Here is a 115,343-nt window from a genome sequence, read left to right on the forward strand (position 1 = left end):
GTCTCGTACCCGATGAACCCGCCCGTCGGCGGCGACCACAACCAGGTCTGGATGAACTGCAACGCCGACGTCTACACCGAGGCGATACCGAAGGAGAACGCCGTCCACTCCCTGGAGCACGGCGCCGTCTGGGTCACGTACAACGAGAAGGCGAAGCCGGCGGACATCAAGGCTCTCGGCGAACGCGTCTCGTCCACCCCGTACTCGCTGATGAGCCCTGTCAATGACCAGGACGCCCCGCTGATGCTCAGTGCCTGGGGCAAGCAGGTCACGGTGAAGAGCGCCTCGGACGCCCGCGTCGCGCAGTTCTTCACCAAGTACGTCCAGGGCCCGCAGACGCCGGAGCCGGGCGCCGCCTGCACCGGCGGGCTCGCCAAGTGACCGCCGGCACGCGCTCGGGCGATTCGGGCGGCTCGGTCCGCATGGTCGTGGCGGGAGCAGCGGTGCTGCTGGTGGCTCTGGGGCTGGTGGCGCTGATGGTGGTACGGCCGTCCGCCGCGTCCCCGTCGGATGCCTCGTCCTCCCCCGGCTCGTCGTCGCAGTCGGCGCCCGCCGAGAACTCGGTCGACGCCGGATTCGCCCGGGACATGTCGATCCACCATCAGCAGGCCGTCGAGATGTCGTTCATCGTCCGGGACCGCACCGACGACGAGGGCGTCCGCCGTCTCGCGTACGACATCATCAACACGCAGGCCAATCAGCGCGGCATGATGCTGGGCTGGCTGGAGCTGTGGGAGCTGCCGAAGAGCGCGTCCGGAGCTCCCATGAAGTGGATGGGGCACACCGTCACGCCCCGGGGCGACGGCTCGCTGATGCCGGGCATGGCCACCGACGCGGAGCTGGACGCGCTGCGGTCGGCCGAGGGCCGGAAGGCGGAGGTGCTGTTCCTCCGGCTGATGACCGTTCACCACCGTGCGGGCGCCGACATGGCACAGGCGGCGGCCGGTTCAGCGGGGACGGAAGCGATCAGGAATCTGGCGGCCGGCATGGTGCGCGGCCAGGAATCGGAGATCGGGCTCATGGCGGACCTGCTCAAGGCGCGCGGCGCGACGGCCTGAGCGCAGGCCGGGAACCAACAGCCCGGCCGGGGACGGACCGTGCTCCGGGCCGGGGCGGGGAGGGCGGGCGGCGTGGCGGAAGCCGGCCGCCCTCCGGTCCGTGACGAGTCCGCTCTCCCCCGCCGGGCATCACATAGGCTCGGCGACGACATGAAGAGCAACCTCACTCCGCTGGGCCCCAAGGCCGACAAGGACACCGTGCGCCGGAACAATCTGAGCCTGGTGCTGCGCGCCGTCCGGGACGAGGGCGTGGCCGGCGAGGCGACCAGGGCGGGCGTGGCCGCCCGCGTCGGACTGACCCGGGCCGCGATCTCCTCGCTGGTCGAGCAGCTGCTCGACAGCGGCTTCCTCACGGAGTCGGGCAAGACCTTCAGCGGGCAGGCCGGGCGTCCCGGTACGGCGTTGAAGGTGGCGCGCACCGGTCCCGCCGGACTCGGCGTGGAGATCAACGTCGACTATGTGTCGGTCTGTGTCGTGGACCTGGCGGGCACCGGACGGGTCCGGCAGACCGAACACCTCGACAACCGGGGCGCCCCGCCCGGTGAGGTCCTGGCGCGGGCCGCGCGGATCGCGGCCCGGACTCTGGAGTCGGCGCGCGAGCAGGAGCTGCGCCCGGTCGGCGCGGCACTCGCGCTGCCGGGGCTCGTCTCCGGCGGCTCGGTGCGCCAGGCGCCCAACCTGGGCTGGAACCGGGTTCCGGCCGAGGAGCTGTTCGCGCGCGCGCTCGCCGAGCTGCGCCCCGACGGTGCGGTGCTGCCGGTGAGTTCGGAGAACGAGGCCAATCTGGCGGCGCTGGCCGAGCTGTGGTTCGGCGGGCTCGGCGAGGTCCGGAGCTTTCTGTATCTGACCGGTGAGATCGGCGTCGGCGGTGCGCTGGTGATCGACGGGGAGCTGCTGCGCGGCGCGCACGGCTTCGCCGGGGAGATCGGGCATGTGGTGGTGGACCCGGCGGGTCCGGAGTGCCGGTGCGGATCGCGGGGCTGTCTGGAGCAGTACGCGGGTCAGACGGCACTGTTGCGGGCGGCCGGGATCGAAGGCGCCGGGGGTGGTGCCGGGGTGGTGGAACTGGAACGGCGCGCGCAGGCCGGGGACGCGCGTGCGGTGGCGGCGGTCGCCGGGGCGGGGCGGATGCTGGGGCAGGTGCTGTCGGGTGCGGTGAATCTGGTCGACCCGGACGCGGTGGTGCTCGGCGGGATCTACCGCGGCCTGATGCCGTGGCTGTCGCCGCCCGCCGACGAGGAGCTGACCGGCCGTGTGGTCTCCGGCCTCTGGTCCCGGGGCGGCGGTCGGCTGCGCGCGTCGTCCGTCGCGGGGGACGCGGCTCGGGGCGCGGCGGCGCTGGTGGTGCAGAACGTACTGGCGGATCCGGTGGCGTACGCACGGTGAACCCGCCCGGCGATCGGGTGCGGGGCGGGTACCGGAGTGCGGTGCGGGCCCGCCGCCGGAGTACGGGGCGGGACGTCCGCCGAAGCGGGGTGCGGGCCCGCCGCCGGAGTACGGGGCGGGACGTCCGCCCGGCGGGATCGGGGGGCTCTAGATGCCCAGCAGGTGATCCATGGCCAGTTGGTCCAGGGCTTCGAAGGCCATACCGCGTTCGGCGGCGGCCGTGACGTCGAAGTCCTCGTACGCCGAGCGGTCGGCGAGCAGTCCGGCGACGCCGTCCTCCGCGGTGGGCCGGGCCAGTTCGTCCAGGCGGGAGGCGTGCAGGGCTTCCTGTACGGCGGGGTCGGCCCGGAAGGCGGCCGCCCGCTCCTTGAGGATCAGGTAGTTGCGCATGCAGCCCGCGGCCGAGGCCCAGACACCGTCGTAGTCCTCGGTCCGCGGCGGCTTGAAGTCGAAGTGGCGCGGGCCCTCATAGCCGCCCGTCGACTCCAGCAGGTCGACCAGCCAGAACGCCTGGCGCAGGTCACCGGCGCCGAAGCGGAGGTCCTGGTCGTACTTGATGCCGGACTGGCCGTTGAGGTCGATGTGGAAGAGCTTGCCCGCCCACATGGCCTGGGCGATGCCGTGCGGGAAGTTCAGCCCGGCCATCTGCTCGTGACCGGTCTCCGGGTTGACGCCGACCAGTTCGGGCCGCTCCAGGCGTTCGATGAAGGCGAGGGCGTGGCCGATCGTGGGCAGCAGGATGTCGCCGCGCGGCTCGTTCGGCTTGGGCTCGATGGCGAAGCGCAGGTCGTAGCCCTGCTCGGTGACGTAGTCGCCCAGCAGGTCGAAGGCTTCCTTCATCCGGTCCAGCGCGACCCGGACGTCCTTGGCGGCACCGGATTCGGAGCCCTCGCGGCCGCCCCAGGCGACATAGGTGGTGGCGCCGAGTTCGACGGCGAGATCGATGTTGCGCAGCGTCTTGCGCAGTGCGTACCGGCGGACGTCCCGGTCGTTGGCGGTGAACGCGCCGTCCTTGAACACCGGGTGGGTGAAGAGGTTCGTCGTCGCCATGGGCACGACGAGCCCGGTGGCGTCCAGCGCCTGCCGGAACCGCTTGACGATTCCTTCACGCTCGGTGTCCGTCGAGCCGAACGGGATCAGGTCGTCGTCGTGGAAGGTCACTCCGTAGGCGCCCAGTTCGGCGAGCCGCCGCACGGAGTCGACCGGGTCGATCGGGGCCCGCGTCGCGTCGCCGAAGGGGTCGCGACCCTGCCAGCCCACCGTCCACAGACCGAAGCTGAACTTGTCCGCCGGAGTGGGAGTGAAGCGTTCCGTCATCGCCTGGCCGCCTTCGGGTACCGTCGGTCCGCCGACGGGCACACCGGCCGGACCTTATTTGTTCAGTGTCATGACTAATCATGCACGGAACACCTCCGCGACAAAACCCCCCGACCGGCTGTTGATCGGAGTCAACCCTGTTCCGGGAGACACCGTTCACGTAATTTGTTTGCCACACAACCAAATTCCAGAGCGAGAATGAGGTAGCCCATGCCACCGCGTACCGTCGTCATCGGGGTGGACAGCTCCACGCAGTCCACCAAGGCGGCCGTCATCGACGCCGTGACCGGTGAACTGCTCGCCGTCGCCCGCGCCCCGCACCAGGTCGACGGGGACGCCGGGGCCCGCGAGAGCGACCCCGAGGTCTGGTGGCGGGCGCTGTGCGAGGCCGTGGCCACCGGGGTGAAGGAAGCCGGAGTCCCCGCCTCCGCCGTCAGCGGCATCGCGGTGGCCGGTCAGCAGCACGGGCTCGTCGTGCTGGACCGGTGGGGCCGGCCGCTGCGCCCCGCGCTCCTGTGGAACGACACCCGCTCCGCCCCGCAGGCCGCCGCCCTCACCGCCGCGCTCGGCGGCCCCGACGCGTGGACCGCGCGCACCGGTTCGGTGCCGGTGGCGTCCCTCACCGCGTCGAAGTGGCAGTGGCTGCGCGAGAACGACCCCGCGAACGCCGCGGCGGCCGAGGCCGTACGCCTCCCCCACGACTTCCTCACCGAACGGCTCGCGGGCACCGCCGCCACCGACCCCGGCGACGCCTCGGGCACCGGCTGGTACAGCACCGCCACCGGCGCCTACGACCCGGAACTCCTCGGACTCCTCGGGCTGGACGCCGCCCTGCTCCCCGAGGTCGCCCCCACCGGAGCGGCCCGCGTCGGCTCCCTGACCCCGGCCGCCGCCGAAGCCCTGGGACTGCCCGAAGGCATCGCCGTCGCCGCCGGGACCGGCGACAACATGAGCGCCGCCGTCGGTCTCGGACTCGGCGGCGCCGGGCTGCTCGACCACCCGGTCCTGAGCCTCGGCACCTCCGGCACCGTCTTCGCCGCGTCCCGCACCCGGCCCACGTCGACGGCCCTGTCCGGCTTCGCCGCCGCGGACGGTACGTACCTCCCCCTGGCCTGCACGCTGAACTGCACGCTCGCCGTCGACAAGGTCGCCACCCTGCTCGGCCTGAACCGCGAGGACGCGGCCCCCGGGGGCGAGGCCGTACTGCTCCCCTACCTGGACGGCGAACGCACTCCCGATCTCCCCGCCGCCTCCGGACTGCTCACCGGGCTGCGCCACGACACGACCCCGCAGCAACTGCTCGGCGCCGCTTACGAGGGCGCGGCCGTCACCATCCTGCGGGCGCTGGACGAACTGCTGCGGGCCTGCGGTCTCGACCCGGAGGCGCCCGAGGTGGCCGCCCGGCCGCTGCGGCTGATCGGCGGCGGCGCCCGGGGGCGGACCTGGGTGGAGACCGTACGCCGGCTCTCCGGCCGTCCCCTGATCGTCCCCGGCAGCGGCGAACTGGTCGCCGTCGGCGCGGCCGCACTCGCGGCATCGGCGGCCGGTGGCGGCGATCCGGTGGCCCTGGCGGCCTCCTGGAACGAACGGACGGCCGAAACTTCGGACCGTCAACTCCCCTGTGTCGAACGGGATGTGGAGACCTGGCAACGGGTCACCTCGGTACTGGAGCAGGCTGCCGAGCCACTGCTGGGCGGCTGAGCGCCGGCCGGGCACCGGATCGACCCGCATCCGTTTGGGGATGCGAACCGATCTTCAATAGGATCCGGCGATGATCATAAGAAAACGGCTGACGGCCGGGGTGTGCATCGTGCTCGCCACCCTGACCGCCGGACTGGGCACCGCGCTCCCGGCCGCCGCCGACGAACCCCCCTCCTCCGCATCGCCCAAGGTCGAACTGGTCCTCGACGTCAGCGGTTCCATGCGCACCCGCGACATCGACGGCAAGTCCCGGATGACCGCGGCCAAGCAGGCATTCAACGACGTCCTGGACGCGGTGCCCGAGCAGGTGCAGCTCGGCATCCGGACCCTGGGCGCCGACTACCCCGGCGACGACCGGAAGGTCGGCTGCAAGGACACCAAGCAGCTCTACCCGGTCGGCCCGCTCGACCGCACCGAGGCGAAGACCGCGGTCGCCACCCTGGCGCCCACCGGCTGGACCCCGATCGGTCCCGCCCTGCTGGGCGCCGCCGACGACCTCGAAGGCGGCGAATCGACCCGGCGCATCGTCCTCATCACGGACGGCGAGGACACCTGCGGGCCGCTCGACCCCTGTGAGGTGGCCCGGGACATCGCCGCGCGCGGGGTCCACCTGGTCATCGACACGCTGGGCCTCGTGCCCAACGCCAAGATCCGCCAGCAGCTGACCTGCATCGCGGAGGCCACCGGCGGTACATACACCGCCATCCAGCACACCGAGGAACTCTCCGACCGGGTCACGCAGTTGGTGGACCGGGCCGCCGCACCCGTCATCACCCCGGTGGCGACCGAGGGCGCCGACAGCTGCTCGGCGGCACCGCAGCTCAAGGCCGGTCTCTACACTGACCGCGAGAAGTTCGGCCGGCACCGCTGGTACCGGGTGGACGTGCTGCCCGGTCAGGAGCTGCGCGCCTCGGTGAGCGTGGCGGCGGACCGCGCCGTCAACAACGACTACGGCGTACTGCTGCGGGCGGTGACGAAGCACGGACGCGAGATCGTACGGGGCTCGGAGTCCGGCACCGGCCGTACGGACGTGATCTCGTCCGGGCTGCGCTACCCCAAGCCGGAGCAGGACGACAGCGAGGACGAGAAACCGGCCGCCGAGGCCGTCTGCCTCCAGCTCAGCAACTCCTTCTCGGCCGCCGCCTCGGTGAAGACCTCCCCCGGACTGCCGGTCGAACTGACCGTGGACCTGGTGGACGGCCCCGACAACGCCGCCGACCCGGCCGCGTTCGGCCTCGGCCGTGGCTGGTGGCTGCTGGGCGTCCTGATCCTCACCGGTCTGGTCGCCGGTCTGCTGACCGGCTGGATCTCGCGCTGGCGCGTCGCCGTATGGAGGACCAACTGATGCGTAGGACCCACCACCGCGCGAACGGTGTCACTCAGACGAACGGTGTCAAGCGCGCGAACGGCGTCACGCACGCGAACGGTGTCAAGCGCGCCTTCGCCGGAGCGCTGCTCGCCGGGCTCACCCTGCTCACCTCGGCGGGGGCCGCCGTCGCCGACGATCCGTCCGCGACCGCGAGCCCCGGCGAGGACGACGCCAAGAAGTCCGGCCCCACCGAGGCCGGCACCACCTTCCGTACCGCGACCTCGCTCCAGCAGGGACAGCGCGGCACCGCCGAAGCCTCGGCGGGCGACTACCTGTACTGGGGCTTCCCCGCCGACGCGGGGCAGCGCGCCACCGTCGAGGCCATCGTCAGGCTGCCGGAGAGCGCCACCCGGCACGGCGCGTCCACCTGGCAGATTGATGTCTACGACGGGCTGCGGCGCCGCCAGGCCTGTATGTACGGCCACCAGACCCGGAAGGCGGCGGCCGACGCGGCGACCGTCGAGCTGTCGTGCGTGCTGCGCACCGTGCGCGCCTGGTCCGAGCCCTGGGCCGACGACCCGCTGCCCGGCAGCTACTACGTGCGGCTGACCGTCCTGGATCTGCCCGCCACGGACCTCGGCCTGCCGGTCGGGGCCGAGATGACGGTCACCTCGTCCGACCGGGGCGGCGCCCACGACGTGGACGGGGCGCTCGCCGAGCCGCTGGTGCCCGGCGCGTCCTCCGTCGACCAGGCATCCGACGACGCCTCGTCGGACAGTGACCCGGCGGACGGTGACGCGCGGCCGCGGGTGTCGCTGGGCAGCGAACCGGACGACGGCTGGAGCTCCGGCTGGTGGACGGACCGCTGGCTGTGGACCGTGGGCGGCGGGGTGCTCGCCGCACTCGCGGCCGTCTTCGGCTACTCCCTGACACGCGGCGGCGGCCGTCCGTCCCGGGTCCCGCCGGGCGTCTGACCGGCCGTTCGACGGCGCCCCGGACCCGCGAACGGGGCCGGGGCGCCGCTGCGGGCCGAGTGGCGGACCGCTCCCTCCTCGAAGACCCTGGGCCGCGACAGGGGCTCCAGCGCTTCGCTACGGGGAGGCACACCAGGTGTGGCAGTTCTTCGCGGACAATCCGTGGGTGGCCGTGTTCACCGTGATCACGCTCGGTGCGCTGCTCGGCATGGTGAGGTTCGGCCCGGTGAAGCTCGGTGCGGCCGGAGTCCTGTTCGTCGGCCTGTTCGTCGGGGCGCTCGACAAGGACATCGCCGCGGCCGTGCCCGCCGGGGTCTCCGCGCTGGGGCTCGCCCTGTACGTGTACACGGTCGGGCTGGAGTCGGGCCCCGCGTTCTTCCGTGAACTGCGCGGCCAGCTCGCGGTGATGGCCGGAGCGGTCGTGGCCCTCGCCCTCACCGCCGTCGTCGTCGGCTTCGTCGGCCACCGGGGCTTCGGCATCAGCGGACCGTTCCTCGCCGGTGGGTACGCGGGCATCGGAACCACCACCCCCGGACTGGCCGCCGCGCAGGCCGCCTCGCAGGACCCCACGCAGCCCGCCGTGGGCTACGCCATCGGCTACCCGCTCGCCGTCGTCATCACCATCATGTTCGTCTCCGCGCTCGCGGTCCGCCGCAGCTGGGTCGCCCGCCGCGACCCCGACTCCGGGCTGCCGTCCACCCTCGTCACCCGTACGGTCCAAGTGACCCGCGACCGCGTCTGGGCCGATGTGCCCGGAGTAGCCGCGCACCGCGTGCTGGCCAGCGAGTACCGCCCCGTCGGAGGTGACACCGGGGTCGCCGGGAGACTGGAGCGGCTGCGCCCCGGTGACCTGGTCGTGCTGGTCGGCGGCGAGGACGACGTACGGGCCGCGACCGAGGCACTCGGCGCCCTGGCCCCGTTCCATCTGCTGGACGACCGCAGTGCCGTGGACTACCGGCGGATCCTGCTCACCAATCCCGACCTCGCCGGCCGCACGGTCGCCGAACTCGGTCTGGACGAGCGGTACGGCGCCGCCGTCAGCCGGGTGCGCCGCGGGGACTTCGACATGCTCGCCCATGACGGCCTGTTGCTCCAGCTGGACGACCGGGTCCGGGTGGTCATGCCGCGCGAGCGGACCACCGAGGTCACCACGTATCTCGGCGACACGGAGGCCAAGGTCAGCGAGGTGAGCGCGGTCAGCCTGGGCCTCGGACTCGCCCTCGGCTTCCTCATCGGCATCCCGTCGCTGACCCTGGGCTCCACCACCCTGGCGCTCGGCACCGGAGCCGGGCCGCTGGTGATGGGCATGATCCTCGGCTGGCGGCGGCGCACCGGGCCGCTCGTGTGGACCCTGCCCACCCGGGCCAACCTGACCCTGCGCCAGATCGGTCTGCTGCTCTTCCTCGCCATCGTGGGACTCACCTCCGGCTACTCGTTCCGGGAGAACGCCTTCTCCCTGTTCGGGCTGAAGCTCGTGGCGGTCCTGGCCATCGGGGCGGTGGTCAGCTACGCGCTGATGGTGCTCGTCGCGAGGGTCCTGGGGCAGAGCCGGGAGCGGACCATGGGCCTGCTGTCCGGCTATGTGGGCAACCCGGCGATCGTGGCGTACGCCAACAGCCGGGTGAGCGACAGCCGGATCAACAACGGCTACTCGACGCTGTTCGCGCTCGCCATCCTGGTCAAGATCGTCTGCATTCAGCTCATCGTCGGCCTGTGACACCGCCCGCCCAGCTGGACCGGCGCCCCAGGCGGACCGGCGCCCCTACCCTGGAGCCTTCACTCACCGACGCGGAGGGAGAGGGCTCGTGAGCGAGGCGCTGTACGTGAGGTTCCAGGGCACCGAGCGCAGCCCGCGGGGACACTTCCCCGGGGTGTTCGCCCTGGCCAACGGTCTGGCCCGGGAGGGCAGGCTGAGCGAGGAGCAGCACCGGTTCTGGCGCGCGGGGAACGACTGGTACGACACCAGCTTCACCAATCCGTCCGATGTCGATCCGTCCGTCTACGATCCCGCGGTGAACCCGGGAGCGGTCGCCTGGTTCAAGGTGACGGCCGTGGAGCTCATCGAGCGGGTCGACGGCTATCTGACGCTGCTGGCCGCGCACCGGGTGCCGTGCGAACGGGTCGAGTCCGCCGATCCCGGCACGATCGTGTACGAGGACGCCGACCAGGTCGTGGTCGTGCCCCCTCCCCGGTCGAACGAGTCTGCGACGGCGGCTACCCTCGACAACTCGCGTACTCCACAGGGCTGATGACGGATACCGGCCAGGACCCCGCCACGCGCTGGTGGAGTGCCGGCCCCGTCCTGTTCGATGGGGAGCGAGTCACCGCGCGACGGCCGCGGTGCGCCACCAGTGAGCGGAGTTCTCTGATGTCCACGCAGACCGGCACGGCACTCGAAGCCGAGCGGCGCGGCCACACACTCGTACCGGGCCCCAAGGGTCTGCCGTTCCTGGGGAGCATGCCGCAGTTCGCGAAGAACCCGCTCGCCTTCTTCGAGCGTCTTCGCGGTCACGGGGACATGGTGCGCTGGCGTTTCGGCCGGAACCGGTGCGTGTTCCTGTCCGACCCGGACTGCATAGGCGAACTGCTCACCGAGACGGAACGCTCCTTCGACCAGCCCACGCTGGGCATCGCCTTCCGTACGGTGATGGGCAACGGCGTGGTCGTGGCGCAGGGTGCGGACTGGCGGCGGAAGCGGTCGCTGGTCCAGCCGTCGGTGCGGCCGAAGCAGGTGAAGTCGTACGCGTCGACCATGGCCGACAGCACGGTGAAGCTGGCGGACACCTGGAAGGGCGGCGAACGCATCGACATCAAGCGGGAGATGGCCGCCCTGACCCAGCGGATCGCGGTCCGCACCATCTTCGGCGTGGCCACTCCGGCGGACGCCGAGTCGATGGGCCGGGCGATGGATGTCGCCCAGCGCGAGATCGGCAAGGAGTTCAGCGGCATCGGGGCACTGCTCCCGGACTGGGTGCCCACGCCGGGCCGGGCCAGGATCAAGAAGGCCGCCGCGGTCATCGACGCCGAGGTGGGCCGGGTCGTGGCCCGCCACCGCGACGGGGACGGGGAACGCCCCGACCTGCTGAGCCGGTTGCTCACCGCCGTGGACGAGACCGGCGCGCACCTGACCGACCAGGAGATCCGCGACGAGACGGTCACCCTGTACATCGGGGGCCACGAGACGACCAGTTCCACCCTGGTGTGGGCCTGGTATCTGCTGTCCCGCAATCCGCGCGCGCGGGCCGCCCTCGCCGAGGAGCTGGACCGGGTCCTCGGCGACCGCGAGCCCGCGTTCGACGACTACACCCGCCTCACGTACGCCCAGTCGGTGGTGAAGGAGACGCTGCGCCTGTACCCCACGATCTGGCTGATCACCGGGGTGGCGAAGGAGGACGCGCGCATCGGCGGCGTACCCATTCCCCAGGGGACCAGGGTGTGGAGCAGCCAGTGGGCCACGCAGCGCGACGCGCGGTGGTTCCCGGAGCCCGAGGAGTTCCGGCCCGAGCGGTGGGACGCCGAGCACGGCGACGAGATCGCGGAGTACGCGTGGTTCCCGTTCGGCGGTGGCCCCAGGGTCTGCCTCGGTACGCGCTTCGCGATGGTCGAGGCGGTCCTGATCCTGGCCGTGCTGGCCCGGCGCTTCGAGCTGGACGTGGACCCGGGCACGGTCCGTCCCGTACCGACCCTGACGCTTCAGCCGGACCGGGACATCATGGCGACGGTGCGGGCGCGTCAGTCGTAGCGCGCCATCGTCAGCACAGCGGCCAGCAGCCACAGCGCGAGCGCCCCCTTCGCGCCGCCCGGCATGACGGGTGCGGTGCCTTCGTCACGGAACCGGCGGCGCCGGTGCAGCCAGGCCCCGAGCACCGACCGCCGACCACGAGGTGGCCCAGGCGCAGCGGGAGCGTGATCCACAGCGGGGCGCCGGGCAGTTCAGCGAGCGCTTGGCGCGGATGGCCTCTGCGGCCTGCGGCGCTCGGCGCGCAGCACGGCACGGGCGGGAGGAGGGGAGGCAAGGGGCGCGAACGGCATTTCGTCATCTTATTGTGCGGCGCGGAACGGAGACGCCTGTCTCCGCCCCGCCCCCTGGCCCCTGGCCCGCCGTGCAGCCGCCCCGGCTATCGGGGAAGCCACTTCTTCCATACGTCCGGGTTCGCCGCGATCCAGCGATCGGCGGCGTCCTCCGGGGTGAGCTTCTCCGAGGCGATCAGCTCCGACACCTCGTTCTGCGCGTCCTCGGACCACCTGAACCTCTTCAGGAACGCGGCCGCCTCGCCACCGCGCCCGGCGAAGTCGGCGTTGAGGTACTTCTGGAGCGGTGTCCTCGGATAGGCGCAGTCGATGTCCTTGGGGTCCTTCGCCCCGCACGCCTCGGTGTACTCCGGGAGTTCCACCTCCACCATCGGCACCTCGTTGAACAGCCACTGCGGCTGGTACCAGTAGCTGAGGAAGGGCTTCTTCTCCTTGGCGAACTGCTGGATCTGCGTGATCTGGGCGGCCTCGGAGCCGGCGAAGACCACCTTGTAGTCCAGGTCGAGGTTCTTCACCAGCGCCGTGTCATTGGTGACGTACGACGGTGAACCGTCCATCAGCTGGCCCTTGTCGCCGCTCTCCGCGGTGCGCAGTTCGTCCGCGTACGCGTTCAGGTTCTTCCATTCGGTGACGTCGGGGTGCTTGTCCGCCCAGTACTTCGGTACGTACCAGCCGATGTGCCCGGTGACACCGAGGTCCCCGCCGCGCACGATGGTCTTCTTCTCGTCGACGTACAGCTTCTCCTGGTCCGGGTGGCCCCAGTCCTCCAGGATCGCGTCGACGCGGCCCTGGCTGAGGGCGTCCCAGGCGGGGACCTCGTCCGTCTGGACCAGATCGACCCGGTAGCCGAGCTCGTCCTCCAGGAGTTGCCGGGCGACCGCCACATTGGCCTGGGCGCCGACCCACGACTGCACGGAGAGGGTGACGGTCCTGATCCCGGCGGGCGCCGCGAACGGGGACGTCTGCCGGGTCATGTCGGCGGCGCCGCAGCCGGTGACCGCCAGCAGCGCCGCGGCCGAGGAAACGGCCGCGGCCATACGCGTACGGGCACGGGTGCGGCTGCCGGTAGGCGGACGGGTGCCGTGACGGAGCCGGGCGCCGCCGGGGGCAGGGGTACGGGTGCGCGTCATCTCAGCTCTCCTGTCGCTGGCGGCGGGTGGTGGGCTGGGTGACCCGGTCGAGCATCAGGCCGAGGCAGACGATCGCGGCTCCCGCGACGAGCCCGGTGGCCAGGTCGCCCTGGCCGAGGCCGAGCACCACCTGGTAGCCGAGCGCGCCCGATCCGACGAGGCCGCCGATGATGACCACGGCGAGGACCAGCACGACGCCCTGGTTGACGGCGAGCAGCAGTGCGGGCCGGGCCAGGGGAAGTTGGACCTGGCGCAGCTGCTGGCCGCTCGTCGCGCCGAGCGAGCGGGCGCACTCCATCGCGGCGGGGTCGACGCCCCGCAGCCCCTGGGTGGTGATGCGGACGACGGCGGGCAGCGCGTAGACGACGGCCGCCGCGGCGGCGGGGGCGCGGCCGACGCCGAACAGGGCGACGACGGGGATCAGGTACACGAACTGCGGCATCGTCTGGAAGACGTCCAGGACCGGCCGCAGCAGCCGCTCCAGGCGCTCGCTCCGGGCCGCCGCGACGGCGATCGCGAAGCCCAGCACGAGGGTGACCGCCACGGCGGCGATGACCTGGCTGAGCGTGTCCATCGACGGTTCCCAGACACCGAGGACGCCGATGGCCGCCATGGCCAGTACGGCGGTGGCCGCCGTGCGCCAGGTGCCGATGGTCCAGGCGAGGGCCGCGACGATCAGCAGCACCGACCACCATGGCAGGCCCTGCAACCCGTCGCGGAGCGGGTTGAGTATCCCGTCGGTGAAGTGGGCGGCCCAGTCGGCGGTGCCGCCGACGACGGGCACACCGGTGTAGAGGTGGTCGACCATCCAGTCCTTGGCGGTGTTGACCGGTTGGGCGATGGCCACGGTCGCGCTCTCGGGCCAGACCCGGCCGTCGGCCAGCCGGCCCACCGCGGCGGCAGCCGCCGCGATCACGGCGGCCAGGGCCCAGCCGCGCCGGCCCCGCAGGGCGGCGGGGCCGGCCGGCGCGCCGCCGATCCGCCGTCCGGCCGCTTCCGTCGTACGGTCCAGGACGACGGCCAGCAGCACGATCGGGATGCCCGCGGCGAGGGCGGCTCCCACATCGACCGAGGACAGCGCCTGGTAGACACGGTCGCCGAGACCCCCGGCACCGATGACGGAGGCGATGACGGCCATGGACAGGGCCATCATGATGGTCTGGTTGAGGCCGAGCAGGAGTTCCTTGCGGGCCAACGGCAGCCGGGCGGTCAGCAGGCGCTGTCCGCCGGTCGCGCCGAGCGAGGCCACCGCTTCCATGACCCCCGGGTCGGCGCCGCGCAGCCCGAGCGCGGTGAGCCGCGCCATCGGCGGAGCCGCGTACACGACGGTGGCGAGGACGGCTCCGGGTACACCGATGCCGAAGACGAGCACCACGGGCAGCAGATAGGCGAAGGCGGGCAGCACCTGCATCGTGTCGAGTACCGGGCGCAGCACCCGGAACGTGCGGTCCGAGAGCCCCGCGGCGAGCCCGAGGAGCAGGCCGAGCGCGACGGACGCGAGAACCGCGACGACCATCAGCGCGAGCGTCTGCATGGTCGGCACCCACATGCCCAGCAGCCCGCACACGAGGAACGACACCGCCGCCGTCAGCGCGAGCCGGACACCGGCCGCGCGCCACGCGACAACGGCGGCGAGGGCGGTGACGCCCGCCCAGCCGAGGGCCAGCAGGAGGAGGTAGACGGCGCGTACGGAGATGACGACCGCGTCGCTGATGTGACCGAAGAAGTAGAGGAACAGCGGGTGGCTGTCGCGGTTGGCCACGATCCATGCGGTCACGTCGCCGAGCGGTGCCGACAGGTCGACGGTCAGCGCCTGGGGCCACATTCCCCCGCCCCAGCGGGCGTGGACGACCGGGACGGCGACGGCGGCGATCACCGCGAGCAGCAGAAGCTTGGCGAGGGCGGGCCGGCCGCGCAGCGCGGCCACCGGCCCCCGGCGCGAACCGCCGGACGCCGGGCCGGAGGTGGGGGTGGAGACGGCTCGGGCGGTGGCCATCAGGCGGTCACCCCGTGCGACCCGTCCCCGGCTCCCCCGTGCGACCCGTCCCCGGCTCCCCCGCGCGGCCCGGTCCCCGCGACGACGTCGAGCAGGCACGCGTGGTCGACGATGCCGACCAGTCGGCCCCGGTCCATGACCCGGGCCGCCGGGTCGCCGGAGCGGGCCACCGCTTCGATGGCCTGGGAGACGGTGGCGTCGGGGCGCAGGGCCGGGCCGCGTTCACTCTCTCCGGCGGCCGGGGGCCGCATGGCGGTGGCGACGGTGAGGACCTGCTCGCGCGGCACATCGCGGACGAACGCGCGCACGTAGTCGTCGGCGGGCGATCCGACGATCTCCTCGGGGGTGCCGAGCTGCACGATGCCGCCGTCGCGCATCAGGGCGATCCGGGTCCCCAGGCGCAGCGCCTCGCCGAGGTCATGGGTGATGAACACCATCGTGCGGCCCTCCTCGCGGTGGAGCCTGACCACCTCGTCCTGCATCTCGCGGCGGATCAGCGGGTCGAGAGCGCTGAACGGTTCGTCGAAGAGGAGGACGGACGGGTCGACGGCGAGTGCCCGTGCCAGCCCGACGCGCTGCTGCTGGCCGCCGGAGAGCTGTGCGGGACGGCGGTCCTCCAGCCCGGCCAGCCCGACCTTCGCCACGAGTTCCGCCGCCCTGGCCCGGCGTTCGGCCCGGCCCAGGCCCTGGATCTCCAGTCCGTAGGCGACGTTGTCGAGGACCGTGCGGTGCGGCAGCAGCCCGAAGTGCTGGAAGACCATCGCGGCCCGGTGGCGGCGCAGTTCGCGCAGCCGGGCGCGGTCCATCGCGAGGACGTCCTCGCCGTCGATGGCGACCGTGCCGCCGGTGGGCTCGATGAGCCGGGTGAGACAGCGTACAAGGGTCGACTTGCCGGAGCCCGACAGGCCCATCACGACGAAGACCTCTCCCTTGCGGACGTCGAAGGAGACGTCGCGCACGGCGGCGGTGCAGCCGGTGCGCTCGCGCAGTTCGGCGGCGGACAGGTCGGCGTACGCGCCGCCGGGGATCCGGCCGGCCCCGGGGCCGAACACCTTCCACAGGTTCCGGACGGCGAAGACGGGGGTTTCGGCTCCGGTCATCGGCCCTCGCCTCCGGCCGGGACCTCGGCCGTGAGCAGTTCGGCGCACTTCTCGCCCACCATCAGGACTCCGATCATCGGGTTCACCGCGGGCATGGTCGGGAAGACGGAGGCATCCGCGATCCGGATGCCGTCGAGTCCCCGGACGCGCAGCTGGGGATCGACAACGGCCGCCGGATCCTCGGGGGCACCCATCCGGCAGGTGCCCGCCGGGTGGTAGACGGTGTGCGCGACCTTTCGGGCGTACGCGCTGATGTCCTCGTCCGACGTGATTTCCGGGCCGGGGCACACCTCGCGCTTGAGCCAGTGCGCGAGCGGTTCGGTCTTCGCTATCTCGCGGGCGAGCTTGATGCCGTCGACCAGGGTGCGGCCGTCGTGGTCGTCCTCGTCGGTGAAGTAGCGGAAGTCCAGGGCGGGTTTGACCCCGGGATCGGCGCTGGTGAGGTAGAGGCGGCCGCGGCTGCGCGGCTTGGGGATGTTCGGGGTCATCGACACACCGTGCTCGGGCTTCTCGTAGCCGAGCCGCTCCGGGTTGTCGGTGAACGGGATCTGGTAGAAGTGGAACATCAGGTCCGGGCCCCGGGATTCGGGGTCGCGGCGGACGAAGAGCCCCGCGTCCGAGTCCATCGCGGAGTTCTCGGGGATGGGCCCGTCGGTCTCCCAGACGATGACCGACTCGGGGTGGTCGAGCAGGTTCTCGCCGACGCCGGGCAGGTCGTGGACGACGGGAATGCCGAGCCGTTCCAGGTCCTCGCGCGGCCCGATCCCGGAGTGCAGCAGCAGCCGCGGGGTGTCCACCGCGCCCGCGCAGACCAGGACTTCGCGCGTGGCGCGCAGCAGGACCTCCTCGCCGTCCTTCGTCCGGACGTGCACTCCCGTGGCGCGCGTGCCGTCGAATTCCAGGCGGTACGCCCAGGTCTCCAACAGGATCGAGAGGTTGGGGCGGTCACCGGCCTCGATGTGCGGGTGGAGGTAGGCGACGGAGGCGGAGGAGCGCTTGTTGTTCTCCGGGTGGTAGGCCAGGTCGAAGAAGCCGACGCCCTCGTGGAACGGCTCGCGGTTGAAGCTGTCGACGCGCGGGACTCCGGCCGCGGTCCGTGCCGCGTCGACGAAGTCGCGGGCGATGGCGTTACGGTCCTTCTCGTCGACGGGCACGATGTTGTTGCGCAGTCTGGCGAAGTACGGTTCCATCGCAGCCGCGTCCCAGCCGTCGGCACCCGCCTCGGCCCACTCGTCCCAGTCGCCGGGCAGCGGTTTGAAGCTGATCAGCGTGTTGTGGGAGGAGCAGCCGCCGAGCACCCGGGCCCGGCTGTGGCGTATGTGGGAGTTGCCGCGCGGCTGTTCGGTGGTGGGGTAGTCGTAGTCGAGGTCGCCGCCGAGAAGGCCGAGCCAGCGGCGCAGGGTGAGCACGTCGTCGCGGCCGATGTCGGTGGGGCCGCCCTCGATGACCGTGACGGTGACGCCGGGGTCCTCGGCGAGGCGGGAGGCGATGACCGAACCGGCGGTGCCGCCGCCGACGATCACGTAGTCGACAGGTTCGGGGAGTGCGGTGCGGTGGGGGGACGGGGGCATCGGCTTCACTGCTCCTTCTGCAAAGTGCGTACGTGAACGTGCGGGCGGGCGAGAGGGCGAGCGGGCGTGAACGTGCGAGCGGGCGCGGCCACGCGTGTGAGCGTGAGCGCGCGGGCGTACTGCACCTGCGGCTTCTCTGTCGCGACTTCTGCCTCTGCGACTTCTCTTTGCGGCGGCTGCTTCTGCTTCTGCTTCTGCTCCGAGCAGGCGGGCGGAATCAGCCGGCGAACCAGCGCTGCGGCCGCGGGTTGAGGTTCTGGTAGATGTGCTTGGACTCCCGGTACTCCGCGAGACCGGTGGGGCCCAGCTCGCGCCCCGTACCGGACTTGCCGAAGCCGCCCCATTCGGCCTGCGGGAGATACGGGTGGTAGTCGTTGATCCATACGGTGCCGTGGCGCAGCCGGCCCGCCACGCGACGGGCGCGGCCCCCGTCGGTGGTCCAGACGGCGCCGGCGAGGCCGTAGTCCGTGTCGTTGGCCAGGGTGATGGCCTCCTCCTCGGTACGGAACGTCTCGACGGTGAGGATCGGGCCGAAGGTCTCCTCGCGGACGACCCGCATCTCCCGATGGCAGCCGTCCAGCACGGTCGGGCGGTAGAAGTAGCCGCCCGCCGGCCGCTGCGCGGAGGGTTCGGGGCGGGCGCCGCCGGAGCGGACGACCGCGCCCTCGGCACGGGCAGAGGCGACGTACGCCTCGACCTTGGCGAGCTGCTCCGCAGAGACGAGCGGGCCGCACTCGACACCCGCCTCGGTGCCCCGGCCGAGCCGGATCGCGTCGGCGCGGCGTGCCAGTTCGGTGACGAAGCGCTCGCTGACGGACTCCTCGACGATGAGCCGGGCCCCGGCCGAGCAGACCTGCCCGCTGTGGAAGAAGGCGGCGTTCAGGGCCTGGTCGACAGCGGTGTCGAAGCCGTCCTCGGTGGCGCAGGCGTCGGCGAACACCACGTTGGGGTTCTTGCCGCCGAGCTCCAGGGCGACCTTCTTCACGGTGGGCGCGGCGGCCTGCGCGACCTTGGTGCCGCTGGCGAGGCCGCCGGTGAAGGAGACCAGGTCCACGTCCGGGTGCTCGGAGAGCCGGGCCCCGACCGGGTGGCCCGCACCGGTGACGAGATTGGCCGCGCCGTCGGGCAGCCCGGCCTCGGAGAGCAGCCGGATCAGGTGGACGGTGGAGAGCGGCGTGACCTCGCTGGGCTTGAGCACGAAGGTGTTGCCCGCGGCGAGCGCCGGGGCGATCTTCCAGCTGGCCTGGAGGAGCGGGTAGTTCCAGGGGGCGATCAGGGCGCAGACACCGACCGGCTCGTGCACGACGATGCTGTGGACGTCGGGGTCGCCCGCGTCCACGACCCGGCCGCCGCTCTCGTTCATGACGAGGTCGGCGAAGTAACGGAAGGCGTTGGTCACGTCGTCGACGTCGACGCGGCCCTCTTCGAGGGTCTTGCCGGTGTCGCGGCTCTCGGTGAGCGCGATCTCCTCGCGGTCGCGCTGGAGCAGGCCCGCGACGCGGCGGAGCAGCCCGGCACGCTCGGCGACGGGCCTGTGCGGCCACGGACCGTCGTCGAAGGCGCGGCGCGCGGCGGCGATGGCGGCGTCGGTGTCCGTGACATCTGCCTCGGCGACGACCGCGAGGACGGTGGCGTCGGCGGGGTCGAGGATCTCGCGGGTCGCGCCGGATCCGGCGGCCCGCCAGCTGCCGTCGATGTGGATGGTGCTGAGCGCCGACATGTCGTGTTCTGCCTTCCGTGCCCGAAATGCCCCCACCGGTTCGGCCGGGAACGTTCTGCGCGGTGGACCGGAGTGCGGCCGCACCAGCAGCCTGGACCCCTCCCCGGTACGGCGGAATGTATGCCCGGATTTTCACCCTGGGTGACATGCCTCACTTCGGGCAACCGGACGGCCCGGGACCTCGTCCCGGCCCGGCGCTGCCGTCCGGTCCCGGTCCCGGTCCCGGTCCCGGGCACGGGCACGGGCACGGGCACGGGCACGGGCACGGGCACGGGCACGGGCATCGGCCCGCCCCGGTCCCTGGTACGGACACGGACGTCGGCCCGTCGCCGTCCATCCGCAGCGTCAGGGGCCCGCTGGTCAGTTCGGTGGCCGTGCCGTCCACGCGGGTGCGCGCGGTGCGGTGGCGGTCCTGCACGACTGGGACGCGTGGTGGGCCGGCACGCAGGAGGGCCGTCCGTCCTCGCTCCTGGAGTACACCGATGTCGTCCGGGCCTGGCACCGGGCGCTCTGGGAGCAGGGCACCGCCACCGACTTCGCCCGCCCCGCGGGGGACCTGACCGGCTACCGCATGGTCGTCGTGCCGCAGCTCTACCTCCTCACGGACGCGGCGATCGACAGCCTTCTCGCCTATGTGCGCGGCGGCGGAACCCTGGTCTGCGGGTTCTTCACGGGGATCGCCGACGGTGACGACCGGATCAGACCCCGGCGGCATGGACGGCAGGCTGCGGGAGCTGTTCGGCGTGCGTACGGGGCACGAGTGGTGGCCCCTGGAGGCGGACGCGTCCGTGGAGTGCGACGGATTCACGGGGGGGGGCTCTGGTCCGAGGAGCTGGAGGCGGACGGGCACCGGGGAGGTCCTGGCCGCGTACCGGGGCGGTGAACTGGACGGGCTGCCCGCCGTCCTGCGCAAGGGCGGCGCCCGGTACGTGTCGACGCTGCCCGAGCCGCAGGGCCCTGCGGGACCTGCTCGGCCGGGCGGCGACGGCCGCGGGCGTACGGTCCGGACTGCCCGAGGGGCGGAGGCGGTGCGCAGCGGCACTCCGCTGTTCCTGCTGCACCACGGCCGGGACACGATGACAGTGGAACTGCCCGGTGCGTACGTCGATCTGCTGACCGGCACGAAGACCGGGGGCCGGGTGGTGCTGGGCCGCTACGGCGTCGCCGTACCGAAGGAGACCGGCGCGCCGTGACCGACGGGACGGAACCCGGGGGCCGAGCCCCGCCGTGGTCCGTGCGCCCGGCCCCGGGTGCACCGTGTCCCTCACCCGGAGGTCAGGGTGAGGTCCGGCTTCCCGGTGCCGTCCGCGCCAGCCATCGCGCGATCCGGTCCCAGCTTCCGGGGTCGTGCTCCCCCGCAACGGCCGCGAACCGCTCCGGCCGGGCGAGCAGCCGGCGGTGTCCGGGGCGCAGTACGGCCTGGGCGAGCAGCCAGCCCGCCATCAGGTGCGGGTCGCCCGCGCGGGCGCGCGCCCCGGCCTCGTACCGGTCACGCGCCGCTGTCGCGTCGCCCGCGGTCAGCAGTTCATCGGCGGTGGCCGCCGCGCCGGGCGCCGGACGCGGGCGGAGATAGAGGCTGCCGCGAGTGTCCTGCCAGTACGCGCGGTCCGCGGCCGCCGGAGTGATCAGGGGCGGCTGTCCGGGGACGGACACGGGGAGGTCCCCGGAGCCGAACGCCGTGAGCAGTGCGGTGCGTTCGCTCTCCGGGCACCGCAGATTGCGCAGCCGCCACTCGACGCGGTGGCCGGCCGCGGCGGCTCCGGCCCGCTCCACCGCTCCGCCGTCCACCGGTTCGCGCAGCCAGCCGTCGACGGTGTGCGTCAGCCCCGCGACGAGGCGTCGCCCGGGGCCGGTGAGGCGCGCCCGGGTGGCGAGGGTGCGCAGCACCATACGGGTCTGGAGCCGGCGCAGCGCGAACTGGAAGGGCGCCAGCTCCTCGGGGTCGGCCGCCTTGTCGCCGATCCGGTCCCGCCAGAATCCGGCCACGCCGACGAAGGCGTAGGCGCCGTGGAGCAGTCCCGGCAGATGCCTCGGGTCGGAGCGCCAGGGGGCGTAGTACCGCTCGTCGCGGTCGTCGTCGAGCATCGGGAAGAGGTGGAGCAGGGCGCCGAGTTTGCTGTGCTGGAACTCGTGGACGAGGGTCTCGGCGAGCGCCAGTCCGTTCCCGGGCCTGGCCACCACCATCGAGCCGAACGCGTCGCCGGTGGAGGCACTGAGTCCGGCGGCGGGCACGGGGAGCTTTCGGCCACTGTCCTGCGGATGCCAGGGGACGATCCGGCTGATCTCCTCGGGGCGCAGCGCTCCCGCTTCCGCGTCGCCGCGGCGCAGGACCGACAGCGCGTCCCGGAAGAGGTCCTGCCAGCGGCTCAGTTCCTCGGGACCGACGCGCGAGGGGGCGATCGGCTCGTCCAGGTCCCGGTACGGGTCGATGTCGTCCAGCTGCACCTGGTGCGGTCCGGTGCCCGCGGAAGGCCCGGCTTCGGCAGGCGGGAGCACCGGGAGCCGGTGCACCGGAAGCCAGTGGGCGGATTCGGGGTCGGTGAGCGGTCGCACGACGACCAGGTCTCCGTGGCACCCGCCGGTCTCCCCGCTCGCCCCCGTGCCTGTCGCCTCCCCTGTCCCCCCGCCCGTCGCCTCGCCTGTCGCCTCCCCCGTCCCCTCGCTTGTCACCTGGCCCGCCTTCTCCTGCCGGACCGTGAGCGCGCCCGAGGACACCGTGACGCGCACCGGGTGGAAGGCATCCGCGGGGGGCCGGGGCAGCCTGATGAGGCCCAGCGTGGGGAGGCTGAGTGTCGCCGCCCGCGCGGGAAGCGTCAGCTCGGCGCCGGTACCGGCCAGCAGGGCCGCCGTCGCGGCCACCGCGGCGAGCTGTCCGGCGTCCGCCCACAGCGGTGGCCCGGAGGCGGTGCCGTGCAGGCGGCGCAGGGTGTGGGCGAGCCAGCTGCCGACCTGCGGGCTGAGCAGCAACCGCTCCACGGGCCGCGGTGCCCGTGCGGCGGCCCTCTCCAGCACGGGCCAGATCTCGGCCGCGTCCAGGGGACCCAGGATGCCGGGGTGTTCGTCGAGCCGGTCGAGGAGTTCGCGCAGCAGCAGGAGGCGTCGCGTCCGCTCGCCCTCGACCAGGAACGCCACGGCCTCGCGCGAGCCACCGCCTGCGGCGATCTCGTCGAACAGCGGGCCGGGCATGCGGATCGGGGCGTACACATCGCTCCCTGTCGTAGGCGGTGGCTCCCTGTCCCGGCGTCCTCCTGTCGGGTCCGTCCCGGCTATTCGGCCCGTCCTGGTTCGGAACCGCCGACCATGGCGTTGCCCCGGGCGCGCCGGAGTTCCGCCAGCAGCCGTGGGCCCGGGTCGGGGGCCGGAAGGCGACGCAGATCGGCGACGCTCACGGCCGCCAGGTCCAGGACGTCGCTCTCGACATGGTCGGTGGTGCGGTCGGCGGATACCGGCTCGTACAAGGCGCGCTCCCCCTTCGCGAGCGGTGGCACACGATGCCACCGTTTACTCCATCATGACGAACGGGACCCCTTCCGGAAACCCGTGTGATCACGCCAGTCGATCATTTTCCTGCCCCCTGGGAGGCGATCAACTCCTGTATGGCCTCTTCGAGTTCGGCGGCACGCACCGGATCGACGTCGAACAGGGTCACCGCGTCGAACAGTTCTCCCAGTCTGTCCGGATGCGCCCTGAGCGTCCGTACGATCCCGATGACATCGGTACGCGGCATCGAGTGCCGGGGCATCCGCTCGACGACCGCCGCGGGCAACTCGTTGACCAGAGCCTGCCGTTCGTCACGGTCGTTCATCAGCGGGTAGGCCAGCAGTGCCTCGATGAGCCGGGCGAGCGACCGGGCGGGCGACTGCGCGGGAGCGGGCGAAGGGGCAGGAGCGGGCGGCGGGACCTGTGGGGCTGCCGGGGTCCGGTCGGGCGCCGGGGTCCGGTCGGGCGCCGGGCTGCTCTCGGTACGGCCGGGCCGGTGGAGCAGGAGCGTCGGCTCCTGGTCGGTGCGGCCCGTTGCCCGGAGGGTTCCCAGCCGGGCGCGTACCGCGTCGAAGAGGACGTCGGGGTCGGGCACCGGATCGTCGTCGGGGAGTTCACTCAGCACGATGTCCGAGAACACCCCGGTCCGGCGCTCGGGATCGTTGGCCGCCCGCTGCCCCCGGGTGGCCGCGAACATCAGGACCTGCTCGTGGGCCTGGACCCGCTGCCCCGCCGGAAGGCGTTCGTCCGGCAGCGAGAGCGGGAAGTGGTGGCGCTCGTCGAACGTCTGACAGGCGTCGACCATCCAGGTCTGCCGCCCGAAGCCGGTGACCGCGTCACTTCTGAGGGTGCCGCGGGCCGACTCGACATCGATGTTGCGCCGGTCGGGCACGGTGGCGTCGGCGGTGTAGAGCCGCAGGTGTTCGTCCTTGTCCAGCACCCCGTGTCCGCCCCACCACACCCACAGCGCGTCGCCGCCGCGGGCGGGGATGTCGGTGACGAAGGCACGGCGCAGGGAGTTGTGGTCGGCCGGGCGGTGGGGGACGTCCGGCCGCTCGCCCTCCAGCGGGGCCAGATGCAGCAGGACATTGCTGTGCGGCACGCCGCAGGCCAGCAGCCAGTCGCGGAAGCGCAGGGCGTCCCTGACCGGTCCCGGCAGGTTCCAGCTGTCACCGGCCGCGTACCGCTCGATGCCGACCACCAGGGCGACGACCCGGTGCGGGGCGATCCGTTCCTGATTCACGGGAGCCGTTCCCCGATCGCGCGGTAGACGGCGGGGTCGGTCCAGTAGGCGCTGTGCGCGACGGGGAAGGGCTGCCGGCTGTCGGTGGCGATGTCGTGGGCGCGGCCGGGGAAGAGCGGTTCGGCCGCGTACCCGAGCAGATCCCTGCGGTCGTAGAGATTCAGCCAGTCGGGAACGTGTGCGGGCAGCGGGTCGGGGTGCGCGAGCGTGGGCAGCGCGCCCGTCTCGTACAGGAACGGTCCCTGCGAGCCCACGGTCACCAGCAGTTCCACGCCGGGCAGCGGGCCCGATATCAGCGTGTCCAGGGCGATGATGCCGCCGAGGCTGTGGCCCAGCAGGACCACCGGGGGCTCGGTGGCGGCGACGAGGTCGCGCAGCCCCTGGCGTGCCCGCTCGCCCCTGGCCAGGTACGTGAGAATGTCTCCGGCGGCCGGGTGGGCGGCCTCGGTGAGCGCCCGGCGCCGCCGGACGGCGTAGTGGGAGCCCAGGCGTACGAAGGGCTTGCCGAGCAGGCCGAGCACCGGGCCGCGGCCGGTTCCCGCCGGAGCGGCGCCGAGCCGGACGGCGAGTGCCTCGACGGCGGCGTCCCTGGTGTCCCCGGTGGCCTGGAGCGGCTCGTCGGTGTCGACGGCCGCCGCGATGACGGTGGCCGTCAACGAGCGGGCCAGTACCCAGGGCAGCGCCTCGGTGTCCAGCGCCTCGGCCGCGGGGGCGAGCAGGGGGCTGCGCGCCAGGTCGGCGGCCGCCCGCGCGAGTCCGGGACCGAGCTGTTCGGCCTGTTCCTCGCCGCGTACGGCCAGGTCGGCGAGCAGGGCTCTGGGGCGCTCGTCGGGGAACGCGGCACCGGGCGGTGTGAGCCGTGCGGCGGCTCCCGCGGCGGCCAGGGCCAGTTCGCACCGGGGGTCGTCGTACAGCCGGGCCCAGCCGTCGGCCTCGTCGCCCGGCTCACCGGGGCCCTCGGCGCTCCGGCCGGTCCCGGTGCCCGGCCCGTACGGGATGCTCGCACCGCCCGCCGCGAGCGTGGCGCCGTACCGGTCGCCCCAGCGGTAGGCGGCCGGGCGCACCCCGGGGGCCACCGCGGCGAGCCCCTCCGTGATCCGGCCGAGCAGGCCGGTGAGGTGTGGTTCGCGCACCCCTGTGCCGTGGACGAAGAGCACCGTGGTCATGTGTTCACCCCGTTGGTCGTGACTGCCGGAACCGCTCTGTCGGCCATGGTCACCGGGACCGCTCTGTCGGTCGTGGTCACCGGAACCGGCCCCTTGGCCGTGCTCGCCGGAACCGGCCCGCCGACCGTGAGGCCGGCGGGCCGGGCACCACACTCCGCTGCGACGGGCCGGTCGCGCGGCCGGCCGGTCAGAGCGGCAGCGCGGCGATGTCGCATTCGATCCGCTGGTGCAGCCGGGCCGCCGTCTGCCAGGGGTGGTCGTCCCCCAGCACGCGTGAGAACCCGTCGATCGCGACCGCGTTGAGCCGGTCCGCCTCCGCCGACTGTCCGAGGCCGCGCTGGTCCAGGGCCAGGTTCGCCGTGCAGACGAGGGTCAGCGGGTGATCGGCCCCGGCGCTCTCGGTGAGCCGCGCCAGGACCGCCGCGTCGGCCTCCTTGGCGCGGGCGAAGTCGAGCCGGGCGTAGTGGTTGTTGGCACGGCTCATGGCGGCGGTGAGCGTATTGAGGTGGCCCTCTCCGAGGGTGCTCTCCAACAGCTGCCAGGCCTGGACGTCCAGGGCCTCGGCCTTGTCGATGTCGCCCTGCGCCCGCAGGGTCGCCGCCAGGTTGACCTTGGCGAACTGGGTGTGCGGGTGCCGGGCACCGACCACGGTGCGCAGACCGGCGAGCGCCTGCTCGCCGAGCTCCCGGGAGCCCGCGAGGTCACCGTTGAGCCGCCGCTCGACCATGGTGTGGATGGCGGCCGCCAGGGCGTCCAGGTTGTTGAGGCCGTAGCGGGTGGTGAACCGTTCGAGGTTCTGCTCCGCGAACGCGGCTCCTCCTTCGAGGACTCCGGCCCTGCGCCGGCACACGGCGAGGAGCAGCGCGGCACGGATGGTGGCCGCGTTGCTCTCGCCGAAGTGGGTGACGTATGCCTGGTAGTTGGACTCCTGGAGGGCGCGGGCGCCCAGGTAGTCGCCGTTCTCGCGAATGTCGATGGCGAGACCGTTCAGCGTGTTGAGCGTGAGGCCGCTCGCGGGTCCGTAGAGCAGCTCGCGCTGGCGTGCCGTCTCCTCGTCGATCTCCCTGGCGGCGGCGAAGCGCCCACTGGCCCGCAGGGAGACGCAGTAGTCGTGCGCGGCGCTCAGGGTGGCCGGGTCCTCCGGTCCGAACATGTCGCTCGCCCGGGTGAACGCCTCCTCGTCGAGGTCGCACGCGGCCTGGAACTCGCCCCGCTGGCGCAGTGCTCCGGCCATCTGCCACATGGAGTCGATGAGTTCCTCGTCCGGGATCTGCGCCCCGCGCGAGATCGCCAGCGCCCTTTCGTTGTGCGCGGCCGCCTCCTCCGAACGGCCGAGCAGCCGGAGGTAGAAGCCCAGCAGCTTGGTCATCCGGATGACGTGCAGGTCCTCGTCGCCGGACTGGGCGCGCCAGGCGGTCCACGCCAGACTGGCCTGCGCCGCGCCCGACTCGTGGGCGCCCCAGTAGTAGAGGAAGAAGACCATGTCGTAGACCAGGTCGCGGACCCAGGCGTCGGAGCTCTCCACCGCTCCGGAGGCGATCACATGGGGCAGGATCGCCTGGTAGGCGGGCCATTGGTCCGGCGAGGCGGGGGCCCCGGGCTTGGCCGTGGTGAGCAGCAGGTGGGCGGCCCGGGTCATCTTGACCCGCTCCTCCTCGTCGAGCCTGGCCACGATGACGTTCTGCATCAGCCGGTGCATCTGGAGGGTGCCGGACTTGTGGTCCAGCCGCACCAGGGACAGCTTGCTGAGGTCGCGGGTGGCGCGCGCGAGCAGCAGGGGGTCGCGCAGGACCGGGTCCAGCTCCGGTGTGATCTCGACGTTCCGGCCGCCCCTGAGGATGTTCAGCGGGATGGGCTCGGGCGCCATGCAGGCGCAGATCTCCAGGAGTTGGCGGGCGGCCGGGTTGTCCTGCGACAGGCGTCCCAGCGAGATGTCCCAGACCGCGGCGACCGGCAGCGGGTAGTCGGGGGACGGGTCGAGTTCGAGGATCTCGGGCCGGCGCTGGTCCAGCAGGTCGAGGTACTCGCTCACCGGCATGCCGGTGGCGGCGTGCCACGCGCCCGCCTGCTCGACGGCGAGCGGCAGGTCGCCGAGGGCGGCGGCGAGCCGGTTCGCGTCGTCGGTGTTCATGCCGCGGGCCCGGCGCTGCAGCAGCGTGATGCTCTCGTCCCGGTCGAACACGTCCACGCTGAGCGGGGTCGCCACCCGTTCCCACTCGCGGTTGCGCGAGGTGACGATGATCTTTCCGGGGCCACCGTTGGGGAAGTAGGACCGTACGGCCTCGATGTCCTCGGCGTTGTCGAAGACCAGCAGCCAGTTGTCGAACGGCTTGCCGGTACGCAGCGCCTCGCGGACGGCCGGGACCGCGGCGTTGGCCTGGGGGCCCACTTCCAGGCCCAGGCTGCGGGCCAGGTCGGCGAGGGCGCCGAGGACCAGGTTCTCCTGCTCCGCCGGGATCCACCAGATGACGTTGAACTCGGCGCTGTGGCGGTACACGTACTCGACGGCGATCTGCGACTTGCCGACCCCGCCCATGCCGTGCAGCGCGTGCGGGAGGACGGCGGTGGTCTCGTCCTCCTGCAACTGCCGCTCCACCGCGGCCAGAAGGCTTTCCCGTCCGGTGAAGTTGGGGTTCTTGGGCGGCACATTGCCCATGATCTTCGGCTGGCCGGTGCGGACGAATCGTAGCTCCGGTGCGGTGCCGTCCATGCTCTGCTCGTCCCTCCGGACATCCTTGGCAGCTGTTACGGGTGTCGTGGGCGACACAGATCCTCCTGGTGAAGCGGCCGGATGCGACCGGAGAGCTGGAGCATTCACATCAAATGCCTCTTTATCATCCCTGATCGCCTCCGCTGCAGAGCCCGCGCCGTGCAGCAGCCGGTCGGCCAGGCGAGCCGCACGATGTCTGTACGGCAGACCGCCCAGAGCACGCAGTACGGCCAGTTCGATACGGAGCCAGGAGGGCCCGACTCCGCTGTCCGGGAGCGCCGTTCGCGCCGGGTCCCGCAGGGCCGCCCGCAGTCCGATGCCCTGCGCCTGGCCGGCCCGCGATGCGGCGAGCAGGCCCACGGCCCTGGCGAGCTGAGTGCGGTTGCCGGTCGCCAGCAGCGCCTCGCGCACCCCTTCGGCGAAGTCGGGGCCGCCCTCGCCGTCGCGCTCCCAGTCGATCAGCCCGCCCATCATGATCTCCGCCAGATGGTCGGGTCCGGACTCGGGCAGGGCCCGGTCGCGCAGTTCCTCGATGACATCGAACCGCATCGGGGCGACCGCCAGCAGCACGGCGAGCTGCCGGGCGAGCGGACTGGCCAGCGAGACGAACCTCCGTACGGCGGCCACCGCCGCACGGGGACCGTCGATCCGGGGGCGGCGCAGGCCCGGCGCCGGTACGCCCTTGGCCATGGCTCCGGCCAGGACGACCGGGAGCGTACGGCGCACACCGCGTTCACCGGTGATCAGATCGGCCCACGAACGGAACGATCCGGGGCGCAGACTCAGCACGGGCACCGGTACGGAACCGTCGTCCGGGTCGGGCAGCCGGCGCGCCCGCTCCCCTTCGCCGTGCGGTGGGCGGCAGTGGAAGTGCCGGTTGAGCGCGCCGAATCCGGCCGCGTCCAGCTCGGCGCGGAACGGGTACAGCGAGGACCTGTGGCGCAGATACGGCGGCAGCAGATGGACCAGCGCGGTGGGCCCGCCGGAGGTGAGCCGCTCCAGCAGTTCGTCGGCGCCGCGGCCCGCCCAGCCCCGGGCCAGACCGTCGGTGACGACGAGGAACAGCCGTGAGCCGCGCCCGTCGAGCAGTTCGGCGGGGTCCGCGTGCCGGTCGCCCGGCCAGCGCAGCACCGGTGCCCCGTCTCCGGAGAGCGCGACCTCGACCGTACGGACGTCGCGGAAGGCTCCGCTGCGTACCGCCTCGTCGGCCAACTGGCGGACGGTGCCGCCCCATACGGGCATGGTGGGGGCGCTGTCGACGAGCAGCATCAGGTCGAAGGCGCGCTCGCGCACCGGCCGGAGGTAGGGGATCCACAGCCCGTCGCTCAGTCCGCACTCCGCGGTGCGCGCCTCGTCCAGCCGGCTCAGGTACCGCGAGGGAACACGCCGGCCCAGCCCGCGCAGGGACTTGGCCAGGCGGAGGGGCGCCATCCGCCGTACGGGGCGCGTCGCCGCCGGAATGGCCTCGTCCGGCCGGGCGGTCCGGGTCTCCTCGACCGAGCGCAGGACGAGCTCGCGCAGCTCCGTGTCGTAGGTGCTCCCGGCGGGCACCACCTCCGGCGACGTGTCGCCCGGCGGCGGCGGTACCGCGTCGGGAAGGGCCTCCGGATCACCCGGTAAGGGTGCCGGTGCGCCGGACTCCTGGGGTGAGGTGCGTCCCGCCCGTTGCCAGGTCGCCGCCAGCCAGGCCGCGTCGGCGATGTCCTGCCAGCCGAGGTCGCCGCTCGCGTCACGCGCGGTGGCATCGCCGCCCGCCGTGGACGGCGCGTCCGGAGCACGCTCCCGGGGCAAGCCGTTCATCAGCGGCCTTTCGAGAGGTCGCGGAGCAGCATCTCAATCAGCTTACGCCCGTCCGCCTCGGCCTGGAATCCGTCGGCCGTGGTGAGTTGCACGGCGTTCAGCAACTGGTCGACCGACTGGGTACCGCCGCCGTGCAGCCGTCGTTCGAACTCGTCCACCAGGGCCGTGATGCCCTCCGGCCGTCGGCGCAGATGGCTGACGACGATGGAGATCAGCTGCTCCCGGCTGGGCGGGCGCATCTCCAGCGGCAGACAGCGGCGCCGGAACGCGGCCGGGAACTCGCGTTCCCCGTTGCTGGTGATCACCACGACCGGGAACTCCGCGCACTCGACACGGCCGGCTTCGATGACGGCCCGGCGCTCGGGGTCGTCGGTGAAGACCGACACCTCACCCACACTGCTGCGGACCAGCTCCGGAATGTCGTAACTGCCGTTCTCCAGCACATGGAGCAGGTCGTTCGGCAGGTCGATGTCGCTCTTGTCCAGCTCGTCGACCAGCAGTACCCGCGGGCGCCCGTAGGCGAGCAGGGCGGTCCCCAGGGGCCCCAGCGTCACGAAGTCCCCCAGGTCGGGCGCGCCCGTCCCGTCGGCCGCGGGCGCCGTGATCCCGTCGTCGCCGCCCGCCCGCCATGCCGCGATGGCCTGGGCCCTGCCGATGGCGTCGTACTCGTACAGGCCGCCGCGCAGCGTCGTGCGGCTGACGATGCTCCACGGCAGCACCCGGCCCAGCCCCAGCTCGTGGGCGATCAGATAGGCGAGGGTCGACTTGCCCACTCCGGGCGGTCCCGTGATGAGCAGCGGGCGGCGCAGCAGGAGCGCCGCGTTGACGGCGTCGATCTCCTCCTCCCGCAGTTGCGGGCCTTCCTGCACGACGCCGAGGCGGCGCCGGGTGGCCTGGGCGTCGTCCGGCGGCGCGGGCTGCAGGGGGCTTCCGGCGAAAACCCGCCAGGGCGGCGGTTCGGGAAGCCGGGGAGGCTCCCCGGCGGGCTCCTGCCCTGTCGCGTGGAACACCCTCCAGGAGGGCGGCGTCACCTGCGGTACGGATGTGTCCTGCTCGGTCATGCTGTCAGCTCCTCCTCGCAGTCGACCAGCCGGTTGGGGTCGTCCCAGAAGAATGCGATGTGCCTTCCCAGAAGCAGGCTTCCGCCATCCAATTCCTCAGCACCTTTACGCAACTGTCGTACTTTTGATGCCAGTTGGGCCGGATTATGCCCCAGCAGCACCGTCAGTACCTCGCCGGACTGGGCCGGACTGTCCGGTCGGCGGTCCCATGCGGCGAGGCCCACCCCCTCCGCGATCGCGGCGGTGAGAGCCTCCAGGCCGTGTCCCGGCAGGGCGGGCACGTCGAGGATCACGGCGGTCAGCCGCGGCTCGGATGCCAGCGTGGCTCGCCAGCGGTCGAGCTGTTCGGTCTCTCCGGTGCGCCAGCGGTGGGGCTCGGCGGCTCCGGCCGTTCTCAGCCGCTTCCAGCGGGCCCGCCAGCGCCGCAGCTGCGCGGGGTCGCGCGTCCTCATCCGTTCGAGGCTCCGCAGGTTGATGTGGTAGCGAAGGCCGAGGGGAAGCGGGTCGAGAGACTGTGTACCCAGTTCGAGACGGGCCATGTCGTGATTGAGCAAGGGGAACGGGAGCACGAACTCGACCTGCACGGGAGGCTCGTTCTCCAGCTCCGGCACATCCGCCCAGCGGGCCTCACCGCTGCCGATCGCCCGGTCGACCGCTCCGGCGAGGGTGTCGAGGGTCGCACGCTCCACCTCGCCCGCCACCGGCTCCCAGTAGCCGGGGGCCGGATTGACCCAGTGCCGTACGAAGACATCGGCCGAGCCGTCATCGGCGGGCTCCACCATCACGACGAGACAGCGCGGCACCTCCGGGTCGGCCCTCGACGGGGCCGCGATCCCGCGCCGCCGTTCCGCCAGCGCCTCCACGGCTTCCGTACCCGCTTCGCGGGCCCAGCGGTCCGACCACTCGCGCAACTTGCCGCCGACCGCTTTCGACTGATGGGCGATCACCTCGACCAGCACCAGAGCGGGAGGTAATCCGTCGGCCTGCGTGTTGACTTCGCGCAGATAGTCGAAGCGCTGGAGGGGCGACAGCCCATAGGGGACGTCGACGCCCAGTTCATGGCCGAGAACGGCGTGCAGGCGGCCGTCGTCGGAGTCGCGCACCTCGCCGAGCAGCCGCCCGATCTCCCGCAGGGCGCCCTCGCTGAAGACCGGGGCCAGGTCCGCGGTCGCCCCGCCGGGGCCGGAGCTGTCGACCAGTCTGGCCAGCCGTGCCGAGTCCTCGGGTCCCGAGGCGACGCTGACGCCGAAGATCAGCGCGTCGAGCCCGCCGTCACGTTTCAGGACGTCCATGACGAGCGACAGCATGTCGACCCGCGGGTTCTTGCGCAGGTAGTTGATCTCGGTCCGGAGCTGAAACGCGACCAGGGCGACGAAATGGATGCACTGCTCCGGATCGCGCACGCAGGCCAGCGCGCACAACTCGTCGACCAGCGCTCCGACCAGAAGCGGATCGGTCTCCCGCGATCCCCTCGGCGCGTGTGCCACCACCGACCCCATCCCCCGCCGCGCCGGTACTTCCTTCCACGATCGATCGCGAAGTTATCACGCCGGATCTCCCGCAACCAGGTTCGATTGCAGGCCCGTTGGGACCATTCCGCCACTTCGGACGGGTTGCGCCACGTGGATGGGGCACGATGCGAGACGGCGGGGCACCGCGCCCGGCCGGACGGCTCACCCGGACGGGTCACCCGGACAGGTGGAGCGGCCGGGAATCCCAGCCGGGCGCCGGCCCCGTACTGGCCCGGACGGTGAGCTCCGGAGTCAGCAGCTCGACCTCGTCGGCGCCTCGCCCGGCCGGCTTCGCCACGACCTGCTCCACGGCCCGGCGGCCCATCTCCTGTGCGGATACGGCGACCGAGGTGAGCCGCACCGATGCCTGGGACGCCACCTGATCGGGGCAGACGGCGAGAACCGACACATCCTCGGGGACGGCGCGCCCCTGCTGCTGGAGCAGATTGAGCAGCGGTTCGACGGCGGCCTCGTTCTGGACGATGAATCCGGTGGTGCCCGGCCGCTCGTCGACGATCCGCGCCATCGCCGCGTACCCGCCCTCGCACGGCCGGTGCAGCACGCGTACGCCGGCCTCCCGGGCCGCCGCCCGGACCCCGTCGACCGTCCGCTCGGCGAAACCGGTGTGCCGCTCGTACACGGCCTCCGCCTCCCCGACCAGCGCGAGCTCGCGGTGTCCGAGACCGACGAGATGCTGTACGCACAGGGCCCGGTCGCCTCGAAGTCGAGGTCCACGCAGGTCAGCCCGGCCGTGTCGGCGGGCCGCCCGATGAGCACCGCGGCCCGGCCGGTCTCCCGGATCAGCGGCAGCCGCTCGTCGTGCAGTTCGACGTCCATCAGGATCATCGCGTCGGCGAGTGAGCTCCCCGCGATCGGCCGCACGGCCTCGGGCCCCTCCTCGCCGGTGAGCAGCAGGACGTCGTAGCCGTGGGTGCGGGCGGTGGTGGCGACGGCGATGGCGATCTCCATCATCACCGGCACATACATGTCGGTACGCAGGGGCACCATGAGGGCGATGATGTTGGAGCGGCTGCTGGCGAGGGCGCGCGCACCCGCGTTGGGGTGGTGGCCGAGCTGCTGAATGCTGAGTTCCACGCGCTCCCGGGTGGAGGCGGAGATGGACCGCTTGCCGCTGAGGACATAGCTCACCGTGCTCGCTGACACTCCGGCGTGCTGGGCGACCTCGGCAAGGGTGACCATTCAGCTCTCCACTACGGGTTGACGGGCGCGCGGGTCGACGGGCGTCATGGGTGCACGGGACGTGACGAGTTCACCGAACCGGGAGACCCGGGTGGCGCCGCTAAGCGCTTCGACGCACCTCACCCACCACCCTCCCCGCTGATCCGACGGGCACGGACACCCGGAGACCGGACGGGACGCCCCGCACTGTCCAGGGGCGTCGTCGAAGCGCTTCGACGACCGCGCTTCGACAACCTGGACGGTGCGGGCCTGTGGCCACCGCTCACCCCAGCAGTACGGGGAAGGACTCCATGTCGTTCTGTGTCATCACCGGCAGCTTGCGGATCTCGTCGTCCGGGACGGCGAGGCGCAGCCCGGGGAACCGTCCGAACAGGGCGGGCAGGGCGATGGCCGCCTCCACCCGTGAGAGGGCGGCTCCCGGGCAGATGTGCGGACCGTGGCCGAACGTCATGTGCCGGATGGGGGCGGGCCGGGTGATGTCGAAGGCGTCGGCGTCGGCGCCGTGCTGCTCGATGTCCCGCCCGATGGCCCGGTAGGAGATGACGACTCCCTCGCCCTCCTTGATCACGTCGTCGCCGACCGGGATGTCCTCGGTGGCGAACCGCATCAGCAGATGAGTGGTGGGGGTGTCCCAGCGCAGTGTCTCCTCGATCACCGCCTCCCACCCGATGTGCCCGCCCAGCACCATCCGCAACTGGTCGGGGTGCGCGAGCAGAGCGCGTACGGCGTTGAGAATGAGCCCGATGGTGGTCTCGTGGCCGGCGGCCACCATCGCCTTCAGATTGCCCACCACCTCCTCCTCGGTGAGCGGCTCCCCGCCCTCCTCGGCCAGGATCAGTGCGCTGGTGAGGTCGTCGCCCGGCCGCGCGGTCCGCTCCCGTACCAGGGCGTAGTAGAAGACGTCCAGCTCGTCGAGCAGCGCCAGCCGTTCCTCCTGCGGGGTGAGCATCGAGAAGAACGCCTTGTACCGCTTCATCAGCATCGGATGCTGATCCTCGTCCACCCCCATCAGCATGCCGACGACCCGCATCGGCAGCGGCTGGGCGAACACGGACTTGAGGTCGACGACCCCGTCCCTGCCCTGTTCCGCGAGGGAGTCGAGCAGTTCCCCGGTGAACTTCTCGATGTCCGGACGCAGCGCTTCGAGCCGGCGCGGGGTGAGGGCCTGGGAGGTCTTGGTGCGCAGCCGCCGGTGTTCGGCGCCGTCCACCGTGAACATCGAACGCCCCGCGTCGATCATTCCGATCAGCGGCCAGGCCCGGGTCACCGCCCCGCTGCGCCAGAGCGCCCAGGCGTCGATGTCCTTCACCAGCCGGGGATCGACGAGGAGTTGGCGGGCCTCCGCGTGCCGGGTGACGGTCCAGGCTGGGACGCCGAGCAGCTCGATCCGGGCGAGCGTCCCGGCGTCCCGCAGCCGGGCGGTCTCGCCGTCCAGATCCTGGACCATCGGGTCGATGGCCACGGTCCCGACACCCGGTTCGGCGCCATGGGCGGCAGCGTGAGGGCAGTTCACGACGGATCTCCTGTCGTACGTACGGGAGTGAAGCGGACGGGAAGCGCGGTCATCCCGCGCAGGAACGCGGACGGCCGGCGGACCAGTTCCGCCGCGGGAACGGCCAGTTCGAGGTCGGGCAGCCGGTCCAGCAGGACCTCGATGCCGGTGCGGGCGATGGTCTCGGCGATCTCCTGGGCGGGGAACGGGCAGCGGTACTCGCCGTGGCTGAACGCGAGATGCGCGTTGTTGCCGCCCTGCCCCGAACCGGTTCCGGGGGACGAGAGCTGCTGGCGGATGTGCGGATCGGCGTTGGCCGCGCCGAGGCCGAGCAGCAGCATGTCGCCGCTCCGGATGTTCCGGCCGCCCAGATGTGTGTCGCGGGCCGCCCAGCGTCCGGCGAGGATCTGGGTCGGACCGTCCTCCCACAGAACCTCGTTCATGGCTTCGGCGACGCTGTGCCGCCCGCCCGAGAGGGAGGCGGCGAACTGGTCCTCCGTGAGCATCAGGCGCATGGAGTTGCCGATCCAGTCGGCGGTGGTCAGGTGCCCGGCCGCGGTGATGGCCATGAGGTCGAGCGCGTACTCCTCGTCGGTGAACGGCTCGGGGTGCGCGAGCATCCGGGAGGTCACATCGTCCCCGGGTGCCGACCGCTTGGTCTCCACCAGCCGCCGCATGTGCTCGCCGAAACGGGCATGGGCCTCCTGGGCTCCCGCCCCGCCGTCGGCCAGGTCCTTGAGCACCCGGGCGATGTCCGCGCCTTCGGCGTCGGGGAAGCCGACCAGCCGGGCGAGCACCAGGACGGGGAGCGGTACGGCGAACTCGGCGACGAGATCGGCCGTGCCCCGGCTGCAGACGTCGTCGATGAGCCGGTCGGCGAGCTGTTCGCAGTGCGACCGGATCTCGAACGGGTCCGCCCCTTCCAGGGCGGGCCCCACCATCCGGGCGTGCCGCAGGTGTTCGGCCCCCGCGGTGAAGTAGATGGACGGCATGGGCCGCCCGACCATCGGCAGCAGCGGCCAGTCCTCGGGGATGTGCCCCCACTGATTCCACAACGCGACGTCCCGGGGGAAGAGTTCCCCGTCGCTGGTGACCTGGTGGAGTTCGCGGTAGCCGATGACCAGCCAGGCAGGCACCCCGCCGGGCAGTTCGACGGGGACGACGGGCCCGTGCTCGCTCCGCATGGTGCGGTAGAGCACCTGGGGCTCGGTGGTGAAGTCGGCTCCCCCCAGGGGCACGGCGCCCGGAACGCGGCCTAAGGGGCAGCCACCACCCGCACTTGTCGTGGAAGCGGACGCGGTGGGCAGGGGGTTCGTCATCGTACGGACTCCAATGGCGACGGCTTCGCGCGTTGCGACCATACGATCAACGCGGCACCACTATAAGGAGGTTCCGTGAAGCCCAGAGGGTCCAACAGACCCTTTCCTGACCCTTTCCGATCACGCGCGCCCGACATCTGCGCATGATTGATCACAAGATCGACAGGGGGGGAGCTGGCTACCAGGTCCCTCTGGGGGATAACCCTCAGTGAAGTCGGGGTCTATTTGGGTCGCCCGGAGGACGCCCGGCCCATAGATTCTGAGGTGGAATCAACGCACCGCTCGCCATCCCCTACGGAGGAACCCCCGTGACCGCCCCCTCGCACCGTCCGCACCGGCAGCCGTTCGCGGCCCACCCGCTTGTCGCGGCGTTCGTGCGCTTCGTCGTCTGCGGCGGCGGGGTCGGGGTCGCCTCCAGCGGCGTGCTCGTGCTGCTGGACGGACGGCTGCCGCTGGTGCTGGCCAACGCCCTGGTCACGGTCGTCTCCACGGTGATCGCGACGGAGCTGCACCGCCGCATATCCTTCCGGAGCGGTCGCGGGGGCTGGGGTGTTCACCTCCAGTCCGGCCTGACGGCCGCCGTGAGCTACGCGTTCACCACCGGCGCGCTGCTCGCCCTGTACGCCCTCGACCCGTCGCCGTCCGCGCTCCTCGCGCAGACCGTCTATCTGTCGGCATCCGCGCTGGCGGGGGCCGGCCGGTTCGCGCTGCTGCGGATCGTGGTCTTCGCCGAGCGGCCGAGCACGGCGAAGAGCGCCGTCCTCGGCAAGTCCGCCGTGACGATGGCCGCGTAACGCCTCCGGTGGACCGGATCGCCGTCCACGCCCCGTGGAACAGCGCCGCGCCCCGGCGCGTCTCTGCCTCCGGCCACGCGGCGGCTCACGCCCTCACACCGCCAGGACCCGCCGCCGGTCCCGCCCGAGCCCGTAGCCGGGCCGTGTTTCGCACTCGCATACGATCGGCCGTGTGTGTGCAAACGTCATAGTCGCCGAAGACGACGAGAAGCAGGCCGAACTCGTACGCCGCTACCTCGAACGGGAGGGGCACGCCGTACGGGTCGTGGGCGACGGGCTCGCCGCGCTCGAAGAAGTGCGGCACCGTGAGCCGGATCTGCTCCTGCTCGATGTGATGATGCCGAGGGCCGACGGCCTGGACGTGGTACGGGTGCTGCGGGCCGAGGGCCGGGAGCTGCCCGTGCTGATGCTGACGGCCCGCACCACGGAGGACGATCTGCTGCTCGGGCTCGATCTCGGGGCGGACGACTACATGACCAAGCCGTACAGCCCGCGCGAGCTGATGGCACGGGTCCGTACGCTGCTGCGCCGCACCCGTCGTACGGGACCGGAGGCGCCCGCGGTGTCCCAGGTGCTGCGGGTGGGGACGCTGACGGTGGATCCCGAACGGCACGAGGTGGCGGTGGGGGGTGAGCAGAAGGAGTGCACACCGGGTGAGTTCAGGATCCTGGCCGCGATGGCGGCCGAGCCCGACCGGGTCTTCAGCCGTCAGCGGCTCCTGGAGGAGCTGCACGGTTTCGACCGCTACATCGGGGACCGGACGGTCGATGTGCACGTGATGAACCTGCGGAAGAAGATCGAGCCGGCCCCGCGCCGCCCGGTCAGACTGCTGACGGTCTTCGGTGTCGGCTACAAACTGACGGACCCGGCCAAGGGACTCCCGCGTGCCTAGGGTCTCCCGCGTGCCGGGCGGCTCCCGCCCGGACAGCGCCGATGAGGCCCGCGCCGGAGCGCACGAGCCCGGTCCGACGGGCCCTGAGGGCACCACCGGGGCGGTCCGGACCCGCCTGCCCCTGCGCAAGAGCCTGTTCGGGCGGCTGCTCGGCGTGTCCGCGCTGGTGGCGGCCTGTTCGGTGGCGGCGACCGCCTGGCTGGCCGTGCAGACCACCTCCGGGGCGATCAAGCAGGAGCAGGGGCAGAACCTCACCGCCGACGCCCGGATCTACGACACCCTGCTGGGTTACGCGGCCCGCAACTCCACCTGGGACGGCGTCGGGGCGACCGTGGCGGAACTGGCCAGGCAGTCCGGGCGCAGGGTCGCGCTGACCACCCAGGGCCGTCAGCCCCTCGCCGACTCCGCAGCCCAGCAGACCCCGCCCGCACTGCCCCCGCAGGCGTCCGCGGTCGTCGACCCGTTGTCCGTGGACACCGTCCTGGCGTCCGCGAACGCCGACCGCGCCGGGGCGGCCGACGGCCGGGTCGACGCGCGTGCGGTCGGCCCGTTCCGGCTGTCGGCCGCGGAGCGTACGAGGTTGCGGCAGGCCGCCGACCGGAACGTGGCGTGCCTGAGCCGGGCAGGGATCGCCTCGGACGTGGTCGTGGAACCGAGCGGACGGCCCCGTATCCAGATCGTGGGCAACGACCCCGAGCGGGCACTGGGCACCAGGTGCGACACCGACGCGCTGAACGATCCCACCCGCACCGAGAAGAAGGCGCTGGCCGCACTCAACGAGCTGGCCGACGCCTGCCTCGAACGTCAGGGCCGCAGCGCCGTGCGGCTCAACCAGGATCTCTCCTGGGGGCAGGAGGCCATACCCACGCCCATGCCCATGCCCATGCCGACCGAGGCTCCGGTGACGCTCCCCGCCCCGACCGACAGGCCCGCGGTACAGACCGGTGAGGGCGACCGGGCCATCGCCTCGTGCGTGGGCACGGCGCGCCGCGAGCAGCTCAGCTCCTACGTGGCCTCCCCCGCCCTGCTGTTCATCGGTGACGAGGGCGGCACCACCGTGCCCGGTTTCGCGCTCTCTCCGGCGAACACCGCCAAGATCGCCGGTGTCGCCGCTCTCGTGCTGGCGCTCACCGTGGGTGCCTCGGTGCTCGCGGGTGCCCGGCTCGTGCGCCCGCTGCGCGCGCTGACCGGCGCCGCACAGCGCATGCGCGACGGTGAGGAACCGGCCTCGGTCCCCGTCACGTCCGACAATGAGATCGGCAGGCTGGCCACCGCGTTCAACGACATGTCGGCGCACCGGGCGCGCCTGGAGGCGCAGCGCAAGGCGATGGTCAGCGATGTCGCCCATGAGCTGCGGACCCCGCTGAGCAACATCCGGGGCTGGCTGGAGGCGGCCCAGGACGGTCTGGCCGATCCCGATCCGGCGTTCGTCTCCTCGCTGCTGGAGGAGGCGGTGCAGTTGCAGCACATCATCGACGACCTCCAGGACCTGTCCGCGGCCGACGCGGGCGTGCTGCGGCTGCACCCCGAGCGGGTACGGATCGAGGAGCTGCTGGCCCAGGTCGCCGCCGCGCACCAGGGCCGGGCCGAGACAGGGGGCGTGACGCTGACGGTGGACGCCGCACCCGGCCCCGCAGGCGAAGCGGATCCGGTACTGGAAGCGGACCCCGTGCGGCTGCGGCAGGCCATCGGCAATCTCGTCTCCAACGCGCTGCGCCACACCCCGGCGGGCGGCCGGGTGACGCTGCGTGCGTACGGCTCCGAGTCCGGGGAGCACATCGTCGTCGAGGTGGTGGACACGGGCAACGGGATCTCGCCCGAGGACCTCCCCCATGTCTTCGACCGCTTCTGGCGCGCGGAGAAGTCCCGCAGCCGCCGCACGGGAGGCAGTGGCCTCGGGCTCTCCATCGTCCGCAAACTCACCGAGGCCCACGGCGGTACGGCCGGTGCGGCGAGCACCGAGGGGGCCGGATCGGTCTTCACGCTCCGGCTGCCCACGACGTCCCGTGCCGCGGCGGACGTGCCTGGAGCGAGGGCCTGAGGGCGGCCCGACAGGGGCCCGACGCGAGGGCTGATGGGATGACCACAGCGTCCTGACAGCTTCTTCATAACTTCACGCCAGCCTGGCCCCATGCCCCGTACCCGGTGCGAACCACCTCCGGGTCCGACACGGGGCCGAGCTGGAATGGAGCCATCTGTATGACCGCTCGTCTCACACTGCGTACCGTCGTGCTCGCCGCCGTCGCGGCAGGTGCGGTGCTCGCCCCGTCGGCCGCGGCCTTCGCCGACAGCACGCCCAAGCCGGCGACCCCGCGCGTCGAGAAGACCCCTTCACCCGTCGGGTCCGAGGTCGCCGCGCAGCCGACGGCCAAGCCCCGTGACAGCGGTGCGGGCGAAAGCGCCGCACCGACCGTCAAGCCCCGCGGTGGCGTCGCCGCCGGTGACCGCCCCGCACCGGCCGTCAAGACCCGTGGCGACGCGGGCGCCGGCGAAAGCGCCGCACCGACCGTCAAGCCCCGTGGCGGCGTCGCCGCCGGTGACCGCCCCGCCGGTGGCGGGGACAGCACCACCGCACTCGTCGGATCGGCCGCCGGCGCGATGCTGCTGGCGGGCGCGGGCACCATCGTGCTGCGTCGCCGTTCCGCGGCCCACCGCAACGGCTGACCTGCCGTCATCACCCACCAGTGACCGTGGCGCCGTCCCACCGGACGGCGCCACGGTCGGTCGTCGTCCCGTCCGGCTGGAGCCTGCCCGTGTCCCGTACATACCACCCGTTCCGGCGCGCTGCCGGAATACTGCCCGCCATCGCCGCCTGCGTCGCCCTGGCGGGGTGTTCCTCCACGGCGTCGGACACCTCACCGTCCGCTGCCGGGTCCGCGTCCTCCGCGCGCTCCGGCTCGGATTCGTCCGGCACTGAATCGTCCGGGTCCTCCGGGTCCAACGCGCCCACCCCGCCTCCGCGGGCGGGGAAGACCGAACCGGTGAGTCCCGCCTCGGTCTCCATCCCGTCCGTCGGCGTGAACAGCACCGTCATGCGGCTCGGCCTCAACGCGGACGGCACCGTCGAGGTCCCGCCCGCCGAACAGGGCATGACCGTGGGCTGGTACACCGGCGGAGCCGTACCGGGGAAGCCCGGTGCCGCGGTGCTCATAGGCCACAACGACACCCGGTTCGGCAGGGCCGTCTTCCACGATCTGAAGAAGATCCGCAAGGGCGCCGACATCTCGGTGCGCGACAAGGCCGGAAAGACCGTCCACTTCACGGTCACCGGCACGGAGACCGTCGACAAGAAGGCGTTCCCCACCGACAAGGTCTACGGATCCACCGACGGCAGCACGCTGCGGCTCATCACCTGTGACGGCACCTTCGACGCGAACGGACATCCCGTGGACAACCTCATCGTGTACGCCGCGCTGCGCTGAATCCGGATGGCAGCCGACCGTAAAGATTGCAGGCATCCCATGTCTACCGGCGGGTAACTGCCGCTGCTTTGATGGGTGGCACGGTCCACCCCCTCTCAGCAGAAGCAGGAGACCCCGTGCCCCACACCGCACTCCGCCGCCTCTCCGGCGTGACGCTTTCCGCCGCGCTCGCCGCCGTCACGCTGGCCGTCGACACCCCGCAGGCGACGGCAGCCGAAACGCCGTCGCTACGGGTACTGACGTACAACGCGTTCATCTTCAGCAAGAATCTCTACCCCAACTGGGGCCAGGACCACCGGGCGGCGGAGATACCGAAGACGTCGTTCTTCCGGGGCAACGACGTGGTCGTGCTCCAGGAGGCGTTCGACAACTCGGCCTCCGACGCCCTGCTGCGCAACGCGTCCGCCCAGTACCCGTACCAGACCCCGGTGGTGGGCCGGAGCAGGAGCGGCTGGGACGCCACCGGCGGGTCCTACTCGGCCACGACTCCTGAGGACGGCGGGGTGGCCGTACTGAGCAAGTGGCCGATCGTCCGCAAGGAACAGTACGTCTTCAAGGACGCCTGCGGCGGCGACTGGTGGTCCAACAAGGGCTTCGCGTACGCCCAGTTGAATGTGAACGGCACCCCGGTCCACATCGTCGGCACCCACACCCAGTCGACGGACCCCGGATGTTCGGCGGGCGAGGCGGCACAGATGCGCAGCCGTCAGTTCAAGGCGATCGACACCTTCCTCGACGCCAAGAAGATCCCCGCCTCCGAACAGGTCATCGTGGCGGGCGACCTCAACGTCGACTTCCACTCCGCCGAATACGCGTCCCTGCTCACCGACGCGGGCCTGACCGCCGCCGACGCGCGGACCGGCCACCCGTACTCCTTCGACACCCGGGACAACTCGATCGCCGCCGAGCGCTACCCCGACGACCCCCGCGAGGACCTCGACCACGTCCTGCACCGCGCGGGCCACGCGAAGCCGTCCGGGTGGACGAACGACGTGATCAAGGAAGAGAGCGCACCCTGGACAGTCTCCAGCTGGGGCACGGACTACACGTACACCAACCTCTCCGACCACTACCCGGTGATCGCGTCGGGGCGCTAGCACTCCCGGGACCACGCGGGTACGCCACGGAGCGAGCGAGGTGCTGCGCGGCGGCAACACCTACTGGGCCCCCAACGTCCCATGGGTTGGGGCTCATCCCCGTACGTTGGGGGTGAGCCCCTGCTGTCATGAAGGAACCACCTCCATGTCGACGTCGTCGGCCGGCTCCTGAAAGCGCTACGCAGCCACCAGCAAGCCACGGGGGTCCATCAACGGGCGGCGAGGCATACCACCTGACCCAACTGGACCCAGTACACCGACCACGGCCCGGACGAGACCGGGCTCGGAGCCGTGGCCCGCACTGCCGAAGCCACCGTATTCCTGACGGGCACGGGCCACGGGTAGCCTGGAAAAGCAAAAAACCCCAGGTCAACTGGGGTTTTCACTGGTGTCCGAGGGGGGACTTGAACCCCCACGCCCGATAAAGGGCACTAGCACCTCAAGCTAGCGCGTCTGCCATTCCGCCACCCGGACAAGGTGTCTGTCGTTCGCGGTGTGTTTCCCCGCGGCGACAAAGAAAACAATACCAGGGGTTCAGGGCGGCTCTCACCTGCATATCCGGTGGTCAGTGCGGTGCGGCGGGTACTGGCGACACGATCGTGCCGCACCGCCGACGGGCGTTCACCCGGTGTCGTTGATCGCGCACCCAGCGTGCGGCTTGCCGGGTGTCCGGCGATGTCCACGGTCCTCGGGGTCCGCGGCGTTACCTTCGCGTGCATGAGTGATCGCGGCTATCGGCGGCCCCGTGCGCTGTCCCCCCTGCGCGAGCATCTGCGCGACACGTTCTGGTTCGCGCCGACCCTGGGGTGCGTGTGTGTCTTCGTGCTGTGGTGGATCACCTCCACGCTGGACACGGAGATCGTCACGTACCTCCAGGACGAACAGGCGTACGAGGAACTCGGCGACCTGATCTCGTTCGCCCAGGACGCGAAGACGATCGTCACCACGATCAGCTCGGCGATGATGACCTTCATCGGTGTCGTGTTCAGCATCTCGCTGGTGGCGGTGCAGATGGCGAGCGGGCAGCTCACGCCGCGGGTGGTGCGGATCTTCGTCAGGAGCCGGATCAGCAAGCTCACGCTGACGGTGTTCCTGGCGACGTTCCTGTTCTCCCTGCTGGTCCTCACCTCGTACGAGAGTGAGGCCGACCCGCGCCGGGTCACCTCCGTACCGCTGGTGCAGAGCATGCTGACGCTGGGGCTGGTCGGCCTGAGTCTGCTGCTGTTCATCGCCTATGTGAGTGCCACCCTGCGGCTCATGCAGGTGGGACCGGTCGTCGACCGCATCACACGTGAGTCGTTGAGGGTGCTCGGGCGGATGCCCGGTGGGGCGCTGTCCGAGGAACCTCTCGCGCCCGAGACCGGCCGGCTCATGCATACGGGGCGGGCGGGGGTCCTGCGGGACGTGAATGTGGCGCGGCTGGTACGAGCCGCGCGGCGGCAGGACGTCGTGCTGCGGCTGATCCCGCGGATCGGTGATTTCGTGGTGCCCGGGACGCCGGTCCTGGCCGTCCACGGCGGGACTGCCCCGCCCCGGCACGCGCTGACGTACACGGTGTCGGTCGGCGTCGAACGCGCGCTGCACCAGGATCTCGGCTTCGGACTGCGTCAGCTCTCGGACATCGCGTTGCGGGCCCTGTCCTCCGCGGTGAACGACCCGACCACCGCCGTGCAGTGCCTGGACCGGGTCGTGCAGTTCCTCGCGGCGGTGGTGCGGCTGCCGCTCGGCGCGGTGCACCACCGGGACGGGGCCGGCCGGGTGCGGCTCGTCCAGGACGTGCCCGGGTGGACGGATCTGGTGGATCTCGCGTTCGAGGAGATCCGCGGGTGCTCGGCGGGGACTCCGCAGGTCACCCGGCGCCTGCTGGCCGGGATCGACGATCTGCTGCTGCTCGCTCCCGAGGATCGGCGAAGGCCCCTGCTCCGGCACCGTGCGCTGCTGGTGCAGGCGGTGGAGCGCACGGTGCCGGAGGCGGCGGAGCGGGAGTTCGCGCTGTCCCCCGACCATCAGGGGATCGGCTGAGCGGGGCCGTCAGTCCCCGCAGCGGCCCTCGCGCAGCGAGTGCAGGTGCTCGCTGGACTTGCGGGCGAAGGCCATGGAGTCGACCGGGTTGTCGTGCTCGGTCTGCCAGTGGTGGTAGGTGCGGCCGCGGTGGGTCCGGTGGGTCACCTTGGACAGGAACGTCTTGTAGTCGATGTCCCCGTCACCGACGTCCGACATGCGGTAGCCGTCGCGGGCGGTGTCGTCGCGGATGCCGTCCTTGACATGGAACAGGGGGTAGCGGTCGGGGTGCTTGAGCACGTACTTCAGCGGATCCAGGGGGGCCGGGGTGCCGTCCGCCCTCCTGGAGAAGCGGAACTGCGCGCAGTAGGCCCAGTAGATGTCCAGCTCCAGATAGACCAGGTCGGGATCGGTCTCGGCGAGCAGGACGTCGTAGAGGCGTACGTCCGGCCTGTCGGTCGCGAAGGAGAACTCCTCGGCGTGGTTGTGCTGGTAGAACTTCATGCCGCGCTTGCGGGCGGCGGCGCCATAGGTGTTGAACTCCTCGGCGACGCGCTTCCAGCCGTCGACCGTGGAGCCGTAGCGGAACGGTCCGGAGGGCGTGCCTATGTGCTTGAGGCCGAGGGCCTCGGCGTCGTCCAGAACCTTGGTGAGGTTCTGGGCGAAGGTGTACGCCCCCGGGTTGTTGTCGTCGGAGTGGCCGACGTGGCTGCCGATGGGGTTCAGCCCGTGGTCCCGGGCCAGCCTCTTGAGCTGGGCGAGGGTGAGGGCGCCGGCCGAGCCCTGGGTGTATCCGGCGAACTCGATCTCGTCGTAGCCGTACTCCTCCAGCTCGGCGAAGACGGCGGCGAAGCCGAGGGTGGAGATCTTGTCACGGAGGCTGTAGAGCTGGATGCCCAGGCGGCCGGGGGGCAGGACGGCGCGGCCCTTGCCGTGGTCCCCGTGCTGGTGGCCGTGGCCGTGGCCGTGACCGTTGCCCTCGGCGCCGGCCCGGTCGCGGCTGTCGGCACTGGCGGTGGCGGCGCCGACGATGGAGGCCGCGGTGGCTCCGGCGGCGACGCCGAGAATGTTGCGGCGGCTGAGTCTGCGCGCGAGTTCGGAGTCCTTCGGGGTGCGGCTCATGATCACGTAACTCCCTTGATGAGACCTGATGGGTAAGCGGGTCCGGCAGGGCTGTCAGTGCAGTCCGGCAAGCTGGAGGAGCAGGGACTTCACTTCGGTGGCCCGGACCCGTCCGGGGAAGGCGTGGGGGGTGGAGCAGAGGATGAGCGGACCTTCGTCGTCGCTCGTGGGGAGGCGGCCGTGGCTGCCGCGAATAGGTGACGGGTCGAGAGGGACGACCGCCATGCGATAGCGCATGCCCAGCTTCTTGCGGGCGACCGCCGTGACGGCCTTGACCCGGACGTAGGGGTCCTGAGGGTCCATGAAGAGCTCGACGGGGTCGTAGCCGGGTTTGCGGTGGATCTCGACGAGCTGTGCGAAGTCGGGGGCGCGGGCGTCGTCGAGCCAGTAGTAGTACGTGAACCAGGCGTCCTTCTCCGCCACGGCGACGAGTTCGCCGGAGCGGGGGTGGTCCAGATGGTGGGCCTTCTTGCCCTCGTCGTCCAGGAGTTGGTCGATGCCGGGCAGGTCCGCGAGGGCTTCGCGGGTGGCTTCGAGATCCTCGGGACGGCGTACGTAGATATGGGCGATCTGGTGGTCGGCGACGGCGAAGGCACGGGAGGCCATCGGGTCGAGGTATTCCATGCCGTCCTGGGTGTGCACCTCCAGCAGCCCCGCCCGGCGCAGCGCCCGGTTGATGTCGACGGGCCGCTCGACGCGGGTGATCCCGTATTCGGAGAGCGCGACGACGGTACGGCCTTCGGCGCGGGCGTCGGCGAGCAGCGGGGCGACGGCCCGGTCGAGGTCGGTGGCCGCCCGGTGGGAGCGGGGGTCGTCGGGGCCGTAGCGCTGAAGGTCGTAGTCGAGGTGGGGCAGGTAGCACAGGGCGAGGTCGGGGGTGCGGGTGGCGAGGATGTGCCGGGTGGCGTCGATGATCCACTGGGAGGAGACGAGGTCGGCTCCGGGGCCCCAGAAGTGGAAGAGGGGGAAGGTGCCGAGCTTGTCGGTGAGCTCGTCGTGCAGGGCCGGGGGCCTGGTGTAGCAGTCGGGCTCCTTGCGGCCGTCGGCGTAGTAGACGGGGCGCGGGGTCACGGTGTAGTCGGTGTCGGCGCCCATCGCGTACCACCAGCAGATGTTGGCGACGGTGTAGCCCGGGTGGGCCCGGCGGGCCGCGTCCCAGAGCCTGTCGCCCTCGACGAGTCCGTTGTGCTGGCGCCACAGCAGGACGTCGCCGAGCTCGCGGAAGTACCAGCCGTTGGCGACGATGCCGTGCTCGGCGGGGGTGGTTCCGGTCAGGAAGGTGGACTGGGCGGCACAGGTGACGGCGGGCAGGACGGTGGAGAGCGGTGCCTGGGCGCCCGATGCGGCCATGGCCCTGAGGTTCGGCATATGGGCGAGGAGCTGGGGGGTGAGGCCGACGACGTCCAGGACGAGGAGGGGGGTGGGGGCGCTGTCCTTCACGGGGGTGCTCATGGGAGCTCCTTGAGGCCGAGGTCGACCAGGAGGTCGCGGGCGAGGGTGAGTTCGGCGGCGATGCCGTCGGCCAGCTGGGTGCGGTTGCGGGGCCGCAGCTCGGCCGGGAGGGCCTGCCAGGTGTACGTCTCGACCTCCAGGTGCCGGGTCAGGGGCAGCGCGCCGCCGACGAGCCGGGCGAGCGTGTCGCGGAGCACGGGGAGGGTGGAGGTGAGCGGGGGCGCCGGTGGTGCGTGCAGCGGTACGTGGAAGTGGGAGCGCCACGGGCTGCCGTCCGGTAACGCCCGGCCGGCCAGCGCCTCGTCGAGGTCGTCGGTTCCGAGCAGCCCGGTGGCGGTACGGGTGCGGGTCTGGTGCAGGAAGCGGGGCTCGGCGAAGGCGGCGAGCGCGGTGCGCACCTCGGGCAGATGGGGGTGTTCGGCGTGCAGGGCGGCGGAGAGCTGGGACTTGACGACCGGCACACCGGCGGTGGCCAGGGCGTCCAGCGCGGTGCCGGGGTCCTCGAAGGAGGTGGCGAGGTGGCAGGTGTCGACGCAGATACCGATGCGGTCGTGCCCCACCTCGGTGAGCGGGGCGATGGCGTCGGCGGTGGTCTCCACGGTGCAGCCGGGTTCCGGTTCGAGGCCGATCCGGATCGACTTGCCGGTCAGCTCGGCGAGGACGTCGAGGCGCTGGGCCAGAGTGATGAGGGCCTTGCGCGCGGCGCGGGCGGCCTCGGCGTCCCCGGTGTACGGGGTGCGCCAGGCGATCGGCAGGGTGGAGATGGTGCCTTCGCCGATGTCGTCGGGCAGCAGGGCGGCGAGGAGACGGGCGAGGTCGGTGGTGTGGGAGAGCCGTTCGGGGTCGGTCCAGTCCGGTTTGTAGACGCGGTACTTGACCTCCTCGGCGCCGAAGCCCTCGTAGGGGAAGCCGTTGAGGGTGACCACTTCGAGACCGCGTCGGTCCAGCTCGGCACGGAGCGAACGCAGCTCGGCGGGGTCGTTGATCAGGGCGTGTGCGGCATCCTTGGCGAGCCAGAGGCCGATGCCCAGGCGGTCACGTCCGAGACGTCTGCGTACCGGTTCGCAGTGGTCGCGCAGTTGGGCGCGGACTCCGTCGAGGCTCTCGGCGGGATGCACGTTGGTGCAGTAGGAGAGGTGGACGGTGGAGCCGTCGGGATGGCGGAAGCGCATCGCCTCACTCCCCGCCGCGCAGGATGGAGTTGCCTTCGTGGAGTGGGTCGGGGGCGGCGATGTCGAGCTGGAGCCGGCCGCTCTGCCCGTAGAAGGCGACGGGGTTGCGCCAGAGCACCTGGTCGACGTCGTCCTCGGTGAACCCGGCCTTCAGCATGGCGTCGGCGACCTTGCGGGTCTTCAGCGGGTCGCTCCTGCCCCAGTCGGCGGCGGAGTTGACGAGGATCTTCTCGGTGCCGTGGTTCTTGAGGATCGTGACCATCCGGTCCTCGTCCATCTTGGTGTCCGGGTAGATGGAGAAGCCGGCCCAGCAGCCGCTGTCGGTGGCGGCCTTCACGGTGGTCTCATTGAGGTGATCGAGCAGCACATGCTCCGGGGAGAGGTGCGATTCGCGGATGACGTCGATGGTGCGGTGCAGACCGGCGAGCTTGTCGCGGTGCGGGGTGTGGACGAGTGCGGGCAGCCCGTGGTCGGCGGCGAGCTGGAGCTGGGCGGCGAGGGCGATGTCCTCGGCGGGGGTCATGGAGTCGTAGCCGATCTCTCCGACGGCGACGACGGAGTCCTTGACGAGGTAGCGGGGCAGCGCGTCGAGGACCGGGGTGCAGCGGGGGTCGTTCGCCTCTTTGGGGTTGAGGGCGAGCGTGCAGTGGTGGGCGATGCCGTACTGGGAGGCGCGGAAGGGTTCCCAGCCGAGCAGGGCGTCGAAGTAGTCGAAGAAGCTGGCGGGCGAGGTGCGGGGCTGGCCGAGCCAGAAGGAGGGTTCGACGAGCGCCCGGACCCCGGCGCCGTACATCGCCCGGTAGTCGTCGGTGGTACGGGAGGTCATGTGGATGTGGGGGTCGAAGATGCGCATCAGGACTCCTCCGTGGGGGCGGCGGGTGCGGGGGCCGGGGCAGCGGCTCCGGCGGCTTCCGTGAGGGCGAGGACCGTGCGCAGATCGGCGGGGACGGTACGGCCGGCGGCGGTGCGCTCGGCGGCGAAGTCCGCGAGCATGCGGGCGAGTTCGGTATCCCCCTGAGCACGGCGGGCGAGCTCGGCGACGGCTTCGACGGGGACCTCGGTGAACAGGCACTTGAGGACGGCGTGCCGCCAGCCGTGCGCGTCGAGGTGGGCGGCCGCGTAGGGTCCGACGGCCGCGGCGACCAGCCGGGTGTCGTTGGTGCGCAGGGCGTCCTCGACCAGCGGGAGTGCCGAGGAGCCGAGAGCCAGCCGGTGCAGGGTGAGCAGGACGGCGCGGCGTTCGGCTGCGGTGCCCTGTTCGTAGAGCCGGGTCACGGAGGGCAGGGCGGCACGGGCCTCGACGAGGAGGAGGCAGCGTACGGAGTCGGCGTGTTCGAGTCCGCAGTGCCGGCCCGCCGCGGCGTACCGCAGCTCCCACGGCGGCGCGGCGTACGGGCTGTCCGTCGCGGGGCCGGACCGGGTGCGGGCGGCGTCGTGCGCGGCTTCGGCGAGCGCTTCGTCGAGCCAGGCCCTGGCGGCTCCGCCGAGCTCGCTGTCGAGTTCCTCGCGGGACTTCAGCACGGGACGGCTCCCTTCGTCGTGGCCTCGCGCAGGAACTCGATGGACCGGCGGGCGAGTTCGGGTCCCGCGTGGGAGTGGCGGGGCAGTTCGACGACGGTGAGGCCCTGGTAGTCCGACTCGGCGAGTGCGGCGAGCACCGGCGGGAAGTCGATCTCGCCGTCGCCGAACGGGAGGTGTTCATGGACACCGCGCCGCATGTCCTCGATCTGGACATGGCGGAGCCAGGGTGCGGACTCCCGGACGCAGTCCACGGGCGAGGCCGTCTCCAGGCACTGGCAGTGGCCGATGTCGAGGGTGAGCCCGAGGGGGGCGGGGTCCCCGAGGAGTGCGCGCAGATGGTGGAAGTCGGCGAGTGTGGCGAGCAGGTGTCCGGGTTCGGGCTCGATGGCGAGGGGGATGCCCGCGCGGTCGGCGGCGTCGAGCACGGGGGTGAGCGCGTCGGCCAGCCGCTTCCAGGCGGTGTCCGAGGCGGTGTCCGGTATCGATGCCCGTGCGGCGGCCGGTGCCGAATGCGATGCCGAATCCGGTGCGGTGTCCGGCGTCGCGCCCGGAGAGAGGTCCGGTGGGGTGATTCCGCTGAAGCAGTGCACGGCGTGGGCGCCGAGGTCGGCGGCCACGTCGACGGCCCGGACGAGCAGCCGGGTACGGGCGGCGCGGGCCTCCGGGTCCGGGTCGAGGAGGGAGGGGCCGTGCTTGCGGCGGGGGTCGAGGACATAGCGGGCGCCGGTCTCCACGGTGACGCCCAGCCCCAGGGCGTCGAGCCTGCGGCGTACCTGGCGGGTGCGCTCGGCGAGGCCCGGGGCGAGGGGGTCGAGGTGCATGTGGTCGAGGGTCAGGCCGACCCCCTCGTACCCGAGGTCGGCGAGGAGCCCGAGGGCGTCGTCGAGGCGGAGGTCGGTGAGCCCGTTGGTGCCGTAGCCGAGGTGGAGGGTCATGTGGGGCTCACCTTGCGTGCGAGTTTCCGGGCGAGGGGGACGAGGCTCATGACGACGAGCCCGGCGCCGGGTGCCCCGGCTCGGGCGGCCAGCGCGGCCTGGAGCGGGATCATGGCCCGGATGCCGCCGCCCACCGCGCGCTGGGTGAGGGCCGGGGACGGGTTGAGGGCGGCGTGCAGGAGGGGTCGCCCGGCGGTACGGAGGTAGGCGGCGGCGAGCGCGGTGAGCAGGAGCCGGTCCGGTGCCGAGGCGAACGTGGCGGCCCGGAGCGCGGTGGCGCGCAGTGGCCCGCCGAGGTGCTCCTCCGCGCCGGCGCCTCCCTGGGCCGGGGGCGGTCCCCCGCCCCCGCGGCGCCCACCCGCCACGGCGATGCCGAACGCCGCGGTGGCACCGAGCGCGGCGAGCGGCGCCACGGTGGACCCGCCCTGTGCCTCGTGCCGCGAGACGGCGGTGACGGCGTAGGTGTGCGCTCCCAGCAGGGCGGCGGCGGGGACCGCGGCGCGGGCGGCGGCGAAGGGGCGCGGTGCGACGGCGCCCACGACGGTGCGAGCGCCTGCGGGGAGCGGTGGCACGGCGGTTCGCAGCGGGACGGTGGCCGCGGCCGGGTTCCGTCCCGAGCGGGTGGTGGCAACGGCGGCGGCCGCCGTCGGTGCGGGGGCGGTGCGCCGCGCCGGAGCAGCGGCATTGCCGGGCGCCCCTGCCGTCGCCGTCGCGCCCAGCAGCAGGTCGAGTCCGCGCGCCGCGGCCATCGCCGCGGGGCCCGCCTTCGTGTGCTTGAGACGCAGGTCGTACGCCCAGACCGTGGCCGCGAGACCCGAGGCCGCCAGCATCGCGGGGCGGCCCGCGCGGGCCGCCAGGGCGAGACCCGCGACCGTCAGCGCTCCGGCCGCGCCCAGCGCGGCGGCCGGGGCGATCCGGCCCGAGGGAATCGGGCGGTGCGGGCGGTCGACGGCGTCCTCCTCCCGGTCCGCCCAGTCGTTGAGGGCCATCCCCGCCTCGTACAGGCAGAGCGAGGCGCCCACGGCGAGCGCGGTGCGCCGGTTGGGGCGCAGGCCGGCCGCCGCCGCTCCGGCGAGCGCGTCGCCGGGCACCGTGAACAGTGCGGACACCCGCAGGAGTTCCGCCCACGCACGGGCCCGGCCGCCTCGCGGCATCGTGCGCCTGTCCGGTGCGGGCGCAGTCCCGCCCGCACCGGACAGGCTGTCGGTGGGCACCGCGGCGGCGGCCGGACCCGAGGGCGCGGCGGTCGCGGCGGTCGCGGCGGTCGCGGCGGTCGCGGCGGTCGCGGCGGTCGCGGCGGTCGGACCCAACGCTGCGGCGACTCCGGCTGTCGTGGCCTGCCGCGTCCCGGTCACGGTGCTCAGCAGGGCCGCCGGCAGACGCCACCTCACTGCTGCCCCCGCAACCGCTCGGCGAAGGCCACCAGGGCCGCGTACTGCTCGGACAGCGCGGCCGGGGCGCCGCCGTCCGGGTCCTTGAAGTAGAAGCCCAGCTCCGGCAGGGGGCCCGTCAGACCGGCTTCGTGGGCGCGGGCCAGCAGCCGGGCCAGGTCCAGGACCAGGGGGGCCGCCAGCGCGGAGTCGCAGCCCTGCCAGATCGTCTGGAGGATCATCCGGGAGCCGAGGAAGCCGTCGAAGGCGATGTGGTCCCAGGCCGTCTTCCAGTCCCCCATCGCCGGGACGTCGTCGATGTGGACCTCGCCCTGGGGGGCGGTGCCGAAGGTGTCGGCCAGGACGCGTTCCTTGCCCGCGTTCTTGGCCGCCGCTGCGGCCGGGTCGGCCAGCGCGGCCCCGTCCCCGCCGCCGAGCAGGTTCGTGCCGGACCAGGCCCGGACGGGCAGGGCGCGTTGCAGGAACATGGGGGCGAGGACGGAACGGAGCAGTGTCTGGCCGGTCTTGCCGTCGCGGCCTGCGTGGGGAAGCGCGCAGGTGGCGAGGGCGTCCTGAAGGGCCGGGCTGCGCAGGCCCGTGGAGGGGGTGAAGTTGACGTAGGGACAGCCGGCCCGGAGCGCGGCGGCGGCGTAGAGGGAGCTGGCGGGCAGCCGCGGGTCGTACGGGCCGGGGGCGGGTTCGGTCGAGGAGACGTTGATGACGACGGTGCGCGCCAGTTCGTTGCGGCGGGCGAAGTCGGTGAGGTCGGCGGTGAACGCCGTGATGAGTTCCTCGTCGGTGCGGGTGTCGCCGGGGAGCGGTCCGCCGATCCGTATCTCCGCGTCGGCCGTGGTGAGTTCGGCGCGTACGGCGGAGGGCAGGCCGTGCGGGAGGACCTCTCCGGCGGCCAGTGCCTCGGCCCGTTTGGGCAGCGGGCAGTCGATGGTGTCGTGACCGCCGAAGACCAGGGAGGCCAGGGGTGGCAGTCCGACATCGGTGAAGGGGGGTGTCTCGGTGACCATGCCGGTCGCCGGGTGGAGCCCCGCCGCGATGGCGGCGCAGCCGGTGGTGGCGGTGGTGGCGACGGAGCCGCGTGCTCCGATGAACCAGACTCCGGTACGAACGGCATGTGCGGTCACGGGGCTGCCTCCCTGGGGGGATGAAGAGGGGTGGAGGACGACGGGCGGGGGAAGGTGTGTGAGCCTCCCCCGCCCGCCGTCGGCAGAGGTGGCCGCCCTACGTCGAGGGCAGCTCCTTGAGCTGGATGTTGCGGAAGGACACCTGGTCGTCGGCTCCGTGGTTCTGGAGGCCGATGTAGCCGTCCTTCAGGCTGCGGGCCGGATCGGTGTTGGTGAAGTCGTTGATCTTGACTCCGTTGAGGAAGATCTGGAGCCGTTCGCCCTGGACCCGGATCTCGTAGCTGTTCCACTGGCCGGGCGGCCGCAGGACCTGGTCACGGGCCTTGATGTTGGCCGACTTGAAGGTGTAGACGGCGCCCGTGGTGCGGTCGACGGCGTCCGTGGCGTCGATCTGGATCTCGTAGCCCTTGTTCACCGCGGACCACGGGTCGTCCGACTCCGGGAAGCCGACGAAGATGCCGGAGTTGTCGTCGCCCGCCATCTTCCAGTCGAGCTTCAGGGAGTACGACTTCAGCTCCTTGGCCTGGTAGGTGAGCAGGCCCATGCCGCCTTCGGAGCGCAGTTCACCGTTCGTGACGTTGAACTTTCCGGGGCCCGCCTGCTTCCACCCTTCGAGCGTCTTGCCGTTGAAGAGGGTGCGGTAGCCGGTGTCGGGCTTGCAGTCGGCCTTGACCTGGCCGGCGGCGTAGCGCATGCCGCCCAGCAGGTGCTGGCGGAAGGCCGGTTCGGTGTAGGACTCCTTGGTGTGGCCGAGTCCGGTGTAGAAGGAGCGGCCGCCCTGGTAGGTCTGGCACCAGGAGATCGGGTGATCGCCCTTCATCGTGCCGCCGGTGTAGGTGGTCTCGTCCAGGGTGGCGAGGACGTTGGCCTTGTCCCGCGGGTTGGTGCGGTAGTTGTACCACTCGTCGGTGCGGTCCCAGGCCTCGTCCAGATGGGCGGTGGCCGGGTGGTCGTGGTCCTCGACGCGGACGGTCGCGGGCTGGATCTGCGGGTGCGAGGAGAAGTAGGCGCCGACCAGGCCGCCGTAGAACTCCCAGTCGTACTCGGTGTCGGCGGCGGCGTGGACGCCCATGTAGCCGCCTCCGCCCGCCACGTAGTTCTCGAACGCCTTCTGCTGTTCGGCGTTGAGGACGTCACCGGTGGTGGAGAGGAAGACGACGGCGTCGTAGCGCGCCAGGTTGCTGGTGGTGAACTGGCCGGCCGCCTCGGTGGAGTCGACGGTGATGTTGGTGTCCTTGCCCAGTTCCTTCAGGGCGGTGATGCCGGCCGGGATCGAGTCGTGGCGGAAGCCGCCGGTCTTGGAGAAGACCAGGATGCGCTTGGCGGTCCTGTCCACGGGGCTGTTGGAGAGTTCGAAGTCGTCGACGTCGTAGAGCGCGCCGTCGCCGCCCTTGAAGACCAGGAAGAGTTCCGTGGCCTTCTTGGGCGCTCCGCGCAGGGGTACGTCGATGTCCTGGAACGTGTCCCAGCTGCCGGTCACCGGTACGGGTGCGGAGCCGAGGATCTTGCCGGTGGCCGATCCGGCGCGTACCTCCAGGAAGCCGCCCGCGCCGTCGGAGGACACCCGGGCCGTGAGCTTGGTGGACCCGGCGAGGATGTACGGCTTGAAGGAGATCCAGTCGTCGTTGTTGATGTCGCCGACGGTCTTGCCGCCGCGGGCGCTCGCCTTGTCGTAGATCTTGACGCCCGACGAGTCGCCGAAGTGCTCGGCCTGGCGGTGCTTGGGCTGGAGCTGTGCCTGGTCGCGGCCGGTCAGCGCGGCCTGGCCGCCGCCCCCGCCGTCGGTGTAGGAGGCCGAGATGCCGCCGTAGATGTTGGCGTTGGGGTCGTGCCCGCCCTCCATCGCCGTCTTGATGGTGCCTTCGCAGCCGTGCTCGGTGGTGATGTCATGGCCGTGGCTGTCGTGGCCGAGCGTGAACTTGACCTCGACCTTGGTGCAGTCGATGGTCCCGTCCTCGGGGTCACTGACGTCGACCTTGAACGGCACCGCGTCACCGAACTCGAACTGCTGGCCGTCCGAGGGGAAGACGAGGTCCACGCTCGGCGCGGTGTTGCCGACGGTCACATGGACGCTGGCCGAGCCGGTGCGGCCCGTGGGGTCCTTCGCGGTGAGGGTCGCCGTGTACGTACCGTTCTTCTTGTACGTGTACGAGGGGTTGGCGGCCGTGGACTTTCCGCCGTCGCCGAAGTCCCAGGCGTACGTGAGCGCGTCGCCGTCACCGTCGGCGGTGCCCGCCGAGGAGAACTTCGCCTTCAGCGGGGCGGTGCCCGAGGTCTTGTTCACCGCTGCCTCGGCCACGGGTGAGCGCCCGCCGGTGGCGTTCTCGATGCGGTAGAGCGCGGAGTTCTCGTCGCCGCCGAACCAGGCCAGGCCGTAGTCGAGGACGTACAGCGCACCGTCCGGACCGAAGGCCATGTCCATGATCTGCGTGCCGGTCCACGGGATGTCGTTGATGGACTGGACGGCGCCTTCCGCGTCCTGCTCGATGCGCTTGATCCACTTCCGGCCGAACTCTCCGGCGAAGAAGTCTCCGTCGTACGCCTCGGGGAACTTCACCGGCGAGTCGAGGGCCGCGTCGTAGCGGTAGACCGGGCCGCCCATCGGGGACTCGGAGCCGGTGCCGAACTCGGGCAGGGAGCCGCCGTCGTACGGAATCCAGGCGGGCTGGGCCGGGGGCAGGTCGACGAGTCCGGTGTTGTGCGCCGACTCGTTCTTCGGAGCGGCGCAGTCGAAGGCCGCACCCGAGGTCTTCGTCCCGAAGTCGTAGTCGACGTAGGGCTTGTTGTCGCCCACGCAGAAGGGCCAGCCGAAGTTCCCGGCCTTCGTCACCCGGGCGAACTCGACCTGTCCGGACGGTCCGCGCTTGGGGTCGGCGGCACCCGCGTCGGGGCCGTAGTCGCCGACGTAGACGATGCCGGTGGGCTTGTCGACGGTGAAGCGGAACGGGTTGCGGAAGCCCATCGCGTAGATCTCGGGGCGGGTCTTCGCGGTGCCCGGGGCGAACAGGTTGCCGTCGGGAACGGTGTACGTCCCGTCGTCGGCGACCTTGATGCGCAGGATCTTGCCGCGCAGGTCGTTGGTGTTGCCGGAGGTGCGGCGGGCGTCGAACGCCGGGTTGCGGTCGGCCCGGTCGTCGATCGGCGTGAAGCCGTCGGAGGCGAAGGGGTTGGAGTCGTCACCCGTCGACAGATACAGGTTGCCCTGCGCGTCGAAGTCCATGTCGCCGCCGACGTGGCAGCACATGCCGCGCGAGGTGGGAACGTCGAGGACCTTCTTCTCGCTGGCGGTGTCGAGGGTGCCGTCGGCCTTGAGGACGAACCGGGAGAGCCGGTTCACACCGTCGAACTTGGCGAAGTCCGCGGCGGTCCCGTTCTCCGGGGCGTCGCCGGCGGGGGTGCTGAGCGGGGGCGCGTAGAAGAGGTAGATCGCCCGGTTCTCGGCGAAGTCCGGGTCGACGCCGACTCCTTGGAGCCCTTCCTCGTCGTGCGAGTACACCGGGAGGGTGCCGGATATCCGGGTGTTGCCCGCACTGTCGGTGATCCGCAGCTCGCCGCTGCGCGAGGTGTGCAGCACGCTGCGGTCCGGGAGGACGGCGAGCGACATGGGCTCGCCGGTCTCGGCGGCCCCCTTGGCGAGGGTGACCTGCTGGAAGTCCTCCGCCGCGGCGTCCTGCGCGGCCCGCGCGGCCGGGTCGGCGACGGCTCCCGGCGCGGAGCTCAGGGTGAGCGTCGCGGCGGCGAGGAGTCCGCCGGTGAACAGGGCGAGGGTTTTGTGTACGCGGAGCCGCTTTCGGGTTCTGTGCACGAATGTCCTCCGGAGAGTGCCGGTTGTACGGGCGGGTGGTGCCGTGCCGTGCCGCGCGGGGACTGCCGCGCGCTCGTCATCCGGAACCTGGCGGGGCCCCGGTGACGGGAGTCATGTGGTGTACACGTTGGGGACGGTAGACCTGTTCTTCCCGGACGGAAAGCCCTTGTGCAGGAGTGAAGTCGACCTTCTTCCCGCGTCAGGACAAAGCGCCGTCCGGGCAGCCCGGACCGACCCGGTGGCGGGTGTGCCGCCGGGTTGTGCGGGCAGGGTTCCCCGAGCGCTCCACCCCGTGACCTGCTGGTTCTCGGCGGGGTGGAGCGCTCGGGGACGGGTCAGCCGTTGCCGCCGAACGCCGCGTCGAAGGAGGCGGACGGCGGGTCGAAGTCGAACCGCTTCAGTGAGGCAAGCGCTTCCGGCGCACCGGTCAGCCGGTCCATGCCGGCGTCCTCCCACTCGACGGAGACGGGCCCGTCGTAGCCGATGGACCGGAGCATCCGGAAGACGTCCTCCCACGGCACGTCACCGTGCCCGGCCGAGACGAAGTCCCAGCCGCGCCGGGGATCGCCCCACGGCAGGTGCGAGCCGAGCCGCCCGTTGCGTCCGTCGAGCCGCTTGCGGGCCTCCTTGCAGTCCACGTGGTAGATCCGGTCCCGGAAGTCGTACAGGAATCCGACCGGGTCGAGGTCCTGCCAGACGAAGTGGCTCGGGTCGAAGTTCAGCCCGAACGCCGGACGGTGGCCGACGGCCTCCAGGGCGCGGTGCGTGGTCCAGTAGTCGTACGCGATCTCGCTGGGGTGCACCTCGTGGGCGAAGCGCACCCCCTCCGCGTCGAAGACGTCGAGGATCGGGTTCCAGCGCTCCGCGAAGTCCTCGTAGCCCCGCTCGATCATGTGCGGCGGGACCGGCGGGAACATGGCGACCAGGTGCCAGATCGAGGAGCCGGTGAAGCCGATGACCGTCCGCACCCCGAACGCCGCCGCCGCTCGCGCGGTGTCCTTGATCTCTTCGGCGGCCCGTCGGCGTACGCCTTCGGGTTCACCGTCGCCCCAGATGCGGGCGGGCAGGATCGCCTGGTGCCGTTCGTCGATCGGGTTGTCGCAGACCGCCTGCCCGACCAGGTGGTTGGAGATGGCGAAGCAGGTCAGCCCGTACTTGTCGAGCAGCTGCCGCCGCCCGTCCAGGTAGCCGGGCTCGGACAGGGCCCTGTCGACCTCGAAGTGGTCGCCCCAGCAGGCGAGTTCGAGTCCGTCGTAACCGAAGTCCCGGGCGTGCCGGCAGACCTCCTCCAGCGGAAGGTCTGCCCACTGGCCGGTGAAGAGAGTGAAGGGACGGGGCATGGGGCGCGGAACCTCCTAGAACGGGACGGGAGTGTGTACGGAGTTCTTCTCGGCGCTTTCCTCGACCGCCGCGAGCACCCGTTGCACCTGGAGTCCGTCGGCGAAGGACGGCACCGGGGCCGATCCGGTGGCGATCGTGCGGACCACGTCCCGGGCCTGGTGGACGAAGGTGTGCTCGTAGCCGAGGGCGTGGCCCGGCGGCCACCACGCCTCCAGGTACGGGTGCTCGGGTTCGGTGACGAGGATGCGCCGGAACCCCGCCGTGGTGGCCGGTTCGGTGTGGTCGTGGAAGGACAGTTCGTTGAGCCGCTCCAGATCGAAGGCGAGCGAGCCCAGTTCCCCGTTGATCTCCAGCCGCAGCGCGTTCTTGCGGCCCGCCGCCATCCGGGTCGCCTCGAAGGAGGCCAGCGCCCCGGAGGTGAGCCTGCCGGTGAACAGCGCCGCGTCGTCCACCGTCACCGCCCCGTGCCCGGCCGTGTCCGCGGCCCCGGAGAGCCCGGAGGGGGCACCGGCGAGCAGCGGCCGCTGCCGTACGAACGTCTCGCTGACGGCCGACACTCCGACCAGCAGCTCCCCCGACAGGTACTGGGCGAGGTCGACGATGTGCGCCCCGAGGTCGCCCAGCGCCCCGGACCCGGCGTGCTCACGCTTGAGCCGCCAGGTGAGCGGCGACTTCGGGTCCACCAGCCAGTCCTGGAGATAGGTGGCCCGTACGTGGCGCAGGGTGCCGAGCCGCCCGTCGGCGATCAGTTTGCGCGCATAGGTGATCGCGGGCACCTTGCGGTAGTTGAAGCCCACGATCGCCACCTGACCGCGGGCCGCGGCGCGCTCCGCGGCCCGGGTCATCGCCTCCGCCTCCGCGACGGTGTTGGCCAGCGGTTTCTCGCACAGCACGTGCTTGCCGGCTTCGAGGGCGGCGATGGCGATCTCCGCATGGCTGTCACCGGGGGTGCAGATGTCGACCAGCTGCACATCGTCCCGGGCGATCAGCGCCCGCCAGTCGGTCTCCGCCGCCGCCCAGCCGTGCCGGGCCGCGGCGGCGTCGACCGCCGTACGGTCGCGTCCGCAGATCGCGGCGAGAGCGGGTCTCATCGGCAGGTCGAAGACGTGTCCCGCGGTGCGCCACCCCTGTGAGTGGGCGGCTCCCATGAACGCGTATCCGACCATGCCGACCCCGAGCGTCGGCGGCTGTCGCGGCGGCGCTGCGGCCTCCTGCTCCGTCTCTTCCCTACGGGCCATACGGGCTTCCTCCTCGTCGGTGGTTCGGTGGCGGCGGTGGGGCTCTGTCAGCTGAAGCCCGTCGGCAGGTACTGGTCGACGTTCTCCTTGGTGACGACGGCCGAGTAGAGCGTCAGGGAGGTCGGGATCTCCCTCTCGGCCAGTCCCCCGATGCCTTTGCCCTGGCCCAGGGCGCGTGCCAGGTCGATGGCGGACGCGGCCATCGTCGGCGGGTAGAGGACGGTGGCCTTCAGGACGCTGTTGCCGGCCTTGATGGCGTCCATCGCGGACTTGGCCCCGGCGCCGCCGACCATCATGAACTCGTCGCGGCCCGCCTGCTGGATGGCGCGCAGCGCGCCGACGCCCTGGTCGTCGTCGTGGTTCCACAGGGCGTCGAACTGCTTCTGCGCCTGGAGGAGTTGGGCCATCTTGGCCTGGCCAGACTCGACGGTGAAGTCGGCGGCCTGACGGGCCACCAGCTTGATGTTGGAGTAGTTCTTCAGGGCGTCGGCGAAGCCCTGGCTGCGCTGCTTGGTGAGCTCCAGGTTGTCGATGCCCGCCAGTTCGACGACCTTGGCGTTCGGCTTGTCCTTGAGCTGTTCGCCGATGTAGTGACCGGCGTTGAGGCCCATGCCGTAGTTGTCGCCGCCGACCCAGCAGCGGTACGCCTGCGGGGAGGCGAAGACGCGGTCCAGGTTGACGACGGGGATGCCCGCCCTCATGGCTTCCAGGCCGACCTGGGTGAGCGCCTTGCCGTCGGCGGGGAGGATGACGAGGACGTCGACCTTCTTGTTGATGAGGGTCTTGACCTGGCCGATCTGGGCGGCGGTGTCGTTGGAGCCCTCGGTGATCTCCAGGGTCACCTCCGAGTACTTCTCCGCACGCGACTTGGCGTTGACGTTGATCGCGTTGAGCCAGCCGTGGTCGGCCTGCGGGCCGGCGTAGCCGATGGTGACGGGCCTGCCCGGCTTGTCGTCGGCGGCGGGCTGGTTGGTCGCGACGGTTTCGCTCTTCTTCGGTTCATTGCTGGTGCAGGCGGTGAGGAGAGCTCCCGCGGATACGGCCGCGGTGCCGAACAGCAGTCCTCTGCGACTGGTTTCTGGCATGGCTGTCAAACCCTTCATCCGGTGCGTGGCATACGGAACAGCAGGGGGAAGCGGAGGAAGCGGGGTGGTGCGGGGTGGTGCGGCGGCAGGCGCCGCCGTGGGAAACGGTGCGCGGCTCAGGTCTCGCCGTGGCGCAGGGTGCGGCGCTGGATGAGGACGGCGGCGACGATGATCGCGCCCTTGGCGATCTGCTGGACGTCGCTCTGGAGGTTGTTGAGCGCGAAGATGTTGGTGATCGTGGTGAAGACGAGGACGCCGAGTACGGAACCGATGATGGTGCCCCGGCCGCCGGTGAGGAGCGTGCCGCCGATGATCGCCGCGGCGATGGCGTCGAGTTCGTAGAGGTTTCCGTTGGTGTTCTGCCCGGAACCGGCCAGGATGATCAGCATGAAGGCGGCGATGCCGCAGCACAGCCCGGAGACCAGATAGAGGTAGAGGCGCTGACGGCGTACGTCGATTCCGGCGAGCCGGGCCGCCTCCGCGTTGCCGCCGACCGCGACGGTACGGCGTCCGAAGGTGGTCCGGTTCAGGACCAGCCAGCCGACGAGGGTGACCGCGGCGAACATCAGGACCAGGGGCGGTATCCCGAGGATGTAGGAGTCGGGCAGACCGAGGTCCAGGACCGAGGGGACGGTGACGATCTGTGTCTTGCCGTCGGTGATCTGGAGCGCGAGCCCGCGGGCCGAGGCGAGCATGGCCAGGGTCGCGATGAACGGCACCATGCCGCCGTACGCGATGAGCACTCCGTTGACGAGTCCGGCGGCGAGCCCGACGATCACGGCGGTGAAGAGGATCCCGGCGAAGCCGAACTCCTGGGTGGCCAGCGTCGTCGCCCAGACGGAGGCGAGCGCGACCATCGCCCCGACCGAGAGGTCGATGCCGCCGCTGGTGATGACGAAGGTCATGCCGACGGTGACCACACCGATGACGGACGCCTGGGTCAGGATCAGCTGAAGGTTCCCGGTGTCCAGGAACGCGTCGGGCTCCGTGAAGCCGCCGACGGCGACGAGGACGACGAGAACACCGAGCAGCGACAGGTTACGGACATCGAGGCGCAGGCCGAGTCCGCGCGGGCCGCCGCCCGCCTTCGAGGGGGGCGCGGCGGAGGGGCCGGTGGCGGCCCCCCGGTCCGTCCCCTTGTGCTGCGCCGACGGGGCGGGCTGTGTCATGACGTCGGGCTCCCTTCCATCACGAGGTCGAGTACGCGGTGCTCGTCGAGCTCCTGGGCGGGCGCCGTATGCACGACGCGTCCCTCACGGAGCACCAGCACCCGGTCGGCGAGGCCCAGCACTTCGGGCACTTCGCTGGAGACGAGCAGTACGGCGAGGCCGTCGTCGGCCAGCCGGCGGATCACGGCGTAGAGCTCGGCGCGGGCGCCGACGTCGACGCCGCGGGTGGGTTCGTCCAGCAGCAGGACCCGGCAGCCGCGCAGCAGCCAGCGGGCCAGGACGGCCTTCTGCTGGTTGCCGCCGGAGAGGGTACGGATGGGGGTGTCCGGGTTGTCGGGCCGCAGCGACAGTTCGCGGGTGGCGTTCTGCGCGGCCCGCCGTTCGGCTCCCCGGTCGATCCAGCCGGACCGGGCGAAGCGGGAGAGCGAGGAGACCGAGACATTGCGGGTGACCGATTCGGTCATGAGCAGGGCCTGGGCCTTGCGTTCCTCGGGGGCGAGCCCGATTCCGGCGGCGACGGCCGCGCGGACGCTGCCGGTCCGCAGCGGCTTGCCCGCCACGGTGACGCGTCCGGTGCTGGGCTTGCGGGCGCCGTAGATCGTCTCCAGGATCTCGGAGCGTCCGGAGCCCACGAGTCCGGCGAGCCCGACGATCTCGCCGGGCCGGAGCTCCAGGTCGACGGGGGCGAACTCGCCCTTCCTGGACAGCCCTTCGACCTTCAGCACCGGTTCCGCGAGGTCCGGTGCGACGGACCCCGCACCGTCCTGGACGGCGGGCCCGGAGCGCTGCGGGAAGACGTACTCGACATTGCGGCCGGTCATCATGGCAACGATGTCGCGCGTGGGGGTGGACTCCGCGGGCAGACCGACGGCGACGGCCCGGCCGTCCTTGAGTACGGTCACCCGGTCCCCGATCCGGCGGATCTCCTCCAGGCGGTGGGAGATGTAGACGACGGCGACGCCGTCCGCGGTGAGGTCGGCGACGATACGGAACAGGTTGTCGACCTCGTCGGGGTCCAGGGCGGCGGACGGCTCGTCCATCACGATGAGCCGCACGTCGTGGGAGAGCGCGCGTGCCATGGAGACGATCTGCTGCTGGGCCGCGGAGAGTTCACCGACCGGGCGGGCGGGGTCGATCTCCGGGTGGCCGAGCCGCTTGAGGAGCGCGGCGGCCGCGGTGCGGCCCTCGCGGGTGCGGACGACGAAGCGGGCGGTGGTCGGTTCATGGCCGAGGAAGACGTTCTCGGCGACCGAGAGCCCTTCGACCAGGTCGAGTTCCTGATAGATGGTGGCGATGCCGAGCCGCATCGCCGTGATCGGCGACTTCAGCGAGGCGGGCTCGCCGCGCCAGGTGATCTCGCCACCGTCGGGCTGATGGGCTCCGGCCAGCACCTTGATGAGGGTGGACTTGCCGGCGCCGTTCTGGCCGAGGAGGCAGTGGACCTCACCGGCCAGGACCTCCAGGTCCACGCCGTCGAGGGCGCGCACGCCGGGAAATGACTTGGTGATGCCGGACATGGTGAGCAGGGGTGGTGGTGATGCCATGACAAATCCCCTCGGCGGTGCGGCCGGTGAGCGGACAGGGGGCAGGGGAGCAGGGCCGGTGGTGCCGTACCGCCGACGGCACCGCGGGCAGCTGCTGACAGAAGGCGCGGGTGAAACGGCTTACGGAAGCGCTGCGGAACGACTCGTGGAACGGCTCATCGAACGGCTTGCGGAACGGCTCGTGGAACGGCTTGCGGAACGGCTCGTGGAACGGCTTGCTGGCGAACAGACAGACGGCTGGACGGACAGGCGGACGGACGGGTCGGGCGGAACGCTTGCCGAGCTGGGTGATTGCGTCATGCCGGCCGGCCCGGGATCAGGCCGGTGAGAACAGATGGTCGCTGATGAGCCGGGCCGCGCCGATCACTCCGGCGACGGGTCCCAACTCACCGAGCACGATGGGGAGATTGCCGGTGGCCAGCGGCAGGGACTGCCGGTAGACCTGGGTCCGGACGCTGGCGAGGAGATTGTGGCCGAGGCCGGTCACTCCCCCGCCGATCACCACCAGACCGGGGTTGAAGAAGCTGACGAGTCCGGCGATGACCTGGCCGACGCGGTTCCCGCCCTCCCGGATCAGGTCGAGCGCGGTGGCGTCCCCGGCCGCCGCGGCGGCGGCCACATCGGCGGCGGTGAGCCTGCCCGCCTCCGCCAGCCGGGCCGCGAGTTCCGGCGACCGCCCGGCGCACGCCGCGTCCTCGGCGTCGCGCGCGAGCGCGGCACCGCTGAAGTGCGCCTCCAGGCAGCCCCGGTTGCCGCAGGCGCAGGCGCGCCCATCCGGTTCCACCTGGATGTGCCCGATGTCGCCGGCGCTGCCCGTCGTCCCGCGGTAGACCTCGCCGCCGACGACGATGCCGCAGCCGATACCCGTACCGATCTTGACGCAGAGGAAGTCGCCCACGGAGCGTGCGACGCCCGCGTGCTGTTCCCCCATCGCCATGAGGTTCACGTCGTTGTCGACCATGACGGGGCAGCCCAGCTCCTGGCTGAGCGCCTCGCGGACCGGGAAGCCGTCCCAGCCGGGCATGATCGGCGGCGCGACCGGCACGCCTTCGGGGAAGCGGACGGGTCCGGGTACGCCGATGCCCGCGCCGTCGAATCCCTCGGCGAGTCCGGAGGCCCGGAGCTTGGCCGCCAGGGACAGGACCTGCTCGAAGATGGCGACGGGGCCTTCGCGTACGTCCATGGGGTGGTTGAGGTGTCCCAGGACCTCCAACTCGGCGTTGGTGACGGCCACATCGATGGAGGTGGCACCGATGTCGACACCGAGGAACCGGAGTGCGGGAGCGAGCCGGATGTTGTGCGAGCGACGTCCACCGCGGGATGCGGCGAGTCCGTCGGCCACCACGAGTCCGGTCTCCAGCAGCCGGTCGACCTCGACGGCGAGCTTGGAGCGGGAGAGATCGACCTGATCCCCCAGCTGTGCCCGTGAGTTGGGACCACCGTCCCGCAACAGCCTGAGCAGCTGCGCCTGATGCGCGTTCGCGGGTCGTGCTGTCATACGTCTCACGCGTCCCTCCCCGCCACATCGGCCAGTCCGTCGGGCTTTCGATGGGGAACGTAGCAGCGCTTTGCCGGAGTGGGAAGAAGTTGAGCAGGAATCCGCTCCAACTTTCTCCACACCCAGGACAAAGATGGGCGGGGCGTACTCCCGAGGGGGGCGGGAAACGTCCCGAGGGGGAAACGTCCCGAAGGGGCGTGAAGCAGCGGCACGCGACAACGGGAAGGGCCGGGGCGCTCGGCCCCGGCCCTTCCCTCACGGCATGTGCTGCCGGATCCCCGCAGCCGCCACGTACGGGCCGTCAGCCGCCTTCGCGCTGGTGGTACGTCTGGCGCGTCTGCTCCGTGTGCGAACGCATGATCTCGGTCGCCCGCCGCTCGTCCCGCGAGGAGATCGCCGCGATGAGCTCGCGGTGCTCGATCCAGGACCGGGTGCCGCGCTGACGGGCGACCGGTGTGTAGTACCAGCGGACGCGGCGGTCGACCTGTCCGGCCAGTTCGGCGAGAACGACGTTCCCGGCCAGCTCCATGACCTTGGCGTGGAAGGCGGCATTGGTCGCGACGGCCAGGTCCACGTCGTCGTCGGCGACGGCCTGCTCGCCCTTGGCGCAGAGCTCTTCGAGGGCGGCGATCCCCGTTTCGCCGGAGTGGGCGGCGGCCAGCCGGGCCGCCTCCGCTTCGAGCAGCGCACGGACCGAGAGCAGTTGGTCGGCCTCCTCCTCGGTGGGCTCGTGCACGAAGGCACCCTGCGCGGGGCGCAGGTCGACCCACCCTTCGGTGTTCAGCCGCTGGAGCGCCTCGCGCACCGGCTGCCTGGACACGCCCAGATGTCCGGCCAGTTCGCTCTCGACCAGGTGCTGACCCGGCCGGAGTGCTCGCGTGGTGATCAGTTCGAGGAGCGTCTCGTAGACGCGCTCGCGCAGCGGACCGGGCCGTTCCAGCTTCGGCACAGCCCCGTGCGGCAGTCCTGTGGACAACATCGCGGTCCCCCTCCGGGCGACGAGCAATTGCTTATCGTCTACAGTCTACCGAGCGCAAGGGCCCCTCAGGGACAGCGGATCACCTGGCCCGCGTAGGAGAGATTCCCGCCGAACCCGAACAGCAGGACCGGAGCGCCGCTCTCGACCTCGCCGCGCTCCACCAGCTTGGACAGCGCCATGGGGATCGACGCGGCGGAGGTGTTGCCGGAATCCACCACATCGCGGGCGATGACCGCGTTGATCGCGCCGATCTTCCTGGCGACCGGCTCGATGATCCTCAAGTTGGCCTGGTGCAGCACCACCGCGGCCAGATCCTCCGGCGCGATTCCCGCCTTCTCGCACACCTTGCGGGCGATCGGCGGCAGCTGTGTGGTGGCCCAGCGGTAGACGGACTGCCCCTCCTGCGCGAAACGCGGCGGTGTCCCCTCGATCCGTACCGCGTTGCCCATCTCCGGGACCGAACCCCAGAGCACCGGCCCGATCCCGGGGCCGACGGCACCGTCCGCACCGTCCGCGGCGGAGGGATCGGCCGTGACGACCGCGGCGCCCGCGCCGTCCCCGAGCAGGACGCAGGTGGTGCGGTCGGTCCAGTCGGCGATGTCCGCCATCTTGTCGGCACCGATGACCAGGGCGCGGGTGGCCGCACCGGCCCGGATCGCGTGGTCGGCGGTGGCCAGGGCGTGGGTGAACCCGGAGCAGACCACGTTGATGTCCATCACCGCGGGCGAGCCCATGCCGAGACGGGCCGCGACCCGGGCCGACATGCTCGGGGAGCGGTCGATCGCGGTGGAGGTGGCGACGAGGACCAGATCGATGTCGGCGGGCTGCAGGCCGGCCGCCGCCAGCGCCTTGGCTCCCGCCTGCGCGGCCATTTCGTCCACCGGCTCGTCGGGGCCGCCCACATGACGGGTCTTGATGCCGACGCGACTGGTGATCCACTCGTCGCTGGTGTCGACCATGGCTGCCAGATCGTCGTTGGTGAGCACCTTGGCGGGCTGATAGTGGCCGAGCGCCACGATACGTGAGCCGGTCATTACTGGTTCCCCTCGCTACGTATGGCAGGAACCATCCAGTCTTGGTCGCTACCGCCCGGTACGAGGGCACGTGATCCCACAGGAATATGGGCCGCGGGTTGGAGCCTTGACAACAGCCTCGATCCTCCAAAAGGAATACTGTAGACAATATCCTGCCGAATGGCACCCCTAAGCGGCCCTATGATCGATCGAACCGGTGTGCACAAGGGAATCCCGATCAAACTTCTCAGTGATTTTTCGTGGGATCCGGTCAGTACGCCGTTTTGACCACCATACGGCCGGTCGTGGGCTGCGGCGTCACCCGCACGTGCCGGACAATGAGGTGGAGAACCTCCGCAGCAAGGGCCGCTTCGGCTTCATCACCCACGTAATCACCCACGTACAGAATCGGGTTCATCGGTATGGGACGGGCCACCGAGCGACGCCGCACGATCCGGATCCGGGACGGGGTGCTCTCCACCCGGCCCGACACGCTCGTCGCGGAGGAACCGCTGGAGATCCGGCTGAACGGCAAGCCGCTCGCCATCACGATGCGCACCCCCGGCGACGACTTCGCGCTCGCGGCGGGCTTCCTGGTCAGCGAGGGCGTGATCGGCCTGGGCTCCGAGGTGCGGTCGATCGTGTACTGCGCCGGAGCGACGGCGGACGGTGCGAACTCCTACAACGTGGTGGACGTGCGGCTCGCGCCCGGTGTCGTGGTGCCCGACATCACCCTCGAACGCCATGTCTACACGACCTCGTCCTGCGGCCTGTGCGGCAAGGCCAGTCTGGACGCGGTACGCACCACGACCCGGCACCCGGTCGCCGACGCTCCCCCGGTCCGGGTGACGCCCGCACTGCTCTCGGACCTTCCCGACCGGCTGCGCGAGTCGCAGCGGCTCTTCGACCGGACCGGGGGGCTGCACGCGGCCGCCCTGTTCTCGGAGGACGGCGAGCTGCTGGACATCCGGGAGGACGTGGGCCGGCACAACGCGGTCGACAAGCTGGTGGGGCGGGCGCTGACGGACGACCGGCTGCCGTTGTCGCGGGCCATCCTGCTGGTGTCGGGCCGTGCCTCGTTCGAGCTGGCGCAGAAGGCGGTGATGGCGGGAATCCCGATGCTCGCGTCGGTGTCCGCGCCGTCGTCGCTGGCCGTGGACCTGGCGGCCGAGACCGGGCTGACCCTGGTCGGGTTCCTGCGGGGCCCCTCGATGAACGTGTACGCGGGCGAGCACCGCATCGCCCTGGAAGCCGAGGCCGACGGGGCCGGGGCCCCCGCCCGGAGCGCGGGGGCGGCGGGCGCGTAAGGCCCGCGCCGGACGTGCCGGACGTGCCGGACGTGCCGGAAGACCCGTACGGCGGGGTCTCGGGTGCGTCAGGTATCCACGACGTCAGGCGGGTCGGGCCACCCGGCCGTCAGATACGTACGCCGGTCAGGCGCGTCCGGTGGCCGAGGACAGCTCTTCGGCCGGTCCGGGAGCGGTCCCCGGTACCGAGGCCGGTTCGGGGTCGCGCGAACGTCGCTTCGCGATCACCGCGCAGACCATCAGCTGCATCTGATGGAAGAGCATCAGCGGCAGCACGGCCAGGCTCGCGTGCGCCCCGAACAGGACGCTCGCCATCGGCAGCCCGGCGGCCAGGCTCTTCTTCGACCCGGCGAACTGGATCGCGATCCGGTCCCCGCGGTCGAACCCGAGCCGCTTCGCCCCGTACCAGGTCAGCGAGAGCATCAGCGCCAGCAGCACTGCTTCGGCGCCGAGCAGCGCGCCGAGACGGGCCGGCGTCACCTGGTGCCAGACACCGGCGACCATGCCCTCACTGAACGCGGTGTAGACGACCAGCAGTATCGAACCGCGGTCGACATGGCCGAGGACCTTCTTGTGCCGGACGAGGAAGCCGCCGATCCAGCGGCGCATCAACTGTCCGGCGACGAACGGGACCAGCAACTGGAGCACGATCTTCAGCAGCGAGTCGGCCGAGAATCCGCCGCCGGTGCCGCCGAGCAGCAGGGCGGCGAGGAGCGGGGTGAGGAAGATCCCGGCGACGCTGGAGAAGGACCCCGCGCAGATCGCCGCGGGCACGTTGCCGCGGGCGATCGAGGTGAAGGCGATCGAGGACTGGATGGTGGACGGAACCAGGCAGAGGAAGAGGAATCCGGCCTGGAGCTGCGGGGTCAGCGCGTAGGGCACCAAGCCCCTACTGGCCAGCCCCAGCAACGGGAAAGCGACGAAGGTGCAGATCAGGACCGTGAGATGGAGCCGCCAGTGCTTCAGTCCGTCGAGCGCCTCCCCGGTCGAGAGTCGGGCTCCGTAGAGAAAGAAGAGCAGGGCCACCGCCCCGGTCGACACCCCGCCGGCCACGTCGGCGGCCGGGCCCGACGCGGGCAGCAGTGCCGCGAGCACCACGGTGCCGATCAGCGCGAGGATGTACAGGTCGATCGGCAGCCAGGACGGCAGCTTCAGGGTGCGGCGGCTCATGTGCTCCACGTGTCTCTCGTTCAGATCGTGCCCACCCATCCTGCGACGGATCGCCCCCATCGGGAATCCGGTATACCGCTCTGACTGTCATCACGGAACGCGATAGCGTGGGTCCATGTACGACCCCGCTCAGCTGCGCACCTTCCTCGCCGTCGCCCAGACCCTCAGCTTCACCCAGGCCGCCCGCAGACTCGGCGTCCGGCAGTCCACGGTGAGCCAGCACGTGCGGCGACTGGAGGAGGCGACGGGGCGGCAGCTGTTCGTCCGCGACACGCACCGGGTCGATCTCACCGAGGACGGCGAGGCCATGCTCGGCTTCGCCCGGACGATCCTGCAGGCGCACGAGCGCGCCGCGACGTTCTTCGCCGGCACCCGGCTGCGCGGCCGGCTGCGGTTCGGCGCCTCCGAGGACTTCGTCCTGACCCGGCTGCCGGAGATCCTGGAGTCCTTCCGCCGCGACCACCCGGAGGTCGAGCTGGAGCTGACCGTGGAGCTGTCCGGGACGCTGCACCAGCAGCTGGCGGCGGGGCGCCTGGATCTCGTGCTCGCCAAGCGGCGCACCGGCGACACGCACGGCGAGCTGGTCTGGCAGGACACGCTGACCTGGATCGGCGCCCCGCAGCTGCGGATCGATCCGGAGCGCCCGGTGCCACTGATCGTCTTCCCGCCGCCGGGCATCACCCGGGCCCGCGCGCTGGAGGTCCTGGAGGAGCACGGCAGGTCCTGGCGGATCGCGTGTACGAGCACGAGTCTGAGCGGGCTGATCGCGGCGGCCCGCGCGGGCCTCGGCGTGATGGCCCACACCCGGGGGCTGATCCCGCCGGGACTGGTCCCGGTACCGGCCAGGGCGGGACTGCCGGAGCTCGGCGATGTGGACTTCGTGCTGCGGCACGGCCGCCGTCGGGACGCCGCGCAGGAGGCCGCGGACGCGCTGGCGGCGGCGATCCTGGCGGGCGGCGACCGGCTCCACCGCGGAATCAGCGGCCGCGACGGGGCGTGACCCCCTTACGTGAAAGACGTGACCCCCGTACGTGAAGGACAGGACGGATCGCGGCGGACGGGGCGGACGGGGCGGACACGGACGGCCTCCCGGACAGGACGGGCGGGCCGGACACGACGGACGGACGCGGAGCAACTCCCCGTACCGGCGTAGAGCGGGAGTGATCGCAGCGTTCAGATTCGGTGGAGATTCCCGCGCGAGCCACTTACTCCGCGGTCAGAAGTGCGCCCGAGCCTTGCCCATCTGGCCGGATTTCGACGGTTGACCTGTGCAGATGGCACGTTTTACGCAGACTTCCACCCCTCCCGCAGGCGCGTTCCGTGGGGTAGCGTCGCGGCGCTGTGCGGAGTGCCGGAGGAGCAGGTCATTTGCGCGAGTTCACTGTCCCACCCATGGCGGCGGCGCCTCTAGTCGGCGGTCTCGCCGACGTGGTATTCGATTACGCGGAGGACGACCCGCACCGGGTCGCCCTCGGCCGCAAGGACGCGTCCGGACAGTGGCGCGATGTCACCTCCGCGGTCTTCCGCGACGAGGTGCTGGCCCTGGCCAAGGGGCTGATCGCCCACGGCGTCCGGTTCGGTGACCGGGTCGCCCTGATGTCCCGTACGCGGTACGAGTGGACGCTGTTCGACTTCGCGCTCTGGTCGATCGGCGCCCAGTCGGTGCCCGTCTATCCCACGTCGTCGGCCGAGCAGGTGCTGTGGATGCTGCACGACGCCGAGGTCGCGGCCGTGATGGTCGAACACGAGGACCACGCCATGACGGTCGGTTCGGTGATCGACCGGCTGCCGCATCTCAAGCGGCTGTGGCAGCTGGACGCCGACGCGGTGACCGGGCTGATGGCGGCGGGCGCCGAGATCGACGACGAGGTGGTGCACCGGCACCGGCGTGCGGTGACGCCCGAGTCCGTGGCGACCGTGATCTACACCTCCGGGACGACGGGCCGCCCCAAGGGGTGCGTGATCACCCATGCCCACCTCATGTTCGAGACCGACACCATGGTCAGCCGCTGGGAGCCGGTGTTCCACTCCAAGGCGGGCGACGAGGCGTCCACCCTCCTCTTTCTCCCGCTGGCGCATGTCTTCGGCCGCATGGTGGAGATCGCGGCGGTCCGGGGCCGGGTGAAGCTCGGCCATCAGCCGGAGCTGTCGGCGTCCGCGCTGATGCCGGACCTGTTGACGTTCCGGCCGACGTTCATCCTGGCGGTGCCGTACATCTTCGAGAAGGTCTTCAACGGCGCCCGCCGCAGGGCGGAGGCGGAAGGCCGCGCCGGGGCGTTCGGCAAGGCCGTCGAGATCGCGGTGAAGTACGCCGAGGCGCTGGAGGAGCGGGCGTTCGGGAAGGGCCCGGGGCCGTCCGCCGGGCTGCGGATGCAGCACCAGTTCTTCGACAAGGTCGTCTACAAGAAGGTCCGTGACGCCATGGGCGGCCGGGTGCGGCACGCGATGTCGGGCGGCTCGGGCATGGAGCGCCGGCTCGGGCTGTTCTTCGAGGGTGCGGGCATGACGGTCTTCGAGGGGTACGGGCTCACCGAGTCGACGGCGGCGGCGACGGCCAATCCGCCCGAGCGCACCCGCTACGGCACGGTCGGCCTGCCGATCCCGGGCACCACGGTGCACATCGCCGAGGACGGCGAGGTGTGGGTGCACGGCGCCAACGTCTTCTCCGGCTATCTGGGCGATCCGGAGTCCACCCGCGCCGTACTGAACGACGGCTGGCTCGCCACGGGGGACATCGGCGCACTGGACGAGGACGGCTATCTGACGATCACCGGGCGGAAGAAGGAGATCCTGGTGACGTCGGGCGGCAAGAGCGTGTCCCCGGCCGGTCTGGAGGAGCGGGTGCGGGCGCATCCGCTGGTCGCGCAGTGCATCGTCGTCGGCAACGACCGCCCCTACATCGCGGCGCTGGTGACCTTGGACCAGGAGTCGGTGGACCACTGGCTCGCCATGCGGGGCCGGTCCCCGCTGAGCGGGATGGAACTGGTGCGGGACCCGGACCTGGAGCGGGAGGTGCGCCGGGCGGTGGTGGCCGCCAACACGGCGGTGTCGCAGGCGGAGTCGATCCGTACGTTCCGGATTCTGGCGCACCAGTTCACCGAGGAAGCCGGTCTGCTGACCCCTTCGCTGAAGCTCAAGCGCAAGGCGGTCGAGGCGGCGTACGCGGTCGAGATGGACGCGCTGTACGGCTGACGCCGCCGCCCGGCGGGAGCCGGGACCGACGTCCGTACGGAGGACTCGTGGGCGCCCGCCGGGGAATGGACCGGTGTACGGGGGACGCGTGGGCGCTCGTCGGGGGAATGGTCCGGTGTCTGTACGGGGGACGGGCGGGTCCCCGTCGGGGAATGCTTCGGCCGAGCTGATCGTTGACGTCAGGAGTACCAACCGACGACGTAAGGATCGACCGCTCGTGAGCCAGGTCCCCTCCATCACCCTCAACAACGGCCTCGAAATGCCGCAGCTCGGTTTCGGTGTCTGGCAGGTGCCGGACGACGAGGCCGCGAAGGCGGTCGCCACGGCCATCGAATCCGGGTACCGGAGTATCGACACCGCCGCGATCTACGAGAACGAGGTGGGCACCGGCAAGGCCATCGCCGCCTCCGGGGTCGCCCGTGAAGAGCTCTTCGTCACCACGAAGCTGTGGAACAGCGAGCAGGGTTACGACTCCACGCTGCGCGCCTTCGACGCCTCGCTCGACAAGCTCGGTCTGGACTACGTCGACCTGTACCTGATCCACTGGCCGCTGCCCGCCACCGACCGGTATGTGGACACGTACAAGGCCCTGGAGACGATCTACGCGGACGGCCGCGCCAAGGCCATCGGCGTGTCGAACTTCCTGCCGGAGCACCTCGACCGGCTGCTCGGCGAGACCTCCGTGGTCCCGGTGATCAACCAGATCGAGCTCCACCCGCAGCTCCAGCAGGCGGAGTCCCGCGCGCTGCACGCCGAGCACGGCATCGCCACCGAGGCGTGGTCGCCGCTGGGCCAGGGCAAGGGCCTCCTGGAGGTCCCGACGGTCGTGGCGGTCGCACAGAAGCACGGCCGCACCCCCGCCCAGGCCGTGCTGCGCTGGCACATCCAGACGGGCAACGTGGTGATCCCGAAGTCCGTGACCCCGTCGCGGATCGTGGAGAACCTCGATGTGTTCGGCTTCGAGCTGGACGCCGACGACCTCGCCGCGTTCGCCGCCCTGGACGAGGGCAAGCGCCTCGGCCCGGACCCGGCCGAGTTCAACTACGGCGCCTGAGCCGCACCCGTTCGTTCCGGATTCTTTTCCGGCGCCCCCACCGTGCTGACGGTGGGGGCGCCGTCGTACCCCCGCCGCCGTCGTACCCCGCAGTCGTCGCACCTCGCCGAAGGAGAACCAGAGCATGAGCAGGGACGCCGCGCCCGTCGTCGAGGCCGGTCTGTACCGTCTGCGCAACGTCGGCAGCGGGCTGCTGCTGGAGGTGTACGGCGCGGCCAAGGGCGGCGGCGCCCCGGTCCTCCAGGGTGCGGAGAGCGGGTCGGCCGCGCAGCTCTGGCAGCTGTCCCCGGTGCACGAGGGTGCCGCGCTCCACCACCTGGTCAACGCGCACAGCGGCAAGCGGCTGGACGTCGCCAACGCCTCCACGGAGAACGGCGCGACCATCCAGCAGTGGAGGGCCAACAACTACGGCGCCCAGGAATGGCTGATCGAACAGCACCTGGAGGCGCCGGGCACGGTGACCCTGGTCAGCTTCATCAGCGGGCTCGTCCTCGAAGTCGCCGACGGATCGGCAGAGGCCGGGGGCAGGATCCAGCAGTGGGAGGACACCGACTCCCCCTCCCAGTGGTGGCAGTTGGAGGCCGTGGCGCCCTGACCGTCCCCCTCGCCCTGCCCCGGCCCCGCTCCCCCAGCCCCGGCCCCTCGGCTCAGCCGCGCCGGGCCAGCTGGACCGTACGGGCGGTGAGCAGGTAGGCATCGGACCGGTGGTGCAGTCCGGCCGGGTCCTGGGGATCGAGCAGCCGGTCGAGTACGGCGACGTCGTCGGCGTCGAGCCGGTCACCGAACGCCTCGCGCGCCCGGGTGAAGGTATCCACGACGTGCTCACGGGCCTGGGCGGAGAGCGGGGCCGGCAGGTCGAGGAGGAAGCTGCGGGTACCGTTCGGCGTCAGTCCCACCGCACCGAACAGGGCGTTCCAGTCCTCGGTCTCGCGCTTCGCGTCCGGCAGCTCGACCCGCATCTGCTGGAACCACTCCGTCGAGACCGCGTCCAGCCTGGCCTCCAGGCCGGGCCGGCCGATGCCGATGTCCCGGGGCAGCCGCCGCGTGGGAAGCCCGCCCTCGACGAGCGCCACCGTTCCGCCGGGCCGCAGGACCTCGGCGAAGCCGGCCAGAACGGCGCGCTGGTCGCCCATGTGGTGCAGGGAGTTGCCCGCCCAGATCAGATCGGCCTCGCCCAACCGGGAGATACCGTCCGGGAGTTCGGCCTCCAGCGTGCGGAAACGTTCGCCCACTCCCAGTCGCCGGGCACGGGCGGCCGCCCGCTCCAGGAGTGCCGGGGTGGCATCCACGGCGACGACCTCCGCCTCGGGGAACACCTCGGCCAGCAGGCAGGCGACCACACCCGGGCCGCTCCCGATGTCGAGGACGCGGCGCACGGTCGGGGCGTCGGGCAGCGAGGCGATCCAGCGGGCCGCCTCCTCGTACTGCGGGCCGCTGAGCTCGGCCTCCCGCTCCAGCCGGGGACCCATCGCGTCCCAGTCGAAGTCCGTGGTGTCATGCGCGTGCGCGTGCGGCCGCGTACCCGAATGCGGCTGCGCGTGCGACTGCTCGTGATGGCCGTGCCCGGCGTGATCGCTCATGGGCACCAGCCTTCCCGAGAATTGCTCTCCCGGCCACTCCTGTTGCCGCTTCGGCAAATCGGCACCCGCCGGGCCCCGGGCGGCTTTCCCGGCGGGCGTATTGCCGGTGGGCCTCCGGACCCATAACTTGCCGTTATGGAGCTGGAGTTGCGCCATCTACGGACCGTACGTGCCATCGCCGACACCGGCAGCCTCACCAAGGCTGCCGCAGCGCTCGGGCTCGCGCAGCCCGCCCTGAGCGCTCAGCTGCGGCGGATCGAGAAGGCTCTCGGCGGCGTGCTCTTCGAGCGGGACCACACGGGCGCCCGGCCGACCCCGCTCGGTGAGCTGGTACTCGAACGGGCGAGGGTGGTACTGCCCGCGGTGAGCGAGCTACAGGCGGAGGCGGTGCGGTTCGCCAATGCGACGGGGACCATGGACCGGTTCCGGCTCGGCGGGACGCATGGACCGTTGCTCGGCGGTCTCGTCGACCGGCTCGCCACCGCGCACCCGTCCACGCCGGTGTCCACGTACACCTCGTGGTCGGTGGCCGAGATCGCCTCGCTCGTCATCGACGGACGGCTGGACTTCGCTCTGATCGGGGCCTGCGGCGAGAGCCCGCCGCCGATGGCCGACCGCCTGGTCTGGCAGGTCGTCGGCGTCGACCCGGTGTTCGTGATGCTGCCGGAAAACCATCCGCTGGCGGGCGAGCCGGAACTGGGCCTGGCCGCGCTGGCCGGCGAGTGCTGGGCCGATGTGCCGGGCGACGGCTGTTTCGCGGACTGCTTCGCCGCGGCCTGCGCACGGGCGGGCTTCACCCCGGTGTCGGTGTACGAGACGGACACGTCCTCCGTCGTCCACCTGGTGCAGGTGGGGCGGGCGATCGGACTGTGCCGGGCGACGTTCCCGCCGACGCCCGGCCTGGTGACCCGGCCGATCACCGGTTCACCGCTGAGCTGGCGCCATCTGCTGGGCTGGCATCCCCGCTCTCCCGCCGCGGACGCCGCCGCGGGAGCGGTGAGCGGGCTGACCCGGTCGGCGTACGCGGAGGCGGTGTCGCGCAGCCCGGACTACGCGACGTGGCTCGCCGCGCATCCGGCGTTCGGCACGGTGGCCTGAGAGCCCGGAACCGAGTTGCGGTCCTACTCCGCGCCGTGCGCCGGAGCCGCTGCCGCCACCCGGGCTGCGAGCGCCAGGTCATTCTCCGTGATCGCGCCGCCCGCGTCATGGGTGTTCACGGACAGGGCGACGGTGTTGTAGCCGAGCGTCAGATCGGAGTGGTGCCCGAGCTCCTCCTGGATCTGCGCGACATGGACGGTCAGGGCCGCGGCGGCGAAGTGGGAGGGCAGCCGGTAGGTACGGGTGATCCGGCCCCCTTCCCGCGCCCAGCCGGGCAGCGTACGCAGCCGGGTCTCGATCTCAGAGGGCGACAGCGGTTCGGCGGGCATGGAACGGCTCCCTGCATCACGAAGTGGATCAACGGACGGTCCGGCAGTGCGGGTGACGTTACGGTCTGCGTATGACAACTGTCGCGCGTGACACGGGAGTGGGGCCGCTGCTGCGAGGCTGGCGGCAACAGCGGCGGATCAGCCAGTTGGAGCTGGCCCTGCGCGCGGACTCCTCGGCCCGGCACATCTCGTTCATCGAGACGGGCCGCTCCCGGCCCAGCGAGGAGATGGTCCTGCGGCTGGCCGAACACCTCGACGTCCCCGTCCGGGAACGCAACGCCCTGCTCGTGGTGGCCGGATACGCGCCCCGGTACACCGAGACCGCGCTGGACGACCCGTCGATGGGCGCGCTGCGCGAGGGCATGGAGCGGCTGCTCCAGTGCTACGACCCCTATCCGGCCCTCGTCCTGGACGGCATGTACACCGTGGTGGCCGCCAACCGGGCCAGCTCGCTGCTGATGGCGGGGGTGGCCGAGCATCTGCTCACCCCTCCGCCGAACGCCATGCGGATCACCCTGCATCCGGAGGGTCTCGCCCCGCGCATCGTGAATCTGCCGGAGTGGCGGGCGGATCTGCTCGCGCAGATGGAGCGCCAGATCGCCCTGGTCCGTTCGCCGGAACTGCGGGCCCTGCACGAGGAGGTCGCCGCCTATCCGCCGCCCGAGTGGGGTGCCGGCGGGCGGGGCGGGTACACCTCCGGCCCGCAGCCGGCCGGGGTCGGGCGGGCGGCGTTCGCGCTGCCGATGATGGTCGAGCACGAAGGGCGGGTGCTGTCGTTCATCTCCTCCATCGCGACGTTCAACACGCCGATGGATGTGACGGTCGCCGAGCTGGCCATCGAGACGTTCCTGCCCGCCGACCGGGAGACCGCCGCGTATCTGCACTCCCTCACTTTTTGAGCGTCGCGGTCCAGGGGGCGTCGCTGCGGGCCAGTACCGTCGCCACCGTGCTCGCGGCGGCGAGGATCACCACGGTCAGCACCAAGGGCAGTGTCGGCCGGCCGTGCAGGACTGCGGCGGCTCCGGCCATGGCGCCGAGCAGCATCGCGGCGGCGGACGGGATCCGCCGTCCGGCCCGGCTCCCGCCTCCCCCGGCCGGACGGCTGTCCGAGGCGACCCCGGTGAGTGTGCGCGTCAGCACGGTGGTGGTGAGGTCGGGGACCGCGAGCGCGCGGGAGGCCGCGTTCTGCACGCCGAGGCCGAGGCCGAGCAGCACGATGAGGGCGAACCTGACCCCTCCCGTGTACGGCGTGCCGGAGACCAGGGTGACGCCTGCCGCCGCCGCCACGAGAACGGTCTCGGCCAGGAGCGCGTACTGAAGCATCCGGCCCCGGTGGTTGCGGGCGCGGTGGACGAGCAGGCCGCCCGTCAGTGCCCCGGCGAGGAAAGCGGCCAGCGCCACCAGGGAGGCGGCCAGCGAGAAGCCGGGGGCTCCGGCGAAGGCGAAGCCGGAGAAGACCACGTTGCCGGTCATGTTGGCGACGAAGACCCGGCCCAGGAGCAGATAGCTGACCGCGTCGACGAGTCCGGTGACGAAGGTCAGGGCGAGCATCACGGGCGGGAGGGGACCGTGCCGGCCGTTCGGGTCCGGTACGACCATGGACCACGCCTCGCGCAGGACGACAGCCATGGGCACGCTCCGATCACTGGGGGTGGTCCGGATTGTCCGTGCCGGGCCTGCGGTCCGCCGCGACCGACGCGCGCACCGCCCCCGCGGTCGGCGGGGGCGGTGCACCCGGATCGGAGGCGGCGGGCCGGATCGGAGGCGGTGGGCCGCAGGCGGTGCCGGAGACGGCGGGCCGACGGCGGTGGGTCAGACCCGGGCGCCGTTGTCCAGCGGGTCGCGGCGTGCCGCCGGGGCCGTGCGGCGGCCCTTCGCGCGGGTCGGGGGCGGAGCCTTGCTGCCCTTCTCCAGCACGAGTGCGCCCGGCACGGCGGTGAGCACCGAGGAGTACGTACCGACGCAGACACCGATGAGCAGGGCGAGCGCGAAGTCGGCGAGCGAGTCGCCGCCCAGCACCGCGAGCGCGGCCAGGATGAACAGGGCGCCCATCCCGGTGTTCACGGTTCTGGGAACGGTCTGCAGGACGGCCCGTTCGGCGACGGTGGCCAGGGGTGCGCGAGGGCTCTTGGCCCACAGCTCCCGTACCCGGTCGAAGACCACCACCGAGTCGTTGACCGAGTAGCCGATGACCGTGAGCAGCGCGGCCAGGAAGATGCCGTCGACGGTACGTCCCAGCCAGGCGAAGGCGCCGACAAGGATGATCACGTCGTGGACGAGCGCCCCGACCGAGGCGACGGCGAACGTCCAGCGGAACCGGACCGCCAGATAGGCGAGCTGGACGAACACGGCGACCGCGAGGGCGATCAGCGCGTTGCGCCGCAGCTCGTCGCCGAGGCTGGGCCCGATCAGTTCGTCGCGCACCTTCGTGGTCTCACCGCCCTCGGCCGCGAGCGCGGCGCGCAGGGCGTGTTCCCCGTCGTTGTCGAGCTTCCCGGTGCGTACGGAGAGGTCGCCCGCGCCCGCGGTGGTGACCTCGGCGTCGCCGAAGCCCGCGGCGGCCAGCGTGGTGCGGGCCGTGTCGACGTCGACGGGGCGGCTGGTGGAGTACTCGACGAGACGGCCACCGGTGAACTCGACGCCGAGGTTGACCCCGCGGACCAAGATGCCGAGCACCGCGACGGCGATCAGTGCCGTGGAGAACAGCAGCCAGCGGCGCGGCGAGCGGAACAGCCTCGGATCGCGGCGGGTCAGCCAGGTCCGTACCCGGCCGGGGCGTGCGATGCCGTTGATGCCCCGGTAGTCGCTGACGAACCGTGAGTTCGCCGCGATCTCGGTGAGCGCGCGGGCGATGACGAGCGCGGAGAACATCGAGGCGATGACGCCGATGGCCAGGGTGACGCCGAAGCCCTTGACCGGCCCCGAGCCGAGGAAGAAGAGGAGCCCCGCCGCGATCAGTGTGGTCACGTTGGAGTCGGCGACCGCGCTCCAGGCGTTGCGGAATCCGGCGGTGAGCGCGGAGCGCAGGGAGCCGTTCGGCCGGGCGGCGCACTCCTCGCGGGCGCGCTCGAAGACCAGGACGTTCGCGTCGACGGCCATGCCGATGGCGAGCACGAATCCGGCGAGGCCGGGGAGGGTGAGGGTGACGCCGAGCGCGACCAGTGCGGCGTACGAGATCACCCCGTAGGCGGCCAGGGCCACGGCGGCGAGGGCTCCGAAGAGCCGGTAGACGAAGGTGATGAACAGCGCGGTGGCGGCGGCTCCGATGAGTGCCGCCTTGGCGCTGGCGTCGATGGCCTCGGCACCGAGCGTCGGACCCACGGTCCGCTGTTCGACGATCTCTACGGGTACGGGGAGTGCGCCGCCCTTGATGAGCAGGGCCAGGTCGCGGGCCTCGTCGGCGCTGAAGGAGCCGGTGATCCGGGTGGTCCCGGACGGGAGTCCGACGTCACAGCCGATCGACGGGTCGACCTGCGGCGAGGAGATCACCTGCTGGTCGAGAACGATGGCGACCCTGCGCCGGTCGTCCTGGGCGGGGTGGCAGGCGGCTTCACCGGTCAGCCGGGTCCATTCCCGGCCCGCGCCCTTCTCGAAGTCGAGCGAGACGGTCCACCCGGCGCCCCCCTCGGCGTCGAAGGTGGCGGTGGCGTCCTTGACGCCCGCGCCGGAGAGCTGCACGGGCCCCAGGGCGAGCGGGCGGCCCTGCTCATCGGGCAGCGTCAGGGATTCCCCGGCGGTGGGTGCGGAGTTCGATTCCCCGGCGGTGGGTTCCTTGGTGGCGGGTTCGGAGTTCGATTCCCCGGCGGTGGTATCGGTCGTGGCGCCCGGTCCCTGTACGGCGTGGAAGCTCAGCTGGGCGGTTCTGCCGATCACCTCGGCGGCCTGGCGCGGGTCCTGGACGTCCGGGAGTTCGACGATGATCCGGTCCTCGCCGGAACGGGTCAGGGTCGGTTCGGAGACGCCGAGCGAGTCGATGCGCTGGCGCAGTACCTCCAGGGTGCGGTCGGTGCTCTCCCGGTCCGCCCGGGTCGTGGCGGAGTCCTTGGCCTGGAGCACCATACGGGTGCCGCCCTGGAGATCGAGGCCGAGTCTGGGTGACATGGTCAGCGTGATGAACACGGAGACGAGCAGTACGGCGGCAGCCAGAACCGCTCGCACCGTGGTGGCGCGAGTCATGGGAATCCTCCGGTGGGGCGTCTACCGCCCTCACCTCAGCGAGGACGGGACGGCAGGTCTGTGGGACAGGACCGGTGACCGGTGCTCGGACCGGTTGCCGTCCCGGGAGGACCCCGTACGCCGGGGAGCCCGGACGGGCTCCCGTCGGGTACGCGGGAGGCGGCTTCGGCGCGGCGTGGCGTGGCGGCGCGCGGTGCGGGCAGGACCGGCGTGCGGGGCGGCAGCGCGCTGTGGGCGGGCGGCGGCGAGTGGTTCGGTGCCTGGGCCCGGATGAGGCCCGCCCGGGGGTGCGGGGCGGAGGTGACCGCGGCCCGGGGGTGGTCGCGGCCGGTGGCCGCGACGGTCCGGCCGCGACGGGGGTCCTGACCGGAGGTGACGGTGCGGGTGTCGTGGCCGCCGGTCGCACCGGCGCGGAAGCGGCGGGTGTCGTGGATCTGGCCGGCCCGTGCGGTCCGGTCGGTGTGCTGGGCGGGGGCGGGGGCGACGGGGGCGTACGCGGCGACGGGGGCCGGCCCCGTGAGGGCGCGGACCGGGATCGCGGCACCGGTGGCCGCGGGCCCGCCGCCGATCAGGGTGAGGACGGCGAGGAGCAGCGCGGCCAGGGCGTGCCGTGCCCGCCGGGCCGGTGCGTCCGGTCGGCCGCGCCGGGGTGTGCTCTCCCGTGGCGGCTCAGGGAAGGGGGTCACCCCGGCAGGCCGGGCGGGCCGGGCAGGACGGCCGGGGTGGCGGCGTGGCGGAGCACGGAGCTGAGGATCAGCCCGGCGCCGCGTACGACGGTGGTCGACGGGTCGTCGGCGAGACGGACCCGCACCCCGAGGCGGAGTGCGAGCCGGTCGGTGATGTCGGGGCGCAGCGCGCCGCCTCCGGCAAGGACCGGGCCCTTGCGCAGGGCTCCCAGGACGGTGCCGTGCCGGTCCTGCCGCCACATGGACATGATCATGTCGAGCACGGTGCGGACGAGGGCCGCGGGCAGCGTGGCCGGGTCCAGGTCGCTGAGCCCCGACTCGGCCTGGCGGGCGTCGGCGACCATGCCGTCCACGAGCAGGGTCACTTCGGTCAGCTCGGCGCCCATGTCGATGACGAGCAGGGGGCCGCTGTCCTGCGGTCCGGCGTACGCCGCGGCGGCGCGGGCGCTGTTGAGCACGACGACACCGGTCGGACCGAGCGCGGCGAGCAGTTCGCGCGCCGCGGCACGGTGCTCGGCTCCGGCGAGGACCGGGTGGCTCAGCACGATCACGCTGTCACTGCGGTCGGTGCCGAGGGCGGCGTCGGCGATACGGCTGAGCAGTCTGCCGCAGGACTCGGGGTCGACGATACGGCCGCGACGGACGGGCCGGAGGGATCCGTCGTCCGGGACCGGGTCGGTCATGAGGCCGTGTCCGGGGACCCAGGCACGGGTCCGGGAACTGCCGAGGTCGAGGGCGAGGCCCCGCGTGGCGACGGGCCGGTTGCCGCGTGACGGGTGGTTGCGGGGTGCCCGAATCGCCGGGGTCTCCCGGTGGACGGGCCGGACGTAGCGCTGTCCGTCGCGCAAAGAACTCATCGCTCCTCACCCCCGGCCTGCCACCACAGCCGTCCGCTCACCAGTGACCCGCTGATAGCGAGGCATGACCGAGCCCTCACTATGCAATACCGGGGCAAGGAAAGCCACTTCCTTACCCATTCGAAGGCCCCGCCACCGGAGACCTGTCACCGGACGCCCGCCACCGGACGCGCGGCACGGTGACGCGCGGCACGGTGACGCGCGGCACGGTGACGCGTCATCTGCGTGCGGCATGAACACGCATCATCGGGTGTTACGGCACGCGCACCCGCACCCGCGCCCTCATTCCTCCTCGCTCAGGAACGAGGCGATCAGTTCCGCGAATTCGTCCGGTGCCGCGATCCGGACGCCCAGGTCCTCCGCCTTGGTGCGCTTCGATCCGGCCTTCTCCCCGGCGACCAGAAGGCTCGTGCGCTTGGAGACGCTGGAGGAGGACTTCCCGCCGGCCCGCTCGATCAGCTCGTTCATCTGGTTGCGGGACAACTTCTCCAGGCTGCCCGTCATGGCCCCGGTGACCACCACGGTCATCCCGTCCAGCGGCAGGTCCGACGGTGCGACGGCGGTCTGCGCGCCCGCTTCCCCGTCCGCCTCCCCGTGCTGCTCGGTCCCGGGCTCCGGCGGCGGCGTGGCGCCGGGCTCCGTCATGTTGACTCCGGCGCTCACCAGCTTCTCGATCAGCGGGGCCAGCTCCGCCAGCTCCGCGACCACGCCCGCCGCCTTCTCCTTGCCGATGCCGTCGACCAGTTGGAGCGTCTCGATATCGGCGGCGACGATCCGGTCCATGGTCGCGAAGTAGCGGGCGATCCGGCGGGACATGGAACGTCCCGTGCCCCGTACTCCCAGGGCGCAGAAGACGCGGGAGAGCGGGCGGGTCCGGGCCGTCCCGATGGCGGCCAGCAGATTGTCGGTGGAGGTCTCGCCCATCCGGTCGAGGGCGAGCAACTGCTCCCGCTCCAGGGTGAAGAGGTCGGCGAAATCGGTGACCAGCCCCGCGTCGACGAGCTGGACGACACGGGTGGCGCCCAGTCCCTCGATGTCGAGCTGGTCGCGGCCGGCGGCATAGGACACGGAGGCGACCAGCCGGCAGTCACGGCCCCGGGTGCAGCGCCAGCGCTGCTCGCTCGTGTCGATCTCGGAGCCGCACTGCGGGCAGCTCGCGGGGAACTCGATCGGCTGCTCGTCACCGGTCCGCAGATGCGCGACGGGCGCTTCGATGCGCGGAATGATGTCGCCCGCCTTGTAGACCATCACCTGGTCCCCGAGCCGCAGATCGCGGCGGGTGATGTCGGCGGGGTTGTGCAGGGTGGCGTAGCCGACGGTCGACCCGTCGATCTCCACGGGCTCCAGCACCGCACGCGGCGCGATGATGCCGGTGCGGCCCACATTCCACTCGACGGCCAGGAGACGGGTGACCTTCTCCACGGCCGGAAGCTTGTACGCGATGGCCCAGCGCGGCGCCCGGGTCCCGGAACCGGCCTCGCGCTGGTCGGCGGCGAGGTCCGCCTTGATGACGATGCCGTCGATACCGAACGGCAGCGTGGCCCGCAGAGCTCCGATCTCCGCCACCCTCGACTGCACCGCCTCGACCGTGGTGACCGTGCGCGGGGCGACCTCCGTGTCCGCCGCCGTGTGCACGCCGAGCCCGGCGACGTACGCCAGGACCTCGCTGTGCGGCAGCTCGGCCAGGGTGTCGGTCAGCTCCCCGGAACCGGGCAGCGCGAGCGCCCCGTACGCGAAGAAGGTCATCTCCACCCGGTAGGGCCGGTCCTTGGCGCGCAGGGTGCCGGCCGCCCCGTTGCGCGGATTGGCGAAGGGGGCTCCGCCGTGTTCCGTGCGCACCGTGTTGGCCTGTTCGAACTGCTCGTCCGTCATGAGGATCTCGCCGCGCACCTCGATGGTGACCGGTGCGTCGAGCCGCTCGGGGAGGCCGAGCACCGTACCGATGGCGTGCGAGACGTCCTCGCCCGCGGTGCCGTCGCCCCGGGTGATCAGCCGGTCGAGCCGTCCCTGCTCGTACCGGGCGGCCACGGCGAGGCCGTCGAGCTTGGGCTCCACGCTCCAGGCGGCCACCGGTCTGCCGATCCGCCGCTCCAGGGAGACGGTCCAGGTGGCGAACTGCTCGGCGGAGAAGACGTTGTCCAACGACAGCATGGGCACCGTGTGCGGTATGTCGCCGACGGCCGCGCCACCCGCGACCTTGCCCGTCGGCGAGGCTGCCAGCACCTCCTGCGGGTGCGCGTCCTCGTAGGCGGCGATCCCGCGTGCCAGCCGGTCGTACGCGTCGTCGTCGAGCGGGCTCTCGCCCGTGGCGTAGTACGCGGCGGCGGCCTGCGACGCCTGCTCGACAGCGGCGGCGTAGGAGGACGCGTCGGCGAGCACAACAGCTGAGTTCGTCATGGCCACCATCCTGCCGCCCACCACTGACAACGCCCGATGGACGGATCTACGGGAACAGAGCGATGTCGAGGTGGCGTTCGTCGCCGCACGGGCGTTCTTCGCCCTTCCCGAAGAAGTCAAAGCCACATACCCGCTGCGGAAGGGAACGAATTCCGGCTGGGAGAGCCGGAGTCAGGTACGGCCTTCGATCGGTACTCCGGACACCAAGGAGTCGTACCAGGTCACCCGCCCGCTCATGACGGGGCTCTGGCCCGACGACAGTGAGATCGCGGGATTCCGGACGACCGTCCTGGAATTCGAGGCGCAGTGCCGGCAGGTCGCCCTGCGGGTGCTGTCCTGCTTCGCCGACCGGCTGGGATTCGCCAGGGACTTCTTCGACGCCGCTCACGACCCGACGGCGGATTCGTACCGCAGCACTCTGCGCATGCTGCACTATTTCGCGGTCCCGGCCCGTGCGCGCGGCTCCATGGACACCTGGCGTGCTGGCGCGCACACCGATTTCGACTGTCTCACCCTGCTGTTCCAGCAGGAAGGGCAGGACGGTCTCCAGGTCTGCCCGGGAAAGGAGGCGGAGGCCGAGGAATGGACACCGATCGTGCCGTCCGCGGATTCCATCACCTGCAACATCGGCGCCATGCTGATGCGCTGGAGCGACGACCGGCTGCCGTCGAATTTCCACCGGGTGCGGGATCCGGGCCCGGACGAATACCAGGGCGCCCGTTACAACCTGGCGTTCTTCGCCCAGGCGAACGATGACGTGGTGATCGAGAGCCCCGGCTCCAGCTATCCGCCGATCACCGCCGGGGAATATCTGCGGCAGCGGATCAGCGCCCACTTCGCGGGCCCGCGCACCGGCTGGACATCACCCGGCCCGGGGCTCGCCCCAGCCAGGACTGCCGGGCACCGCCCCGTCGGAGCCGGAGTCGGAGCCGGAGTCGGAGCCGGAGTCGGAGCCGGAGTCGGAGCCGGAGTCGGAGCCGGAGTCGGAGCCGGAGTCGGTGCCGGATTGCGCGCCGGTGCCCGCACCGGCGTCGGTGCCCGGGAAGGGCTCGTCCGCCCGCGCCGCACCGGTGAAACCCTCCGAACGCAACGGCACCTGCGGCCCCGAGAGCTCGCTCAGCCAACGGCTCAGTACCCGGTGCACGGTCTCGGCGCCCACCAGGCCGCCCCCGGACGACGGGGGCGTGCCGTGGGCGGCCTCGGCGGCGACGATGTCCAGCGGGTCCGTCATGGCGCGCGGCCACAGCAGGAAGGGGCGCGACTGCTCACCGCCCAGCCCGCCGTGCGAGCCGATCTGCTCCTCGAAGGCGTGGACGAAGCCGGTGTCGGGGTCGTACATCGAATTGACCATCACATCCGCGACGTGCGGGAAGGTGTCGGTGCGCCGCACCGCGGCCGCCGCACCCGCGCCGAAGACGGCCAGCGGCCCCGCCCCGTCCACCAGCTCCCGCACCGGGACCTCGGCCCCGCCCGGCCCCAGCACCACGGAGCCGTGTTCCTCGCTGCGTACGAGGAGGAAGCCGATCCCCGGATGGTTGGCGAGCGTGCTGAGCAGCGCGGGGTGGCGGCGGTCGAGCTGTTCGCGCGAGGCACGGCCCTCGATGTCCGGGAAGGACAGCAGCCCCAGGTTGCCGGAGGCGAGCACGATCGGGTCGGAGGGCCTGGCACGGTGTTCGGCCTCCTTCTCCTCCACCGGGCGGTGCAGCGCGATCCGTACCGCGTCGCGCGCCTCCGAAGCACTGCGGGTGCGCTGCGCCCTGCGCGGTACGGGCAGCCCGCAGCCCGCGCGCACGAGGTCCTTGAGGGTCAGCCCGTACGTTCCGGCGAACGTCTCCCCCGGGCTCTGGCCGTGGTCGGAGAGCAGCACGATCCGGTAGGTCCTCGGCGTGTGGTCGGCGACCTTCGCGATGAGGGCGAGGGAGCGGTCGAGCCGTTCGAGGACCTTCTCCGCGTCGCGGCTGTGCGGCCCGGAGTGATGGGCGACCTCGTCGTAGGCGACGAGGTCGGCGTAGACGGCGGTGCGTCCGGCGAACATGTCGCCGATGACGGCGGAGACCACCACATCGCGTTCCACGACGGTCGCGAACGCCCGGATGAAGGGGTAGAGACCGCCCCGCTTGATCCTGGGCGTGTCCTTGCGCACCCGGGACCTGGTCGACTGGCCGATCTCGCGGCAGACCTCGGCGACGAAGGACAGGGCGGTACGGACGGCGTTGGCCGGGTCGGAGAAGTACGCGAAGTACCCGGCGCGGGACCGGCGCCCCTTGCCGCGCCGGGCGGCCATCGAGAGCACGAGGGCGAGCTGGTCGGCGCCGCCGCTGAAGAGGTTGCCACGGCTCGCGCCGTCGACGGTGAGCAGTCCGCCGTCGTGGGTGCGTCTGATGGCCCGGCGCTGCATTTCGAGGGCGCTCGCCGGTCTGCTGGAGACCATGACGGTGCCGGTCTCCTTCTCGTACCAGCGGAAGGCGGGCACGTCGTGGTTGCTGCCGTGCAGGATGGCGAGCTGGCTGGCGCCGGTCTGGCTGGACCAGTCGGTGCGCCAGGGGGTGAGCCGGTGGCCGGACTCGTCCGCGATCCAGCCGGCCACGGTCGGCATCAGTCCGTCGGCCGCCGCCCCGGTCAGGACGTCATGGCCGACGCCGTCGAGCTGGAGGAAGACGGTGCCGGGCGGTCCGCCGCGGCCGCCGTCCGCGGTACCGGCCGTGCCGCTGCGGCGGCGGCGCCGGTCGGCGAGCCGGGAGAGCCTGCGCCGGTAGGCGTCGTCGTCCCGGACCGCGAGGGCGGTGGAGGTCGCGGAGGCGACGGCGGACATGACGGCGGCGACGACCACCGCCGTCTCCGGGTCGGCCGCGCCGCGCCCGTCCGGGATGAGCCGCAGCGCGATCAGCAACAGGGAGCCGTTGAGGAAGAAGACCAGCATCCCGAGGACGAGGGCGGGCACGATGAGCAGCGCCCGGACGAGGACGGGCCAGACCAGCGCGGAGAGCAGGCCGAACGCGCCCGCGCCCCAGGCGGCGGTGAACGCGGTCTTGGTGATGCTGTCGCCGTCGTCGGACTGGAGCTGGAAGTCGGGCAGAATCCCGGCGAGCACCAGCATCGTCAGGGTCGACACCGCCCACACCGCGATCACGCGCATCAGGGCTCTGCCGGCCGTACGCCATCGCCCGTCACCCACGCCGTTCCCCCTCATGTCCGGGCCCGGCCGTCGTGGGCCCGGACCCAGCCTTTCACAGCGGTGCCCACGGGCCGCGGTGCGGACGGGCGGGGGCGACGGGCGGCGGCCGGGCTGATCAGCGGCTGTCCTGACCCGGCCGGGTCAGGACAGCCGGAACGACGAGCCGGATCAACAGCCGTCGTAACCGGCGGTGGGCATGGAGAGCCGTCGGTGGACGCTGGCCTTCGACCGTGAGGTGTACTCCGGTTCGTCCAGACCGGCGAGCTCCAGTCGTACGCCGCGCCGCTCACACTCCGCGGTGAAGTCCCGGACCGAGGTGAGCGCACGGGCGAGCACCCGGTCGTTGGGCGCCACGAACAGGTCGACCCGGCCGTCCTCGATGTCGTTCCACAGGGCGTGGTGGTCGGGGCGCAGCCCGTAGACCCGGAGCTGCCGGGTGATGACGTACCCCCGGCCGGCCGCCCAGCGGGCGCACATGGCCTGCTGGCCGCGGGTGTCGACGAGGAACGGATCGCCGTCGAGCTCTTCGAGCGGCGTGAGACTGGCGATGGCCGCCACCCGTACGTCTCCCATGGACGGTCCCCCCGCACTAGGAATTCTGCGCCCGACCCTACCCCTTCGGTAGCCGTCCGTAACCGGTCGCATCCGTGCGGAACGGGCCGACAAGGCGTGCACCGGCGTGCCACCGGCGCGCGGCGCTTACGCTCGTACCCGGGGACAGGATTCACAGGGGGACGAGCGAGGAGGCGGGGCGTGCCGGTGGAGGTCACCTGGTGGGGTCATGCCACCTGCACGGTCGAGGATTCCGGCGTCCGGCTGCTGACCGATCCGCTGTTCGTACGGCGCTTCGCGCATCTGCGCCGCCGCCGGGGCGAGGTGCCGCCACCCCTGGCGGCGGTGGCCGATGTGGTCCTGATCTCGCATCTGCACTCCGACCATCTGCATCTGCCGTCGCTGGCGCGGCTGGCTCCCGGCAGCCGGCTGATCGTGCCGAGCGGAGCGGTGGCCGCCGTGGCGGGGCTGCGGATGCTGCGCCGGATGCGCGGGCTCCTCATCAGCGAGGTGGCGCCGGGCGACGTGGTACGGGTCGGCGAGGTACGGGTACGGGCGGTCCCCGCGCTGCACGACGGGCGGCGGCTGCCGGTCGGCCCGCGTCGGGTGCCCGCGCTCGGCTATGTGGTCGAGGGGGAGGCGCGGACGTACTTCGCCGGTGACACCGGTCTGTTCGACGGGATGGCCGAAGCGGTGGGTCCGGTGGACGTGGCGCTGCTTCCGGTGGGCGGCTGGGGGCCGAACCTCGGCCACAGCCATCTGAACCCGGCCCGTGCCGCCGAGGCGCTGACCCGGCTGGAGCCGAGTTCGGCGGTGCCGGTGCACTACGGCACGTACTGGCCGATCGGGATGGACGGTGTGCGGCCGCACGAGTTCCACTCACCGGGCGACGAGTTCGTCCGGCAGGCGGCGCTGGTGGCCCCGAAGGTGGCGGTGCACGTGCTGGGGCACGGCGAGCGGGTCCGGCCGGAGGCCGGCCGGTGATCCACGAGATCCAGGGAGTGGTGCGGGAGCTGCCGACCGAGTCGACACAGCAGGCGGTCGGTTATCCGTCGTTGTTCCTTCTGGTGGCCCTGGGGTCGCTGGTTCCGGTGGTACCGACGGGTGCGTTGGTGAGTTCGGCGGCGGTGGTGGCGTTCCATCAGACGGCACCCTTCGCGTTGCTCGTGGTGTTCGTCGTGGCGTCGGCTGCCGCGTTCCTCGGGGACATCTGCCTGTACTGGCTGGGGAAGCGCGGGGTCCGCTCCAAGAACGGTTCGAAGTGGCTCAGGGCGATCAGCGACCGGGCCGCTCCGGAGCGGCTGGCCCAGGCGCAGCAGAAGCTCCAGGAGCACGGGGCGATGGTGCTGGTGCTGTCCCGGCTGGTGCCGGCCGGGCGGATTCCGGTGATGCTGGCCTGTCTGCTCGGCCGGATGCCGCTGCGGCGGTTCGCGCGGGGTGATGTACCGGCGTGCCTGGCGTGGGCGGCGACGTATCAGCTGATCGGCATTCTGGGCGGTTCGCTCTTCCCCGAGCCATGGCAGGGGGTGGTCGCGGCGGTGGGTCTGACGCTGCTGATCAGCGCGGCTCCGGCGGTGTGGCGCAGGCTGCGGACGAAGCTCGGTCACTGAAGCCGTCGAGTACGCGCGAGGCGCCGATGGGCAGGTCCCAGAGGTGTTCGCGCGGGTGACCGGCCCGCCGCCAGGCGGTACGGAGCCGGGTGAGCGGTTCGCGCACCGGCTCGGCCGAGAGCAGGAACGTCGCCCAGTGCATCGGTGCCATGGCGCGGGCCCCGAGGTCCTCGTACGCCTGTACGGCCTCCTCGGGGTCGGTGTGCACATCGGCGAGCCACCAGCGTGGTTCGTACGCTCCGATCGGCAGCATCGCCAGATCGAGACCGGGGTGGCGGCGGCCGATCTCCTTGAACCAGTGGCCGTATCCGGTGTCCCCGGCGAAGTAGATCCGCCGCCCGGTGCCCTGCCGGTCGCCCAGCACCCAGCCGCCCCAGAGGGACCGGCAGGTGTCGATGAGCGTGCGTTTGGACCAGTGGTGGGAAGGGACGAAGTCGAAGCGGACGCCGTCGAGCTCCGCCGACTCCCACCAGTCGAGTTCGGTGACGCGGGTGAAGCGCCGGCGCCGGAACCAGCGGCCGAGACCCGCGGGGACGAACAACGGGGTCTCCCTCGGCAGCCGGCGCAGGGTGGGGGCGTCGAGGTGGTCGTAGTGGTTGTGGCTGATCACGACCGCGTCCACGGGCGGCAGATCCTCCCAGCGGACGCCCACCGGCGTGATCCTGGCCGGGGTGCCGAGGATGCGCCGGGACCAGACGGGGTCGGTCAGGACCGTGAGCCCGCCGATGCGGACGATCCAGCTGGCGTGTCCGGCCCAGGTGACGGCGACCGTGCCGGTGGCGGGAGCGGGCAGGGGCGCGGGGGCGTAGGGCAGCCGGTGGATGCCGCGCAGCCCTTCGGCGTTGGGCCGCAGGGAGCGCTCGCGGGCCAGTCGAGTCATGCCCCTGACACCCGGAAGGGGTGCGGTGAGGCGGTCCGCGAAGGTACGGGGCCAGGTTCTGACCTCGCCGGGCGGACGCACGGCCGTGTCCTCGCCGAAGCGGCCCGGGGCCGTGGTCCGGTCCGTCGCGCCCGCCCCGGTGGGAGCGCGCTCGCTCTGTTCCGTCATCGAGAGGCTCCTGTCGGCAGAGTTCATCCCCTGCACCGGTCATCTCAGCTCGTCGTCCAGCCCACTGCACCGGTCATCTCAACTCGTCGAAGGCCGCTGCGAAAATACTCAGCGCCGCCGCCACGTGCGGCAATTTCAAGGGCTCCACAGCGGTGAGGGACTCCCACTGCTGCTCCGGGGTCGCCCCGAGCAGCGGCCCGGTGCCCAGCCGCACCCGCAGCGCGCCCAGTTCGTCCCCGAACCGGTGTCCGCCGGGGGCCGGGGCACCGAGACGGGCCGTCAGGTACTCCTCCAGCTCCATGGAGTCCGTGACGCCCCGGGAGACCAGCCGGGAGCGGAGCGGGCCGAGGTCGGCGTAGAGGTGGCGGCCCGCCTGCGGGGGTCTGGCCAGCGCGCCGGAGCTGAGCACCGCGCGGTGCGCGGCGGAGGCGACCTGGGCCTGGAGCTCCGCGGCCTGCCGGATCCTGGCCGTGACGGACTCCGGCTCCCGCAGCGCGTGGGCGGCGGCCCGCGCGACGGGCCCGGCGACCAGGGCTCCCGACGCGGTGAGGACGTCGAGCGTACGGGCGTGGCGCACGGCGGCCCGCTCGGTGTCCGGGAACCGGGCGATCGCCACCGGCCAGGCGGCCGGGGTCAGCGCACCGGCCAGGTCGCTCAGCACCGTGACATCGTCCGGGCACATCTCGGCGGGGCTGAGCAGGACCGTGTCGTGGGGCCGGTGCAGGGTGTCGCGCCAGGTCTCGTCGCTGATGATGTGCAGCCCCTCGGCGACCGCGGCCTCGCACGCCTCGCGGACCAGTTCGGGCGGGGCGACGGTGGCGGTCGGGTCGTCCACCACGGAGATCAGCAGCAGCCGGGGCCGGCCGCCCTCGGCCCGCACCCGGCGCACGGTCTCCAGCAGGGCGTACGGATCGGGTACGCCACCGCATTCGGCCGGGGTCGGCACATGGTAGGCGGGCCGGCCGAGCAGCCGGGCCTGCGGTGTCCAGGTGGCGGGGCAGGGGCGCGGCATGAGGACATCGCCGCCGTGCGCGGCGATCAGCGCGAGGAGCAGGGGCTGGGCGCCGGGGGCGGCCGCGACGTGCTGCGGGCCGCCCCGCAGCCCGCGCCGCGCCCAGTAGGAGACGGCCGCCTCGCGCAGGGCGGTCCCGCCGCCGGGCGGTTCGGGAAGGGCACGGGAGGCCGCGGCGGCCAGCACATCCGCCAGCTCGGGCAGGACGGGCAGACCGGGGTCGGGTGCGGGCGGGCCGTACCGGACGGGGCCCCGGTCCTCACGCGGATGAGGCGGAGGGGATCCGGCCCGCCCGCTTCGTCGCGCCTGCCCGCTTTGTCCGGCGGGCTCGTACTGCTCGCCGGTCCGCCCGCCGTGTCCGGTCCCCTCGCCCCGGCTGCCGTTCCCCTCGCGCTGCTCGCCGGTCCGCTCGCTCCGGCCGCCCTGCCCGGTGTCCTCGGTCCGGTGCATCCCGGCCCTCCTCCGCCTCCGCCGCCCCGTCCCCGTCCGTCCTCGCCTCGTGCCCACGCAGCTCTCAGGGCCTTTATACGGAGGTTTGGGGCGGGGCGCCCGCCCAACTGTGCGAGCGGGGGACGGCGGCACGCGGAGTGCGCGGGCTCCCGGTCAGCCCGCGAACGGCGTGCCCGGCATACCGAGCCCCGCGTCCGGCAGCACCAGCAGTGATCCGGCGAGCGGGTGCGGGGCGCCGCCGCCCGTGCGGGCGGAGGTGATGTAGAGGTCGCGCAGATCCCTGCCGCCGAACGCACACGCCGTCGGGCGCCGGACGGGCAGCCCGATGATCCGGTCCAGCCTGCCGTCGGGGGCGTAACGGCGCAGTGCCGAGCCGTTCCAGAGGGCGACCCAGACGCAGCCCTCGGCGTCGACCGTCAGTCCGTCGGGGGCGCCCGCGCCGGGTTCGATCGTCGCGAACGGTCTGCGGTCGCGCACCCGCTCGCCGTCCACGTCGAAGACGTCGATACGGAGCGTGGGCGTGTCGATGTAGTACATGAGCCGGCCGTCCGGACTCCACCCGGTGCCGTTGCTGCACGCCACCGCGCCCACCGCGTCCGTCACCGTGCCGTCGGGCGCGACGCGGTAGAGGCCACCGCCGATCTCGGCCTCGTCGTCGCGCATGGTGCCCGCCCACAGCGCCCCGTCCGGCGCCACGGCGGCATCGTTGCCCCGCCGTCCCGCGACCGGGTCGTGGAACAGCCACGCGAAGGCGCCGTCCGCGTCGTAGCGGCCGATGCCTTCGCGCAGATTGACGACCAGTCCGCCGCCGGCCCGCGGCTTCGCCGCTCCGACGTGCTGCCCGGTGGCCATGACGGTGCGGCGGCCGGATTCCGGATCGTAGGTGTGAATGCGGGAGGAGAGGATGTCGACCCAGATCAGGCGCCCGGTGGCCGGGTCCCAGGTGGGCCCCTCGCCGAGCTGCGCCTGTTCGCGCACGGCCACTTCCGGTACGACGTTCATGACTGCTCCAGGTGGTGTCCGGGCCGCACCGCGAACGCCCCTTGCACGCGCGTTCGATGCCCCGGTCATCGTACGGATGCCTGACCGGGACCCCGCTCTCCGGGCCCCCCGCTCCCGAGTGTGTGGTCATCGTCTCGGCGCGCCTTCGGCTTCATCGGGGCCGGGCCGGGTATTCGCTGACCCATGTCTACCGTGAGCACCAGACCCTCCATCCCCTTCCCCACCTCCTCTTCCGCCCCTTCCCTCGCCTCCTCCCGGCTGCGCGGCCTGCTGCACAGCCGGGACCTCGCCCTGTTCCGCGGTGTCGCCGGCCGGCGCTGGCCGGGCGCCGATCAGGTGCTGCCGCGGTTGAGCCGCACCGCCGATCACGGGCTGCTCTGGTTCGGCGCCGCGGCCGGTATGGCGGCGCTGGGCAGCAGCGCGCGGGCACGCCGGGCGGCGTTGCGCGGGGTCGCGTCGCTGGCCGTCGCCTCGGCCGCGATCAACACCGTCGGCAAGCGGGCCGTGCGCCGGGAACGGCCGATACTGGACCTCGTTCCGTTGGTGCGGCAGCTCAAGCGGCAGCCTTTCACCACGTCCTTCCCCTCCGGGCACGCGGCGTCCGCCGCCGCCTTCGCCACGGGCGTCGCCCTGGAATCGAAGGGCTGGGGCGCGGTCGTCGCCCCGGTCGCGGTGGCGGTGGCCGCCTCCCGGGTCTACACGGGGGTGCACTATCCGGGCGATGTGCTGGCCGGTGCGGCGCTCGGCATAGGGGCGGCGTTCGCGTTGCGCGGGGTCGTGCCGACGCGGGGTCAGCTGCCCGCACCGGGCCGTCCTCCGGCGACGGCTCCCGCGCTGCCCGCCGGAAAGGACCTGGTCGTCGTGGTGAACCAGGAGTCCGGCACGGCCACCGCGACCGCCTCGCTGGTGCGCGAGGCGCTGCCGCTGGCCGAGGTCGTGGAGTGCGCGCCCGACGCGCTGTCCGGGGCGCTGGCCGATGCGGCGGACCGGGGCCGGGCGCTGGGGATCTGCGGGGGTGACGGAACGGTGAATCTGGCGGCGTCCGTCGCGGCGACGCACGGGATGCCGCTCGCCGTCTTTCCCGGGGGAACCCTCAATCACTTCGCGTACGACCTGGGCATAGAGACGGTGCACGACACGGCGGCCGCCCTCACCTCGGGGGACGCGGTCCGGGTGGACCTGGGCCGGTTCCGGCCCGGCCCCGAGGGGCCCGGCGGGGCGGACGGCTACTTCCTCAACGCGTTCAGCCTGGGGGTCTACCCGGAGCTCGTACGGACCCGGGAACACTGGGCGCCCCGCATCGGCGGCTGGCCCGCCGGAGTCCTGGCGGCCTTCGAAGTACTGCGTGGCCGACGACCGCTGGAGGCCGAACTCCAGGGCAGACGGCGGCCGTTGTGGCTCCTGTTCGTGGGCAACGGACTCTTCCAGCGGGTGGGGCCCGCCCCCGGGCGGCGGCACAACCTGGCGGACGGCCTGCTGGACATCAGGGCGGTCCACGGCGGCCGCACTCCGGGCCTGCGACTGCTGGCGGCGGCGGTGGCCGGTCCGCTGACCCGCTCCCCCGTCCATGCGGCGGTACGTCGGCGCCGCGTCCGGATCGCCGGCCTGGCACCGGGGACCCCCTATGCGTACGACGGTGAAGTGGCCCACTCCGGAACGGAGTTGACGATCGACAAGCTGACGGAAGCACTCACCGTCTACTGCCCCATGCCCGTGTGACGGACCCCGGTTTGACCACATCGCAAGACGCGTATCTCAATATGCGACATCGCGGCGTACCGTGGCCATACCGCTTACGAGAGAACACGTCGAGAGAGGACCAACGGCCATGCCGAAGGAGACCGCCGTATACACCCACGGCCACCATGAGTCGGTGCTGCGCTCGCACCGTTGGCGGACCGCCGCCAACTCGGCGGCCTATCTGATCGGCGAACTCCGCCCCGGCCTGGCGGTGCTGGACGTCGGCTGCGGCCCCGGGACCATCACGGCCGACCTGGCCGCACTGGTCGCGCCCGGCCAGGTGACTGCGGTCGACACCGTCCGCGACATCCTCGACCAGGCCGCCTCGGTCGCCGCCGAACGCGGTCTGGACAACATCACGTTCGCCACCGCCGATGTCCACGCGCTGGACTTCCCGGACGACTCCTTCGACATCGTCCACGCCCATCAGGTGCTCCAGCACGTGGGCGATCCGGTGCAGGCGCTGCGTGAGATGCGGCGCGTCTGCCGGCCGGGCGGCCTCGTCGCCGTGCGTGACAGCGACTACGCGGCGATGACCTGGTATCCGGAAGTGCCGGGCCTGGACGAGTGGCAGGAGCTGTACGGGCGGGTGGCCCGCGCCAACGGGGGCGAGCCCGACGCGGGCCGGCGGCTGGTCTCCTGGGCCCGGCGGGCCGGCTTCACCGATCTCACCCCGACGGCTGCCGCCTGGTGCTTCGCCACCCCGGAGTCCCGCGACTGGTGGAGTGCGCTGTGGGCCGACCGTACGACCGGATCGGTGTACGCGAAGCTGGCGGTGGAGGGCGGCCACGCGCATCCGGAGCAGCTGACGGCGATCGCGGCGGCCTGGCGCGCCTGGGGCGCCGAGGACGACGGCTGGTTCATGGTCCCGCACGGCGAACTGCTGTGCCGCGCCTGACATCCGGCGGCGGCCCCACCGCATGAGGAGCACGGCGTTCCCACCGCGCCGGGTCGCGGCGGGAACGCCCGGTCACCCGATCTCCCGTCACGCGGCCACCCGGTCGTCCGGCCACCCGGTCGTCCGGAAGCGATCACATGCCCAGGGGTCGCCAACTACCCTCGTACGCATGGAAATCATCGGAACCACGCTGCGCATCTGCGTCGACGACCTGGAGGCCTCGGTGGCCTTCTACGAGAGCCTCACGAGCACTCCGGCGCTGCGCTTCGAGCGCGGCGGGGTCTCGGTCGCCGCGATCGGCTGCTTTCTGCTGATGAGCGGTCCGGAGTCGGAGCTGGAGGTGCTGCGCAAGGTGAGTGCGACGATCGCGGTCAAGGACGTCGACGCGGCCCATGCGGCGCTGACCCGGGTCGGCGCCCACATCGTGGCGGGCCCGGTGCCGACCCCGGCCGGCCGCAATCTCATCGCGCTGCACCCGGACGGCTCGGTCTTCGAGTACGCCGACCGCAACGCACCCGCCTGACCCGGCCGCCCGGGGCGCCTCAGCGCTTCGGGCGGCCGGGGCGCGTCCTCAGCGCTTCGGGCGCATCCGGTAGTTGTACGCGTCCGGCAACGGCTCCTCGCTGACCGCGGCCCAGAGGTCGTCCAGGATCTCGGCGCCCTCGCGCAGGTCGGCGACCTCGAACCCGGTGTCGAAGAACGCCCGCGCCGCCGCGGTCTCCCCTTCGGCGACCAGGACGCGGGCATCGAGCAGCCGGAACCGGCCGCGCTCACGGACGCCCGGGTCCAGGGCCGCCAGGACGGTGCGCGCCGCCGCCTGCCGCCCGGCGGCGAGCTGGGCCTCGATCGCCTCACGGGCGAGGGCCGCGGTCGCGGCGGACCAGCACTCCTCGTCCGCGCGCTCTCCGCAGAGGTCGTCGAACGCCTCGGTGTAGAGATCGGCGGCGCGGGAGACCTGACCGCTGTCCTGGGCGGCGACGGCCAGACAGCGCAGCAACGGCCAGCGCGACACGGCGAGGGCGAGGCCGCGCTCCCAGCTGCGGACGGCCTGGGCGCGGTCGTCGGCGTGCCACTGGGCGATCCCGAGGTGGTATTCGGTGAGCGGGTCGGCGGGCGCGGTCTCCAGCATGTCGCGCCAGTGCGACGAGACCAGCGTGGGTCCGGGCGGGCCCGCCCGGCGCGGCCGGGGCACGGCACCCTGGTGCAGCAACTCCAGCCAGGGTTCCTGCTGTTCACCGAGCGTGGACTCGGCGAAGGGAGTACCCGGCAGCGTGAGACCGGCCCGCTTCACCTCCAGGGCGCCCCAGCCGGAGCCGGTGGCCAGCACCTCCACCGGCTCGGCGTCGGCGAACGGCAGCCAGGCCGCGTACGCCTCCTCGACATCGGTGCGCGACAGGGCCGCGGCGAGGCGCTGTTCGGTCTCGGCGCGGGCGGCGGACCAGTCCGCGCCGTGCACGGTGGCAGGGTCCGCGGAGAGCGGACCGTACGACTCCAGCCAGCTGAACTCGGCGCCCGCTTCGAGGGGGACGTGTTCCAGCTGGGTGCGGGCGAGCCCGGCCTGGATCTCGGCGTAGCCCCCGGTGCCCGGCTCGGTCAGCCACTGCTGCCAGCGGCGTCCGCCCGCGCCGCTGCCCCAGAGGAAGAGCTTGCGGCCGCGCAGCAGATCGGTGGAGGTCTGGACGAGCCCGTGACCGTCCTCGTCCAGGGCGGCGATCCAGCGGCGGGCGCCGTCGGGTACCTCGTAGAAGTAGTCGGCCGGGTAGGTGCTGCGCAGCGGGTACGTCACGTCGGTGCCGCCGGTCTCCGGGACGGCTACCCGGTCGAGGGTCCGCTCGTACCCGAAGTGCCAGGCTTCCTCGGCGGGGGCCAGGACGCGGGTGCCCTCGCTCTCGGGGACGGCGATGTTGGACCACCAGTAGACGGGCGCGGGGTGCTCGTGCGGATTGCGTATCCGCACGCCGACGTGCAGGAAGTCGGAGTCGTCGGGCAGCCACAGATCCACCTGGAAGGGCAGGTCGCGCAGCCGCTCCCACTCCCAGAGCCGGACCATCCGGCCGCCGTCCGGGGCGGGGACCAGGGCGGCGTGGACGGGTGCGCAGGAGAGGGTGGAGTGGCCGGTGGCACCGATGTTCCATTCGATGCCGCCGGAGAACCAGGCGCCGTTGAGTGCGAAGTCGGCGGGCTGGAGGACGGGGTTGCGGTAGACCAGTTCGCGGCCGGTCGGCTTGTGGTGCAGAGAGTGGACGCGGCCTCCGAGACCGGGCAGCACGGTGACGCGCAACCGGTCGTTCTCGATGACGATCGCGTCCAGCCCGGTGGGGGTGCGCTCACGTCTGTATCCGTCCAGGACGCGTACCGGCAGAACCGTGCGCAGCGGCTCGTGTCCGAGCTGACGCGCCATGTCCCGGGGCAGATCGGCCCGCTCGCGCTCGTCCACGGCATGCGGCTCGTCGAGCGTCCGCAGGGCGGGCAGCGGGTTCTCCGGTCCCCGTGGTGCTGCGGGCAGAGTCAGTACGGCACGTCGTACGGTCGTGGCCAAGGCAACCTCGCTCCCTCGCACGGGCCGCCACAGGTCCGGGCGCCCCCCGATGACCATGGAACACGTTGGATGCCGCCCCGACCAGGGGCGAAGCCGTCCGACTTCGTCGAAGGGCCCGCCGATCGCCCCTTCCGCCCGTCTTCCACCCGCCGTCCGCTCGTCCTTCACTCGCCGTCCTCGGCCCTCCGCTCTCCGTCCTCGGCCCTCCGCCGGATATTCCCGGTGCTCTGCGGCCCGGCCGCCGTAGCCTTGCCCCTCGGCTGTTTCGAGCGGAGGGCGGCAACACGATGGGCACGCAGCACACGTACCGGGTGATCGTGCGGGGTACCTGGGAGAGGCTGACGGACGAGGACCGGGCACGGCTGCTGTCGGAGGTGGAGGAGCACGGTCTGACGGCCATGCGGTTCACCGAGGAGGGCACGCTGGCCTACGACGCCGTGCTCAAGCACTTCAGCTTCCGCTATGTGGTGGTGTCCGACGCGGCGGACGGCGAGGAGATGGCGGCGGCCCTCGCCGAGGACCGGGCGGAGAGCGCGCTGAAGGAGCGGGGGTACGCGCACGGCGACCTGCGCTCCACCGTGACGGACATGGACACGATGAAGGTGAACTACAAGGGGCGGCGGGGGCCAGGACCGACGTGACACCAGGTCGATGGCTGCTAGAGGAGCGCTGAACAGGCATTTCTCTACTTTCAGCTCTGCCACGGGCTTACCGGTTTGCCTGCCGGATCGTCCCGCGAAAGTCCCTCTGACAGAGCTGAAGGTCCCTGAAAAGCCCCTGAGATGTCCCCGCCGAGCCTCGCTCCTGAGGCGGATGGGCCCGCTTCGAGCTGATCAATGCGCCCTTGAAGCCGCCTTGGGGTGTGAAGTGCAGTCTGTAGCGTCGGCAGGTTGCGGGACCTACGCATGACAAGACCGTGAGCGATCATGTTGCCTGGTTCCGTGTGGTGCCGCCTCGTGACGAGGAGGCCGCTCGCACCATCACCCGCGCCGGGTGGTGGATCGACCAGCGCTCCTCCGAGCCCGACGACCTCACCGAGCTGCTCCAGGCCGCCACCGAAGCCGACCGGCCCACCGAGAACCCCCACTTCTGACCGCCCGAGAGTGCGTGGGTTCGAGGAATCCTGAACCCAGGTGCGCGGGGCGGGGGCGGGAACCCGACCGGTGTGTACGAGTCCAAGGCGCTCCTGCGTGTGAGTTCGTTGCCGCTCCTACCCTGGCGGGGCCCTGCGGGTCGGCCGGGTCGCAAGGGCTACGAGGGCGGCGAGACCAGCGACGAGAGCCAGCAGCCCGAAGAGATGCGGGTAGCCGCCGAGGGGTGCTGCCAGCGCGGCTCCGGCGAATGGGGCGAGTGCGGAGGCAGCGGTTGCCGGTGCTGCGAGGAGTCCTGAGAGGCGGCCGTAGTGGGTGGTGCCCCAGCGGTCGGTGATGGCGGTCGCTTGGAGCAGGGTGAGGTTTCCGCGGACCATTCCTGCGGCAACTGACAGGGCGACCAGCAGTGTGTAGGGGCCAGGGGCGAGCGCGAGGGCGGCCGTGGTGAGTCCGCCGAGTGCGATGAGCGCGACGGTACGGGCGGTGACGCCGGTGCGGCGGGCGAGGGTCGCGTAGAGGGTGCGGCCGAGGGTCTGTCCTGCGCCGCCGAGGCCGAGGGCCCAGGCTGCTTCGGTGGTGGTGAAGCCGCGTTCGAGCATGAGCGGGACGAGGGCGACGACGACGGCGTACACGGTGAACGCGGAGAGGGTCAGGGCTGCGGCCAGCATCCAGAACTGTCGGCTGCGGGCCACCTGGTCCGCGCCGCCGGCTGCTCGGGCGGTGGCCGGTGGCGCCTTCGGCCACGGCGCGTTCAGGGCGATGGCGTGCGCGGGGATGGTCACGGCGGCGAGCACCGAGGCGAGAACGACGTACGTCGCCCGCCACGACATATGAGCGGCGAGTGCTGCGGTGAGGGGTGCGAAGACGGTGGAGGCGAGGCCGCCGGCGAGGGTGACGATGGTCAGGGCGCGGACGTGGTCGGGGGCCCACCAGCGGGTGAGGGCGGCGAAGGCGGGCTGGTAGAAGGTGGATGCCATCGCGAGCCCGGCGAGGAGCCACCCGGCTATGAAGATGGGCAGGTTGGGGGCGGCGGCCACGATGAGGACGCTGAGCACACCGAGGACCGATCCGGCGGTCATCACGGTGCGCGGGCCGCGGTGGTCGATGATCCGGCCGACCCGTATCCCGGCGATCGCGGAGACGAGGAGGGCGGCGGAGAACGCGGCCGTGGTCGCCCCGGCGGGCCATCCGGTGTCGGCGGTGATGGCGGGGTTGAGTACGGGGAACGCGTAGTAGACGATGCCCCAGCTGGTGATCTGGGTGGCGCACAGGGCAGGCAGGGCGGCGCGGGGCCGCGACCGGACCCCCGTTCCGGTCGCGGCCCCGCGCTCAGGGGTGCTGAGATCGGTCACGAGCCGCAGCAGCCGCCCGCCGGGGTCTCCTCGGCGGCCGTTGTGGCGGGAGCGCCGACACCGAGCCGCACGAGTGCGGGCTCCGGGGCGCAGCAGCCTCCGCCGTCGGCCTGGTCGGCGGCCGGGTCGTCGAACAGACCGGCGCCGCCGCACACTCCGGTCTCGGGGAGGGTGAGTTCGACGCGGTCGGCGGACTCGATGTCGCCGGCGATCGCCGCGGCGACGGAGCGGACCTGTTCGTAGCCGGTCATGGCGAGGAAGGTCGGGGCGCGGCCGTAGGACTTCATGCCGACGAGGTAGATGCCGGGTTCGGGGTGGGACAGCTCGCGGTGGCCGTGGGGGTAGACGCTGCCGCAGGAGTGCTGGTTGGGGTCGATCAGCGGGGCCAGTCCGGTGGGTGCCTGGAGGCGTTCATCGAGGCCGAGGCGCAGTTCGCCGAGAAAGGCGAGGTCGGGGCGGAAGCCGGTGAGGACGATGGCCTCGTCGACCGGGTCGAGACGGCGTCCGTCCTCGCCGACCAGGATCAGGCGGCCGTCGCTGTCGCGCTCGATGGCCTCGGTGCGGAAGCCGGTGACCGCGTCGGCGTGGCCGTTGTCGACGGCCGCCTTGGCGGCGAGGCCGAGGGCGCCGCGGGCGGGGAGCTGGTCGGCTTCGCCGCCGCCGAAGGTGGAGCCGGAGATGCCGCGCCGAAGGATCCACACGCCGTGTGTTCCCGTGCCGTCGTCGGACTTCGCGAGGTCGGCGAGGTAGGCGAGGGCGGTGAAGGCGGAGGCGCCGGAGCCGATGACGGCGGTGCGCTTGCCTGCGTACCGCGCCCGCACCTGCGGGTCGTTGAGGTCGGGGACGCGGTAGGTGATGCGGTCGGCGGCGCTCTTCTCGCCGAGGGCGGCGAGGCCGCTGCCGCCGGCCGGGCTCGGGGTGGCCCAGGTGCCGGAGGCGTCGATGACCGCGCGGGCGAAGACACGCTCCTCGGTGGCGTCGGCCGTGGTGAAGTGCACGACGAAGGGCTGGGCTTCGCGGTCGGCGTCGACGAGGCGGTCGCGGCCGGCGCGTGAGACGCCGGTGACCGTGGTGTTGGTGCGCACCTTGTCGCCGAGGGCGTCGGAGAGCGGCTGGAGGTAGAGGTCGGCCCAGTCCCCGCCGGAGGGGTAGGTGCCGGCGTCGGGCCTGGTCCAGCCGGTGGGGGCCAGCAGCTTCTCGGCGGCCGGGTCGGTGAGCTCGGCCCAGGTGGAGAAGAGCCGGACGTGGGACCACTCGCGTACCGCGGCGGCGGGGGTGGGGCCTGCTTCCAGGACCAGCGGGGTGATGCCGCGCTCGACGAGGTGGGCGGCGGCGGCGAGTCCGGCGGGTCCGGCGCCGATGACGACGACCGGCAGGTCCGACGTGGTGGTGGTCATGGCGGTGATGTCCTCCGGGGTACGCGGCCCGTGCAGGCCACTGTTTCGATCGTTGTCGATACCCCGAGCTTGCCACCGGTATCGACAAGTGTCAACATAGACGTATGTCGAAGTATGAGGTTGTGAACCTGCCGGTGCTGGATGCCGGGTCCGTGGTGCCGTGCTGCCCGCCGATCACGTCGGCCGAGCTGTCGCGGGCCGACGCGGAGAGGATGGCCGGGATGTTCAAGGCATTGTCCGACCCGGTGCGGCTGCGGCTGTTCTCCAAGGTCGCCTCACACGCGGGCGGGGAGGCGTGCGTGTGCGACATCGCCGACGTCGGCGTCTCCCAGCCGACGGTCTCCCATCACCTGAAGAAGCTGCGCGAGGCCGGGCTGCTGACCTCCGAGCGGCGCGGGACCTGGGTGTACTACAAGGTCGCCCCGTCCGTGGTCGCGGCGATGTCCGCGATGCTCGACCTCCGCGACTGACGGCACCTTCCCCGGTCAGCCGCATCCCGGCGGGCAGCAGCGGGCCAGGTAGCCCTTCAGGGCATCGAGCCGTTGGGCGATGGTGGCGCCGTCGGCGCGGTAGAAGACCTGCTTGCCCTCCTTGTCGGTGCCGGACAGTCCGGCCCTGGCCACCGCCGCCCTCGCCCCTCGCCACGGCTTCGCCCGCACCCTGGTGCTGGAGTCCGCCGAGGCTCCGGGCGGGGCGTGGCCGCGCTACTACGGCAGCCTCACCCTGTTCTCCCCGGCCCGGTACTCCTCCCTGCCCGGCCTGCCCTTCCCCGGAGATCCGGTCCGGTACCCGACGCGGGATGAGGTGGCCGACTACCTGCGCGAGTACGCCCGTCGCCTGCCCGCGGACATCCGCACCTCGACCCCGGCCGCCTCCGTCTCCCGGCGGGACGGCGCCTGGGAGGTACGGGCCACCGACGACGAGGAGTTCAGGGCGCGGGCGGTCGTCGCCGCCATGGGCGACTACGGCTCGCCGTACGTGCCGCAACTGCCCGGCCGGGCGGAGTTCGGGGGGCGGGTGCTGCACGCCGCCGACCACCGCAGCCCGGAGGGGTTCACCGGGCGGCGGGTCGTGGTGGTGGGCGGCGGGAACTCCGCGATCCAGATCGCCGCAGAACTCGGGGCCCTTGCCGAGGTGAGCGTGGCGGTGCGCCGGCCGGTCGGCTGGATGCCTCAGCGGCCGCTGGGCAGGGACCTGCACTGGAGGCTGAAGCACACCGGCCTCGACGTCGCGCCGGTCCGCCGCTGGCTGGAGAAGGTGCCGGTGTCGGTGCTCGACGACGGCACCCACCGTACGGCCCTCAAGGCGCACGGTGTCGACGAGCGGGCGATGTTCACCCGGTTCACCGGCGACGGTGTCATCTGGGCGGACGGCACGAAGGAGACGGTCGACGCGGTCGTCCTGGCCACCGGCTACCGCCCGGCTTTCCCCTACCTCCACGGCACCGGCTCCCTGGACGGCGACGGACTCGCCTTGCACCGTGGCGGTATCGCCTCAGCGGTGCCGGGGCTGGCCTTCGTCGGGATGGAGTTCCAGCGCAGCTTCTCCTCCAAGACCCTGCGCGGCGTGGGCCGCGACGCCGGGCATGTCCTGTCCCGGCTCCGCCGCCAGAGCCGGTGAGGGGTGCGGGTCGGCTCAGGACAGAAGCGCGGCGATCTCGGCGGTGGCCTCGCGGGCCGGCCGCCCGACCCCGATGAGGGTGGCCGAGGCCGGCCCCGTCCAGTCGCCGTAGCCGAGCAGGTGCAGCCGCGGTTCCTGCACGGCACGTGTGCCTGCGGTTTCGATGTGGCCCCGGCTGCCGCGCAGGCCGAGCGGGGCGAGGTGGGACAGGGCGGGGCGGAACCCGGTGGACCAGATCACCGCATCCGCCTCGGCGTGCGTCCCATCGGCCCAGGCGATGCCGTCGGTGGTGAGGCGGGTGAACATCGGCTCCGCCTTGAGCAGTCCGGCGTCCCGGGCAGCGCGGACCGGCGCGACTGCGACGATGTCGCCGAGCGAGGCGACACCGCCGCTGTCCGCCATGCCGTCCTCCAGGGCACGGCGGCGGGCGGTCGCGGCGTCGAACAGGGCGCGGCCGTCGATATTGTCGGCCAGGAACCGAGGCGGGCGCTGGGTCACCCAGGTCAGGGAGACATCGTCGGCCAGGGCGAGGTCGGCGGCGATCTGCGCGCCGGAGTTCCCGCCGCCGACCACGGCGACCCGTTGTCCGGCGAAGTCCGCCGAACTGCGGTAGCCCGTGGTGTGCAGCTGACGGCCGGTGAAGACCTCCCGGCCGGGAACGGCCGGGAGGAAAGGCCGCCACCACGTGCCGGTGGCCGAGACGACCGCCCGCGCGGACCAGACGCCCGCATCCGTCTCCACCCGCAACCGGCGCCCGTCGCGGAGCACGGAAGCGACGCGAACCGGACGGTGGACGGGCAGGTCGTAGCGCTGCTCGTAGTCGGCCAGGTAGTCCACGACATGTCCGGCATCCGGGTGCTCCTGGCCGCTCTGCGCGGGCATGAGCCGACCGGGCAGGGAGGAGAACGCGGCCGGGGAGAACAGGCGGAGCGAGTCCCAGGTGTGGCGCCAGGCGCCGCCCGGCTCGTTCTGGGCGTCCAGGATCACGAAGTCCAGCTTCTTGCGGCGCAGGTAGTATCCGGCGGCGAGCCCCGCTTGCCCGCCGCCGATCAGTACCACGTCCGCCACGCCGGTCACGGAGTCAGAGCCGTCGCGGCCGGGGATTCGGCTGCGGCGCACACCGGGCACAGCACCCTGCGGGCCGGGGCTTCACCGAAAGCCCCGGGCAGGGGGCCCCGACGCACACTCCGGGCCGCGATGCGCGTATGCCCCGCACAGACCCCGGCTCCGCAGCCGTGGCAGATGCCGACGGTCGCGCTGTGCGTCCCGGTGGCGTGGCAGTCGAGGCAGTGCATCAGCTGTCCCTTCCCGGTGTGGTGAGTGCAGTGGGCGCGAACTTCTTGCGCCAGGCCAGCGCGACGTACACGAGGCCGATCAGGACCGGCACTTCGATGAGCGGGCCGACGACGCCGGACAGGGCCTGCCCGGAGGTGACGCCGAAGGTGGCGATGGCGACGGCGATGGCGAGTTCGAAGTTGTTGCCCGCCGCGGTGAACGCGAGGGTGCTCGTGCGGTCGTAGGCGAGTCCGAGGCTCTTGCCGAGGAGGAACGAGCCGAAGAACATGATCGCGAAGTAGACCAGCAGCGGCAGGGCGATCCGGACGACGTCCATCGGCTGCGAAGTGATCGTCTTTCCCTGGAGTGCGAAGAGGATGACGATCGTGAACAGCAGCCCGTACAGCGCCCACGGGCCGATCTTCGGCAGGAACCTGGTCTCGTACTTCTCGCGGCCCATCTTCTTCTCGCCGACGCGGCGGGTGAGGAAGCCGGCGAGCAGGGGGATGCCGAGGAAGATGATGACGTTCAGCGCGATGTGCCAGACGGACACGTCCAGGCCCTGGCCGTCGCCGAGGTTCAGCCAGCGCGGCAGCAGGTCGAGATAGAACCAGCCCAGCACGCCGAAGGCGAAGACCTGGAACACCGAGTTCAGGGCGACGAGGACGGCGGCGGCCTCGCGGTCGCCGCAGGCGAGGTCGTTCCAGATGATGACCATGGCGATGCAGCGCGCGAGCCCGACGATGATCAGGCCGGTGCGGTACTCGGGCAGGTCCGGCAGGAAGATCCACGCCAGGGCGAACATCACCGCCGGTCCGACGATCCAGTTGATGACCAGCGAGGACACCATCAGCTTCTTGTCGCCGGTGACGCGGTCGAGCCGGTCGTAGCGGACCTTGGCCAGCACCGGATACATCATGACCAGCAGGCCGAGCGCGATCGGCAGGGAGATCCCGCCGATCTCGATCTTCGCGAGAGCGTCGTTCATCCCGGGGATGAGGCGGCCCAGGCCCAGGCCCACGGCCATGGCGAGCAGGATCCACACCGCGAGGTAGCGGTCCAGGGTGGAGAGCTTCTTGACGATCGAGTCGTCAACGGCCGGGCCGGGCCCGTCGGTGGAGGCGGTGGCGGGCTCGGTGGAGGTCACGGGCAGGCCCTCTTGTTCTCGACAGCGGTGCGGGCGGAGTCAGCAAGCTCGGCGAACTGCGTGGACACCGAGGCCAGTACCTCGGGGCGCAGCTTGAAGTAGGTGAACCGGCCGCAGGGCTCGGTCTCCACCAGACCGGCCTCGCGAAGGACCTTCATGTGGTTGGACAGGTTCGTCTGCTTGGCACCGGTCTCCTCGACCAGATGCGACATGCAGAGCGTTTCCCGGGCCAGCAGGGCAACGACCTGCATGCGCAGCGGATCACCCAGAACCCGGATTACGTCAGTGTCGACTGAAGTCATCATGGGCTGATACTGTCACATCATTCGGCGCTGACACCAGTCCGAGCTGAACCGTAGGGCCCGTCGAAGGGGTTCCCATGTGCGTCCCGCCACCACCCGCCTGGCCCGACGAGCGGCTCGGCGCCGGGGCCGCCCGCCTCGCATCCCGCCACCGCGGCCATTTCTCCGTGGAGACCGTGCAGCAGCTGCTCACCGACTCCTACCGGCGCCTCGCCGAGAATGCCCGGGTCCGTACACACCTGGTGGTACGGGCCGAGCGCCTGACCGCAGAGCGCCTCGACGCCCTCGCCCACACCGGGGCACCGGGCAAGGGCGTGGTCCGGGTGCTGTTCGTGTGCGGGCACAACGCCGGCCGCTCGCAGATGGCCGCCGCCCTCCTGGCCCACCGGGCGGGCGAGCGCGTGATCGTTTCCTCGGCCGGGACCGATCCGGCCGCCGAGGTCGAGCCGCACGTCGCGCAGGTCCTCCTGGAGTCGGGACTGTCCATCGCCGACGCGTACCCCAAGCCCCTGACCAGTGAGGTCGTCGGGGCCGCCGACTACGTCATCACGATGGGCTGCGGAGACGCCTGCCCCGTGGTCCCCGGCCGGCACTACCTGGACTGGTCCGTCGCCGACCCCGACGGCGCCCCGATCGGCGTCGTACGCACCATCCGCGACGACATCGACGCCCGTATCACCCGCCTTCTGGCCAACCTCCCAGACACCTGACATCGCCTTCCGAAGCCCGTGCCGATCCACTTCACCAAGGGAAGAACAATGTCCGACAAGCCCTCTGTCCTGTTCGTCTGCGTCCACAACGCCGGCCGCTCCCAGATGGCCGCCGCATGGCTGACCCACCTGGCCGGAGACCGCGTCGAAGTCCGCTCCGCCGGATCCAACCCGGGCACCGCCGTGAACCCTGCCGCCGTCGCGGCCATGGCCGAGGTCGGGATCGACATCTCCGCCCAGACCCCGAAGATCCTCACCATCGACGCGGTCAAGGAGTCGGACGTCTGCATCACCATGGGCTGCGGCGACACCTGCCCCGTCTTCCCCGGCAAGCGCTACCTGGACTGGCAGCTCGAAGACCCGGCCGGCCAGGGCGTCGAAGCCGTACGCCCCATCCGCGACGAGATCAAGAACCTGGTCGAGGGCCTGATCAAGGAGATCGCCCCGGAGAAGACCGCGTGAGCGAGATACGCGAGGTCGTCATCGTCGGCTCCGGCCCCGCCGGATACACCGCCGCCCTCTACACCGCCCGCGCCCGGTTGAAGCCCCTGCTGTTCAGCAGCAGCATCTTCGTCGGCGGCTCCCTGACGACCACCACCGAGGTGGAGAACTTCCCCGGTTTCCCCGAAGGCGTGGACGGACCCGTCCTCATGGAGAACATGCGGGCGCAGGCGATGCGCTTCGGCGCCGAGATGATCGACGACGACATCGTCTCCGTCGACCTCGCCGGCGACATCAAGTTGCTGACCGACTCCGAGGGCACCGTGCACCGCGCGAAGACGGTGATCGTCGCTACCGGTTCCGGCTACCGCAAGCTCGGTCTGCCCAAGGAGGACGAGCTCTCCGGGCGCGGGGTGTCCTGGTGCGCAACCTGCGACGGGTTCTTCTTCAAGGGCCGCGACATCGTCGTGGTCGGCGGCGGCGACACCGCCATGGAGGAAGCCACCTTCCTCACCCGCTTCGCCAAGTCCGTGACCGTCGTCCACCGCCGCTCCACCCTGCGGGCCTCGAAGGTCATGCAGGACCGGGCGTTTTCCGACGACAGGATCTCCTTCGCCCTCGACAGCGAGATCGCCGAGATCAAGGAGACCGGCGGCATGCTGGCCGGCGTCGTTCTGCGTGACGTATTGACCGGCGCCACGCGCGACCTCGACGTGACGGGGCTGTTCATCGCGACCGGCCACGACCCGCGCACCGAACTCTTCAAGGGCCAGCTCGACCTTGACACCAAGGGCTACATCCAGGTCGCATCGCCGTCGACGCGCACCAGCGCGCCCGGGGTGTTCGCCTCCGGCGACGTCGTCGACCACCCCTACCGGCAGGCCATCACCGCCGCGGGAACGGGCGCGGCGTCGGCCCTGGACGCTGAGCGCTATCTCGCAGCCCGCAACACCGCCCAGGCTCAGCAGGAGCCTGCCACAATCCCGGCCTGACCGAACCTCACCACGGCGCGTGCCCCTACTCGGCGGCCCGGACGAATCCTGAGCGGCCGCATGGTTCTCCCCGAGGCTGGGGCGGTGGTGGACAGAGACCGCTACCAGCGAAGGTGGCCGCCATGGCCACCGGGTAGAACCGCGCCCCCTCTGCGAACAACGCACTCGACACCTCGGGTGTTCGGTGCGGAAGTGGCCGTCGGCATTCAGGGATCTTGAACAAGGTCAAGCCGTGCTGGCCACCATCACCCCGATACGCCGCCCAGCCCTCCTACCAGGCCACCGGCTGGCCGCTCTCCGCGTCGACGGCGGGCATTCGGGCCTGCCGACGGCGCTGCAGGACCGCCTCGGATGAACCCGCGCGCACTCCGCTCACCCCGTCGAGGCGTGGAACTCGACGACGACTGGTTCGAGCTGACGTCTGAGGTCGTCGACGCATAGGCATCGAGCCGGATACCGACCCGGCGGCCTGGCTGTGAGTAGCCATGCGCAGCCAGGCCAGCGGGCTCGACATCGTCGCTCCCGGTCATCCGTCAGGTCGGCCGTTGGGCCCAGGTACACAACGACGCCTGCTTCGCCCGCGCCGCCTGCGCGAACTTCACCTACGACCACGGCCTTGACGCCCCGGGCGAGCGGCGGGGACGGCCTCCCGCCCACTGAGGGTCCAGCGTGGCCAGGCCCTTCTCGTTGAACGCATGGATGACGTCCCGGACGGTGTCCTCGTGCGCGGCGACCAACCGGGCGATCGCCGTTACCGGGGTGCCCGACGCCGACGCCATGATGATCAGTGCACGACGAACCCGCACGGACTCATGGCGGCCCCGCCGGACGATCTGCTGGAGTCTTTGCCCCTCTTGATCAGTCAACCGCCGTGCTCGGACCGGCTCTGCCATCGATGGCCTCACTCTCAACAGCAATCACATTGTCATCGAGAGTGAGGCCGACAGACCCTGGCACCCCGAACATCGACCGGCGTGTCACCCGACCCGGCGAACGTTCGTGGCCAACGCACTAGCCAACTCGACGGGCCCGCGCCGGAGCCGCTGACCGCCCGGCTCCGGGCCTTCCGGAGCATCGGCTCCGACCGAAGCAGCACCTCCGAATGCCGGGAGTTCCGCCATGCCCGACGCCACCGCGCTCGACCAGGCCACAGCCATGATCGAGAAAGCCTGGAGCCGCCGACGGCACTCTCTGCCCGGCGGAGCACAAGCACACCAGTTCCGGTAAGCCGCTCCACCCCGGCTGCCCCGGCCGCGCGTTCACGGAGGCCATCTGCGCCTGTGGCGGCTGGGGGATGAAGGAATCCGGCAAGGGCTACGTCAACGAGAGCCGTAAGCGGCACCTCGCCAGTCACGCCCAGGGGCCGAAGGTCCTTCGCGACCAGCTTCGAGTCGATGGCTCCTGACGCTCCACCGCTCCACCGCCCATCCCGGTCTGCCATCCCGTTCCGATCTCGGAGGTTCCCGTGCCCCACTACCTGACCGTCGGCCACCTGCTCCGCCAGCTCCAGGACCTTGACCCCAACCTGCCGATCCGCCTCGCCATCAACCCCGACTTCCCCCGCTCGACATCACCTGGCTCTCCGCCGAAACCCCGAGACTCCCTCTTGGCCGCATTCGCCTGCGCGGGGAGCCCGCCTCCCTCTCAGGCTGGGACGTCACCGCCCACCTGGGCCTTGCCACCAGCGAGGTACATCTCACCTCCTGGCCTGCCGCCCCGGACGACTGGCCGTGCCTGGTCCGCCCAACCCATCCACGAGGTACTCGGCCTCTGCGCCGCCCTCGCGGTCGCGACCGCCGCCCTCGAACTCTCGAATCGCCTCGCCCCTGTCTGACCGAAACCGCAGAAGGCCGCCCCTGTGCCAACCAGGCAGGGGCGGACCTGCCGTCGAGCCGACAGCGCAACCGGGGAAGGGGGTAGCGTTTTCCCGGTTCGCCGTCGGAGTCGAGGAGACGGGCCACGGTCTTCCCGAGATTCCCGCGCATCTGCATACCGATCGTTCACCGATACTGCCCGGCGAAGAATCAGGATGAACACAAATATACCGGCGACCTATGTTGAACGTCGTTGCCACTGAATGCGAACACTCGCCGTGCCCCAAACACCTGTCGTGGTTTTACCCGGATGAGCTCCTCCGTTGGAAGAGTCTCTTCTCATCTGCCTTGACCGCACCCTGAGTTGGAGCTTCAGCCGGGCCTGTGCTGTGGCTGGTTTACCGCTGGTGCTGGTGGTTTCACTGTCCTAGCGTGATGCGAGGTTCGTGTGGGTCCGAGCTTTCACTGCGCGATACGCCGCCCATAAGTCGGCCTCGAATACGGTCGCCTTTTTCGCACCGCTACACGCCAAGGTCTGTTCCGTCCGCGTGCCTGGAGGACTGATTATGCGTTCAGCGATCAAGAGCGCCAGCTATCCGAATAGGGAGTCGCTGGCCGAGGCAGCTGCTCGCCTGCTCGTGGAGAAGATTGCACTGTGTACAGCTGAGGAGGGGCGCTGCCTGGTCGCGTTGTCCGGTGGCAGTACGCCTGCCGCTACCTACCGCTTGCTTGCCGGGGCCGGTCTGGACTGGGGGGCGGTTCACATCGTGCAGACGGACGAGCGGGTGACCGGTGTCCGGTCGGAGACCTCGGCCGCGGTCATTGAGGACAATCTGGTGCGGCCGGCCCGGATCCCCGCTTCGCGCTGGCATCCGATGCCCGGCATCACAGGGGACGACCTCGCGCGCAGCGCTGCCGACTACGCGCGGACTCTGGGTGGGCTGGGCGGTGACGGCACGCCTGACATCGTGCTTCTGGGGCTCGGGGAGGACGGTCACACGGCGTCGCTGTTCGAGGGTGACACTGCGGCCGAGACGGCCGAGCGGGTGGCGGTGACGATGCCGTATCAGGGAACGGTCCGCCTGACCCTGGGTGCCGGCCTGCTGGCGGGAGCCCGGACGCGGATCGTGCTGGCGGCGGGGAAGGCGAAGGCGCAGGCGGTTTCGCGGCTGCTGAACGGCGACGTACCGGCGGGTGATCCGGCTGCGCGCATTCTGGGTGAGGACGGCATGCTGTTCGTCGACCATGAGGCACTGGCGTACAGCGAAGCCCTGTGAGACCCGTGCTCGTGTTTGATCTGGGCGGCAGCTGGTGGCGTGTCGGCCTGTTCACGGACGAGCGGCAGGTACATCTGATCCGGCGTGAGCCGGCGGTCAACCGGAGCAGCGCAGACAGGCCGGTGCCCGTTCTCCAGCAGGAGCTGGTCGACTTCGTGCTCCGTCACACCCGCGCGTATCTGCGGGAACGTGCCTTGCTGCGTGTGGGCATCTCGCTCGGTGCGGCCATGAACGGACAGACCGGTCGTGTATTGGCCAGTGCACCCATGTGGGGCCCGGAACTCGCGCCGTTCGACCTTCTTGCCGTGTTGCGGGACGAACTTCCCGGACTGGCGTGGGGGGTGCTCAACGATGTCTCCGCACTTGCCGTGGCGCTGCGTGCCCGTATGCCCGCCGGCGGCCGGAAGGCCGCTGCGGTGACGGTGAGCAGCGGGATCGCCTACCGCACCATCGATCTGCGCACCGGTCACATCCCGTTGGATCCGGAGCATGGCCTGCAGGGAGAGATCGGTCATCTGCCCGTCGACTTCGTGATGGAGGGACGGAGGGTCGAGGCGCAATGCGAGTGTGGGGCGAGCGGGCATCTCGCGGCCTTTTCGTCGGGCCGAGGTATCGAGGAACTGCTCGGAGTTCTCCCGGAAGCAGCATGGCTGCGCGCCGGAAGTGACGCGCCCGCGGGGCCTGTCGCAGCGTTCGGGGTGGCGGTACGGCGGGGTGATCCGCGTGCGCTCCGTTTGCTGGACGCTTTCACCCGGCCCCTGTCGCGCATTCTCCTGGCGCAGACGACGCTCGACCCGGAGGTCGGCCACACGGTGCTGAGCGGCGGTGTTGTCGACGGCCTGGAGGGCCACTATCTCTCCAGCCTGCTGCGCAACCTCATGGCCGACGGACTGTATGGGATCTCTCATGCCGATCCGCACTACTTTCGCCGGCGGTTTGCCGTGGGAAGCCCAGATGGACTCGATCCACTTCGGGGCGCCGGTCTTCACGTCGCAGGTCTCTCTTCCCCGCCAGCTCAGGAACGTCTTGACAGACAAGGACTCACGTCATGAAATCCTGGACGGTCCGTGCCACCCAGGAAGTCAGTTACGAGGTCCGGCAGACCCGTGGCGTACTCGGCCTGGACAATCCGGATCTCGCCGATGCGGCCGGACTCGAAGCCGGTGCGCGGCGCCTGGTCGTGGTCGACCGGGAGGTCTGCAGGATCTACGGCGCCGGCATCCGTGCCTATTTCCGCCACCGTGACGTCGATCCGGTTCTGCTCGTACTGCCCGCCGACGAGTCGAACAAGACGGCGGCGTCCGTGTTCAAGGTGGCCGACGCCGCGGACCACGTGGGTCTGAACCGGCGCAGTGACCCGATCGTGGCCATCGGCGGTGGTGTGCTCACCGATGTGGTGGGCCTGGCGGCCAGTCTCTATCGTCGGGGGACGCCGTACGTGCGGGTTCCGACCACTCTCATCGGGCTGGTCGATGCCGCGGTGGGGGTGAAGACCGCGGTCAATTACCACTCCCACAAGAACCGTCTCGGCACTTACTTTCCGGCTGCCGTCACTCTGCTGGACCAGGGTTTTCTGCAGACGCTACCGGTGCGGCACATCGTCAATGGCCTGGCCGAGATCATCAAGATGGCAGTCGTCCGCGATGCGGGGCTCTTCGACCTGCTGGACGACAACGCCGAGCGTCTCATCGAGCAGATGGCTCAGGGGGACTTGGGCCGCAGAGTGATCGAGTCGGCGGTCGCGGGCATGCTCGGGGAACTGACACCCAACCTCTGGGAACACGACCTCAAGCGGCTGGTGGACTTCGGCCACACCTTCAGCCCGAGTATCGAACTGGCCGTGGACCCGCCCCTTCTGCACGGGGAGGCGGTCGCCATCGACATGGCACTGTCCTGCCTCATCGCGCAGGAGCGTGGGCTGCTGTCCTCGGCCGAAACTCAGCGTTCCCTGGGACTGATGCGCAGCGTGGGCCTGCCTCTGTCCCATCCCCGTGTGACTCCTGAAGCGTTGATCGACGGGCTGGCGGAGGCGACCCGTCACCGTGACGGAAACCAGCACGTCCCGCTGCCGCGAGGGCTCGGCCGGACGGTTTTCGTCGAGGACATCAAACCGGGCGAGATCCGGCGGGCCCAGCGGCGCAGCTTTGAGCTCACCGGCATGTGGGAGGCGGCATGAAGCCCAACCTGGCCGTGGTGCGCCATGGGAGGACCAGCCTCCTGGAACAGCGGGAACCCCCCGCGCCGGCACCCGGACAGGTGTTGGCACGAGTTCTGCGCGCCGGTGTATGTGGTACCGACCTGCAGATTCAACGGAAAGTCCGGCCCGACGCCGCGGCAGTTCTCGGCCATGAAGGGCTCGCCTCAGTACCCGCGGGAAACACGACTCGTCCGGTGATCTTCAACCCGGTCGACCCGGAGGCACAGGATCGCGTGCTGGGGCACAGCTATGACGGCGTCTTCCAGCACACGGTGCTGGTCGACGCGGACAGCCCTGTTCTGTTCGACGCCGATCCCCTCCTGATCGCTGACCTGGCACCTCTCGTGGAGCCTCTCGCCGCGGTCCTGTACGGGTGGGAGCTGGTGGAGCGTGACGCCCGGCCGGCCACCGCCGCCGTATGGGGCGGTGGCAGCACCGCGGTTCTTACCGCACTGGTCGGTGAGCTGCGGGGTATTCGGACGCACCTGGTGCACAGACGCGCCGGGCGTCTGAGCTTTCTCACCGGACAGGGCATCTTCGGCGCGACCACGCTCCACACCGGAGCTTCGGGCCTTCGCGGCATTGATGCGGCCTTCATTTGTCTGCCGAGGGAAGCGGCTCCCGGCGCGCTCAGTGAGGTGGTGTCCTCGCTCGCCCCCGGCGGCGTGGTCGACCTGCTCGGCGGCTTCGCACCGGGAGATGTCCACGGACAGATTCCCGGCGTGGACCTGGGTGCTGTCCGGCGAGCGAACGTCTGCGGTCAGCCCCGCCCCGGCGCCACCACCCGGGCCAGGACCGGGGACGGCGCAGCGATCGGGCTCACCGGGCACCGGGGGACCGCCCCACATCACCTGGCCGAAGCACAGCGCCTTCTGCGTGCCCATCCGGATGTTTTCGGAGCGCTGGTCACGCACGTGCTCTCGCTGGAGGCAGCCGCGGCGGAGCTCCAGGCGGTGGCCGCCGGAAGCGGACCGTCCGTCGGGCCACCGGA

The 115,343-nt window shown here is 71.7% G+C and carries 94 protein-coding genes, 1 tRNA gene and 5 pseudogenes (2 of these 100 cut by a window edge); 43 read left to right on the top strand and 57 right to left on the bottom strand.

Annotation, left to right across the window (positions count from 1 at the left end; all coding sequences use genetic code 11):
* The 3 genes from A6A29_RS11000 to A6A29_RS11010 all read left to right on the top strand — a co-directional run.
* A protein-coding gene (locus A6A29_RS11000) for a DUF3105 domain-containing protein (protein WP_073719841.1) crosses the window boundary here: on the top strand, positions 1-381 show its 3' portion. The gene continues 288 nt to the left of window position 1, outside the view; only the last 381 of its 669 coding nucleotides appear in the window; the start codon falls outside the window, past its left edge; it ends in the stop codon at positions 379-381.
* Between the two features lie 41 nt (positions 382-422).
* Positions 423-1,058: a DUF305 domain-containing protein gene (locus A6A29_RS11005; RefSeq protein ID WP_073719940.1), complete on the top strand. Its 636-nt coding sequence runs from the start codon at positions 423-425 to the stop codon at positions 1,056-1,058.
* A 150-nt stretch (positions 1,059-1,208) separates the two neighbouring features.
* Entirely contained in the window at positions 1,209-2,444 is a 1,236-nt protein-coding gene (locus A6A29_RS11010; RefSeq protein WP_073719842.1) for an ROK family protein, read from the top strand.
* Between the two features lie 147 nt (positions 2,445-2,591).
* Here the strand turns inward: A6A29_RS11010 and xylA are convergent, their stop codons facing one another.
* Entirely contained in the window at positions 2,592-3,761 is a 1,170-nt protein-coding gene (xylA, locus tag A6A29_RS11015; protein ID WP_073719941.1) for a xylose isomerase, read from the bottom strand.
* 210 nt (positions 3,762-3,971) lie between these two features.
* On the opposite strand from xylA, the gene xylB reads away from it, so the two are divergent.
* From xylB to A6A29_RS11045, 6 genes are all read left to right on the top strand, one after another.
* Positions 3,972-5,462, top strand: coding sequence for a xylulokinase (xylB, locus tag A6A29_RS11020; RefSeq protein ID WP_073719843.1), 1,491 nt, complete (start codon positions 3,972-3,974; stop codon positions 5,460-5,462).
* A 70-nt stretch (positions 5,463-5,532) separates the two neighbouring features.
* Complete coding sequence (locus A6A29_RS11025) at positions 5,533-6,807, top strand: VWA domain-containing protein (RefSeq protein ID WP_073719844.1); 1,275 nt, start codon at positions 5,533-5,535, stop codon at positions 6,805-6,807.
* On the top strand, positions 6,807-7,745 hold the full coding sequence (locus A6A29_RS11030) for a hypothetical protein (RefSeq protein WP_241838417.1): 939 nt from the start codon (positions 6,807-6,809) through the stop codon (positions 7,743-7,745). The genes A6A29_RS11025 and A6A29_RS11030 overlap by 1 nt, the downstream gene beginning before the upstream one ends.
* 166 nt (positions 7,746-7,911) lie before the next feature.
* Entirely contained in the window at positions 7,912-9,462 is a 1,551-nt protein-coding gene (locus tag A6A29_RS11035; protein ID WP_241838418.1) for an aspartate:alanine exchanger family transporter, read from the top strand.
* Positions 9,463-9,550: 88 nt separating this feature from the next.
* Entirely contained in the window at positions 9,551-9,994 is a 444-nt protein-coding gene (locus tag A6A29_RS11040) for a hypothetical protein (RefSeq protein ID WP_073719846.1), read from the top strand.
* A gap of 119 nt (positions 9,995-10,113) precedes the next feature.
* The gene (locus tag A6A29_RS11045) at positions 10,114-11,487 is read left to right on the top strand and encodes a cytochrome P450 (protein WP_073719847.1); all 1,374 of its coding nucleotides are present in this window, start codon (positions 10,114-10,116) and stop codon (positions 11,485-11,487) included.
* On the opposite strand, the gene A6A29_RS47500 is transcribed toward A6A29_RS11045, so the two are convergent.
* The 6 genes from A6A29_RS47500 to A6A29_RS11070 all read right to left on the bottom strand — a co-directional run bounded on the left by A6A29_RS47500 (position 11,478) and on the right by A6A29_RS11070 (position 19,294).
* Positions 11,478-11,612: a hypothetical protein gene (locus A6A29_RS47500; RefSeq protein ID WP_274535796.1), complete on the bottom strand. Its 135-nt coding sequence runs from the start codon at positions 11,610-11,612 to the stop codon at positions 11,478-11,480. The genes A6A29_RS11045 and A6A29_RS47500 overlap by 10 nt on opposite strands.
* Positions 11,613-11,863: 251 nt before the next feature.
* Positions 11,864-12,814 (bottom strand): ABC transporter substrate-binding protein, encoded by a 951-nt coding sequence (locus A6A29_RS11050; RefSeq protein ID WP_073719943.1) that lies wholly within the window; start codon positions 12,812-12,814, stop codon positions 11,864-11,866.
* A 94-nt stretch (positions 12,815-12,908) separates the two neighbouring features.
* Positions 12,909-14,903: an ABC transporter permease gene (locus A6A29_RS11055; RefSeq protein WP_073719848.1), complete on the bottom strand. Its 1,995-nt coding sequence runs from the start codon at positions 14,901-14,903 to the stop codon at positions 12,909-12,911.
* Positions 14,903-16,003, bottom strand: coding sequence for a quaternary amine ABC transporter ATP-binding protein (locus A6A29_RS11060; RefSeq protein WP_073719849.1), 1,101 nt, complete (start codon positions 16,001-16,003; stop codon positions 14,903-14,905). Before A6A29_RS11060 ends, A6A29_RS11055 begins: the two co-directional genes overlap by 1 nt.
* Entirely contained in the window at positions 16,000-17,574 is a 1,575-nt protein-coding gene (locus A6A29_RS11065) for a GMC family oxidoreductase (RefSeq protein WP_073719850.1), read from the bottom strand. Before A6A29_RS11065 ends, A6A29_RS11060 begins: the two co-directional genes overlap by 4 nt.
* 217 nt (positions 17,575-17,791) lie before the next feature.
* Positions 17,792-19,294, bottom strand: a complete 1,503-nt coding sequence (locus A6A29_RS11070) for an aldehyde dehydrogenase family protein (RefSeq protein WP_073719851.1) — start codon at positions 19,292-19,294, stop codon at positions 17,792-17,794.
* A gap of 403 nt (positions 19,295-19,697) precedes the next feature.
* On the opposite strand from A6A29_RS11070, the pseudogene A6A29_RS47960 reads away from it, so the two are divergent.
* The 3 genes and pseudogenes from A6A29_RS47960 to A6A29_RS47970 form a co-directional block, all read left to right on the top strand.
* A pseudogene (locus tag A6A29_RS47960) lies at positions 19,698-19,937 on the top strand (beta-galactosidase trimerization domain-containing protein); the annotation flags it as partial.
* A gap of 70 nt (positions 19,938-20,007) precedes the next feature.
* A pseudogene (locus A6A29_RS47965) lies at positions 20,008-20,187 on the top strand (hypothetical protein); the annotation flags it as partial.
* A 135-nt stretch (positions 20,188-20,322) separates the two neighbouring features.
* A complete protein-coding gene (locus A6A29_RS47970; protein WP_385727614.1) occupies positions 20,323-20,487 on the top strand; it encodes a Beta-galactosidase C-terminal domain in 165 nt (54 codons plus the stop codon).
* 82 nt (positions 20,488-20,569) lie between these two features.
* Here the strand turns inward: A6A29_RS47970 and A6A29_RS11080 are convergent, their stop codons facing one another.
* The 10 genes and pseudogenes from A6A29_RS11080 to A6A29_RS11125 form a co-directional block, all read right to left on the bottom strand.
* A complete protein-coding gene (locus A6A29_RS11080) occupies positions 20,570-22,498 on the bottom strand; it encodes an aKG-HExxH-type peptide beta-hydroxylase (protein WP_073719852.1) in 1,929 nt (642 codons plus the stop codon).
* 62 nt (positions 22,499-22,560) lie between these two features.
* Positions 22,561-22,752: an aldo/keto reductase gene (locus A6A29_RS11085; protein WP_073719853.1), complete on the bottom strand. Its 192-nt coding sequence runs from the start codon at positions 22,750-22,752 to the stop codon at positions 22,561-22,563.
* A 101-nt stretch (positions 22,753-22,853) separates the two neighbouring features.
* Positions 22,854-24,017 carry an effector-associated domain 2-containing protein gene (locus tag A6A29_RS11090; protein WP_073719854.1) on the bottom strand — a complete coding sequence of 388 codons (1,164 nt, stop codon included), beginning with the start codon at positions 24,015-24,017 and terminating at the stop codon, positions 22,854-22,856.
* Positions 24,014-25,183 carry a hypothetical protein gene (locus A6A29_RS11095; RefSeq protein ID WP_073719855.1) on the bottom strand — a complete coding sequence of 390 codons (1,170 nt, stop codon included), beginning with the start codon at positions 25,181-25,183 and terminating at the stop codon, positions 24,014-24,016. Before A6A29_RS11095 ends, A6A29_RS11090 begins: the two co-directional genes overlap by 4 nt.
* A 187-nt stretch (positions 25,184-25,370) precedes the next feature.
* Entirely contained in the window at positions 25,371-29,693 is a 4,323-nt protein-coding gene (gene fxsT / locus A6A29_RS11100; protein ID WP_073719856.1) for an FxSxx-COOH system tetratricopeptide repeat protein, read from the bottom strand.
* Complete coding sequence (locus tag A6A29_RS11105) at positions 29,693-30,754, bottom strand: AAA family ATPase (RefSeq protein ID WP_073719857.1); 1,062 nt, start codon at positions 30,752-30,754, stop codon at positions 29,693-29,695. Before A6A29_RS11105 ends, fxsT begins: the two co-directional genes overlap by 1 nt.
* A complete protein-coding gene (locus A6A29_RS11110; protein ID WP_241838419.1) occupies positions 30,751-32,241 on the bottom strand; it encodes a VMAP-C domain-containing protein in 1,491 nt (496 codons plus the stop codon). The genes A6A29_RS11105 and A6A29_RS11110 overlap by 4 nt, the downstream gene beginning before the upstream one ends.
* Positions 32,242-32,440: 199 nt before the next feature.
* A pseudogene (locus A6A29_RS11115) lies at positions 32,441-33,465 on the bottom strand (LacI family DNA-binding transcriptional regulator).
* A gap of 262 nt (positions 33,466-33,727) precedes the next feature.
* Positions 33,728-34,978, bottom strand: coding sequence for a cytochrome P450 family protein (locus A6A29_RS11120; RefSeq protein WP_073719859.1), 1,251 nt, complete (start codon positions 34,976-34,978; stop codon positions 33,728-33,730).
* Positions 34,975-36,276 (bottom strand): cytochrome P450, encoded by a 1,302-nt coding sequence (locus A6A29_RS11125; protein WP_073719860.1) that lies wholly within the window; start codon positions 36,274-36,276, stop codon positions 34,975-34,977. The genes A6A29_RS11120 and A6A29_RS11125 overlap by 4 nt, the downstream gene beginning before the upstream one ends.
* Positions 36,277-36,584: 308 nt before the next feature.
* Between A6A29_RS11125 and A6A29_RS11130 the strand changes: the two genes are divergently transcribed.
* The 6 genes from A6A29_RS11130 (at position 36,585) to sph (ending at position 42,481) form a co-directional block, all read left to right on the top strand.
* Positions 36,585-37,070 (top strand): GtrA family protein, encoded by a 486-nt coding sequence (locus A6A29_RS11130; RefSeq protein ID WP_073719861.1) that lies wholly within the window; start codon positions 36,585-36,587, stop codon positions 37,068-37,070.
* Positions 37,071-37,242: 172 nt separating this feature from the next.
* Complete coding sequence (locus A6A29_RS11135) at positions 37,243-37,962, top strand: response regulator transcription factor (protein WP_073719862.1); 720 nt, start codon at positions 37,243-37,245, stop codon at positions 37,960-37,962.
* A gap of 121 nt (positions 37,963-38,083) precedes the next feature.
* Positions 38,084-40,003 (top strand): sensor histidine kinase, encoded by a 1,920-nt coding sequence (locus A6A29_RS11140; RefSeq protein WP_198953046.1) that lies wholly within the window; start codon positions 38,084-38,086, stop codon positions 40,001-40,003.
* A 158-nt stretch (positions 40,004-40,161) separates the two neighbouring features.
* Complete coding sequence (locus A6A29_RS11145; RefSeq protein ID WP_073719863.1) at positions 40,162-40,626, top strand: hypothetical protein; 465 nt, start codon at positions 40,162-40,164, stop codon at positions 40,624-40,626.
* Between the two features lie 83 nt (positions 40,627-40,709).
* A complete protein-coding gene (locus A6A29_RS11150) occupies positions 40,710-41,384 on the top strand; it encodes a class F sortase (RefSeq protein WP_073719945.1) in 675 nt (224 codons plus the stop codon).
* A 116-nt stretch (positions 41,385-41,500) separates the two neighbouring features.
* Entirely contained in the window at positions 41,501-42,481 is a 981-nt protein-coding gene (gene sph / locus A6A29_RS11155; protein ID WP_073719864.1) for a sphingomyelin phosphodiesterase, read from the top strand.
* Positions 42,482-42,867: 386 nt separating this feature from the next.
* On the opposite strand, the gene A6A29_RS11160 is transcribed toward sph, so the two are convergent.
* A tRNA-Leu gene (locus tag A6A29_RS11160) sits at positions 42,868-42,955 on the bottom strand.
* 243 nt (positions 42,956-43,198) lie between these two features.
* On the opposite strand from A6A29_RS11160, the gene A6A29_RS11165 reads away from it, so the two are divergent.
* Positions 43,199-44,503: a DUF2254 domain-containing protein gene (locus tag A6A29_RS11165; protein WP_073719946.1), complete on the top strand. Its 1,305-nt coding sequence runs from the start codon at positions 43,199-43,201 to the stop codon at positions 44,501-44,503.
* A 9-nt stretch (positions 44,504-44,512) separates the two neighbouring features.
* Here the strand turns inward: A6A29_RS11165 and A6A29_RS11170 are convergent, their stop codons facing one another.
* From A6A29_RS11170 to A6A29_RS11250, 17 genes are all read right to left on the bottom strand, one after another.
* Positions 44,513-45,604, bottom strand: a complete 1,092-nt coding sequence (locus A6A29_RS11170; RefSeq protein WP_073719947.1) for a sugar phosphate isomerase/epimerase family protein — start codon at positions 45,602-45,604, stop codon at positions 44,513-44,515.
* Between the two features lie 54 nt (positions 45,605-45,658).
* Positions 45,659-47,056 (bottom strand): nucleotide pyrophosphatase/phosphodiesterase family protein, encoded by a 1,398-nt coding sequence (locus A6A29_RS11175; RefSeq protein ID WP_073719865.1) that lies wholly within the window; start codon positions 47,054-47,056, stop codon positions 45,659-45,661.
* The gene (eboE, locus tag A6A29_RS11180; protein ID WP_073719866.1) at positions 47,053-48,228 is read right to left on the bottom strand and encodes a metabolite traffic protein EboE; all 1,176 of its coding nucleotides are present in this window, start codon (positions 48,226-48,228) and stop codon (positions 47,053-47,055) included. The genes A6A29_RS11175 and eboE overlap by 4 nt, the downstream gene beginning before the upstream one ends.
* Before the next feature lie 4 nt (positions 48,229-48,232).
* Complete coding sequence (locus A6A29_RS11185) at positions 48,233-49,081, bottom strand: TatD family hydrolase (protein ID WP_073719867.1); 849 nt, start codon at positions 49,079-49,081, stop codon at positions 48,233-48,235.
* Positions 49,081-49,749, bottom strand: a complete 669-nt coding sequence (locus A6A29_RS11190) for an EboA domain-containing protein (protein ID WP_073719868.1) — start codon at positions 49,747-49,749, stop codon at positions 49,081-49,083. The genes A6A29_RS11185 and A6A29_RS11190 overlap by 1 nt, the downstream gene beginning before the upstream one ends.
* On the bottom strand, positions 49,743-50,684 hold the full coding sequence (locus A6A29_RS11195) for a sugar phosphate isomerase/epimerase family protein (RefSeq protein ID WP_073719869.1): 942 nt from the start codon (positions 50,682-50,684) through the stop codon (positions 49,743-49,745). Before A6A29_RS11195 ends, A6A29_RS11190 begins: the two co-directional genes overlap by 7 nt.
* Positions 50,681-52,075 carry an SCO3242 family prenyltransferase gene (locus A6A29_RS11200; RefSeq protein WP_073719870.1) on the bottom strand — a complete coding sequence of 465 codons (1,395 nt, stop codon included), beginning with the start codon at positions 52,073-52,075 and terminating at the stop codon, positions 50,681-50,683. The genes A6A29_RS11195 and A6A29_RS11200 overlap by 4 nt, the downstream gene beginning before the upstream one ends.
* Positions 52,072-53,193: an inositol-3-phosphate synthase gene (locus tag A6A29_RS11205; RefSeq protein ID WP_073719871.1), complete on the bottom strand. Its 1,122-nt coding sequence runs from the start codon at positions 53,191-53,193 to the stop codon at positions 52,072-52,074. The genes A6A29_RS11200 and A6A29_RS11205 overlap by 4 nt, the downstream gene beginning before the upstream one ends.
* A gap of 97 nt (positions 53,194-53,290) precedes the next feature.
* Entirely contained in the window at positions 53,291-56,998 is a 3,708-nt protein-coding gene (locus A6A29_RS11210) for a ThuA domain-containing protein (protein ID WP_073719872.1), read from the bottom strand.
* Between the two features lie 335 nt (positions 56,999-57,333).
* A complete protein-coding gene (locus A6A29_RS11215) occupies positions 57,334-58,338 on the bottom strand; it encodes a sugar phosphate isomerase/epimerase family protein (RefSeq protein ID WP_073719873.1) in 1,005 nt (334 codons plus the stop codon).
* Between the two features lie 15 nt (positions 58,339-58,353).
* Complete coding sequence (locus tag A6A29_RS11220) at positions 58,354-59,577, bottom strand: Gfo/Idh/MocA family protein (protein WP_073719874.1); 1,224 nt, start codon at positions 59,575-59,577, stop codon at positions 58,354-58,356.
* Between the two features lie 47 nt (positions 59,578-59,624).
* Positions 59,625-60,662: a substrate-binding domain-containing protein gene (locus A6A29_RS11225; protein WP_073719875.1), complete on the bottom strand. Its 1,038-nt coding sequence runs from the start codon at positions 60,660-60,662 to the stop codon at positions 59,625-59,627.
* A 116-nt stretch (positions 60,663-60,778) separates the two neighbouring features.
* On the bottom strand, positions 60,779-61,831 hold the full coding sequence (locus A6A29_RS11230) for an ABC transporter permease (RefSeq protein WP_073719876.1): 1,053 nt from the start codon (positions 61,829-61,831) through the stop codon (positions 60,779-60,781).
* Positions 61,828-63,375, bottom strand: a complete 1,548-nt coding sequence (locus A6A29_RS11235; RefSeq protein ID WP_073719877.1) for a sugar ABC transporter ATP-binding protein — start codon at positions 63,373-63,375, stop codon at positions 61,828-61,830. The genes A6A29_RS11230 and A6A29_RS11235 overlap by 4 nt, the downstream gene beginning before the upstream one ends.
* A gap of 316 nt (positions 63,376-63,691) precedes the next feature.
* Positions 63,692-64,873 (bottom strand): ROK family transcriptional regulator, encoded by a 1,182-nt coding sequence (locus A6A29_RS11240; protein WP_073719878.1) that lies wholly within the window; start codon positions 64,871-64,873, stop codon positions 63,692-63,694.
* Between the two features lie 301 nt (positions 64,874-65,174).
* Positions 65,175-65,852, bottom strand: coding sequence for a GntR family transcriptional regulator (locus A6A29_RS11245; protein WP_073719879.1), 678 nt, complete (start codon positions 65,850-65,852; stop codon positions 65,175-65,177).
* Positions 65,853-65,917: 65 nt separating this feature from the next.
* A complete protein-coding gene (locus A6A29_RS11250; protein WP_073719880.1) occupies positions 65,918-66,886 on the bottom strand; it encodes a beta-ketoacyl-ACP synthase III in 969 nt (322 codons plus the stop codon).
* Positions 66,887-67,287: 401 nt separating this feature from the next.
* Between A6A29_RS11250 and fdhD the strand changes: the two genes are divergently transcribed.
* Entirely contained in the window at positions 67,288-68,172 is an 885-nt protein-coding gene (fdhD, locus tag A6A29_RS11255; protein WP_073719881.1) for a formate dehydrogenase accessory sulfurtransferase FdhD, read from the top strand.
* 126 nt (positions 68,173-68,298) lie between these two features.
* Here the strand turns inward: fdhD and A6A29_RS11260 are convergent, their stop codons facing one another.
* Positions 68,299-69,342, bottom strand: a complete 1,044-nt coding sequence (locus A6A29_RS11260; RefSeq protein WP_073719948.1) for a bile acid:sodium symporter family protein — start codon at positions 69,340-69,342, stop codon at positions 68,299-68,301.
* A 115-nt stretch (positions 69,343-69,457) separates the two neighbouring features.
* Here A6A29_RS11260 and A6A29_RS11265 point away from each other — a divergent pair, with 115 nt between their 5' ends.
* From A6A29_RS11265 to A6A29_RS11280, 4 genes are all read left to right on the top strand, one after another.
* A complete protein-coding gene (locus tag A6A29_RS11265; protein ID WP_073719882.1) occupies positions 69,458-70,342 on the top strand; it encodes a LysR substrate-binding domain-containing protein in 885 nt (294 codons plus the stop codon).
* 392 nt (positions 70,343-70,734) lie between these two features.
* Entirely contained in the window at positions 70,735-72,534 is a 1,800-nt protein-coding gene (locus A6A29_RS11270; RefSeq protein WP_073719883.1) for an AMP-dependent synthetase/ligase, read from the top strand.
* Positions 72,535-72,751: 217 nt separating this feature from the next.
* Entirely contained in the window at positions 72,752-73,588 is an 837-nt protein-coding gene (locus tag A6A29_RS11275; protein ID WP_073719884.1) for an aldo/keto reductase, read from the top strand.
* A 124-nt stretch (positions 73,589-73,712) separates the two neighbouring features.
* Complete coding sequence (locus A6A29_RS11280) at positions 73,713-74,183, top strand: RICIN domain-containing protein (RefSeq protein ID WP_073719885.1); 471 nt, start codon at positions 73,713-73,715, stop codon at positions 74,181-74,183.
* Positions 74,184-74,235: 52 nt separating this feature from the next.
* On the opposite strand, the gene A6A29_RS11285 is transcribed toward A6A29_RS11280, so the two are convergent.
* Entirely contained in the window at positions 74,236-75,168 is a 933-nt protein-coding gene (locus tag A6A29_RS11285; protein WP_073719886.1) for a class I SAM-dependent methyltransferase, read from the bottom strand.
* Between the two features lie 135 nt (positions 75,169-75,303).
* Here A6A29_RS11285 and A6A29_RS11290 point away from each other — a divergent pair, with 135 nt between their 5' ends.
* Positions 75,304-76,266: a LysR family transcriptional regulator gene (locus tag A6A29_RS11290; protein ID WP_073719887.1), complete on the top strand. Its 963-nt coding sequence runs from the start codon at positions 75,304-75,306 to the stop codon at positions 76,264-76,266.
* 23 nt (positions 76,267-76,289) lie between these two features.
* Here the strand turns inward: A6A29_RS11290 and A6A29_RS11295 are convergent, their stop codons facing one another.
* The gene (locus A6A29_RS11295; protein WP_073719888.1) at positions 76,290-76,595 is read right to left on the bottom strand and encodes a 4a-hydroxytetrahydrobiopterin dehydratase; all 306 of its coding nucleotides are present in this window, start codon (positions 76,593-76,595) and stop codon (positions 76,290-76,292) included.
* A 71-nt stretch (positions 76,596-76,666) separates the two neighbouring features.
* Here A6A29_RS11295 and A6A29_RS11300 point away from each other — a divergent pair, with 71 nt between their 5' ends.
* Positions 76,667-77,494 carry a helix-turn-helix domain-containing protein gene (locus A6A29_RS11300; protein WP_073719889.1) on the top strand — a complete coding sequence of 276 codons (828 nt, stop codon included), beginning with the start codon at positions 76,667-76,669 and terminating at the stop codon, positions 77,492-77,494.
* Here A6A29_RS11300 and A6A29_RS11305 read toward each other — a convergent pair.
* From A6A29_RS11305 to ligA, 5 genes are all read right to left on the bottom strand, one after another.
* Positions 77,484-78,224, bottom strand: a complete 741-nt coding sequence (locus A6A29_RS11305) for a YoaK family protein (RefSeq protein WP_073719890.1) — start codon at positions 78,222-78,224, stop codon at positions 77,484-77,486. The two genes, A6A29_RS11300 and A6A29_RS11305, sit on opposite strands and share 11 nt — an antisense overlap.
* Positions 78,225-78,407: 183 nt before the next feature.
* The gene (gene secD / locus A6A29_RS11310; protein WP_073719891.1) at positions 78,408-80,771 is read right to left on the bottom strand and encodes a protein translocase subunit SecD; all 2,364 of its coding nucleotides are present in this window, start codon (positions 80,769-80,771) and stop codon (positions 78,408-78,410) included.
* A gap of 35 nt (positions 80,772-80,806) precedes the next feature.
* Complete coding sequence (locus A6A29_RS11315; protein ID WP_079182695.1) at positions 80,807-81,457, bottom strand: hypothetical protein; 651 nt, start codon at positions 81,455-81,457, stop codon at positions 80,807-80,809.
* Complete coding sequence (locus A6A29_RS11320; protein ID WP_107468186.1) at positions 81,454-82,314, bottom strand: rod shape-determining protein; 861 nt, start codon at positions 82,312-82,314, stop codon at positions 81,454-81,456. The genes A6A29_RS11315 and A6A29_RS11320 overlap by 4 nt, the downstream gene beginning before the upstream one ends.
* Positions 82,315-82,596: 282 nt before the next feature.
* A complete protein-coding gene (gene ligA, locus A6A29_RS11325) occupies positions 82,597-84,711 on the bottom strand; it encodes an NAD-dependent DNA ligase LigA (protein WP_073719892.1) in 2,115 nt (704 codons plus the stop codon).
* A 466-nt stretch (positions 84,712-85,177) separates the two neighbouring features.
* On the opposite strand from ligA, the pseudogene A6A29_RS46385 reads away from it, so the two are divergent.
* A pseudogene (locus tag A6A29_RS46385) lies at positions 85,178-85,396 on the top strand (2OG-Fe(II) oxygenase family protein); the annotation flags it as partial.
* A gap of 177 nt (positions 85,397-85,573) precedes the next feature.
* Here the strand turns inward: A6A29_RS46385 and A6A29_RS11340 are convergent.
* Both A6A29_RS11340 and A6A29_RS11345 read right to left on the bottom strand, forming a co-directional pair.
* Positions 85,574-87,847 carry a phage holin family protein gene (locus A6A29_RS11340; protein WP_079182696.1) on the bottom strand — a complete coding sequence of 758 codons (2,274 nt, stop codon included), beginning with the start codon at positions 87,845-87,847 and terminating at the stop codon, positions 85,574-85,576.
* A 207-nt stretch (positions 87,848-88,054) separates the two neighbouring features.
* A complete protein-coding gene (locus A6A29_RS11345) occupies positions 88,055-88,459 on the bottom strand; it encodes a hypothetical protein (RefSeq protein WP_073719894.1) in 405 nt (134 codons plus the stop codon).
* Positions 88,460-88,645: 186 nt separating this feature from the next.
* Between A6A29_RS11345 and A6A29_RS11350 the strand changes: the two genes are divergently transcribed.
* Together A6A29_RS11350 and A6A29_RS11355 are read left to right on the top strand one after the other, a co-directional pair.
* On the top strand, positions 88,646-89,422 hold the full coding sequence (locus tag A6A29_RS11350; protein ID WP_073719951.1) for an MBL fold metallo-hydrolase: 777 nt from the start codon (positions 88,646-88,648) through the stop codon (positions 89,420-89,422).
* Entirely contained in the window at positions 89,419-90,048 is a 630-nt protein-coding gene (locus A6A29_RS11355; protein WP_073719895.1) for a DedA family protein, read from the top strand. Before A6A29_RS11350 ends, A6A29_RS11355 begins: the two co-directional genes overlap by 4 nt.
* Here A6A29_RS11355 and A6A29_RS11360 read toward each other — a convergent pair.
* The 3 genes from A6A29_RS11360 to A6A29_RS11370 form a co-directional block, all read right to left on the bottom strand.
* Positions 89,996-91,096 (bottom strand): MBL fold metallo-hydrolase, encoded by a 1,101-nt coding sequence (locus A6A29_RS11360; RefSeq protein ID WP_073719896.1) that lies wholly within the window; start codon positions 91,094-91,096, stop codon positions 89,996-89,998. The genes A6A29_RS11355 and A6A29_RS11360 overlap by 53 nt on opposite strands.
* 73 nt (positions 91,097-91,169) lie before the next feature.
* Positions 91,170-92,558, bottom strand: coding sequence for an aminotransferase class I/II-fold pyridoxal phosphate-dependent enzyme (locus A6A29_RS11365; RefSeq protein WP_241838420.1), 1,389 nt, complete (start codon positions 92,556-92,558; stop codon positions 91,170-91,172).
* A gap of 153 nt (positions 92,559-92,711) precedes the next feature.
* Positions 92,712-93,560: an SMP-30/gluconolactonase/LRE family protein gene (locus A6A29_RS11370; RefSeq protein WP_073719897.1), complete on the bottom strand. Its 849-nt coding sequence runs from the start codon at positions 93,558-93,560 to the stop codon at positions 92,712-92,714.
* Between the two features lie 183 nt (positions 93,561-93,743).
* On the opposite strand from A6A29_RS11370, the gene A6A29_RS11375 reads away from it, so the two are divergent.
* The 3 genes from A6A29_RS11375 (at position 93,744) to A6A29_RS11385 (ending at position 96,721) form a co-directional block, all read left to right on the top strand.
* Entirely contained in the window at positions 93,744-95,279 is a 1,536-nt protein-coding gene (locus tag A6A29_RS11375) for a bifunctional phosphatase PAP2/diacylglycerol kinase family protein (protein ID WP_073719898.1), read from the top strand.
* Positions 95,280-95,388: 109 nt separating this feature from the next.
* Positions 95,389-96,198: a class I SAM-dependent methyltransferase gene (locus A6A29_RS11380; protein WP_073719899.1), complete on the top strand. Its 810-nt coding sequence runs from the start codon at positions 95,389-95,391 to the stop codon at positions 96,196-96,198.
* Positions 96,199-96,367: 169 nt separating this feature from the next.
* Positions 96,368-96,721: a VOC family protein gene (locus A6A29_RS11385; protein ID WP_073719900.1), complete on the top strand. Its 354-nt coding sequence runs from the start codon at positions 96,368-96,370 to the stop codon at positions 96,719-96,721.
* A gap of 48 nt (positions 96,722-96,769) precedes the next feature.
* On the opposite strand, the gene A6A29_RS11390 is transcribed toward A6A29_RS11385, so the two are convergent.
* A complete protein-coding gene (locus A6A29_RS11390) occupies positions 96,770-98,737 on the bottom strand; it encodes a DUF5107 domain-containing protein (RefSeq protein ID WP_073719901.1) in 1,968 nt (655 codons plus the stop codon).
* 287 nt (positions 98,738-99,024) lie between these two features.
* On the opposite strand from A6A29_RS11390, the gene A6A29_RS11395 reads away from it, so the two are divergent.
* Both A6A29_RS11395 and A6A29_RS45200 read left to right on the top strand, forming a co-directional pair.
* Entirely contained in the window at positions 99,025-99,378 is a 354-nt protein-coding gene (locus A6A29_RS11395) for a DUF6204 family protein (protein ID WP_073719902.1), read from the top strand.
* 275 nt (positions 99,379-99,653) lie between these two features.
* Positions 99,654-99,830, top strand: a complete 177-nt coding sequence (locus A6A29_RS45200; protein ID WP_158074383.1) for a hypothetical protein — start codon at positions 99,654-99,656, stop codon at positions 99,828-99,830.
* 117 nt (positions 99,831-99,947) lie between these two features.
* On the opposite strand, the gene A6A29_RS11400 is transcribed toward A6A29_RS45200, so the two are convergent.
* Both A6A29_RS11400 and A6A29_RS11405 read right to left on the bottom strand, forming a co-directional pair.
* Entirely contained in the window at positions 99,948-101,180 is a 1,233-nt protein-coding gene (locus tag A6A29_RS11400) for an MFS transporter (protein WP_073719903.1), read from the bottom strand.
* Positions 101,177-102,577, bottom strand: a complete 1,401-nt coding sequence (locus A6A29_RS11405; RefSeq protein ID WP_073719904.1) for an NAD(P)-binding domain-containing protein — start codon at positions 102,575-102,577, stop codon at positions 101,177-101,179. Before A6A29_RS11405 ends, A6A29_RS11400 begins: the two co-directional genes overlap by 4 nt.
* A gap of 104 nt (positions 102,578-102,681) precedes the next feature.
* On the opposite strand from A6A29_RS11405, the gene A6A29_RS11410 reads away from it, so the two are divergent.
* Positions 102,682-103,047: an ArsR/SmtB family transcription factor gene (locus A6A29_RS11410; RefSeq protein WP_073719905.1), complete on the top strand. Its 366-nt coding sequence runs from the start codon at positions 102,682-102,684 to the stop codon at positions 103,045-103,047.
* Positions 103,048-103,062: 15 nt separating this feature from the next.
* Here A6A29_RS11410 and A6A29_RS47785 read toward each other — a convergent pair whose 3' ends face one another.
* On the bottom strand, positions 103,063-103,200 hold the full coding sequence (locus tag A6A29_RS47785) for a hypothetical protein (protein ID WP_338012865.1): 138 nt from the start codon (positions 103,198-103,200) through the stop codon (positions 103,063-103,065).
* Between A6A29_RS47785 and A6A29_RS11415 the strand changes: the two genes are divergently transcribed.
* The gene (locus A6A29_RS11415; RefSeq protein WP_338012866.1) at positions 103,175-104,197 is read left to right on the top strand and encodes a flavin-containing monooxygenase; all 1,023 of its coding nucleotides are present in this window, start codon (positions 103,175-103,177) and stop codon (positions 104,195-104,197) included. The two genes, A6A29_RS47785 and A6A29_RS11415, sit on opposite strands and share 26 nt — an antisense overlap.
* Positions 104,198-104,212: 15 nt before the next feature.
* Here A6A29_RS11415 and A6A29_RS11420 read toward each other — a convergent pair whose 3' ends face one another.
* From A6A29_RS11420 to A6A29_RS11435, 4 genes are read right to left on the bottom strand one after another with little or no spacing between them, the layout of a single operon-like run.
* Entirely contained in the window at positions 104,213-105,274 is a 1,062-nt protein-coding gene (locus A6A29_RS11420; RefSeq protein WP_073719906.1) for an ArsO family NAD(P)H-dependent flavin-containing monooxygenase, read from the bottom strand.
* Entirely contained in the window at positions 105,271-105,492 is a 222-nt protein-coding gene (locus tag A6A29_RS11425) for a DUF2180 family protein (RefSeq protein WP_073719907.1), read from the bottom strand. Before A6A29_RS11425 ends, A6A29_RS11420 begins: the two co-directional genes overlap by 4 nt.
* Entirely contained in the window at positions 105,492-106,619 is a 1,128-nt protein-coding gene (arsB, locus tag A6A29_RS11430) for an ACR3 family arsenite efflux transporter (RefSeq protein WP_073719908.1), read from the bottom strand. The genes A6A29_RS11425 and arsB overlap by 1 nt, the downstream gene beginning before the upstream one ends.
* Positions 106,616-106,924 (bottom strand): ArsR/SmtB family transcription factor, encoded by a 309-nt coding sequence (locus A6A29_RS11435; RefSeq protein WP_073719909.1) that lies wholly within the window; start codon positions 106,922-106,924, stop codon positions 106,616-106,618. Before A6A29_RS11435 ends, arsB begins: the two co-directional genes overlap by 4 nt.
* Before the next feature lie 74 nt (positions 106,925-106,998).
* Between A6A29_RS11435 and A6A29_RS11440 the strand changes: the two genes are divergently transcribed.
* Genes A6A29_RS11440 through trxB form a run of 3 tightly spaced genes read left to right on the top strand, consistent with a single transcriptional unit; the run spans position 106,999 to position 109,064 of the window.
* On the top strand, positions 106,999-107,631 hold the full coding sequence (locus A6A29_RS11440) for an arsenate-mycothiol transferase ArsC (RefSeq protein WP_073719910.1): 633 nt from the start codon (positions 106,999-107,001) through the stop codon (positions 107,629-107,631).
* 48 nt (positions 107,632-107,679) lie between these two features.
* Positions 107,680-108,093 (top strand): arsenate reductase ArsC, encoded by a 414-nt coding sequence (locus A6A29_RS11445; RefSeq protein ID WP_073719911.1) that lies wholly within the window; start codon positions 107,680-107,682, stop codon positions 108,091-108,093.
* The gene (gene trxB, locus A6A29_RS11450) at positions 108,090-109,064 is read left to right on the top strand and encodes a thioredoxin-disulfide reductase (protein WP_073719912.1); all 975 of its coding nucleotides are present in this window, start codon (positions 108,090-108,092) and stop codon (positions 109,062-109,064) included. Before A6A29_RS11445 ends, trxB begins: the two co-directional genes overlap by 4 nt.
* A gap of 632 nt (positions 109,065-109,696) precedes the next feature.
* Here the strand turns inward: trxB and A6A29_RS11455 are convergent.
* Positions 109,697-109,957 (bottom strand): annotated as a pseudogene (locus tag A6A29_RS11455) (helix-turn-helix domain-containing protein); the annotation flags it as partial.
* Positions 109,958-111,444: 1,487 nt separating this feature from the next.
* Between A6A29_RS11455 and pgl the strand changes: the two are divergent.
* From pgl to A6A29_RS11485, 4 genes are all read left to right on the top strand, one after another.
* Positions 111,445-112,155 carry a 6-phosphogluconolactonase gene (pgl, locus tag A6A29_RS11470; protein WP_073719913.1) on the top strand — a complete coding sequence of 237 codons (711 nt, stop codon included), beginning with the start codon at positions 111,445-111,447 and terminating at the stop codon, positions 112,153-112,155.
* 5 nt (positions 112,156-112,160) lie between these two features.
* Positions 112,161-113,207 carry an ROK family protein gene (locus A6A29_RS11475; protein WP_241838421.1) on the top strand — a complete coding sequence of 349 codons (1,047 nt, stop codon included), beginning with the start codon at positions 112,161-112,163 and terminating at the stop codon, positions 113,205-113,207.
* Positions 113,204-114,331, top strand: coding sequence for a sedoheptulose 7-phosphate cyclase (locus tag A6A29_RS11480; RefSeq protein WP_073719915.1), 1,128 nt, complete (start codon positions 113,204-113,206; stop codon positions 114,329-114,331). The genes A6A29_RS11475 and A6A29_RS11480 overlap by 4 nt, the downstream gene beginning before the upstream one ends.
* A 215-nt stretch (positions 114,332-114,546) precedes the next feature.
* On the top strand, positions 114,547-115,343 hold the 5' portion of the coding sequence (locus A6A29_RS11485) for a dehydrogenase (protein WP_107468187.1). It continues 97 nt past the right edge of the window; the window shows 797 of its 894 coding nt (coding positions 1-797); it begins with the start codon at positions 114,547-114,549; its stop codon lies beyond the right edge, outside the window.

This window comes from Streptomyces sp. TSRI0281 (genome assembly GCF_001905125.1).
Taxonomy (GTDB): Bacteria; Actinomycetota; Actinomycetes; order Streptomycetales; family Streptomycetaceae; genus Streptomyces.

Bases quoted from the DNA above. Each gene is read 5' to 3' on its own strand.
- ligA (WP_073719892.1), bottom strand. From the start codon at position 84,711: ATGACGAACTCAGCTGTTGTGCTCGCCGACGCGTCCTCCTACGCCGCC.
- A6A29_RS11250 (WP_073719880.1), bottom strand. From the start codon at position 66,886: ATGACCGGCTCACGTATCGTGGCGCTCGGCCACTATCAGCCCGCCAAG.
- A6A29_RS11300 (WP_073719889.1), top strand. From the start codon at position 76,667: ATGACAACTGTCGCGCGTGACACGGGAGTGGGGCCGCTGCTGCGAGGC.
- A6A29_RS11320 (WP_107468186.1), bottom strand. From the start codon at position 82,314: ATGAGTTCTTTGCGCGACGGACAGCGCTACGTCCGGCCCGTCCACCGG.
- A6A29_RS11340 (WP_079182696.1), bottom strand. From the start codon at position 87,847: ATGCGCGTGATCGCGGTGTGGGCGGTGTCGACCCTGACGATGCTGGTG.
- A6A29_RS11030 (WP_241838417.1), top strand. From the start codon at position 6,807: ATGCGTAGGACCCACCACCGCGCGAACGGTGTCACTCAGACGAACGGT.
- A6A29_RS11045 (WP_073719847.1), top strand. From the start codon at position 10,114: ATGTCCACGCAGACCGGCACGGCACTCGAAGCCGAGCGGCGCGGCCAC.
- A6A29_RS11305 (WP_073719890.1), bottom strand. From the start codon at position 78,224: ATGGCTGTCGTCCTGCGCGAGGCGTGGTCCATGGTCGTACCGGACCCG.
- A6A29_RS11280 (WP_073719885.1), top strand. From the start codon at position 73,713: ATGAGCAGGGACGCCGCGCCCGTCGTCGAGGCCGGTCTGTACCGTCTG.
- eboE (WP_073719866.1), bottom strand. From the start codon at position 48,228: ATGCGCTTCCGCCATCCCGACGGCTCCACCGTCCACCTCTCCTACTGC.
- A6A29_RS11405 (WP_073719904.1), bottom strand. From the start codon at position 102,577: ATGACCACCACCACGTCGGACCTGCCGGTCGTCGTCATCGGCGCCGGA.
- A6A29_RS11385 (WP_073719900.1), top strand. From the start codon at position 96,368: ATGGAAATCATCGGAACCACGCTGCGCATCTGCGTCGACGACCTGGAG.
- A6A29_RS11165 (WP_073719946.1), top strand. From the start codon at position 43,199: ATGAGTGATCGCGGCTATCGGCGGCCCCGTGCGCTGTCCCCCCTGCGC.
- A6A29_RS11360 (WP_073719896.1), bottom strand. From the start codon at position 91,096: ATGACGGAACAGAGCGAGCGCGCTCCCACCGGGGCGGGCGCGACGGAC.
- A6A29_RS11435 (WP_073719909.1), bottom strand. From the start codon at position 106,924: ATGATGACTTCAGTCGACACTGACGTAATCCGGGTTCTGGGTGATCCG.
- A6A29_RS11235 (WP_073719877.1), bottom strand. From the start codon at position 63,375: ATGGCATCACCACCACCCCTGCTCACCATGTCCGGCATCACCAAGTCA.
- A6A29_RS11005 (WP_073719940.1), top strand. From the start codon at position 423: ATGGTCGTGGCGGGAGCAGCGGTGCTGCTGGTGGCTCTGGGGCTGGTG.
- A6A29_RS11290 (WP_073719887.1), top strand. From the start codon at position 75,304: ATGGAGCTGGAGTTGCGCCATCTACGGACCGTACGTGCCATCGCCGAC.
- A6A29_RS11065 (WP_073719850.1), bottom strand. From the start codon at position 17,574: ATGCCCCCGTCCCCCCACCGCACCGCACTCCCCGAACCTGTCGACTAC.
- A6A29_RS11055 (WP_073719848.1), bottom strand. From the start codon at position 14,903: ATGGCCACCGCCCGAGCCGTCTCCACCCCCACCTCCGGCCCGGCGTCC.
- A6A29_RS11105 (WP_073719857.1), bottom strand. From the start codon at position 30,754: ATGACCGAGCAGGACACATCCGTACCGCAGGTGACGCCGCCCTCCTGG.
- A6A29_RS11225 (WP_073719875.1), bottom strand. From the start codon at position 60,662: ATGCCAGAAACCAGTCGCAGAGGACTGCTGTTCGGCACCGCGGCCGTA.
- A6A29_RS11010 (WP_073719842.1), top strand. From the start codon at position 1,209: ATGAAGAGCAACCTCACTCCGCTGGGCCCCAAGGCCGACAAGGACACC.
- A6A29_RS11380 (WP_073719899.1), top strand. From the start codon at position 95,389: ATGCCGAAGGAGACCGCCGTATACACCCACGGCCACCATGAGTCGGTG.
- A6A29_RS11240 (WP_073719878.1), bottom strand. From the start codon at position 64,873: ATGACAGCACGACCCGCGAACGCGCATCAGGCGCAGCTGCTCAGGCTG.
- A6A29_RS11285 (WP_073719886.1), bottom strand. From the start codon at position 75,168: ATGAGCGATCACGCCGGGCACGGCCATCACGAGCAGTCGCACGCGCAG.
- xylB (WP_073719843.1), top strand. From the start codon at position 3,972: ATGCCACCGCGTACCGTCGTCATCGGGGTGGACAGCTCCACGCAGTCC.
- A6A29_RS11230 (WP_073719876.1), bottom strand. From the start codon at position 61,831: ATGACACAGCCCGCCCCGTCGGCGCAGCACAAGGGGACGGACCGGGGG.
- A6A29_RS11185 (WP_073719867.1), bottom strand. From the start codon at position 49,081: ATGCGCATCTTCGACCCCCACATCCACATGACCTCCCGTACCACCGAC.
- A6A29_RS11425 (WP_073719907.1), bottom strand. From the start codon at position 105,492: ATGCACTGCCTCGACTGCCACGCCACCGGGACGCACAGCGCGACCGTC.
- A6A29_RS11050 (WP_073719943.1), bottom strand. From the start codon at position 12,814: ATGGCCGCGGCCGTTTCCTCGGCCGCGGCGCTGCTGGCGGTCACCGGC.
- fxsT (WP_073719856.1), bottom strand. From the start codon at position 29,693: ATGAACGGCTTGCCCCGGGAGCGTGCTCCGGACGCGCCGTCCACGGCG.
- secD (WP_073719891.1), bottom strand. From the start codon at position 80,771: ATGACTCGCGCCACCACGGTGCGAGCGGTTCTGGCTGCCGCCGTACTG.
- A6A29_RS11265 (WP_073719882.1), top strand. From the start codon at position 69,458: ATGTACGACCCCGCTCAGCTGCGCACCTTCCTCGCCGTCGCCCAGACC.
- fdhD (WP_073719881.1), top strand. From the start codon at position 67,288: ATGGGACGGGCCACCGAGCGACGCCGCACGATCCGGATCCGGGACGGG.
- A6A29_RS11125 (WP_073719860.1), bottom strand. From the start codon at position 36,276: ATGACGAACCCCCTGCCCACCGCGTCCGCTTCCACGACAAGTGCGGGT.
- A6A29_RS11175 (WP_073719865.1), bottom strand. From the start codon at position 47,056: ATGAGCACCCCCGTGAAGGACAGCGCCCCCACCCCCCTCCTCGTCCTG.
- A6A29_RS11245 (WP_073719879.1), bottom strand. From the start codon at position 65,852: ATGTTGTCCACAGGACTGCCGCACGGGGCTGTGCCGAAGCTGGAACGG.
- A6A29_RS11375 (WP_073719898.1), top strand. From the start codon at position 93,744: ATGTCTACCGTGAGCACCAGACCCTCCATCCCCTTCCCCACCTCCTCT.
- A6A29_RS11195 (WP_073719869.1), bottom strand. From the start codon at position 50,684: ATGACCCTCCACCTCGGCTACGGCACCAACGGGCTCACCGACCTCCGC.
- A6A29_RS11060 (WP_073719849.1), bottom strand. From the start codon at position 16,003: ATGACCGGAGCCGAAACCCCCGTCTTCGCCGTCCGGAACCTGTGGAAG.
- A6A29_RS11260 (WP_073719948.1), bottom strand. From the start codon at position 69,342: ATGAGCCGCCGCACCCTGAAGCTGCCGTCCTGGCTGCCGATCGACCTG.
- A6A29_RS11365 (WP_241838420.1), bottom strand. From the start codon at position 92,558: ATGCACCGGACCGAGGACACCGGGCAGGGCGGCCGGAGCGAGCGGACC.
- A6A29_RS11170 (WP_073719947.1), bottom strand. From the start codon at position 45,604: ATGAGCCGCACCCCGAAGGACTCCGAACTCGCGCGCAGACTCAGCCGC.
- A6A29_RS11410 (WP_073719905.1), top strand. From the start codon at position 102,682: ATGTCGAAGTATGAGGTTGTGAACCTGCCGGTGCTGGATGCCGGGTCC.
- A6A29_RS11395 (WP_073719902.1), top strand. From the start codon at position 99,025: ATGGGCACGCAGCACACGTACCGGGTGATCGTGCGGGGTACCTGGGAG.
- xylA (WP_073719941.1), bottom strand. From the start codon at position 3,761: ATGACGGAACGCTTCACTCCCACTCCGGCGGACAAGTTCAGCTTCGGT.
- pgl (WP_073719913.1), top strand. From the start codon at position 111,445: ATGCGTTCAGCGATCAAGAGCGCCAGCTATCCGAATAGGGAGTCGCTG.
- A6A29_RS11145 (WP_073719863.1), top strand. From the start codon at position 40,162: ATGACCGCTCGTCTCACACTGCGTACCGTCGTGCTCGCCGCCGTCGCG.
- A6A29_RS11370 (WP_073719897.1), bottom strand. From the start codon at position 93,560: ATGAACGTCGTACCGGAAGTGGCCGTGCGCGAACAGGCGCAGCTCGGC.
- A6A29_RS11025 (WP_073719844.1), top strand. From the start codon at position 5,533: ATGATCATAAGAAAACGGCTGACGGCCGGGGTGTGCATCGTGCTCGCC.
- A6A29_RS11095 (WP_073719855.1), bottom strand. From the start codon at position 25,183: ATGACCACGGTGCTCTTCGTCCACGGCACAGGGGTGCGCGAACCACAC.
- A6A29_RS11345 (WP_073719894.1), bottom strand. From the start codon at position 88,459: ATGGGAGACGTACGGGTGGCGGCCATCGCCAGTCTCACGCCGCTCGAA.
- A6A29_RS11070 (WP_073719851.1), bottom strand. From the start codon at position 19,294: ATGTCGGCGCTCAGCACCATCCACATCGACGGCAGCTGGCGGGCCGCC.
- A6A29_RS11215 (WP_073719873.1), bottom strand. From the start codon at position 58,338: ATGCCCCGTCCCTTCACTCTCTTCACCGGCCAGTGGGCAGACCTTCCG.
- A6A29_RS11440 (WP_073719910.1), top strand. From the start codon at position 106,999: ATGTGCGTCCCGCCACCACCCGCCTGGCCCGACGAGCGGCTCGGCGCC.
- A6A29_RS11445 (WP_073719911.1), top strand. From the start codon at position 107,680: ATGTCCGACAAGCCCTCTGTCCTGTTCGTCTGCGTCCACAACGCCGGC.
- A6A29_RS11270 (WP_073719883.1), top strand. From the start codon at position 70,735: ATGGCGGCGGCGCCTCTAGTCGGCGGTCTCGCCGACGTGGTATTCGAT.
- A6A29_RS11480 (WP_073719915.1), top strand. From the start codon at position 113,204: ATGAAATCCTGGACGGTCCGTGCCACCCAGGAAGTCAGTTACGAGGTC.
- A6A29_RS11220 (WP_073719874.1), bottom strand. From the start codon at position 59,577: ATGGCCCGTAGGGAAGAGACGGAGCAGGAGGCCGCAGCGCCGCCGCGA.
- A6A29_RS11295 (WP_073719888.1), bottom strand. From the start codon at position 76,595: ATGCCCGCCGAACCGCTGTCGCCCTCTGAGATCGAGACCCGGCTGCGT.